The following is a 111699-nucleotide window of genomic DNA, read 5'->3' as shown; positions in this document are numbered from 1 at the left end:
AGGAGCAAGCCCAGGCTATATTGTTCGCTCAACAACAGAGAGAGATGAATCATCATGGCAAAAGCCTATTGGGTGAGCGCATACCGTGCCGTCAAGGACGCAGACAAACTCGCCGCCTACGCGAAACTCGCCGGCCCTGCGATCTCTGCCGGTGGCGGGCGCTTTCTGGCGCGCGGCCTGCCCGCCAAGGTCTACGAGTACGGTTTGCCTCAACGCACGGTGTTGATCGAGTTCGACAGCGTCGAGCAGGCACTCGCCGTGCACGACAGCCCTGAATACCAGGCCGCGCTGGCCGCGCTCGGCGACGGTGCCGAACGGGACCTGCGGATCATCGAAGGGGCCTGAGCCTACCGCCGCCTCCGATCTTCGGCAATGCTGGCCCTGCGCAGATCGACAGTCCTCCTCACCTGCCTGCTGCTTGTGGCTTGCAGCAGCACACGTCCGACAGCGCCGGGGACCGCGCGGCCGTCGCTGGCTTCTTCCGAGCAGTCGAGGGATGCGGCCATCCATGCGATGGGACTGGTCGGCACGCCCTACCGGTACGGGGGCAACACGGTCGATGGCGGCTTCGACTGCAGCGGGCTGATCGGCTTCGTGTACCGACAGAGCGCCGGATTGGCGACGCCGCGCACCGTGGCGCAACTCGCCGACTACGGCACGCCGATAGCGCGCGACGACCTGCGCACCGGGGATCTGGTGCTGTTCGGCGGTAGCCGGCCCACGCACGCAGGCATCTACGTGGGCGAGAACCGCTTCGTCCATGCGCCCTCCACAGGTGGCGAGGTGCGGCTGGACAGGCTCGACGGGCCCTACTGGTCGCGCCAACGCGTGGAAGTACGGCGGCCCTGAGCGCTGTTGCGCAGATACGCGCGCCCCTCTACATTGGCGAGGGACGTCGCGACGCCCGACGTTTTCGAGGAGGTCTCATGGCTGAAACCGACAAGGTGTTCGCAGGCTCCATCCCGAAGCTCTACGACACGCTGATGGTCCCCTTGATCTTCCAGGCCTACGCCGCTCACGTGGCGGAGCTCGTCGCGGGCTTCTCGCCCGCCTCGGTGCTTGAAACGGCGGCCGGAAGCGGCGTGGTCGCGCGGGCGCTTGCGCCAAGACTCGGCGCGAAGGCACGCTACGTGCTGACCGACCTCAATCAGCCCATGCTCGATTACGCCGCCGGCCGGCAGGGGACTGATGCTCGCATCGAATGGCGGCAGGCGGACGCGCTCGACCTGCCTTTCGAGGATGCCTCGTTCGACATCGTTTGCTGCCAGTTCGGCGCAATGTTTTTCCCCGACCGGATCGCCGGCTACGCCGAGGCGCGCCGCGTGCTGAGGCCCAAGGGTCGCTTTGTCTTCAGTGCGTGGGACCGCATCGAAGAGAACGCCTTTGCCGACGAGGTGACCCAGGCGGTTGCCGCAGTGTTTCCGCACGCGCCTCCGCGATTCCTCGCCCGCACGCCGCACGGCTATCACGATGTCGAGCTGATCCGCGAGGACTTGAGGCGCGCAGGCTTCACCGGGATCGAGATCGAGACCCGCGAGGAGGTGAGCCGTGCGCCCTCGGCCCGCGACGCTGCGACCGCCTATTGCCAGGGAACGCCGCTGCGCAACGAGATCGAGGCACTCGACGCCAGCCTGCTGCAGCTCGCGACGGACCGCGCCACGGAAGAGATTGCTCGCCGCCACGGCGAAGGCCCTGTGGCCGGAAAGATTCAGGCGCATGTGATCGTGGCGGCGGGATAGAGGAGCCGCGGCAGGGGTGGTCGAGCCTGACCTGCCATACCTGCATGAATGGCCGCATGGGATCTCTACTTGAGGCTGACCCCCATTTCCTTGCCGATCTTGACGTACATCGCATGGTCAGCTTCAAGTACTCGGCGGAATTCATCCGGGGAGCCTCCGCTGGGAGTGATCGCCATGTCCTTCAGTCGCGCCGCGAGAGCTGGATGCGCGAGCGCCGCGGCGAAGGACCGCTGCAATTTCTCCACTACATCCGCGGGTGTTCCTGCGGGCGCCAGGACGCCATACCACGGCACGATGGCCACGTTCGGGTAGCCGGACTCGGCCATGGTCGGCAGGCCAGGCGCGAGTTCGGAGCGGGTCGGCATCGCGATGGCGATCGGCCGGACGCGCCCACCGCGCTGGTAGGTGAGCACCTCGGGCAAGTTCCCGAACGCGAGCTGGATGTGGCCCCCGGCGAGCGCGGTCATCGTTTCGGCCATGCCCTTGAACGGAATGTCCGTGAGCACAACTCCCGTGGCCTCCTCGAGCCGCTTGCCGTTGATGTGGCTGCCGCTGCCCGGGCCCAGCGACCCGATGCTCAATCCGCCCTTCGTCGACTTCGCGAGGGCAACGAATTCCTTCATGCTCATTGCCGGCAAGTCCTCGGGCACTGCCACCACCTGTGCGATGTGGCCGAGCAGGGTCACAGGCGCGAAGTCCTTCTTCCAGTCGTAGTTGACCGGCGCGCCGAGCGCCGGCGCAGAGACGATGTTGCCGGCAGTGATGAGCAAGGTGTATCCGTCGGGACGCGCCCGTGCCACCATGGCGGTGCCGATCGTGCTGCCGGCGCCAGGTCGATTCTCGACAATGACCGGCTGGCCCAGGCTTTGCGTCAGCTGGTCGGCGAGCAGGCGGGCCATGACGTCCAGCGATCCGCCCGCGGCGAACGGATTGATCATCGTCACGGTCTTGGTGGGATAGGTCTGAGCCGGAGCAACCGTTGGCAGACTGGCCGATACGATGCCTGCCGCAGCCACGACAGTGGCGCTCAGGAGACGCTTCATTCTCATACGAGGCTCCTTTCCTGGATGAACTTCTGTGCCTGGAATCAGCTGCGCTGTGTCGCGATGCGGCCAGAGCCGAAGGCGCGCTCGAAAGAAGGCAGCTTGCCTTCCTGCGCCGCGATCCCGCTGCGTGTTGCATTGATGCGCGGGTCGAGCGGACGCCAGTCGTCCGCCGTCAACCACAAGCGCAGAAGCAGCCTTGCCTTCTCCGGCTCGGGCCAGTTCTCGAACGCCGTGCGCGCGTGGAGCACGGTGTAGTTGTTGAGCAGGTAGATCTCACCTGGGTCGAGCTGGAACTCGAAGGCAAATTCGTACGTCAGCCGCTCGAGGCAGTTGAGCGCATCGACTTGCAGCTGGCTGAGCGGTGCACCACCCTCTCGCGCAGCGGTCTCGATGTAGGAACGTGTGTATCGGCAGCTCAACTGCCCCTCCACATAGGAGAACACGGGAATCCGGTGCGGTGTGATCGGCGCCTCGCCGGGCAGGTTCTCGCCGCGGCGGTGGTACGGAAAGCCTTCGTACAGGGGCTCGAGAAACTGGGGGAACTGTGCGAGGAGCGCGTTGTGTACAGCCGCCACGCTCGACGCGATGGAGATCCCGCCTTCGCGCGCGGTGCGTATGCACATCAGCCCGACGAGGTCGGAACTGTCGGTGTGCGGCGTGAGCTCCTGCTTGTTGCGGTAGGCACGTGCGTGGGGATCCGTTGCCGTCTTGTCCTGGACATGGCCCAGCCGATCGCCCAGCACGCTCTGCGACACGCCCACACCCAGGTGGGTGCCGATGCCCCAGTAGATCATCTCCAGATCGGGCACGCTGTAGCGGCCGACGTCGATCCCTCGCAGGATCACGATGCCGCGGCCAAGGCGAAGCTCTTCGCGCGCAGTCTGCAGGAGCAAGGCCGTGCGAGGCAGTTCGAAATGCCGGCGCTCGAGCGTTTCCAGCCGCAGGCCGGCTTGCACCGCCGCCGCGAGCGTTCGATCGATCTCCTCGAGATGCTCGGCCTCGAAGTGCAGCGTGATGTCCTCCTTCGAACGGAACTCGCTGCCTTGCCAGGCGCTCGGATGACGAATGGGTTGCTTCAGGATTTCCATGAGGGCTCCAGTGGTGGGGTATGTCGACGGCCAGACCTTATTGGTATGCCATTGTGGTCCACATAAAGAACGGAGTCAACGCGCAAACGCCCGTTCTTGACATTTGGTATACCTTCACGGTATTCTTCTATGACCTTACGTCTCCGAACCAAGGAACACCCCCAATGACCATCGACATCGAGGAACCCATCAGCCGTGTCGACCTGTCGTCCGCATTCGAAGACATCGCCCGGCAGCGGCGCTCCGTCTATTTCTATCTGGACCAGGACGTGCCCGGACACCTGCTCGAGCGAGCGCTGCAGTTGGCCGTGCTTGCGCCCAGCCACCATCACACGCGGCCCTGGCGCTTCACTGTCTTCCACGGCAGCGCTCGCGCCGAACTGGCCGCCGCCTACGAGAAGGCAGCGGTGCGCATCGGCTGGCATCCGGGCCGCGCGCGGTGCCGGGCCTTCGATGCACCTGCAATGGTCGTGATCGGGTGCGTCCCCGATGTCAGCCATCCGCGTGTGCGTCCCCTTGAAGAGGAGTTCGCGACCGCGGCGGCAACGCAGAACCTGATGCTGGCCCTCACCTCCATGCAGCTCTCCTGCGCCCTGAGCTCCTCGCCGCTGCAGCTGTCCGACGAGGTGGAGCAGGCCGCCGGGATCGAGGGCGGCCGAGTCGTCGGCGTGCTGCAGATCGGATACAGGGATCCCGAGCGCGAGCTGTTCAAACGGCCGCAACCCGGCACCGCAGGCGTCGTGCGCTGGCGGTAGAAGAAGCCGCGCGCCTTTCAGGCCTTGCGAAGCCTGCCGGCGACCTCTTCGCCCAGGCTGAGCGCCTGCTCCACCTGGTGGACGGGCGCGCTGGCCATCGCGAATATCGGCTCTGAATCGCCCCCGCCCTGATGGGCGGCTTCGAGATGCATAACACCGGAACTCAGGCGCGCGAAAGCGGCAAAGGGTTGCGAGCAGCCTGCATCCATGTGGCGGCCCACGGCCCGCTCCGCCGACACGCAGAGCTCGGTGGCGCGATCGTTCATGGGCGCAAGGATCTCCTGCAGATCGGAACGGCCGCAGCACGTTTCGATGGCAATGGCACCCTGCCCCACCGCGGGCAACATGCGAGAGGGCTCGAACACTTCCGTGGCATGGTGCTCCAGGCCCAGGCGGCGCAGCCCGGCCAATGCCAGCACGATGGCAGCGAACTCACCGGACACCAGTTTGGCAATGCGTCCCTCGACGTTCCCGCGGATGAAGGAGATCTCCAAGTCCGGGCGCATGCGGCGCAGCATCATGCCGCGGCGCAAACTCGAGGTGCCGACGCGTGCGCCAGGGGGCAGATCGGCAAGCACTTGCCCGCCTGGGGCGACCAAAGCATCGCGAGGATCTTCCCGCGGCAACACTGCGGCGAGCCTGAAGCCCGCCGGCAGCACCATGGGCACGTCCTTGAGCGAATGCACGGCGAGGTCGGCATCTCCCTGGAGCAGGGCCTGTTCGATCTCCTTGAGGAACAGTCCCTTGCCGCCGACCTTGTCGAGGGCACGGTCCAGGATCCGGTCGCCTGTGGTCGTGATGAGCGAGAGCCGAGCGGACCTTCCGCCGGCCTGCAGCTTGCGCTGGACCTCGCCGGCCTGCCACAACGCGAGAGGGCTCCTGCGCGTGGCGATGACGAGCGGGTTCAGTTGACCTGCTGGCCGTCGATGGAAGGCCAGATCCGCTTGTACAACCGCATGAGGATCTCGCCGCTGGTGAGCCCCTCCTCAATGCCCACGGTCGTGTGGAACACGGGCTCCGCCTTTCCCTTTCCTGCATCTTCGAGGATCGGGCAGACCAGCGCGTCGTGCGTCGGATTCATGAAGAACGGAATCGAGTACCGCTCCTTGCCCGAGCGGTTGATGACGCGATGCGGGGTGGCCATGAACATGCCGTTGGTCCAGATCTTCATCACCTCGCCGAGGTTGATGACGTAGCTGTCGGCGACGGGCGGCACACCCACCCATTCGCCGTCCTCGCCCATGATCTCCAGGCCACCGGTGTCGTCCTGTGCCAGGATGGTGAACGCGCAGTTGTCGGTGTGTGGACGCGTGCCGAAGCGGCCTTCCGTCTCCGAGGGCTCCTGCGGCGGGTAGTGGATGAGGCGCAGCAGCGACAGGGGCTGATCGAAGTGGCGCAGGAAGGTGTCCTCCGGCAGGCCGATGCCGAGCGCCGCGATGCCGAGGAGATCGCGCGCGAGCGCGGTCACCGTGCCCGCGTACGCCATCACCTCCTCATGCATTCCAGCCAGCTGCGCGGGCCACACATTGACACCGTGCAAGGGCTTGCCTGCCGCCACGCCGGGGTCGCCCGGCGCATGCTCCTGCCACGCGTGGAAGGCCTCCAGCAGCAAGCCTTTCATGGTCGGGTCGTTGCCGGTGGTCTTCATCGGCAGGTAGCCGCGGTACGAATTGTTGTTCGCCATCGAGAGCTTCTGCTTCTGCTCGTCCGTGAGGCTGAAGAACTGGCGAGCGATATCGAACATCCGCTCGATCTTCTCCTTCGCAATGCCGTGGTTCACGATGTAGAAGAAGCCGACTTCGCTGCAGGCTCGCGCGATCTCCTCGCCCAGCCGCTTGCGCCCTGCGATGTCGGGGCTGCGCAGATCGGTGAGGTCGATGATCGCCACCTTGCTGGCGTTGCGATTCGCATTGAGTACTGCGTTCATGGGGTCTCCAGTGTCCTGTTCTATTCGGCCTTGATGTTCTCTTCCTTGGCGATCGTCTGGTAGCGGCTGAGCTCGCCGGCAATGCGATCGCTGAACTGGGCCGGCGTGCTCGCCACGACATCGATGCCGAGTTCGGTGAGCTTCGCGCGCACATCCGCCAGGCCAAGCACGTTGAGCAGGTCCTTGCTCAGGGCGTCCACCACCGGTGCCGGCGTGCCGGCGGTGGTCAACAAGCCGTACCAGGCGCTCTCGTTGATGCCGGGGATGCCGGCCTCGGCCAGCGTCGGCACGTCCGGCGTGGCAGCAGTTCGCTTGTCCGTCATGGTCGCGAGGATCTTGACCTTGCGATCGCTCGCCTGCTTGATGGCCGAAGGCATGTTGATCATGGCCATCTGCACGTGCCCGCCCATGACCGCCAGCATGATGTCGGCCTGCCCCTTGAAGGGCACCTTGAGGAAGTCCACTTTCGCGGCTTTGGCGATTTGCGCCAGGACGAACTCGCTCTGGCTCCCGGGGCCGCTGGTCCCGAAAGGGATCGCCTGCCTGGAAGCGCGCGACGCATTGAATGCCTCGGCCAGGGTCTGGAACTTCGAGTCGCCCGGCACCACGAGTCCATAGGGGGCCAGGCCCACGAGCGTGAGTGGTGCCAGGTGCTTCTGCAGGTCGTAGGGAAGATCGCTGCGCACCGCCGGCGTCGTGGTCAGGCCGTTGGCCTGGATCAGGAAAGTCCTGCCATCCGGCTTTGCCTTGGCGACGAAGGTCGTGCCGAGGATGCCCGCCGCGCCCGGCCGGTTGTCGACCACCACGACCTTGTGCCTGGATACCTCCGGCAGCTTGACGGCAATCAGGCGTGCCAGCGCGTCGATGGTGGAACCGGCGGCGAACGGTACGATCAGGCGCAGCATGCCTTCGGGGTCCTGGGCGCGGACCAGGCCGGAAACGCCCAAGGCGCCGAGCGCCAGGACCGAGCGCCGCTTGAGAGCGAAAGTGGGAAGACCATTCATGGTGGAGCTTTCGTGTTGAACGTGGGGGAAGCAGCAGGCCGGGCGAGGAACACCGGTGTCGAATCAGGCAGCGGCGATCCGGTTTCGCAGCACCATCGCGGGCGCCTCGAATGCGCATTCGACGACATCCCCCGGCTTCAGGAAAAAGTCCTCGGCATTCGCCTTGCCCACGGCGACCCCGCCTGGGGCGCCCGTGGAGAACATGTCGCCGGGCATGAGCGGCACCAGGCGCGAGAAGTGCTCGATGATCCGCGAAAGCTTCCAGATCTGTTCGCTGGTGTTGACGCGCATGCGCTGTTCGCCGTTCACGCTGCAGGTGACCCAGATGTCATAGGGATCGGGCACCTCGTCCATCGTGATGATGAACGGGCCCAGGGGGCCGAAGCCCGGCGCGTTCTTTGCCGTCCAGAAGCGCGAGCCCGAGGCGACTTCCCGCTTCTGCGTGTCGCGGCAGGTGAGATCGTTGAGGATCGTGATGCCCGCCACATAGGACATCGCGTCATCAGGCTTCACGTCGTGGGCGGCCTTGCCGATGACGAAGACCATTTCGGGCTCGTAGTCCAGGCGTGTGACCGAAGCGGGGCGCACCACCTCGGTGTCGTGGCCGGTGAGTGCGTCGTTGAGCTTCACGAAGCCCGTCGGTTCGCTCGGCATTTCCTTGATCAGGTCCGTCCTCTTGAGCTCCTCGAGGTGGGTGCGGTAGTTCTTGCCCACGCAGAGGAACTTGTCGGCATCAGGAACAGGCGGCAGGAAGTGGACATCCTGGAGGGAATGTCCGGTGCCGGGCAAGGTATCGATTTGGCGTGCCAGCGCATCCAGCGAATCGCGACCGCGCGCGAGCAAGGCCTTCATGGACGGCGCATCGACCTCGAGCAGGTGGTCACCGCGCAAGACACCGACAAGCTGCCGCTCGGGCGACGAGCGAAGGGAAAAGGTGGCGAGTCTCAAGGGAACTCCTGGGTTCTGGTTGTGAAGACGTTAAGGCCTGACAGGGCTAGATGTCGAGCGTGATGCTCGCACTGGCGCAGCGCGACACGCAAGGAAGGACCAGCTTGTTGCCTTCCTTCTCCGCGGCCGTGAGATAGGAGTCGAAGTGGGCGGGGACGCCGTCTTTCACTCCGACGGCACACCAGCCGCAGACGCCGTACTCGCATTCGCTCTTCATCGCAATGCCGGCGTCGCGCAGGGCTGCCAGCATGGTCTTGGTCTTCGAAACCGCAATCCTGCGGCCCGTGCTGCCCTGCACCACCGTGAACTCGCCGTCCTCCGCGTCGTCACGCTGCACCTGCGGCGCGGCGAAGTACTCGAAGTGGAAGCGCTCCGCACGGCCCGCGGCTTCGCCGTGCTGGCGGACTGCATCCATCATTCCCGTCGGGCCGCAGCAGTAGACGTGCGCGTCGGCATGCGCGCGGCCCAGCTCGGCCTGCAGGTCGAACAGCCCCGCCTCGGCATCGAAGTGGAGGTGCACGTCGTGGAAGTTCGCCAGCTCCGACAGCCAGGACTCGAAGCCCAGGTCCTCGCGCGAGCGGCACATGTGCACCAGGCGCGCTCGAATGCCTTTGGCCTGCAGTTCGTACAGCATGGAGATGATCGGCGTCGCGCCGATGCCCCCGCTGAGAAAAACCAACTGCGCCGCTTCGGCGACGAGCGGGAAGTGGTTGCGCGGCCTGGAGATGCGCAGCTGCGACCCGACGGCGACGTGGTCGAACACCCATCGGCTGCCGCCCAGGCTATTTGCCGCGCGCTTGATGCCCAGCTCGTACAGGCCCGGGTGCCTGCGCGCGCCGGTCAGCGAGTAGTGGCGGATCACGCCTTCGCCGCATGCCAGCGCCACGTGTGCGCCAGGCTCGTGCGGGGGCAGTGGCTCGCCGGTGGCGGACCGGAGACGCAGCAGCAGGGTATCGGGCGTGAGCTTCACGGCCTCGCTGACTGTCGCTTGAAGCCAGTCGCCGGCTTCGGCCTCGACGACAGTGGCGCTTGATTCGATGACTTCCATTTCGACTCACCTGTTCAACGGGACGCTCGAGACCGCGAGTGATCGCTCGTGCCCCATGCGGCGACGGGTCGGGACGGGATCTGTTCGCGGCACGAGCTCGCCGCCCTTGTAGACCGCGGCAATGCGCTTGCGATCGCTCAACACGCGGATGTCGGCCTGCGGATCGCCGTCGAGCACCAGCAGGTCGGCCCAGCGACCCGGCTGCAGGCTGCCTACCTCATGCTCCCAGCCGAAGGCCTTCGCATTGTTGAAAGTGCCTGCCGTGATGGCATCGAGCGGCTTCATGCCCAGCAGCTCCACCATCAGCTCGATCTCGCGCGCATGCCATTGGCCGTAGGGGGTGACGGAAAAGCCTGCCTCCGAGCCGGCCATCATCGGCACGCCGGCCTCGATCGCCTTGCGGTGGGCGTTGACCAGCGCATCGAGTTCACGCTTCTTGACCTCGATGTAGTTGGGATCGACCCCCACGTCGCGCCCATGTTGCACGATGTTGGCGGTGTAGGTCATCGTGGCGCAGATGGGGACCTGCCTGTCCAGCAGGAGTCCGATGTCCGCGGGGTCCATGTAGGACGCGTGAATGACCCAATCCACACCCGCACGGGCGGCGGCGGCCACGGTCTTCGCGTAGCGCGAGTGGATCGTGACCTTGCGGCCAAGGCCATGCGCGGTTTCGACGATGCACGACAGTTCGTCGTCGGAAAAGCAGGGGCTGGCATCGGGGCGCGTGTCCTGCGCCTGGCTGTCGCCGCTGATCTTGACGAGGTCGACCCGGTTCTTGACCTGGCGGCGCACTTCCCGCCGCATCTCGTCACTCGTCGGGCACAGCACGCCCTCGGCCGAGACAGGCATGCCGAGCCAGCTGGGAAAGTAGTCCGCGAACCCGCCATCGGCACAGATGTGGCGGCCGGCCGCAAAGACGCGCGGGCCGTCGAACATGCCGTTGTTGATGGCGTCGCGGCAGCTGACCGCCACGTTCCATGTGGAGCCTGGATCGCAGAAGCTCGTCACGCCGCTTTGCAGCACCTTCTGTGCATTCCAGACCGCGCGCACCGCAGCCCACTCGGGGCCGCCATAGATGTCGACTTCCTCGGCCGTCTTGCCCTCGCCGTAGGAGATGTGGCAATGCGCGTCGATCAGGCCCGGGATCACCGTCTTGCCCTGGGCCTGGACCACCTGTTCGGCGGGGCCCTGCTGGTCGGCCGGGCGCTCGCCATTGCGCCACACGGCAGCGATGCGGCCATCGACCACGCGCAGCGTGGCGTCGGGCAACGGCGCGCGTCCCGTGCCGTCGATCAGGGTGCAGCCGGCGATCTCCAGGATCCTTCTCATTGCCGTCGCCTACAAGTCGATCTTGAACAGCTTGGCCGCGTTGCCCGCCACCACCTTGAAGCGGTCCTCCGGCGAAAGCTCGTTGAGGATGCGATCGATGTTCTGGGTGGTGTTGGGATAGGGGCAGGGTGGGTGCGGGAAGTCCGAGCCCCACATGATCCGGTCGATCCCGATCTCGTTGCGCAGCTTGGCCGCGAGCGGGTCGTTGATGATCCCCGCGTAGATGTTTTCCTCGACATAGCGGCTGGCGGGCTTCTTCTCGAGATGATCGAAGCCGGGGAAGGTCTGGACACGGTTGAGGCGGTATTTCAGGATCGGCAGCCAGGACGCGTCGTACTCGGACAGGAAGATCTTGAGGCGCGGAAAGCGGTCGAAGATGCCGCCGAAGATGAACTCGTTGGCCAGTGCGGGCTGCACCTCGTAGAACAGGTCGAGGAAGCTCGCCGGAATGTTTTCCCGCTCCTTGTCGCCGTGGTAGGTGAAGGGGTCGCGCACGCGCCCGGTGACGATGTGCAACGTGACAGGCAGCTGCGCCTCCTGCGCGGCAGCCCAGAACTTGTCGTACTTGCGGTCGCGGTAGGGAGCGGCGCCGTCCACCGGGTTGGTGCCGATCATGATGGCGCGGGCGCCGCGCTTGACGACGCGATCGAGCTCCTTCACGGCCCAGTCGACATCCACGATCGGGATCATCGCGACGGCCAGCAGGCGCTTCAGGTTCTGCGAGCAGTATTCCTGGATCCAGTCGTTGAAGACCTCGGCGCAGGCATTGCGCGCGGCTCCATCGGCCATGCGGGGAATCCACAGGCCCCAGGTCGGGTTCAGGACCTCGGCGTAGATGCCGTCCTTGTCCATGAGCTCGAGCCGGTAGACGGGATCGGAGCCGGCCTTGGCGAGGTCGTCCAGGCGGCGGTCCTTGCCGTCGTCGGACACCAGCTCTTCGAGGCGCGCCGCTTCGCCGGGGCGTCCGACATAGAAGAAGTTGCCCTCGTGCCCCTCGAAGTTGGAAACGCCCTGCGGCAGGTTGTCGCCGAAGCGGCTGCCCAGCGTGTTCTTCCAGAGGTCGGTCGGCTCGAACACGTGGGAGTCCGACGAAATGATGATCTTGTCCATGAGTTTCAATCTGCGTTGTGGATCGGTAATGAAATATATGCCGGAGTGGTATACCAGTCAAGGGCGATTTCTGTGTGTCAGCAGGAACCCGAGGGCACCTCGAGTGAACTCCTCCGCCTCGAAGTTGAGGAGTCGATGCGGCTTGCCGGGAAAGACGCTCAACGTGGAGTTCGCGATCAACTGGTGCATGCGCTGCGAGTGCCAGACCGGCGTCACTGCATCGGTGGAACCAACGGCAATCCAGGTCGGGCAACGAAGCTCGCACAGCCGCTCTGCGGTGTCGTGTGCAAGGATGGCGCGGTAGTGGCCGGCCAGCCCGGTGCGCGACGGCGCATCGCCCTGCTTCCAGCGCTCGATCCGCTTCGCGATTTCGTCGCGCAGGGCACGCTCGTGCGCATTGATGAACTCCGGCCCGAAGGCGGAGAACGCGCTGTACATGGCCCAGAGCTCCGGCGTCGTTTCCTCGACCACCTTGATCAGGATGTCGTAGCGCAGCCGCATGTAAGGCAGCGGCCGCTCGTAGCTGGAGTACAGCGACAGCGACAGCACGCGCTGCGGCTGCGCCAGCGCCATTTCCTGTGCGATGGCGCCGCCCAGCGAATAGCCGGCGACGTGGGCCTGCTCGATCTCCAGCGCCGACAGCAGCGCCAGCGCATCCTTCGCCATTTCGGCGGGCGTGTAGCCCGAGTCCGGCACCTCGCTTGCACCGATGCCGCGCAGGTCGTACACGATGCAGCGAAAGTGCTTTGCGAACAGCGGCAACTGCTCGTCGAATGCGGTGTGGTCCATGCCGTTCCCGGCGATCAGCAGGAGGGCCGGGCCCTCCCCGAGCGTGCGGTAGAAGGTCCGCACGCCATTGGCTGTGATGTGAGGCATGGCCGAAATCAACGCCGCGTCAGAGGAGCGATCTCACGGTCCCAGGCGTCCTGCCACTTGCCGCGGCCGGCCGCAGTCGCCTGCTCGTCGAACACGACCAGCTTCTGGAACTCGGCATCCGCGAGGGTGTATTTGGCGTGCTCGGGCGTGATCTTCGCGTTGCGGTTGACGGGCGTGATCTTGAGTTCCCGTGTGACGTTGGCGATGGTCTCCGGGCTCAGGTAGAAGTCGATGAACTTCCTCGCATCAGCAGCATTGGGTCCGTTCTTCACGAGGGCGATCACGTCCATGCCGGCAGGCGCGCCCTCGCAGGGGATCGTGAACTTTGCGGGCACGCCTTCGTCAATCATCTTGTAGGCGGGGCTCGACACCATGGGCACGACCCAGACTTCCTGCTGCGCCAGCAGGCGCTGCTGTCCGGCGGAATCGTCCACCACCGCCACCAGGTTCTGGCCCATCGTCTTCACCAAGTCCAGACCGGGCTTCACGTCCGCCTCCGTGCCGCCGGCGAGCTTGTTCGCCATGAGCAGGAAGTAGCCGTTCATGTACTTGGGGGACGAGACCCCGACCTTGTTGCGCAGGTCGGGGCGCCAGAGGTCCTTCCAGCACTTGATCTCGGTCTTGACCTTGTCGGTCCGGTAGACGATGCCGTAGGGATACACCCACATGCCGGCGAACTTGACCGCGCCACTCGCGTCACGACGCAGTCCGCTGGCCGGCAAGGTGGCCAGCACCGGAATTTCCTTCGGATCGAGCGTCGCGAGCAGGCCGTCGTCGTACGCGGTGACGGCGTCCTGCGAGGTCGCCATCACGAGGTCGATCTTCGGGCTGGCCCGCTGGGCCGAGATCATCTGGATGTTTGCAAGCGAAACACCGGAGATGACCTTCACCTTCACGCCGGTGGCCTTCTCAAAGGGTGCAATCGCCTGTTCCGCGATGGCCTTGCCCCAGGTTCCTCCCCAGGTGGCCAGCACGACCTCCCGGGTTTGTGCTGCGGCTTGGAGAGCGGCGAAGGCGGCGATGGCGATGGCGGATCGCCTGAGGCAGGTGTGCAGTTTCATGGTGGGGTCCTCGTGGTGAAGTGGACGGTTCTCAATATGGTATGTATTATTGGCATACCATTCGAGCATCCTGAACACCATGAACGCTTCTGTCAATCCCGCCTTGCCCGCGCCCAGCTTCTTCGGCGAGCTGGCCCAGCGCCGCCGCTCGGTTTACGCCTACGTGGACGCGCCCGTGCCTCGCACCGTCATCGAGCGTGCGCTCGCCGATGCCGTGCTGGCGCCCAACCATCACCGCACGGCCCCCTGGCGCTTCTTTGTGATCACGCGCGAAGCACGCCACCAGCTGGTCAGTGCCTATGAGGCGGCGGCACGGCGCACGGAACGTGATGTCGGGCGGGCGGCCCAGCGGGCCCAGGACGCGCCGGTGAACGTCGTGGTCGCATGCGTGCCCGCACTGGACAACCCCAGGGTCGTGGCCAGCGAGGAGGAGTTCGCCACCGCGGCCGCTGTCCAGAACTTCCTGCTGTCGCTCGCGGATGCGGGCGTCGGCTCTCTCCTCACCACGGGCGCACTGGCCGAGTCTCCCGAGGTCGCCGCTCTCGTCGGCCTGGAGGCGCCCGGGGCCCACGTGGTCGGCGTGATCAACGTGGGCTATCCCAATCCGGAGCGCCCGATCCCGCGGCGGCCCGACGCCCAGCTGGACCGCGTGATCCGCTGGATCGATGCGCACTGAATCATCAACCCAAGAAAGGACTGAACACCATGAGCGAAATCACACGCGGCGATCCCCCCGGCCTGGCCAATGTGCGCAAGACCGTCTATCACCATTTCATTCGCGTCGACAAGCCCTCGTCCCTGATCTTCCTGTCGGGCCAGCTCGCGCGCGATGGCGATGGCAAGCTGGTCGGGCCGGGCGACATGGCCGAGCAGACGCGCCAGTGCATCCGGAACATGCGCACCGTGCTGGAAGCGGCGGGCGGCACGCTCGACGACATCGTCTCGATCGTGGTCTACACCACGGATGTGCGCCAGTTCAAGGAAATCGTCGCGGCGCGCATGGAGTTCTTCAAGGACCGGCTGCCCACCAGCACGATCGTCGAAGTGAACCACCTGGCGGACCCCGGTCTCTTGATCGAGTTCCAGGCAATTGCCGCACTCTGATCGGCGCGGGGGCGAGAAGGTTGCTTTCGCACCCCCCCGGTGAGTGCTGGTGTCAGGCGATGGCCTTGCCGCGCACCTGCTTGCCCGCGGGCTTCGGCTTCACCGCCTTGGCGGCGGCACGGCCAGTCGGCTGCCTGGGCCGCGGCGTCTTGGCCACCAACGGCGCCGCGCTGGCGGAAGCGCTCCACGACGGCGCCTGCAGCCGGTTCTCGTAGGTGGCGATGGCTGCACTGATCTGCTGGCAGACCAGATGCTCGAACGCCTCGGTGTCCTTGGCTTCGAGCGCCTTGATCATCTGGTTGTGGATGTCCAGGGTCGCGGAGGCGCGATGGAAATCCTGCCAGTGGTAGTGGCGAACGACGTAGGCCTTGTCGCGCAACATCACCAGCACCTCTGCGAGCCAACGGTTGCGCGTGGCGCCGCCGAGCAGGGCGTGGAAGTCGGCGCGGACCTCGAGCATTCTCACGAGGTCGCGCTGCTCGAGTGCCTGCTTGAATTCCTTGTTGATCTGCTTCAACGCCGCGATCTCCTGCGGCGTGATGTTCGCCGCGATCTCGCGTGCCGCCGCGCTCTCCAGCTGCAGGCGCAACACATAGAGCTGGCGCAGTTCCTCCGCGCTGACGTCCACGACGACGGCCACGCCGCGCGGGCCGGTTTCGATGAAGCCACGTTCCAGCAGCCGCTTGGTGGCCTCGCGCACCGGCGTGCGGCTCACCTTGAAACGGGACACCAGCTCGCGCTCAGAGAGCCGCTCCCGCGGCCGGATCGCGCCGGCGAGGATATCGGTGACGATGCCGTTGAAGACACGATCGGCTTCCGTGGATTTGCTCATGATGCGTGCACGACTGACTCGCGGCGGTGGGTTCGGGAGGGGGTCCTCGGCAAGTCTATCTTGAAAACCACAGGCCTCTTCCCGGGCGAAGTGCCCTGCGCGCTCATGCACCACGGCCGCTTCTGAACATGCGAAGGTCGGCATCCGTCCAGCCTGCGCTGTGCCATTCTTCGAAGGCGAAGCGCCGCCCCGTTGGCGGGGTGATGCCGCCGCGTATCGCGCCAGGCTGCGTGGCACCGAAGAACACGCCCGCGCCATCGGGCAGGCGGCGGCTATCGGGCGTAGCCAGCCAGAGCCTCAGCTGCGTACGCCTCTTCGCGACGTCGTCGTGGTCCTGGTAGTCGGTGCGCGAGTGATAGACGACATGGTTGTTGAAGAACTGCATGTCCCCCTTGCGCAGTTCGATGGTCGTGCTCAGTTCTTCGGCGAGCTTGGCGACCAGATCCAGTGCCTCGCGCTGCACCGCGGTGAGTCGCGGGACCTCGGGCAGCCTTTGCGCGCTCTCGATGAAGGAGAGCGAGAACAGGCTGGTGAAGCTGCCGTCCAGGCTTCGATCGAAGATGGGCCGCTCGTACCACGGCGCCTCGCCCTCGACTTCCTCGCCCTGGCGGCTGAAGCAGAAAGGCGCACAGAGAACGGGCAGCAGGTCGGGCCTGCGCCGCATGGCCTCGTTGTGGATGGCGGCCGAACTCACCACGCGGCTGTGGCCGCCGGAGATGGGCTCGCGCAGACACAGCAGGGCGAGCGCGTCGCATTGGTCGGTATGAAAACGCAGCGGCCCGCCCGCGCGGTAGGCACGCGTGGTGGCCTGCCCCATCTTTTCGCCGATGTCCCTGACTTCGGCGATGTAGTTCTGCAGCCGGCTTTGCGACAACGGCACGCCCAGCTGCAGTCCGATGCCCCAGAAGAGGAACTTGCACTCTTCGTCCGACAGGTCTTCCACCGGCACGCCACGGACCAGGACGAAGCCGTGCCCGTGCTCCAGTTCGCGGCTGATCCGGGCCCAGGTCGCCTGCATCTCCGGTACCTGGAAGTCGACGCGCCGCACCGCTTCCAGCGACTTGCCAGTGGCGATGACGGCGCGGGCAGCTCGCTTCAGGGCGGCGGCCTCGCCGGGGCCTACGACCGAGCGCCAGCCTTCGGCGGCGGCCAGTGACTCGCCGGTCCAGACGCAAGGTCCCTCCAGCGGTGTGAGGTTCGGTTTTTCCATTCGCTCTTTCCTTCTCGACTTCTCTCAGCTTGTCTCAGGCACGCAGGCCTACGAACCGATCCATGCCCAGGATCTTGTCGATGACCAGCACGCCGACGACCGACAGCAGTACCAGCATGGCGGAGACCGCCGACACGGTGGGATCCAGATTGAATTCCATGTACTGGTAGATGGCGATCGGCAGCGTCTTCGTTCCTGGCGTGATCAGGAAGATCGTCGTGGCGAAGTCGTCGAAGGACATCACGAACGCGAACAGCGCGCCGGCGAAGAGCCCCGGCCGGATCATGGGAAGGGTCACGTGCCAGAAGGCCCTGGCCGGGTGCACGCGCAGCGAAGCAGCCGCCTCGTCGAGCTGCCTGTCATAGCGCGCGAGCACTGCCAGCACCGAGCGGAAGCTGTAGGGGAAGGTGACGATGACGTGCGCCAGCACGATGCTCCACAACCCCGTGTGGAGATACCCCCGGTTGAAGAAGACAAGCAGGGCCAGCCCGGTCACCACCAGCGGCAGCAGGATCGGCGCCATCAGCAGGGACTCCAATGCGCGTGCGCCGGGACGCGGGTACTTCCACAGGCCGTAGGCTGCGAGCGTCCCGATCACCACCGACAGCGGCGTTGCGAGTGCCGCGACCTGCACGCTGGTCATGAAGCTCTCGACGAACTCGCCGCGCGACATCGCGTTGGCGTACCAGCGCAGCGAATAGCTTTGCGGCGGCAGCGTGGTGTAGGCATCGCCCGAAAAGGAAAGGAGGACCACCAGCAGGATGGGAAGGAACAGCAAGCCGAACGCCGCGGCCCTGAGCGCCCAGACAACGCCGAAGGCCAGCGATCGACGGGCGCGATGGGCGCCATTGCGGTGCTTACGCATGCTTCCTCCCACGGGACAGGCGCCCGGCTGCATAGAGGCAGGCGATCGTGAACAACAGGGCCAGCACGCTGAGCGCGGCGGCCACTGGCATGTTCTGCGCGAACATCGCCTGGTCATAGATGACATTCGCCACCATGCGCACGGCGCTGCCGCCCAGGATCAAGGGCGTGGCGAACGCCGTGCCCGCCAGCACGAAGGCCAGCGTGCATGCGGCGAGGATGCCGGGCGCCAGCAGTGGGAGCGTGATGCGAACGAAGGTCACCACCTCATCCGCGCCGAGGTTCTGGGCTGCGTCTTCCAACGTGCGGTCGTAGCGGCGAAAGCTGCCGGCCAGCGTGAATATGACGAAGGGCAGGACGAAATAGGTCAGCCCGATGGAGACGCCGACCTCGTTGCGGACCAGCGCAATGAAGTCGTTGTCCGCAATCCAGCCCATCGACTGGAGCAAGGTGTTCAGCAGGCCGCTGTTGCCAAGCACCAGCAGCAGCGCATAGAGGCGCACGATGAGGCTCGTCATGAAGGGGACCGCCACCAGGATGATGAGCAGCGCCCGGACGCGGCTCGATTCGGTTCGCACGATCCAGTAGGCCACCGGCAGGCCGAGGGCGAGGCTGCACACCGTCGCCACCGCGGACAGGCGGATGGTGGCGAGGATGGCGCCCATGTAGAGCGGATCGCCCAGGACGCGGGTGTAGGTGGCCCAGCCCATCTCGCCGCTGGGCGCCGCGCCCAGCTTGCCGTCGCTGTAGAAGCTCCAGTTCAGCAGGTCGAGCAGCGCAATGGCGAACACGCCGAGCACGAGCAACGCAGGTGCAAGCAGCAGCCATCTTTGCAGCGAGCCTGCGCCCCTTGGGGTGCGAATCGATGGCACCTCGTCTGGAGGGCCGTTGTCCGATTGAACGGGAACCAGGGAAGTTGCCGTGCGACTCATGGCTGCAGCACCTTCACGGCCTCGGGTGCCCATCGCATCAGAACCGCCTGGCCCGCCTCGAAGACAGGCGCATGCACCCCTGCAGGCAGCTTGACCAGCAGCCGCTCCGCGCCCACGCGCGCCCGGATCTCGGTAAAGGCGCCCATGTACGCGGTGCTCACGATGTGAGCGGCCAACCCGCTCGTGGAATCGTCGCCGGCCTGCTTGCCGGTGACGTCGACTTCGATCAGTTCCGGCCGGATCAGAAGGCGTGTGGTCTGGCCATGCTGCGCCCCGGCAGCCGTGCCCCGGATCACCATCCCGTCGGCGCAGCGGTACAGCGAGTCGCCGTCGGGCGCGAAGCCCACGTGCTGGGCTTCGACCACGTTGGCGTCACCGACGAAGTTGGCCACGAAGGAATCCGCGGGGCGCAGGTAGATGTCCGCCGGTGTTCCCACTTGGCGTATGCCGCCTTCGGCCATGACCACGATGCGGTCCGACATCCCGAGCGCCTCCTCCTGGTTGTGGGTTACCGCCACAGCGGTCATGCCGAGGCGCTTCAGCAACACGAGCAGTTCCACCCGCATCTCGGAACGCAGCCTCGCGTCCAGGTTGGACATCGGCTCGTCAAGGAGCAGCAGCGAAGGCCGCATCGCCAACGCCCGCGCGATGGCCACGCGCTGCTGCTGGCCGCCGGAGAGCTCATGTGGATAGCGCTCCCGCAGCCGCTCGAGCCGGACTTGCGCGAGCACTTCGGCCACTCGGACTTCGATCTCGGCCGCGGGCACCTTCATCATGCGCGGCCCGAAACTGAGATTGCCCTCCACCGTCATGTGGGGGAACAGGCCGTAGTTCTGGAACACGAGGCCGACATCGCGCTGGTAGGCAGGGACCTTTTCCATCGGCTCGCCGCGCAACCGGATCTGGCCGGCACTGGCGGGCATGAAGCCGGCGATCGTCCTCAGCAGCGATGTCTTGCCGCTGCCGCTCGGACCCAGCAGCGTCACGAACTCGCCCTCTCGAACGTCGAAGGACGCACCGGAAACCACCCGGTTTCCGCCATAGCGAATGTCCACGCCCTGCACCTGCAGGACGGGGGAAGACTTGCGTGCATCCATAGCGATTCCCATACAAAGGCATTCCCAAATGGTATGCCAATAACGATGCTACATGATTGATGCGCGCTGTCAACGCCTGCCTTGATGCGCAAAGGCCGATGGCGTTTTCCCAGGGCCGCCGCCGGACCTCCGACATGACGCGCCCGCTTTGGAAGCAGAATCCAGTTTTCCTCAACTTGCCCCTCAGGGAGGAAGGCCCAATGGAAATGGAAGAAGTCGATGCGCGACTCCGTGCGCTCGAGTTGCGGGCGGTCGCCCAGACCACCGCGATTGCGGTTCTGCTCCACGAGCAGCCCAATGCATCGGCAAAGCTGCACATGGTCGCCGAGCACCTCGTCGATGCACCGCCGATCCCGCTGTCCGACGAGGACCTGGTGAAGGTCGCCGCCTATATACAAGCGATGCTGGGAGGGCCCTGGATCGACTAGGGCCTTTCAACCCACCAGGGCTCCCCCGGATTGGGGTTGACAGCGGCGCCGCCGAGGCCCGAGCATGCGTCCCAACTCAACGTCGGAGGAGCGGTTCGCATGACATCGACCCTGTTGTTCATCCATGGGACCGGCGTTCGCCAACCAGGCCTTGCCGCGTCGATGAAACTGCTGGAGGCGCAAGCGGCCGAGTTCCTCCCTGGCTGGAAGATCGAGCCCTGTCCGTGGGGCGATGCGTTCGGCGCCGCCCTCAACAAGCATGGAGCCTCGGTGCCCAGCTATGTGCGCACCGGCAACCCGACGGCCTCGCTCGATGCGCAGCAGCGCGCCCGCTGGACGCTGCTGGCCGACGATCCGCTCATCGAACTCCGCGTCGCGCCCGACGAGACCTATCTCCTCGAGCAGCCCGGGCCGGTGATCTGGGTGCGCATTGCCCGGCTGCGCGACCATGCGCCCATCGAGGCGCTGTTGTCCAACACCGGCCTGCCCGCGCAATGGGCGCCCTTCATCGATACGGTGCTCGCCGATGTGGAATGGCAGACCGTGGTCAGCGCGCTCACGCTGTCGGAGGCAGCGGCCAGCCCACTCGTCGCGCGCGCGCTGGTGGCCGGCCTGCAGGCCCGGCTGCGCGAACTGAACCTGCCGACACTCGCCGTGGCCACGCGTGATGCACTGGCCGATGCGCTGCTGCCACCGCTGGGAGGCCCGCCGGCCGGCATCACGGACTGGCTGCTCGGTCGCATGACCGCCTACGGCCGCCGGCGGCGCGGCAGCCTCACCGACCTCACCAGCCCGGTGGTCGGCGACATCCTGCGCTACCAGGCGCGCGGCTCGACCCTGCGCGACTTCATCGGTCTGAACGTCCAGAACACTGGCGCGCGGGTGCTGCTTGCGCACAGCCTGGGCGGCATCGCCGCGGTCGACTGGCTAGCACTGGAAAGGCGCCCGATCGATGTGTTGATCACCGTCGGTTCGCAGGCAGCCTTCTTCTACGAGATCGATGCGTTGGCCTCCCGCGTGCTCGGCTCCGGCCTGCCGGACTTCTTTCCCGAGCGATGGCTCAACATCTACGACGAGAACGACATGCTCGGCTACCCGGCGGCCGGCGTGTTCAAGGGCAAGGTGCTCGACCTGCCGGTCGACAACGGCGCCCCGTTTCCCGAAGCGCACGGCGCCTACTTCGGCAACCGCGCGCAGGTCTGGCCGGCCATCGCCGACTTCCTGAAAGGCGGATGAGGCGTGGCGTCCATCCTGGCGTGGATCGTTGCCGTCGAGTGCCATGCCGCGCCGCCCGGCAAGCGCAACAGCCTCGACTTCAAGGCGCCGGTGTCGCTCCGGGCCCTGGAGTGGGCCGAATGGCTGCGCGATCGGGCCGAGGTCGAACTGCTGATGAACGTCAGTGCCACGCCGGGCTCGGATGAAGCGGCCCGCGTCGACACGCTGCGCCCAAGGCTGCTCAACGGCGCCGAGGCGCACCGCGCGGACGCGGCGTCACTGCGCGCTTCCCTGGGCAAGCTGGCCCGCACGCCGCCCGCCGACGTCCTGCTGTTGTTGTGGATCGGCCATGGCGTGATGAACAACCGGCAGCGCTACCTGCTGACGCAGGACACGGAGGACCTGGAGAACCTGCAGTCGTGGGACCTCGACTCACTGCTGCAGCACCTGCGCAGCGCGCGGATGCCTCCTCTGCAGATCGGGGCGATCGACAGCTGTGCGCAGGTGATCAGCGACCGGCCCGGCAATGTGCAGCTGAGCGGTACGGGCAAGACCTCGCGCCTACAGCATTTCTACTTCTCTTCCACGGCTGCCGCCATCGCATCGTTGAACCCCTTCGAGCCCACGTTGGCGAGCATGGCGCTCGATGTCTTGAAGGCCATCGAGTGGCCGCCCTCTCCGCGGCCGCTCGACGCGCTGCTCATGGATCGGGTCGCGGGCCTGGCCTCGCGGCCGGTTCGCTTCGAATGGACGCAAGGCTCGGGCGACCAGTGGTCCAGCCGCTTCGGTTCGGGCGATGACGACAGGGCCATGGCGGCAAACGCTCGGCGCGCCCAGCTCTCGGAGGTGCTGTTTCGCCACCTCTGGCTCGACCTTGCATCGACCGGCGAAACACCCGCGGCCCTGGCCAAGGCGATCCGCGGGGACACCCTCGAGGCCCTTGCGAAGAAGATCGAAGGGAACGCGCCCGATGCGCCCGAGCCCGACCTGTTGCGCGATGCCTGGGACCGCGTGAAGCTGGTGCAGCAATGGGCCCCGCGCCTGGCCACCCTCGGCCTCAGCGTGCCGCAGTGGACTGAACTCGCGCGGCACCTGGCCAACGAAGACGCGCGCCACGCCCCGCAGTTCGCCGAGCTGCGCGAGCTGCTGCTGTGGTCGCTCGACATGAACCGGGACGTCACGCGCAACCAGGGCCGCGCCCATGCCGCCCTGCTGCGCCTGATGTTGATGGCGATGAACCAGGCCGCCGAGCCCGGCGCCCCAGCGCGCTCGACGGACGCAGCCGCACGGCTGGATGCCGAGCTCAAGGCCGATCCCCTGATGGCGCCGCTGCTGGCAGCCGTGCAGCCGACCGCCGATCTGCCGAAGGGTTCGGTGGTGATCTACATAGAGCTCGAACACCGGGCCAATGCCCTGGAGCCCTCGGTACAGCGCTATTGGCTGCTGCGCGATTCCGTCATCGAGCCCGGTGCGGACCTCGAGCTCGAAGGGCCGATGGGCGAGCAGCTCAACACCCTCATCAACCATGTCCAGCGCGATGAGGCGCGGCCAGTGCGCGTGGAACTCCTGGCCCCCTTCCTGCTGCTGTGCGGCCAGCGCGAATGGTTGAGCTACAGCGTCGACATCGGCGAGCTCACCGGCAACCCGGCGGACACCGGCGCGGCGCTGCAGCGTGTGGAGCTGGATGCGGTCTGGCCGATCTGCTGGCGCTGGAAGGAGCGGCTGCAGGGCAAGGAGGCGAAGCTGCAGCCCGCACTCTGGCAGCAGCGTGGGCGGCAGGCCCAGGAGCGGGCGCGCGCCAGCGAACAGCTGCACTGCCGCTTCGACGACGAGCAACGCGCAGCGGGCGAGGACGAGGCGCACGTGCTGGGCCTCATCTACCTGCCGCCGAGTCCCTCGCAGCGAGGCCGCAATCTCGGCAAGTTCTTCAAGCACCTGATCGACGGCGAGCCGTACATGGTGTGGCCCGGCGCCGAGCCGGACGATGCCGCCGCCTTCAAGAACACGGTGCGCGCCTGGCTTGCCGGCCAGCGCCTGAACAAGCTGCCTGAAGCGCTCTGCCAGGCCCGCAGCGGCAGCAAGCTGCCCGAGCTGGTGCTGTTCCTCGACGAGCCGGACCGCAACCCCTATGCGCAGACACAGCGCTTGCAGACTTTGGGCACAGCGCCGACCTGAGATCCACGCAACGAGGACCCGACATGGCCGAATGGAAGATCTACAACCCGGATGCCAAGCCCGCGAAGAGCAAGGTGAAACTGCCCCCGCCGCCGCCCTGGCGCCAGCCGGGGCCGGGGCGCCGCGCCGTGATTGCGAGCACCTTTCGCGCGACCGACAAGGTCCGCGACGCGGTCAACGTCGCGCTGCACCTGCGGCGGCCGCTGCTGATCACCGGCAAGCCTGGCACCGGCAAGAGCTCGCTGGTGTACTCGGTGGCGCAGCAGCTCGGGTTGGGCGACGTGCTGGTGTGGCCCATCAACTCGCGTTCGGCGCTGCAGGAGGGCCTCTATCGCTACGACGCGCTGGCGCGCCTGCAGCAGATCCAGCAGCAGCAGGCACGCTCGGCGGCCAAGCCCGCGGCCGGGCTGCCGGCGCAGAAGACGGCCATGAACGCGGTCGACGGCGCCGCGGCGGATGGCTTCGACGAGCTGGGCGCCTTCGTCACGCTCGGGCCGCTCGGCAGCGCGCTCGCCGCCGCCGATGCCCCGCGCGCGCTGCTGATCGATGAGATCGACAAGAGCGATGTCGACCTGCCCAACGACCTGCTCGGCGTGCTCGACACCGGCTCGTTCAGCATCGCCGAGCTGCAGCGCGTGGCCGACCGACAGCCCGATGTTGCGGTGCGCTCCATCGAAGGCTCCCCGGTGACGGTGCACAAGGGCGTGGTCAGCTTCAGCGAATTCCCGTTCATCGTGATGACGAGCAACGGCGAGCGGGATTTTCCGGCACCCTTCCTGCGACGCTGCGTGCAATGCACATTGGCCGACCCGGACGAAGCCCAGCTCGCCAGCATCGTGCGCGCGCACCTGCCGGCCATGGCGATCGACCCCCAGATGCAAGGCCTGCTCAACGAGTTCCTGAGCCGTCGCGAGCAGGGTGCGCTGGCCACCGACCAGCTGCTCAATGCGCAATACCTCAGCCCGCATCGCCAAGGCCTGTCGAAGGAGGAGCAGGAGCGCATCCTCGATGTGCTGTTCAAGAGCCTCGACTGAAGCTGAACGCACGCATGGCCCAGACTCCCGCACCGCCACCCGGGCCGAAGGACGGGCGGCGCCGCTTCAACGAGGCCCTTCGGTTGCTGGGGACCGATATGACGGGCGCCGACGCGCTGGAACGTGCGGATGCGCTGTGGCTCGCGCGGCTTCTGCCCGTGCCGGCGACGCCAGCCGGCGCCCCGGGCAAACCGCCGAACGCAGGCGGCGGTGCGAACGCGGGCGGCGTGCCTGCGGGGAAGAAGGATCCTTCGTCGGACCGGCATCACGGCGCAGACCGCATGGAGCGCGATGGCGCAGTGCAGCAGTGGGGCGGCAGCACCTCGCTTTTCGTGGCGCAACCCGGCAAGGACGGAGAAGAGCAGCTCAGCGCGCGTCGTGTGCAGGTCCCGGTGGCAGACGCCTTGCCGGGCCGCGCCGCCATCGAGCGGGCGCTCAAGCCTTTCCTGCGCAAGCGCCCGTCCCGCAATCGCCGCGTGATCGACACCCAGGCCACCGCCGAAGCCAGCGCGCAGGCGTGCGCCGAACTGCTGGCCGGCGCTGCGCCCGGCACGCGCGCCTATGCCCTGGTGCCGGTCCTGCGGCCGGTGGCGGAGCGCTGGTTCGACGTCGTGCTGCTTGCCGAGCGCGATGAGGCGATGCTTGCTTTCGAGGACACGCTGGTCGAGTTGCGCAACCTGCTCGCGCGCCACGGTGCGTTCGAGCAGGTGAGGCTGTGGCGGTGGTCGATCAGGGCGGGTGCGATGAACGTGGAGTCGCCGTCGGGCATGCCGTGCGCGCCACGCGCGATGCTGCAGTCGCAACGGCCGCTGCTCGCGCTGTTGCTGACGCACGGCGCGTCAGCGCAATGGGAAGGGCAGGTGCTGCGCAAGTTCGTGCGCGACCTCGGCGCGCGTTCGGTGCTGGCGATCGTGCAGATGCTGCCGCCGAAGGCCTGGGGCTTCACCGCGCTCGGCGAGGCGCCGGAGCTGGTTCGCGCGCGCGAGCGCGGCAGCGTCAACCGGCTGCTCCAGCGGCTCGACCTGTGGCGCGGAGGGTTCCGCGACCGGGGCGGCCTGGACGCCGTGCCGATGCTCTCGCTCGACGCACCCGCGTTGGAAGCATGGGCCGACTTCGTCATGTCGCCGCGCCTGCTTCAGCATGCCGCCGTGTCGCTCGAGGACGACGCAGCGCCGGTGCTGCCGCCGGGCGTGCCGACCGCCGGCGCGGCGACCGCTCCCATCGGTACGCCAGCAGCCGCGCGCGAGCGCGTACTGCGCTTTCGCGCGACCGCATCGGCGCGGGCCTTCGCCCTGCTTCGGCTGCTGGCCGGCACGTGGATCACCCTGCCTGTGATGCGCCTGCTGCTGCATTCGCTGCCCGGCCCGCGCTCGCTGGCGCCCGCTGCCGAAGTGCTGCTGTCGGGACTCCTGGTGCGCGTCTCGCCGGCCGAAGGTGCAGCGCAGGACATGGTGTTCGACTTCGTGCCCGGCGTACGCGAATGGCTGCACGGATCGCTGTCGGGCGAGGAACAGCGCCAGGCCAGCAGCGCCATGGCGGAGTCGCGCGAGGCAATCCGGCGCTTCGTCGAGGCCAGGACCGGCACCAAGCTGGCCAGCTTCACCGCCCTTCTGCGGGACCCGCGCGGAACGGAGTTCCTGCCGGCGTCGGCGCGTTCCTTCCTCGAGCTCTCGCGCCACCTTCGCGGATTGCGCGGGGGTGCGTCGATGCCCGGCGTCGAGCGCGGCGGAACGCCCTTGCAAGGCGCGGCGGCCGAGCTGGGCGCGCTTCGCAATCTCCCGCCACTCATGGAAGGCCTGGTGCCCCGGCCCGTTCTCGAGGATCGGCTGGCGCAACGCGTGCTCGCGCTGGCACCGGGCGGCGTGCTGCGCCTGCGTGCAATGCCGGGTGCGGGCGTGCGCACGCTCCTCGGCAATGTGCTGCGGCGGCCTTCGGTCCGGTCGCGCTTCGGCGGCGGAGTCTGGTTCGACACCGACCCGCCGGCCGAGCCCGCAGCGCCCCACCTGCAGCGGCTCGTGGTCCGCTTCGGCGCCAAGCGCCGGGTCGGCGGCGACACCTGCATCGACGTGCGCATGCAGCGCCAGGGGGACATCGATGTCGGCCACCTCGACGCGTCAGAGGCCCGGGCCCACCTGATGCAAATGGGCCTGGGAGACACGGAGGCGACGGACCTGTGGCCCGTGCACCAGGGCGTGCCTTCGCTGGTGCCCATCGTCGGCGCCGGCTGGCTGCGTGGCGTCCGCCGTTGGCCGCACCGCGATACGGAGCGCCCGGAATCCAACTATGGCGCGCTCAGCCTGAGGGTGCTGCGCCAGCTGACTGCGGCCGAGCGCGAAGGGCTCATCGTGATGTCGGCGCGACGCGCCGGCTATCCCGACCGCAAGACCGGCAGCGAAGCGCTCGCGGTGCAACTCGCCTGGCAATGCCGCACGCCGGATGGCACTGCCGCCACACTGCACCCGGCGGTTTCGCAGTTTCTGCAGAGTGTCTATCGCGACGAAGTGCGCGAGGCCCACGAAGCCATCCTGGTCGAATGCGCGCTCAGCAGCCTCAAGCCGCTTCTGCAGCCAGCCTATCTCCGCGACCACCTGCTGCACCATGCGATTGCTGCACGGGGCGCCGAGGGTGCGCGCCGCGTCCTGTACGACCGTCGCTTGCTCCTGCAGATCCTGCACGGCGACCGGTCCGGCGTGCTGCGCGCGCTGGCGCCGCTGGCACGCAAGGACCAGCAGCTGGCCAGAGTGGCCGACGAACTGCGGTCGGGCGCCCCCGTCGAGGTGCTCGCCGACCACGCACGCGAAGGCCTTGCGCCGGTGGCGAACTGGCCGGTGTGGCTCGGCCTTCCGGAGCGGCGTTTGCGCGAAACCTTCGGCACCGGCGTGCGGGTGGCCATCCTCGGCACGGGCGTCGATGCGAAGCATCCAGAGCTTCAGCACCTGCTCATCGAGGGCGCGTCCACGGACCCGCACGGCCATGGCACGGCTGTCGCGAGCATCGTCGCGGGGCGTTTCGTCGGTATTTCGCCGAGGGTGCGGCTGCAGTCCTATGCGGCACTGGACGCGCAAGGCAGCGGCGCGACCAGCACGGTGCTCGTGGCCCTCGACGCCATGCTGAGCGTGCGGGCCGAGGAACGTGCGGACATCCTGTGCGTGCCGCTTGGCATGAGTACGTGGGATGAAGCGATGGCTCGCGCCCTGCGCCTGATCGCGGCGCAGAACATCCTGGTGGTGGCAGCGGCCGGGAACGAGGGCTCGCAGGAGCCGGTGAACTTTCCGGCCGCGATGCCCGAGGTGGTCGCAGTGGGCGCCCTGGATGAGGACGGAAGGCCGCTGGCGTTCAGCAACCGCGGGGCGGTGAAACGGAACGGCAAGCTGCAGAAGGAGCGCCCCGATCTTTGGGCGCCCGGCGCCAACGCGCTGGTTGCCGCAGGTGCGGGAACGAGTGGCGACCCCGAGGGCGCGGTATTGCCGCAGGCGCGCTACACCACGATGTCGGGCACGTCCTTCGCATGCGCAGTGGTCGCGGGGCTCGCAGCCCGCTACATGGAGCTCACGGGGCTTCGGGGGGCGGCACTTCGCGGCTTGCTGCTGGCGCATGCGACCGAGGAAGGCCATGTGAGATATGTGCCCACCATCGGCGAAGCGACCGAGAGCGCGACGGAAGCGCTCCCCTCTTCTTCGCGGCAATTGGCGTCCGCAGTCCCTGGCGAGGACGTCGTGACCGTCGAGACATCCGATGGCACCACATTGACTCTGCACCCTTCGAATGCCACCGAATTGCTTCTCCGGCAGAGCACCGCAGAGGCCGAGCGCCCGGGTGATCTTGCGCAACCATCGTCACCTTTCTCGCGCATCCATTTCCTTGGTGGCGCCGCGAAAGACGCGAGCGTCACGCTGGACCAGGCGCTGCTCCAGATTGATAACCAAGTCGGGCCCGGGTTGTACGAATTGCAGCCCGATGCGCTGGCAGCACTCAAGGGGCTCCCGCCCGCTGGCTCGCTGGAAGGTCAATTCTCGGGGAAGAGCCCGACCCTGGTCTTCCTGCATGGAGTCTTCCTCGACACGGCCAGCACGTTCGGGGCGTTGTGGACCGCGCATCACGAGTTGCGTCATGGCCTGTTCCGCACGTACCGAGACCGGGTGTATGCGTTCGACTATCGGACGGTCGGCGACAGCCCGATCGCCGCGGCTCTCACGCTCGCCAGGTTGCTGCCATCGCTGGGGCCGGTGCATCTGGCGACGCATTCGAGCGGCGGGCTGGTGGCCGAGGTCCTGGCGCGCGTTGCCGCGCAGCCCGGCGAGATCGAGCGCGTCGCTTCGACCTTTTTCTCCGCCGATGGCCATGTGGCCGACCGCCATGCCCTGCTCGAACTGGGGAGCGTGATGCGGGCCAAAGATATCAACATCGACCGCGTGGTGCGTGTCGCCTGCCCCGCCAAGGGCATCCCGATCGAAGAAAAGCGCCTCGACATCTGGCTGTCGCTGTTCAAGAACGCTCTCCGGCTTGGGCACATCTCCGTTCCGCCCGCCTTCGAGGTCTTCCTCATGGAAGCGGCCCGCTCGCGCACCAGGCCCTTCAAGGTGCCGGGCATCGCCTCCCTGCTGCCCGACGCTCCGCTGATTCAATGGCTCAACAGCCCGATCGAGCCCTTGCCGGGAGATCTGCGCGTGGTTGGTGGAAACGTGTGGGGCCTTGAGAATGCAGCCTGGGTCGAGGCCCTGGGGACGGTGGGCGCCTCCTGGACCGAAAGCGACCTGGTGGTGCAGACAGCGTCCATGTACGGGGGCGCGCGACGGCGGGGAGGCTCGAGCTTCTGGCTGGCCGAGGGCCACGAGGCCACACACTTCAGCTACTTCGGCGAGGCGTCCAGCGCGCGCGCCTTCTTCGATGCGCTGGCCCTGGACCAGCCGCCCCTGTTTCAACCGTTCGAGCCCTCGTGAAGCGATGGCGGTCGAGCGCGCCTTGATCGTGGCTGCCAGCAGGCCACGTGCAGCTCAGTGCACCGTCTTGCGCGGATGCTCGAAAAAGAAACGCAGCATCTCCGCGCTCGCATCCGGTCCGCGAACATCGGTGTAGGAGCCCTTGGCGCTGCCGCCCGCCCACGCGTGCGGGGCGCCGTGCACCGTCCAGTGCTCGGCCACGACGCGCCCGTCGGCGGACCGGTGCAAGCGGCGCGTCGAGGCGCGAGCGCCGTTCGCGGTCAGATGCTGAACCTCGACCGTGGCCGTATTTCCAACACTGGCCGCGATGACCTGTTCGCCATTGCTTGCATGGACGGTCGCATCGGCGTCGCCATGGAAGACGATGGTGGGCACGCCACTGGCAGCGCCGCCTTGCAGGACCCCGCCGCTCTTCATCGCCATCAGCGCAGCCGGCAGGTCGGTTGCGACGCCGGCCGCCAGCCCGGAGTGAACGCCGACGGCTGCGTACAGGTCGGGATAGGCCTCGCCGAGAATCGCGGCCATCGCGCCACCCGCCGACAGGCCCGCCACATAGACGCGCTGCGGATCGATCGCGTATTGCGCCATCACCGCCTTCGTCATTGCGGCCAGGAGCGCCGGTTCTCCGCGACCTCGCTTCTGGTGGTTGTGCTTGAACCAGTTCCAGCACGCCTGGGGATTGGCCTGGCGGGACTGTGAGGGGTACAGCACGAAGAATCCCTGCGCCAGTGCGGCTTCGTTCATCGCCGTGCCGGCTGCGAAATCGTCCGGATCCTGGGTGCAGCCGTGCAGCATCACGACCAGCGGCAGCGGGCGTTGGCCGGCCTCGGGCGGGATGTAGAGCTTGTAGTCGCGGCGGCCCGCCGCGTCGGCAAAACTGCCGGCAACGAAGCGGCCGGGAACGGAGGCATCGGCGTACGCGGCAGGCGCATCGTCGACGCCGCGAGCCGGTGAAGCGTCGGGCACTTGCCTGGCCTCGACGTCGATCACGCCGCCCGGCTCCTCGGTCACCGGCTCCTTTGTCACCGGCTGCGCAGGCTCGGCCCCGCGCAGCGCGGCTTGTATGGCGGCGGTTGCCGCCCGCAAGTCTCCGGCGCGGGTCAGCCGGGTCGCTTCTGCCATCAGGTGCTTCAGGTCAAAGTTCATTGGGGTCTTTCGGGTGGAGTTCTGTGGGGTGCGTTCAGTGGGTACGTTCAGCGGATGCGTGCGGCCAGCGCCGCCTTGACGGCGGGGCTCGCGTGGAGCGCGCCCAGGACCGTGATGGATTCGATGGCGGCAAGCGCGAGCGCCGGCGTGACATCGGCCGCGATCACGGCCAGGCCGAGCACGCGTATCTGCAACTTCTGTCCGGCCGCTTGAATGGCCTGCAGGTCGGCCGCGTCGTAGTGCTGGATTCCGAGCACCAGCGATTTGCTCGACACGACCTGGCGCACGACGTCAACCTGGGTCGCGAGCTGGTTGCGTATCGCCGTGCGGATGAGATCGGTCCGGTTGGCATAGAAGCCTTCCTGCACCAGAAGGTCGATCTGGCCGAGGTCCACGCAACCGACGTTGATGGTGATCTTTTCGTCGGCGGGTCTGGGCGAGGCGGCAAGGGAGGCGCTTTTTCGTGGCATGACGCCATCCTAACACCATCCAAGTGGATGGCGAAAACGCTTGCTAACCCACACGGCAGAGCGCGCACGCCAGAATGCCGTCATGTCCGAAGTCACGATCTATCACAACCCCGCCTGCGGCACCTCGCGCAACACGCTCGCGCTGCTGCGTCATGCGGGCATCGAGCCCACTGTCATCGAATACCTGAAGACGCCGCCCACCCGCGAGCAGATGCGCGAGATTGCGACCGCCACGGGCCAGCCCCTGCGCGCGCTGCTGCGCGAAAAGGGAACCCCCTATGCAGAGCTGGACCTCGGCAATTCGAAATGGACCGACGACGAGCTGCTCGACTTCATCGCGCAATACCCGATCCTGATGAACCGGCCCATCGTCGCCACTGCGCTGGGCACCAAGCTCTGCCGCCCCTCGGAAGAGGTGCTGGAGATCCTGCCCGTCGGCAAGATCGCCCCGTTCACGAAGGAAGATGGCGAGCCCATCGAGGACACCGGAGCCCGCCGCACGCGCTGAGGCAATGAACGACTTCGGCGCACTTGCGCCCTGAGACGCAAGCGAAGCACGCGCGGCGGGGCACGTGCGGGGACCGATGTGTGACAGCGTGGCGAGATGCGCGGTCCCTGGGCTCGATTGTGGGCAGATGCGCGTTCCCTCGCGATCCCGCGTTCACGCGATGCCGTGCGGAGGTAAGCTGCCTCTTCGTCATGGCATCTCATCCAGCCAAGGAGCAATACGACATGGAAACCCCCGAAGACGCACCGGACACCCCGACCGGCGAGCCGCGCAGCAGTTCCTACCTCGAGGAAAAGGCCTTCAAGTCGCGCACGCTGCTGATCTTCGGCGCGATCAGCGACACCTCGGCCCGCGACGTGACGCGCCGGCTGATCGCACTCGACGCCGACAGCGACGCACCCATCGACATCCTGGTGAGCTCGCCGGGCGGGCACCTCGAGTCGGGCGACACGATCCACGACGTGGTGCGCTTCATCGCGGCACCGGTGCGCATGATCGGCACCGGCTGGGTCGGCAGTGCAGCCACGCACCTGTACCTGGCCGTGCCGCGCGAGCGGCGCTTCTGCCTGCCGAACACGCGCTTCCTCATCCACCAGCCCAGCGGCGGCGCCGGCGGGCCGGCCAGCGACATCGCGATCCACGCGCAGGAGATCCTCAAGGCCCGCGAGCGCATCGCGAGGACGATCGCGCGCGAGACGGGCAAGTCGTTCGAGGCGGTGATGATCGACATCGAGCGCGACCGCTGGCTGTCGGCGCACGAGGCCATCGAGTACGGCCTGGTGTCGCGCATCATCGAGCGCAAGAGCGAGCTGCAGGGTTAGGCCGCCGCAAACACATGTGAAAACATTTCTGTGTCGTCGAAGCCGCGTTGCAGCGGCGGGATCATCACGTCATGGCCGGAACGCTTGTCCCGCCAGACCGCCTTCGATAAGGTCGTCGGTTTGCCAGACGACTTGTCCCCTCTCATGCGCCAGCCCCTCCTGATATCGCTCGCCCTCGCCGCCTGCTGCGCGGCCGCCCTTGCACAAACACCGAAGCTCCCTGTCGAGAGCAACGACGAAGGTTCGATCTACGTCAGTCCCAACCTGTCCCCGACCGAGAAGGCGGCCACCGCGAATGGCGGGACCCTGGGCCTGCAGCGCAAGGACGGCAGCGGCGCCTATGGCGGCGTGGACACCTCGGGCTCGCGCCCGAACTACTCGCTCGGCGCCAGCACGGGCGGCGATGTTTCCTTCTCCGCCGGCGCACATACGGACGGGAAGGAGAACATGGGCATCAAGGCCGGCGTGATGATCCGCTACTAGGCCCTCCAGCAAGGGGCTAGAAGGGTGCGGGCAGCTCGGCCCCCGCCACGGCATCGCTCGACGCCTGCAGCGCGGCCACTTGCCGGCGAAGCGCATCGTTCTCGGCCGTGAGTTCCGCCACGCGACGGCGCAGCGCCCGGAGTTCGTCGTCCCCAGGCTCGGCGTCCTCCTGCGGCGCATCGGCCGATGCGTCGCGCGGCTTGCGCTTCGATTCGCGCACGCGCTTGGCGGCCTGCCTGAGCTCGTCCTTGCCGGCGACCACGGCGGCAACCTGTTCCTGCGCCGGCAGCGTGGCCACGGCCGCCGCGGCGTTGATGGAGATGGTGCCGGACTTGACGGCGGCCACCAGTTCCGGAGCGGCCTGCCTCTGGATCTTTTCGATCATCACCACCTGGCTGCTGCTCAGGCGTGCGGCCCTGGCGACAGCCTCGCGGCTGTCGAGCGGGGCGGGGGGCGCGGCACCGTGGGCCGTTTCGGCGGGCGGGGGGTTCGCGGGAGTTTCCGCGGCTGGCGCAGGGCTCGCCGCACGGGCACGCCGCTCGGCCACGATCTCCTTCTTGCGCAGCGCCAGCACGCCGCGCTGGAAGTCGGAGATGCTGCGGCGGCCCAGGTGCTGGTCGATCATCCACAGGTGCACGTCCTCGAGGGAACGGAAGCGCGCGTTCTGCACCGTCTGGAAGGGAAGGCCGTGCTTGCGGCAGATGCCGTAGCGATTGTGGCCGTCCACCAGCACGTCGCCCCACAGCACCAGCGCATCGCGACAGCCTTCGGCCAGCAGGCTGCGCTCCAGTGCTTCGTACTCCTCCGGCGTCAAGGGGTCGATGTAGGCTTTAAGTTCTTCGTTGACGACGATGTCCATGGCGCGCGAAACAAGGGCTGGCAAAGGGCCCGCATTGTAGAGACGGGGCACCGAGCCATCGGCGGGCACCTGCACGCGGTCGCTGCTGACGGAGCGCAGGCCGCTACGACGGCATCGTCCATCCCGCCCCCACCTTAAAGAACCACAGAACATGGACAGCCCGGCCGCTTCGACCACCGCCCGAAAACCGGGCGCGCTGCTCGTGCCCGGGTGGGACGACGACCACCGCGAGCGCTACCGCGCGCTGGCGAGCGATCTCTGTGCGCAGGGATGGGTCTGCCGACTGGTCGATGTGCCGAACGAGGGATGGTCGCCGGCCGAACGGGCCGCGGTGACCCGCGAGGACAACCTGCAGGATGTGCTGGCCGCTTACGACGCGCTCGCCGCCGAGCCGGAGGTGGATCGCGATGCGATCGGCATGGTGGCGGTCAGCTATGGAGGCTACCTCGCCGCGTTCGCGAGTGCTTTGCGCCCGGTGCGCTGGCTCGCGCTGCGGGCACCGGCGCTCTACCGCGACATCGGCTGGACGAGGCCCAAGGAGGAGCTCGACAAGGAAGACCTGGCAGCCTATCGGCTGCTGCGGCTGCGCGCCAAGGACAACCGCGCGCTGGCCGCCTGCACCGCCTTCCGTGGCGATGTGCTGCTGGTCGGGTCGGGCAGCGACGACACGGTGCCGCGCCCCGTCATCGAGAACTACGCGGCAGCCTTCTCACAGGCGCGCTCCCTGCAGGTGCAGACGCTGGAATGCGCGGACCATGCGCTCTCCCATCCGGCCTGGAACGCGGAGTTCCAGCGTTGCCTGTTCGACTGGGTCGCGCAACGGCGAGCCGAGTTGACCCATGGCACCGCGGCCGGCCGCGTGCCGGCATCGACACGCAAGCTGCGCATCCTGTTGGTCGAGGACGATCCCGACATGCTGGCGGTCACGCTGGAGCTGCTGCGCACACTCGGCCACTGGGCCACGGGCGTGAAGAGCGCAGAGGTCGCCATCAATCGCTTCCTCGACGGTGCCTTCGACGTGTTGATGGCCGACATCAACCTGCCTGCGCTCTCCGGCGTCGAGCTCGCGCAGAAGCTGCAGCGGCAAGGTGGCTTTCCGGTGATCTTCGCCACCGGCCTGCCGCGGCCGCCGCGGCTCGCGCCCGGCACTTTCTGGCTGCAGAAGCCCTACACGGTGGAGCAGCTCGAGAAGGTGTTGCGCGTCGCTGCCGCGCTCGCCCCGGCGCGCGACGGCAGCGCGAGCTGAGTACGTCGCCGGACTCCTGGTGCGCTTCAGATCCTGTGGCCGACGCCGTCGACGATGCCTTTGGCGCTTATCACTTCCGCATCCTCGAGGATGCGGATGCCGTGCAGAAGATTCGGCGGCACGTGCATGACCTGGCCCTTGTGCAGATCCCGGACTTCTCCGCCAAGGGTTGCACGCACGACGCCGCTGAGCACGAGGAAGATCTGCTCGTGCGGGTGCTGGTGCGGTTCCGCGCCTTCACCCTTCTTGTAGCGCAGGACCCCCAGTTCCACCTGCTCTCCCGTGACCAGGCGACCGAAGGCCGTGGAATGTTTAGGCGTGACGAATTCCTCGCAGACTTCGTCCAGATCGATGAATGGCATGTCCGTCTCCTTGTTCAACTCGGGGCTTTGATTCCGTGCAATCCATGCGACGTGTCCTTGCAGGTGAAGAAGATCACGTCCTTGTCGCCGTTGTTGGCTGCCAGATGCATCTTGTTTGCGGGAACGTAGATGCAGTCACCCGGCCCCGCCTTGAAGACAGTTCCATCGAACTCCATCTCCAGCACTCCCTCGAGCACGTAGATCCACTGCTCGTTCGGGTGGGAATGGCGGTCGGAGGGCTTTCCCTTCGGATAGCGCATGAGCGCGACGATCATGCGGTCGCCTTCCACGCAACTGCCGAAGACAGGCGAGTACGCAGGGCCGCCCATGATCTGGTTGACGCCGTTCATGTTGAACAGGTATTCGCCGGGGCCCGCACGCTTGGCGCCGGGGGTCATGGCTTGTCGGGTGTCGTCTGTGGGGGTCATATTGGTTCCTGCAAGCGGTTTCAAGGGATGGTCGGAAGCAGAACCGACGCGCTGTGAACAGTGACGGATCCACCGACTGTCTTCTTGGGACGATCGCGCGGTTCATCGTGCAAGAACGGCCCGCAACCCTTCAGCTCGTTCTTGAAATGCCCCAGTCGCGCGCCCGTCGATGCAGCGAACTCGTAGTCACGGCCGCGGATCGTGAAGCCGATCCGGTATCCGGCGGGTACGACGATCGATGTCGGGAGGATCTCGACCTCGAGGTCGACGGGCACGCCGGGCTCCAGAGGCTGCAGTTCATCGTGGGAGTGATAAGGGCGGTAGTCGGTCGAAAGCTTGCGGTCGAGCTTGCGATGCGATGCCCGCAGCCATCCCTGGGCGATGGGCGTGTGCGGGTCGATGGCGCCCTGGAATGTGACTTCGCGCATGTCCGGCGTGAACACGCGCAGCACCAGAAATATGTCGGCGTCCGTCGTCGTGGACGAGATCCTGAGTGACGCCGAAAGTGGACCGGTGATTTCGCACTCCTCTTGTGCCGGCGGCGAGATGAACGTGATTCCGTCGCCCAACGCGTCGAATTCGAGTGGTGTCTGCCTTTGCCCGGGGGCTGCATCGATCAGTGCGTGCGACGACAGGTCGGCATGCATTCGCTTCCATTGGGTGCGGGGAATCGGCCAGGCCTCCTCGAAGCGCTCCTGGAAGCCTTCGATGCTGCGCACCTGCAGCTGCACGCGGGGACGCTTGTCCCATCCGTTGTCCTGCCCTTTCAGGAAGTGGTCGAAGAAGGCCCGCTGGATTGCAATGCCGTAATCGGTATAGAAGTGCGTCCAGTGCTCGAGGCCATGCATCTCGAGCCACTTCTGCTCGGACGCCGAGCGGACGAAGCCCTCGACGTTGCCGCGCAGATGAAGTCCCTGTCCGCCCCAGTTGCCCGCGGACAGGAACGGCGTCTTGATGTTTTCCCATTTCGCCGAGCGATCGCGGTGCCATGGGTCGTCCAACGGGTGCTGGAGGATGTCCTCGCCAAAGTCGCAGCGGTTGCGCTGAAGTTCCTCGTTGCCTAGAGTTTGCGGGCCGCAGACCGTCTCTCCGGTCACGCGGCTTACCGGGCCGCGGTCCCCGAGCCCGTTCTGCACGCTCTTGACCTGGATGTCGTACCAGTTCGCCCAGAAGGTGCTCACGATGCCCCCGTGGTGCGAGGCGTCGCGATAGAAGTCGGAAGCTCCTTCCCAGATGCACATGGCCGCAAGGTGAGGGGGCTGCAGTGACGCGACCTGCCACTGGTTCATGCCGAAGTAGGACACTCCGCTGAGCCCGATGCGCCCGTTGCTCCAAGCCTGGGCAGCCGCCCACTCGATACATTCGAAGTAGTCCTGCGTTTCGCGCGGAGAGAAGTGGTCGACAAAGCCCGGCGAGCGTCCGCAACCGCGCGAGTCCACGCGAATGCATACGTAGCCATGCGGCACCCACTTCTCGGGATCGACGACTTCCCAGCTCTGATGCTTGTTGCTGGAGCCGTAGGCAACATCCGGATGATCCAGGATCATCCGGTTCCAGGAGCTCGGATAGCCCTCCTGGAACGCGAGCCCCTTCGCATAGGGTCCATACGTGAGCAGGACGGGGTAGCGCCCGGGTTCAGGCGGGCGGAAGACATCGGCCCTCAGGACGAGTCCGTCGTTTGCTTCGATCGGAACATCACGATCGATGAGCATTGCGTCCCGGTTCTCGGTGCGAAAGGTGGTGTCGTGCATGTCTTGTTCAATCCAGTGTGATCTTCAGATCAGTGACCAACTGCTTCCAGCGCTCCGAGTCCGTCCTGACGAAGGCCGCGAATCCGGAGGGCGAGGCACTGCCGAGCGGAAGGATCAGCATCTTGCTGTAGCTCTCGCGCACGTCCTTGTCCGCCAGGACCTTGTTGACGGCCTGATGGAGCCTTTGAATGATCGGTGCGGGCGTTCCAGCGGGGGCAAAGAGCCCCTGCCATCCGCTGGAACCTATCCCTTTGTAGCCCGTCTCGGCCATGGTGGGGACCTGCGCCAGCAGTGGGAGGCGCGAGTCGCCCGTGACGGCAAGCGCCTTGAGCTTTCCTGCGCGAACGAGCTCGACGACCGAGCTGGCGTTGGTGAACGAGATCTGCACGTCATTGGCGACCTGCGCCATCACGTACTGGCCAGCGCCGCCTTTGAACGGCACATGAACCATCTGCAGGCCCGCTGCACGCTCGAAGGCCATCATGTCGATCATGGCGTAAGAGCCGGAGCCTGCCGTAGCGTGGTTGATCTCTCCGGGGTGCGCCTTGCCGTAGGCAACCAGCTCCTGAACCGTGTTCGGCGGGAACTTTGCCGATGAGACCAGAATGCTCGGGACCGTGGCGACGGACGTGATAGGCGTCAGATCCGAGGGCTGCGTCTTCAACTGGTTCTGATAGAGCCATTGATTGATCGCATTGGTGGAAACGTTGCCCAGGAGCAGCGTGTATCCATCGGGAGTAGCCCGTGCTGCCAGATCCACGGCGATGTTCCCGGCCGCGCCGGGGCGGTTGTCGAGGACGATGCTGGTCTTCAACTCTTCGCCGAGCTTGACGCTCAGCTGGCGCGCCACGTTGTCGGTCGCCCCGCCGGGCCCGAACGGGATGATGATCTTGATGGGCTTGTTCGGGTAGTCCGACTGCGCGATGCTGGCCAGGGACGCGGCCGCAAGCAGCGCGCCCACCAGTGACTTCCAGGTCTTCATAGATGTCTCCTTTTGTCTTGCTCGGAATACGGGCCTGAGTGGCGGCGCACGAGGCTATTGGGCGGAAATTCGCTGATTCAACCTCGGCATCACCTCTCGAGCCATCAGTTCCATGGATCGGCGGCCCAGCGCCGGATCGAGCCAGTCGTGGCAGGCATAGAGGAGCGTTCCAAAGTCTCCGACCTGCTGACGGAATGCGAGGAGCTGGTCCACGACCTGGTCGACGGTTCCGGCGATCACCAGGTTGCCGATCGCGCCCTCCAGGGTGACGTCGCTGTCAGGCATGTCCGGATCTGCCTTGAACAGGTTTCCGCGTCCGCCCACCGTGATCAGCTTTCGCATCAGTTGGCGAAAATAGAAGGCGTAGGGCCCGTCGAGTCCCTTGCCATATCTTTCTGCGGTCTTCGCGTCATCCGCAACGAAGATGCTCTTGGCCACGCGCCAGTCCCTGGTGTCCGGCTGCAGGCCGGCTTCGCTGCATCCCTCCACATATTTCGGCCAGTGGCTGCCCACCCATTTCGGCAGGAGGAAGTTTGCCGAGATGGGCGTCCATCCCCGCTTTGCCATCTCTTTCACGCCATTGGAGAAGGGCGCGACCGCCGTTCCGACAATGGGCGGGTGCGGCTTTTGATAGGGCTTCGGAATGAAGCCCTGCCCGATCTCCGTCAGCATGGTTTTCTCGGTCGAGACGGTCCAGTATTTCCCGGCGATGTTGTAGGGCGGGTCGCTCTCCCAGATCCGCAGGATCGTGTTGATCGACTCGACGAACATCTCGTTTCGGTCCTTGCCGAGGTTTCCGAAGACCTCGGCATCGGACATCAACCCACCGGGACTGATGCCGAAGATCAGCCGTCCCTTGAGCAGGTGATCGAGCATCGCAACGTGGGCCGCTACGGCAGCCGGGTGAGCGTTCGGCAAGTTGACGGTGCCAGTGCCCAGTTTGATCCTGCCCGTCTGTGCTGCAACGCTCGCAAGGAATGCGACCGAGGACGTGATGGTCTCGGCAGCGTCGGTGACGTGCTCACCGACGAAAGCCTCCTCGAATCCGAGCTCCTCCGCCAGGAAGATCGCGTCGCGGTCCTCCTGCAGGGTCTCGTGCATGGCACGACCGGGCGGGTGGAGCGGCATCATGAACATCCCAAGCTTCATCGTCGTGTCCTGTGCAATCCTGATGTGATCGAGCGATCATCATAGAATTCAGCACTGAGTTTCAAATCGGTGCAAACCCCTAATGTCCATTGAGCGCGGCTCGGCGGACAATAGTGTTCATCTGAACACAATGCAGCGTTCGAGCCTGAATCTCGAAGTCAGCTGCCCACATTCCCTTCTTGAGGTCGAAATGGTCAATATCGCTGTCGTTGGACTTGGCTGGTGGGGCAAGATCATGGTCAACACGCTCGCCGGCAGCTCGTCGGTCCGCGTGGTCGCGGCCGTCGAGCCGAACGCGGAGTTGGGCGCTCCCCTTTGCAAGGAAGGCGGCATCCGTCATTACGCACAGTTGTCTGACGCGCTGCAGGATCCGGAGGTCGAGGCAGTCATCCTGACGACTCCGAACCGCTTCCACGAAGAACAGATCGTCGAGGCCGCGCAAGCCGGCAAGCACGTGCTTTGCGAGAAGCCCCTGGCACTCGGCCTGGCCTCGGCGGAGCGCGCAGTCGAAGCGTGCCTGCGCAGCGGCGTGCGATTGGGGATCGGCCACGAGCGCAGGTTCGAACCACCGATGAAGATGGTTCGCCAGCTGGTGGCCGATGGCGCCCTGGGACAAGTGCTGCAGATCGAAGGCAACTTCAGCCAGAACAAATTCCTCGCACTTGCACCTGACAACTGGAGGCTCTCCGTGCAGGAGGCCGGATGCGGACCGATGACGGCCACCGGCATTCACTTGCTCGACCTGGCTGGAAGCATTGCCGGTGCTGCGCGTGCCGTGAGAGCCACGGCGTACAACCTCGCGACCGGCTTCGAGTCCGGCGACAGCGCCTCGGCGCATGTCGTCTTCGACAACGGCGTGACAGCAACCATCAACGCGATGCTCAGCACGCCCTTCTATTCACGCTTCGCCGTCTTCGGCTCCCGGGGATGGATCGAGGTGCGTGACAAGTCGCATGTGGAATCGCCTTCCGGGTGGATCGTCACCCGCTCCACGACGGGCGACGAGACGGAGACGATCGATATCCCGGTGGCAACCCCCGTGCGCGAAAACGTCGAAGCCTTCGCGCGGGCGGTCCGAGGCAAGCAGTCGGACTATCCGGTTTCGCTGCAGGAAATGCTGAACACCACCTCCCTCCTTGAATCGGTCTTCGAAGCCGCCAGAACCGGCAGCCTTGTCGTTCCTCGAAAGAGCGACGTGCTCGCTCGGGTGCGCACCTGAGCCATGAAGTCCCGGTTGCAAATGCCCGCCGAGATCGAGTTCGGCCCATCGCTGCACGAACGAGCGGAGCGGTTGCCCGAGGCGGCGACCTTGATGGAAACTGTGGGAATCCCGGGCTACTGCGCCTTCGTGGCTTTGACGCTGAACGCGTTCGATATGCGAAAGGAGTGGTCCATTCTTCTACTCCCTCGGACGTCACCATGACCGACCCACAGAAGCGCAGCCGCGCCCCGAAGCTGAGCTCGCAGGAGCGCGAGCAGATGATCCTGCGCAACGCAATCGACTACTTCGCGAAAGAGGGTTTCGGTGCGGGAACCCGCGACCTCGCGAACCATCTGGGCATCACGCAGTCGCTGCTCTACAGATACTTTCCCAGCAAGCAGAGCCTCATCGAAAGAGTCTATGAAGAGGTCACGCTCTCGCGGTGGAACCCGCTGTGGGAGGACCTCATCCGAGACAGGTCGAAGCCTCTTGCCGATCGTCTCCACGAGTACTACCTGGATTACGCGAAGCTGGTTCTTCGCAACGAATGGGTGCGCATCCTGATCTTTGCCGGCATTGAGAGCTCGGGAATCAACAACCGCCTCTTCGGCTTGCTGAGAAACCGCATCTTCATTCCCGTCGTTCGCGAATGCTATGCAGAGTTTGCGGGGGAGAAGTATGCGAACGTGCCGGTCGAAGAGATCGAAATGGAACTCGAACTCGTATGGGCGCTGCATGCAAGCATCTTCTATATCGGGATGCGAAAGTGGATCTACGGCACCACGATGCCGAAGAACGTCGATGCGACTATCGACGCGCTGGTCGTCTCCTTTCTAGCCGGGATGAAGCAGCACATCGGAAGCAAGGTCAAGCCGCCCAGGGAGCGTCGGTCAGCAACCCTTGAGGATGCACATGAAATCAGAAACGTTTGATGCCCGGCAGTTTCGCGACGCTCTGGGCGCCTTCGTCACCGGCGTGACGGTAGTCACGACCGTGGACGCCGATGGAAAGCCTCACGGCCTGACCGCGAACTCGTTCAGTTCGGTCTCGCTCGACCCTCCATTGGTTCTGTGGAGCCAATCGCTCAAAGCCCCAAGTCATCCGATCTTCTCCGAGGCGGCGCACTTTTGCGTTTCCATCCTCGCCGACGACCAGGTCGACATTTCCAACCGTTTCGCAAGGCCGGGGAACAAGTTCGACGGCGTACCCACTCGCCAAGGCATCGCCGGGATTCCCCTCATCGAAGGCAGCGCGGCCACCCTCGAGTGCACGAAGGTCACCTCGTATCCCGGCGGCGACCACACGGTCTTCATAGGGCGCGTGCGTTCAATCGAACGCTCGGACCGGCGGCCGCTTGCTTTCGGCGGCGGCAAGTATCTGGTGGCACATCGGCATGACGCATCGCGCGCAATAGCGGCAGCCGCTTCTTCGAACATCGCGAAGCTGCAAGCCGTGAGGGCTGGCATGCAGGTGATTGCCGAGCTGTCGGAGCGTCTCGACGAGACGTTCGGGCTGGGTGTGTGGGGCAACCACGGACCCACCATCGTGCGCTGGGAAGAGTCGAGCCAGCCGGTGAGCGACAACCTGCAGACGGGCCTGGTGCTGCCGGTCTTCAAGTCCTCTACCGGCTTATGCTTCGCGGCGCATCTGCCCGCCGATCGGACGATGCTGGCCATCGAGCAGGAGTTCGCCGCCGAGCAGCTGCCGCCTGAAGCCGCGGTCGCGACGATGAGTGAGATGCGCGCCACGCTCGAGTCGGTCCGGATTGCGGGAATGGCAAAGCTGACCAACACCTCGGACTTCGCAGGGATCTACGGGAGAGAAATCAATGCCGTCAGCGCGCCCGTGCGGGCAGCGAATGGTGACGTTGTGCTTGTGCTGACCGCAATCGGCGATGTCGATCGAATGCCGCTGGACGAGGATGGCAAAGTAGTTCCAGCGCTGAGGAAGGCGGCTCTGCACCTGTCCGAGCGCCTGGGTCACGCGGCGCCGAAAGGCTGACGACTTCCAGATGGCAGGCTTCAGATTCATCGAGCATGGCGATCGCCATCTCCCCGTACTTCTCCTCGCCAATTCGCTGTGTGCCAACGATTCGATGTGGGATGCCCAGGTCGAGGCCTGGAGCAAGCATCGCCGGATCTTGCGATTCAACTACGCTGGGCACGGCCCCTACGGCGTTCCTGTTGCGTACACAGACGCGGCGCCGCTTGCAGAGTTCTTGATGAAGGCGCTGGACGACGCCGAGGTCCACGAGTTCGACTTCGTGGGCCTGTCCCTGGGAGGGATGCTGGGCCTTGCAATAGCGGGCGTCGCAGCGGGCCGGCTCCGGGGAATGGTTGTTGCGAACGGCCGAATCCATCAGACGGATCAGGGACGAGCCCTGTGGGCAGAACGGATCGCGAAGGTCAGGGCCCATGGCGTGGCGTCGATCGTCGACGAAACCATCGACCGGTGGTTCACGGCGCAATTCTTGGAACGAAGGCCCAGCGCGATCGAACGCACGCGAAGCATGATGCGCGGCGTTTCTGCAGCCGGATACTGCGCTGCGGCAGAAATTGTGCGCAGCTTCGATGGCAGATCGAACTTGAACAAGTTGCCTGCAAGGACCTTGTTTCTCGCCGCGGCTCAAGACACGGCGGCCCCGGCAGCCCATCTTGAAGAGTTTGCGCGCTTCGCAGGATCGGAGTTTGTCTGTCTAGCCGACTGCGCCCACCTCGCGAACGTCGAGTGCCCTGCAGAGTTCAATCGAACGGTGTCGGATTTCCTTGCCCAAAGACCGGTGTAGTGAACGAGGATCAGAGTCCTTCTTCTAGCCCAACGCCAGCCGCTCGTGCTCGTGGCCCAGCGTGCGCGACACGGTCTGCGCCGCCTCGCGCAATGCCTGCGCGACCGGGCCGTTCCAGCGGTGGTCGAAGCCGGCCTTGTAGCCGAGCACGGTCATGGCGAGCACCAGGCGCCCGCGGTCGTCGAGCACCGGCGCCGCGAAGGCGCTCATGCCGGCCATGAAGTCGCCCATCGCGCGTGCCATGCCGCGATCGCGCACCTGATCGACGGTTTCGTCGGTCTCGGCCGGCTCTTCGCGGTTGGCGGCGGAGGCCAGGTAGGCCTCCATCTGCTCGGGCTGCAGGAAGGCCGCGAACACGCGCCCCGTGGCCGAGCGGTAGAGCGGGAACACCGAGCCGAGGCCGACATTGACCATCACCGGCCGCGCGGGCTGTTCCCAGCGCACCACCGTCGGGCCGAAACTGCCCCAGACGGAGACCGCGACCGTGTGGCCCAGCGACGCGCACAACCGCTCGGCCGCGCGCGTGGCAAGCGAAACAGGCTCGAGGGTCGCGAGGCAGGAAAGGCTGAACTCCAGTGCCACCGGCCCCATGCCGTACAGGCCGGTCTCCGGGTCCTGCGCCAGGAAGCCGGTGCGCAGAAAACTCACGAGATAGCGGTGCGCCTTGCTGGGCGCGATACCCGCCTGCTCGGCGATGTCGGTGATCTTCATCGGTCGGCGATGGTGGGCCACGATCAGCATGAGGTCGAGGCCGTTCTCCACCGACTGCACGCCCGCCTTCGAGGCAGTGCTGGCGCCCGGTCGCTTCCGGGGGGCGGGGGATGCGGAGGTGCTCATCGGGGGCGACTGTACGGGATGGCGGGGTGCGGGTTGTCCTCGGATTGACATCGGCGGCAGGGCGGATTTACGCTAAACGAAAACATTTTCCGCTTTTCGTAAAGGCTTGGAATGCTGACAGGAGACATGCTGCGCCGCTCGGCGCACCGATTCCCGGACAAGCCGGCCATCGTGTTCCGCGGGCCGCAGGGCAGCGAGCGCGTGGCCTACCGCGAGCTCGACGCCCTGGCCGACCGGGTCGCTCGCGCGGTGCTGGGCCTGGGCCTGCCCCGCCGCGCGACCGTGTCGATGCTGTGCCGCAACCTGTCGGCCTATGGCGCCGTGTTCTTCGGCGTGGCGCGCTCGGGCTGCGTGCTCAACAACATCTCGATCCTCTATGCGCCGGAGGAGCTGGGCTACGTGCTGGCCAAGTCCGACACCCGGGTGCTGATCTACGACGCGCAGTTCGCGGACAAGGTGGCGGCGGTGCGCGCGTCCTGCCCGGAGATCGAACACTTCATTGCCGTCGGCAGCGGCAGCGGCAGCGCCGAGGTGCCGGGTGCGATTGCCTTCGAGCGCTTCATCGAGAGCCAGCCGTCGACGCCGCCCGAGGTCGCCATCGACGAGCGCGATCCTTTCTGCATGACCTACACCGGCGGCACCACCGGCCATCCCAAGGGTGTGCTGATGAACCACCGCGCGCGCGCCATCACCGCGCACACGGTGGTGGTGGAAGAGCACCTGGAGGCGAGCGACGTGGTGGCAATCGTCACGCCGCTGTTCCACGTGGCCGCCCTCAACATCATGTTCCAGCCGGCCATCCTGGTCGGCGCCACGACGGTCTTCGTCACGCCGTGGTCCCCGCAGGCCTTCATCGATGCGGTGGAGGCCGAGGGCATCACCGCCACCTTCATGGTGCCGACGCAGGCCAATGCCCTGGCCATGCTGCCCGACCTGGAACAACGCAAGATGCAGAGCTGGACCAAGCTGTCCTTCGCGGGCGCGCCCATGCCCGACTGGGTGCAGGTGGAACTGATGCGCAAGCTGCCGCAGTTGCGGCTGACGCAGATCTACGGCCAGTCCGAGATGGGCGTGATCGCCGCCCTGCCCTGGCAGCGCGCACACGACAAGCTGGGCAGCGTGGGCTGCCAGCCCTACAACGTCGACGTCGCGGTGCTGCGCCCCGACGGAACGCCCGCCGCTGCGGGCGAGCTGGGCGAGGTGGCGTCGCGCGGCGACAACCTGATGATCGGCTACTACGGCGAGCCGCAGCAGACGGCGGAGTTCTTCCGCCTCGGCAACGGCTGGGGCCTGTCGGGCGATATCGGGGTGATGGACGACGAGGGCTTCGTCACGCTGATCGACCGCGCCAAGGACATGCTGATCTCGGGGGGCGAGAACGTCTATCCGAAAGAGATCGAGCAGGTGCTCTATGAATTGCCCGAGGTGGCGGAGTGCGCGGTCTTCGGCATTCCCGATGCCAGGTGGGGCGAAGTGCCGGCCGCCTACCTGCAGCTCAAGCCCGGCTGCACGCTGGACGAAGCGCGCGTGGTCGCGCAGTGCGAACAGAAGCTCGCCCGCCACAAGCGGCCACGGCTGGTGCGCTTCGTCGAGGGCTTCCCCAAGACGCCGATCGGCAAGATCCAGAAGAACCTGCTGAAGGAACCCTACTGGGCCGGAAGGAAGAAGATCTGAGCTTTCCTCGAGCTCTCCTCCGGCTCCCTTCCCATCGAACAAGGACTTTGAACATGGCCAACGAATCCCCCTACGCGCACTACAGCGCGCTCACGCTCAGGCCCCACCCCAACGGCATCCTCGAGGTGGTGATGGGCGCATCGCAAAGCGCCAACAAGAAGCTCTCCACCGCCGACCACAACCTGCACCGCGAGCTGGCCTCCATCTGGAGCGACATCGACAAGGACCCGGCCACGCGCGTGGCGCTGATCCGCGGCGAGGGCAAGGGCTTCTCCGCCGGCGGCGACCTGGGCCTCGTGGAAGACATGGCGAACGACTTCAACGTGCGCGCGCGCGTCTGGCGCGAGGCGCGCGACCTGGTCTACAACGTGATCAACTGTTCCAAGCCCGTGGTCTCGGCGATGCACGGCCCGGCCGTCGGCGCCGGGCTGGTCGCGGGCCTGCTGGCCGACGTGTCGATCGCCAGCACCACGGCGCGCATCATCGACGGCCACACGCGCCTGGGCGTGGCGGCCGGCGACCATGCGGCCATCGTGTGGCCGCTGCTGTGCGGCATGGCCAAGGCGAAGTACTACCTGATGCTGTGCGAGGCGGTCTCCGGCGAAGAGGCCGAGCGCATCGGCCTGGTCTCGCTGGCGGTGCCCGAGGACCAGCTGGTGGCGAAAGCCTTCGAGGTGGCCGAGAAGCTGGCCGCCGGCTCGCAGACCGCCATTCGCTGGACCAAGTACGCGCTCAACAACTGGCTGCGCCTGGCCGGGCCCACCTTCGACAGCTCGCTGGCGCTCGAATTCATGGGCTTCTCGGGCCCGGACGTGCAGGAAGGCATCGCCTCGCTGCGCGAGAAGCGCAATCCGAAATTCGACCCTTCCTGCCCGTTCTAGAAGGACACGCGATGGACCTCGGCATTGCGGGCAGAACGGCGTTGGTACTCGGCGGCACGCGCGGGCTGGGCCTGGCCTGCGCCCGTGCGCTCGCCGAGGCCGGCGTGCGCGTACTGCTCAACGGGCGCGATGCCGCCCACGGCGAGGCGACCGCGCGCAGCCTGCCGGCACAGGCGCAGTTCGTGCCCGGCGACATCGGCGACGAGCACCAGCGGGCTCGGCTGATCGAGGCCGTCTCGCGCATCGGCATGCCGTCGATCGTGGTCACCAACGCCGGCGGCCCGCCGGCCGCGCCTTTCGAGGAAACGCAGCTCGCCGCCTGGCGAGCCAGCCACGAGACCAACGTGATCGGCCCGCTCGAGGTGGTGCGTGCCTTCCTGCCTGCGATGCGGACCGCACGCTTCGGCCGCATCCTCAACATCACGTCGTTCGTGGTGAAGGAGCTCTATCCGAACATGGCCCTTTCCAACAGCCTGCGCGTGGGCCTGACCGGCGCCATGGGCTCGCTCGCACGCGAGGTGGCGCCGCACGGCATCACGGTCAACGGCCTCCTGCCGGGGCTGATGGACACCGGCGCACTGCAGCGCGTGATTGCCGATCGCCAACGCCGCACCGGCCAGGACGAAGCCGCCGTGCGCGACGACATGGCCCGCAGCATTCCGATGCAGCGGCTGGGCACGGCCGAGGACTTCGGCGGGCTCTGCGCCTTCCTCGCCTCGGTGCATGCGAGCTACATCACGGGCCAGAACATCTGCGTGGATGGCGGCCTGACGCGCAACGTGATCTGAATACAACGAAGGAGACATCATCGTGAACAGACTTGCAGGGGCCTGCGGCGCGGCCGCCCTCGCCATCGCCTCGGTTGCGCAGGCGCAGGGCGACGCCATTTCCGACGGCGTGGTGCGCATCGGCGTCATCACCGACATGGGCGGCGTGCTGTCGGAGCTCTCGGGCCGCGGCTCGGCGATGGCGGTGAGGATGGCGGTCGAAGACTTCGGCGCCCAGGTGCTCGGCAAGCCGATCGAGGTGCTGGAGGTCGACCATCAGAACAAGGCCGACATCGCCGCCAACAAGGCGCGCGAGTGGTTCGACGTGCAGAAGGTGGACATGATCACCGACCTCACCAATTCGGCCGTCGCGCTCGCCGCGGTGGACATGGCCAGGCAGAAGAACCGCATCGCGATCGTCAATGGCGCCGGCGCGCTGCGCCTCACCAACGAGAGCTGCACGCCCAACAGCATCCACTACGCGTGGGACACGTATGCGATGGCCAATGGCACCGCGCGCGCGATCGTCAAGAAGGGCGGCGACAGCTGGTACTTCCTGACGGCCGACTACGCCTTCGGCCACCAGATCGAGCGCGACGTGACGGAGGTGGTGACGGCGGCCGGCGGCAAGGTCGTGGGGACCTCGCGGCACCCATTCAACGCGAGCGACTTCTCATCCTTCATGGTGGCGGCCAAGGACTCGGGCGCGAAGATCATCGGCCTGGCCAACGGCGGCAGCGACACCATCAACGCGATCAAGTCGGCACAGGAGTTCGGCATCGATCCTGCGAAGCAGAACCTGGCCGGCCTCGCGGTGTTCATCACTGACATCCACGGCGTCGGCCTGAAGGCTTCACAGGGCGTGATGCTGACCTCGGCCTTCTACTGGGACAGCAACGACGAGACCCGCCAATGGTCGCGCCGCTTCTTCGAGCGCATGAAGAAGATGCCCACCGCGATTCACGCGGCGAACTACTCGTCGACGATGCACTATCTGCGGGCCGTGCGCGATGCCGGCACCGACGCGCCCGGCACGGTGATGGCGAAGATGAAGGCCACCCCCATCAACGACTTCTTCGCGAAGAACGGCCGCATCCGAGAGGACGGCCGGATGGTGCACGACATGTACTTGATGCAGGTGAAGACGCCCGCGGAGTCGAAGTACCCGTGGGATTACTACAAGCGCCTGGCGGTCATCCCGGCGGCAGAGGCGTTCCAGCCGCTCGAAAGATCGACCTGCCCGCTCGTGCGGAAGGGCTCGTAGTCCTGTCCTAGCCGCGCAGGCCGCGTTCCCAAGCGCGCAAGCCCCGCTGCCATGCCTGGAGGCGGTCGTCGGTGGCGCCTCCGGCACCGGAGGTGGTGGCGCAGAGCTGGTCGAGCAGGATCTGCTGGTCGGTGCTGAGCTGCTCCGGGAACACGGGCGCCACCGTGACCCACTGGTCCCCGCGCGCGCCGCCGCGCTCCGACGGAAATCCCTCGCCTTTCAGGCAGTAGGAAAGGCGGCCACGGCTCAGCTGCAGCGACTGCAGGCCGGTGAGGGTCGGCACCTGGAGCTGCCTGCCGGCGATCCAGGCAAAGCCATCGACCGGGATCTCGCACCGAAGAGTGCCATCGTCGTCGAGCTCGAAGAAGGCGTGGTCCAGCAACTCGACGCGGATCTCGAGGTCGCCCGGGAGCCGCTCGGGGCGCAGGCGCCGGCCATCGACGTGGAGCAGGTCGCCATGGCGCACGCCATGCGGTATGCGGACCTTGATCTGGTAGCTGCGCGGGGCTGCCTTCCCGGTGCTCCTGCAGGCCGCGCACGGCTGCCTCGCTATACCGCCGCCCAGGCAGGCCTCGCATTCGACCAGCCCGGTGGGCCAGCCGAAGAAGGAACGCTTGGGGACGGCGCCCGAGCCGCCGCATTGGATGCAATGGCCGCCGAGCACCTGGTGGCCCGCGCCCGCGCAGGTCCGGCAGGTCTCGATGACCTTGCCCCGCAGCACCTTGATGCAGCCGGCTGCGGCTTCTTCGAGCGTCAACTTCACCTTGCGATGGATGGGCCGCCGCTGCCGGGCCGTGTCGGCGTCATCGCGGAACGCGGCCGGATCGCCATCGTGCTCGTCGGATGCGCAGCCCGTGCCGGCTGCCGAAGCGGCCGCGGCGGCTCCGGAGTCGGCGCCACGCTCTTTGGCAGCGGCCTGGAATCCGGCGCGGCGGATTTCCTCGAAGGCCTGGTTGATGCGCTGCATCCTGGCCACGGCATCGGCGCTGCCGTTGCGGTCCGGGTGCCACTGCGAGGCCAGCCGGCGCCATGCCGCCTTGACTTCGCGCTCGCTCGCGCTGGATGCCAATCCCAATTCGGCGAAAGCGTCTTCGGTGCCCAAGCGCAGGTCCTCGTTGCGGCCTGCCGTCCAGGACGAAAGTCCATGGAGGCGGCAGGAACGCCTGCGCGAATGCTATCCGAGCCCACGCGCCAACCCCGCGAAGCGGCACGCACGGGGCCAAGAAACCCGGGCATCTGTCCGACTGCGCGAGCAGCTACGCGCCGGTAGACTAGGAGAATTCCGCCCCGGCGCATCCCGAATCTGGCAGAGGACGCACCGGCCCCATCCAGCCGTTTCCAGCCGTTTCCGGCCGCCCAACGGTGACGGCCACCGGCCCCGATCGACCCACAACATGGCAGATGCCCGTGAAGTTCCACCCGCGCCCGTTGCCCCGCCACCGGCACTGACCGAACCCGGCGACGCGGACTTCCGGCTGATGGTCGACGCGGTGGGTGACTACGCGATCTTCCTCCTCGACCCGGGCGGGGTGATTCGCAGCTGGAACACCGGCGCTCGCAGGATCAAGGGCTACGAGGCGCACGAGGTGATCGGGCGCCATTTCTCGCTGTTCTATCCATCCGAGCAGCTCGAGCGCGGCTGGCCCGACCACGAACTGAAGGTGGCGCGCGAGACCGGCCGCTTCGAGGACGAGGGCTGGCGCCTGCGCAAGGACGGCACCCGTTTCTGGGCCAACGTCGTCATCACGCGGCTGATCGAGGCCGATGGCACATTCCGTGGCTTCTCCAAGATCACCCGCGATCTCACCGAGCGCCGCCGCGAGGAAGAGCAGCTGCGGATGAGCGAGGAGCGCTTCCGCCTCCTGGTGGAGGGGGTGAAGGACTATGCGATCTTCATGCTCGACACCAGCGGCCACGTGGTGAGCTGGAACGTCGGCGCACGGCGCTTCAAGGGCTACGAGGCGCACGAGATCATTGGCCGGCATTTTTCGACCTTCTACTCGCCCGAAGCGCAGGCCACCGGCTGGCCCGACGAGGAGCTGCGCATCGCACGCCGCGACGGGCGCTTCCAGGACGAAGGCTGGCGTGTGCGCAAGGACGGCACCCGCTTCTGGGCCAGCGTGGTGATCACGGCGGTGCACGACGAGACCGGCACGCTGCGCGGCTTCGCCAAGCTGACGCGCGACCTCACCGAGCAGCGCCGCGTCAGTTCGCTGGAAGACGAAGGCCGGCGCATCAGCACCTTCCTCGCCATGCTGGGCCACGAGCTGCGCAACCCGCTGGCGCCGATCTCGAACGCGCTCGCGCTGATGGCCCGCGAAAAGCTGGAGAGCCGCACGCTGCGCCTGGCGCACGAGACGATCGCGCGCCAGCTCAAGCAGATGGTGCGGCTGGTGGACGACCTGCTGGACATCGGCCGCATCACCAGCGGAAAGATCCGGCTGGAAGCGAAGCCGGTCAATCTGAACGAGGTGGTGGCGGAGGCGATGGAGGCGACGATGCCTGCGGCCCAGGACAAGTCGCAGCAGCTGCAGGTCGAGCTCGAGGAGGCCGCGGTGTGGGTTGTCGGCGATCGCGCCCGCCTGATCCAGGTGTTGAGCAACCTGCTGGGCAACGCCGTCAAGTTCACGCCGGCCCGCGGCCATGTGACGGTCCGCGCCGGGCACGACGGCGACCGCGCGGTGCTCTCTGTGCGCGACGACGGGCCAGGTATCGCGTCGAAGGACATCGCACGCATCTTCAACCTCTTCGAGCAGGGCGAGCAGGACATCGCGCGGCTGCAGGGCGGACTCGGGCTCGGGCTCAGCCTGGTCCAGCAGCTGATCAGCCTGCACGGCGGGGACGTGGCCGCGTACAGCAAGGGGGTGCCCGGCGAAGGCAGCGAATTCGTGGTGCGGCTGCCGCTGTCGGCACCGCCGGCCGTCGCCGAGCGGGAGCGGGCCGACGGCACGCCGCTCGACGGCCGTCCGATGGTGCTGGTGGTGGACGACAACCGCGACGCGGCCCACACCATGGCCGAGCTGATGGAAGTGCTGGGTTGCCGCGCCTCGGTACGTCACGACGGCCCGGCTGCGCTGCACGCCATCAAGCAGCTGGCGCCCGACCTGGTGCTGCTCGACATCGGTTTGCCCGGGATGAGCGGCCTGCAGGTGGCCGAGCGCGTGCGCGCCGAGATCGCCAACCCGCCGCCGCTGATCGCCATTACCGGCTACGGGCAGGAGCGCGATCGGCAGCTGAGCTTCGACGCCGGCTTCTTCGCGCACCTGACCAAGCCGGTGGACGCCGACCAGCTGGAGGACCTGCTCAGGCGCCTGCTCGACAGGCGCTGAGGCACCCCGCCCCGGCGACCGGCCCCTCGGCCATTCGGCACATGGACGCGCCGGCGCGCGCGGCGTAGCATCACCGTCCCCTCTTGCCGCCTTTCGCGGCGACAAGGTCCCTGTCAGTGAAGCCGCAACGGAGGTTGGAATGAGCTATCACCTGGAAGGCCGCCTGCTCGAGGTCTGCAACTGCAACGTGCTGTGCCCCTGCTGGATCGGCGAGGACCCGGACAACGGCACCTGCGACACCATCGTCGCGTGGCGCATCGACAAGGGAAACATCGACGGGCTGGACGTCGGCGGCAACACCATCGCCGCCGTGGCGCATGTGCCCGGCAATATCCTGCAAGGCAACTGGACGGCCGCGATCTACGTCGACGACAACGCCTCCAAGGAACAGGAGGCCGCGCTGCTGAAGGTCTACACCGGCGAGGCCGGCGGCCCGATCGCCGACCTGGCCAAGCTGATCGGCAAGGTGGTGTCGGTGGAGCGCGCGCCCATCGGCTTCCACGTGAACGAGGGCAGCGGGAAGCTCACGATCGGCAGCGACTACTACGCCGAACTCGAGCCCTACCGCGGGGCGACCGGCGGGCAGACCGTGTTGTCGGACACCGTCTTCTCCACCGTCCCGGGCGCGCCGGTCTTCGTTGGCAAGGCGCCGCACTATCGCTCCAAGAACGCCGCGCTGGGCATCGACCTCGACATCAAGAACCACAACGCGCTGCAAAGCACCTTCGTCTTCGACGCCTGAAGCGGTGAAGCGATGGACGCCCCTGCGGGCATCGCGCGGCCGGGTCGGCCGCGCTCCGGCGCCGTGCGTCACCGGCGGGTGTTCGTGCCGCTGCTCGTGGCGCTCGTCGCGCTCGCCTGGCTGGCGTTGTGGGCGTGGGCGCGCAGCCCGTACGGGCGCTACCTCGAGCATGGCGACTGGCTGGCCTCCGGGCCCGCGGCCTTTCTCTGCCGCGCCCTGCCCGCGGGCGAGCTGCTGGTGCCGGCGCTGCTCTACGCCCTGGCCTGGGTCCTCATGACCGCGGCCATGATGCTGCCCACCACCCTGCCTCTGTTCGACGTCTTCGACCGGATGACGGCGCGGCGGCCGGACCACGGACGCCTGCTCGCGCTGCTCGGGCTCGGCTACATGGCTGCGTGGGGCGTCTTCGGTCTGCTGGCGCACGGGCTGCACGAGCTGATCCTGGCGCTGCTGGCGCGCTCGCCGACCCTGGCGTGGCACGGCTGGCTCATCGGCGCCGCGACCCTCGGGCTGGCCGGCGCCTTCCAGTTCAGCCGGCTCAAGCACCAGTGCCTGGACAAATGCCGCACACCGCTGGGCTTCGTCATCACGCACTGGCGCGGACCGGCGCCGGCGCGGCAGGCCTTTGCGCTGGGCGTGTACCACGGCGTGTTCTGCGTGGGCTGCTGCTGGGCGCTGATGCTGTTGATGTTCGCCCTGGGCACCGGCAGCCTGGGCTGGATGCTGCTGTTGGCTGCGCTGATGGCTGTCGAGAAAAACGTCTCGTGGGGCCGGCATCTCAGCGCGCCACTCGGCATCGCGCTGCTCGCCGGTGGGGCGTTGGTGGTGGTCGTCCATGCCTGAGCCGCTTGACGGCCCGCCCGGCCTTCGGATTGTCGGGCTCACCGTGGCCGCGATGCTCGCCTTCGCGGCCAATTCGCTGCTGTGCCGCATGGCGCTGCAACAAGGGGGCATCGATGCCGCCAGCTTCGGCAGCATCCGGCTGGTGGCGGGCGCGCTCACGCTCGCGCTGGTCGTGCGCCTGCGTTCCCGGCCGCAGGCGGCCGGCCGCGCGGACTGGCTCGCGGCGGCGATGCTGTTCGTGTATGTCGCGTTCTTCTCCTTCGCCTACCTCAGCCTGCCGGCCGGCACGGGGGCGCTGATCCTGTTCGGTGCGGTGCAGCTGACGATGCTCTGCGCCGGCCTGCGCGCGGGCGAGATGTTCGGGCCGGTGGCGTGGTCGGGCTTCGTGCTGGCGGTTGCGGGCCTGGTCTACCTGGTCTCGCCGGGCGTCGCGGCGCCGCCACCGGTCGGCGCGATGCTGATGGGGGTCGCGGGCGTGGCCTGGGGTGTGTATTCGCTGCGCGGGCGCGGCGTGGCCGATCCGCTGGCCGCGACAGCGCGCAACTTCTTGCGGGCGGCGCCGATGGCATTGGCGCTGAGCCTGGTGCTTGCCGGCAGCGCGCACGCCGATGCGGCTGGCGTTGCGCTGGCCGTGGCCTCGGGCGCGCTGACCTCGGGCATCGGCTATGTCATCTGGTATGCGGCGCTGCCGGGGCTCTCGGCGATGCGGGCAGCGACGGTGCAGCTGTCGGTGCCGCCGATCGCCGCCTTCGGTGGGGTGATCTTCCTGTCGGAAGCGATCACGCCGCGCTTGATGCTCTGCTCCATCGTGATTCTTGGGGGCATCGCGCTCGTGTTGACGGGGAAGGCGCGGGCGGCCAGGACGCAGGCATCGTCTTAGTCGGGGCTACCGCGAGCTTGAGAAGGGCGGCCTGAAGTCAGTCGTTGAGTTGTTGCGTGGCGAACTCGTACGCCACCGTCCAGGTCTGTTGACTCCACACCGGGCACAGGCCCAGGCTTGAACGGGAGGCGTAGCCGAACGCCACCGGCCATCTAGCATATTTCTCCACGGGGTCAGGCTGCCGCTGGGGACGAAATCTGGCTTTTTGTCGCAACGAAGCCGCTCCGGCGAGTGGGCTGCTTAAGGTCGTGTCTGACGCAACCGGAAAGTTCCGATGACACATGAACCGATCCATGTCGATCCGCCGCCGGTTTACTGCCCGATTCCATCCGCAGTCCACCCCCTGGTGTCGGAGATCCAGCGCCGCTCAGAAGACTGGATCGCGCAGTTCGCCTTCTGGCCTGACGCAACCGGCCGCGAGACGGTGCAGGCGTTCAATTGCGGTGAACTCGCCGCCAGAATGGCGCCCGACGGAATCCCCGAGCACCTCCAGATCTGCACGGACTGGTTCCACCTCGCCTTTGTATGGGATGAGTTCTATGACCGGCTGCCTACCGCCAAGGCCGGGGGCGGACTCGCCCAACTCGCCGAGCTCGCCGTAAAGGTCATCCGGACGCTCAGGGTACCCGCCGCCGCTCTGCTGCCCGAAGGCTCCCCCTCCTCCGTTGCCTTGCGCGATCTCGCGGAGCGCCTGCACGGCATGAGCACGCCCGTCCAAAGGCACCGGATCATCGACGGCCAGCAGGACTGGCTGTCCGCAGTCGCTTGGGAGGTCGCCTCCCAGACGCGTACGGAACTCCCCTCACTTGCCGACTACACGGCTCAGCGCCTGTATACCGTTGGCGGCACGGCCTTCACGGGCTGGTTGGACTTCCTCAATGGCATCGAGGTGTCCGGCAAGGAGTGGGATGCCCCGGCGGTGCGGGCGCTCACCGAGATCTCCGGAATCATCGTCGCTGTCGACAACGACCTTTACTCCTACGCAAAGGATTTGTGGTTTCAGCAGCGCCACGGTGTTCTCCTGCTGAACTACGTCAGTGTTCTCGCCGCCCACTTCGGCTGTTCCGTGCCGGAAGCGCTTGACCGCGCTGTGCGCATGCGCGACCGGCTGATGTGCCTGTTCCTGACCCTGCGCGAGCAGATCGCACGCCGGGCGAGTTCCGACCTGAACCGCTACATCGTCGGGCTGGGTCATTTCATCCGCGCCAACATCGACTACGGGAATGTCTCGCTGCGCTATCGCAATCCGGACGGACGCTCTCCGAACGCAACCCAGTCCACCATGCGCTTCTCCGATACGCCATCAGATGCATCCCTCGAGCCCATCGACATCCCCCATATTGCATGGTGGTGGGAGCAGCTCCATGGGTAGCAACGCTATCGACAACGCCCGAATGGAGCAGCTCACGACATCCCCGATTCCACGCCACGTCGGCGTGATTCTGGATGGCAACCGACGCTGGGCAGCAAAGAACGGCGCGGCAAGCGGCGACAGTTACCGCCGTGGGGCCGAGAAAGTAGGCCAACTCCTCGCCTGGTGCGACAAGGCTCGTATCGAGTTCGTCACCCTCTGGGCATTGTCCATCGACAACATGCGACGCTCCCCACACGATGTGTGTGAACTCGCAGACATCATCGTCGGCGGCCTCCAGAAGCTGGCGCAAGCTCGCCGTTGGCGGCTCAAGCCCATCGGGGCGATCAGTTTGCTGCCCCCAAGCATCGTGATGGCGCTGCGTGACATCGCGGAAACGACCAAAGATGTCGACGGCATGCTGGTCAATATTGCCATCGCCTACGACGGTCACGACGAGATCATCTCTGCCGTTCGGGAGCTCATCGAGGAAGGCGCCCGCATGGGCTTCTCGGGTGAAGAAATAGCCACCCGCCTGTTGTCCCAGGAAAACGTCAACAAACGCCTCTTTACTCACGATCAGCCGCCCCTCGATCTGATGATCCGCACATCCGGCGAACAACGACTGTCTGGCTTCTTGCTGTGGCAGGTCGCCTACGCGGAGCTCTATTTCTCCAATTCGTTGTGGCCCGATTTCGAGGAAGCCGATTTCCGCCAGGCGCTGCGGGCCTTTGAACAGCGGCAACGCCGTTTTGGTGTGTAGGCCCCATGGTGAACCGTAGCGAACAGACATGCGACACCGGTGCCAAGCGCGCCCTTGCGGTTCCGGGTGCGAGCGGCTACCCGCTTGTTGGCCTGCTCCCCCAAGTGCTCCTCGATCCCCTGCAGGCCTTGCTGGGCGTCGTGAAGCGGCATGGAGACGTGGCCTGCGTCAACGTGGGCTTCGAGAAGATCTATCTGCTCAGTCACCCCGACCACGTCGAGCATGTCTTCCATGCCAACAGTGGCAACTTCATCAAGGACGGGAGCATGTGGGCCGCGGGCCAGCAGCTCGCGGGCAACGGGCTCGGGACGACCGAGGGGAGCGCCTGGCTGCGTCAGCGGCGAATGATGCAGCCTCAGTTCCACCGCCAGAAGCTCGCAGTGATGACGTCGCTCCTGGCCGAGGCCGCAGCCGAGGGGCTCGAGGCGTGGCGCCCGGCCGCGGAGAACGGTCAGCCCATCGAATTGCTCAAGGAGCTGAAGAGCATCTCGACCCACACCTTCCTGCGCGCCTTGCTCAGCACCTCGATCAACGCGAAGGAGATGAGCGAGCTGACGGAAGCGGTGAACGTCGCATTCAGGCACATCAACGTCCTCATGTGGACGAACTCCCTGCCGCAGTGGCTCCCGATCCCGGGGAGCCGCCGGTTCCAACAGGCGCGCCGGACGATCGATCGAATCATCTATCCGATCATCCGGAGCCGGTATCGGCAGCCTTGCGAGGGGGGCGACCTGCTCGACCTGCTGCTTGTGGCGCGCGATGCGGACACCGGCGAGGGAATGAGCGAGCAGCAGGTCCGGGACGAGCTGGTCACGCTCCTCGTCGCGGCCCACGAGACGACCGCAACAGCGCTCGCCTGGACCGTGCATTTCTTGTGCGGGCACCCGGAGGCGGCGCAGCGAGTCGCCGCCGAGGCAAGCTCGCTCGCCGGCGACCGCCCCCCAGAGTTCGCGGACCTCGGCAAGCTCGCGTACACGAAGATGGCTTTCCAGGAGGCCATGCGCCTCAAGGGGCCTCTCTGGCTTACGGTCCGCAGGGCTGTCGCGGAGGACAACATCGCGGGCTACCGGATCCCTGCCGGGTCGCTCGTGGCGATCGTGCCGTATGTGATCCACCGCCACCCGGCGATCTGGCAGAGGCCGGAGGCGTTCGAGCCGGAGCGCTTTACCGAGGCGAACGCCAAAGGCCGCCACCGCGGCGCTTACCTTCCCTTTGGCGCGGGCGGCCACCTGTGCATTGGCAAAAGCTTCGCCACCATGCAGGCGCAGCTGCTCCTGGCCATGCTCTTTCAGCGTTACCGGGTGAGCCTCGTCCCCGGTCACAAGGTCGAGCTGCAGGCGGCCATCGTGCTTCGCCCGAGGAACGGGATCCTGGTGACCTTAGCGCCCGCCTAGACGCTTCATGTCGGAGCGGCTCGGAGAAGCGCCGCCAACGCCAGCGGAGCACGGTGTCATCATGGCGCCACCTCGAGCTTGAACAAGCTCGTTGCCTCCAGATCCAGCGCCAATTGCTCGCGCTGGTTGAACAGCCGCCATCGCCACCGCAGGATGCCCAGCGTGGGCCGCTTCTCCGAACGCCTCACCTCGATGACATCAGCCACGAGCCGCAGCGCATCGCCCGGGCGAACCGGGTTGGGCCATTTCATGTAGGCCAGGCCCGGCGAGGCAAACGACTCGGAGCCGGCCAATGCCGCATCGGTCACCAGCCGCATCGCGATGCCGCCGGTGTGCCAGCCGCTGGCGATCAGTCCGCCGAACGGACCGGCGACGGCCGCCTCCCCGTCGGTGTGGAACCATTGCGGGTCATAGGCCTTGGCGAACTGCAGCAGCTCGGATTCGGTGACGACATAGGGCCCGGCCTCGATGACCTGACCCACATGGAATTCGGCGAACTTCATGGCGCCGAGCTTAGTAGGTCTCGAGATGCAGGCGGCCTTCGCGCTTGAGTGCGACGCCGACGCTGTCCCAGTCCAGGCCCGCCTCTGCCGCCACGTCGCGCAGCGCGAGCACCACTCCCTCTTCCATGCTCTTGAGCCCGCAGACATAGAAGTGGGTCTGGCCGTCCTTGAGCAGCGCCGCCAGGTCGGCGGCACGCTCGCGCATCGCGTCCTGCACGTAGCGCTTGGGCTGCCCCGGCGTGCGCGAGAAGGCGAAGTTGATGTCGATGAAGTCCTTGGGAAGCGTCTGCAGCGGGCCGAAGTACGGCAGCTCCTGCTGGGTGCGCGCGCCGAAGAAGAGCAGCAGCTTGCCGCTCTCGAACTTGCCGCTCTTGCGCAATCGCCGGCGCCATTCGGTCATGGCGCGCATGGGTGCGCTGCCGGTGCCGGTGCAGATCATCACGATGTGCGACTTGGGATGGTTGGGCATCAGGAAGGAGCTGCCGAAAGGGCCGATGACCTGGACCTTGTCGCCGACCTTCAGGTCACATACGTGATTGCTGCAGACACCGCGCACCGGGTTGCCCTGGTGGTCTTGCAGCACGCGCTTCACCGTGAGCGAGACGTTGTTGTAGCCCGGCCGCTCGCCGTTGCGCGGGCTGGCGATGGAGTACTGGCGCGCGAAGTGCGGCTTGCCGTTGCCGTCGGTGCCCGGCGGGATGATGGCGATCGACTGGCCCTCCAGCACCGGAAAGGGCATGGTGCCGAAGTCCAGCACGATGTGGTGCGTCTGGTTCTCGTAGCCGGCCTCGGTGCAGTTGAAGTTGCCGACGACGGTGGCGGTGGTCGGGCTCTTCGGCGGGAACAGGTTGGTGTAGGCGTGCGCGGCCGACCAGGGCGGCACGGTGGCACCGTACTGCGCGGAATTGAAAGGCACTTCGCCGGGCTCGGAGGCCGGCTGCGGCGCGGCCGCCGGCTGCGTCTGCATCACGACCTCGTCGGACGAGGCGATGCCCTCGGCCTCGAGCTGCTCGGGCGTGAGCTCGGCGGGCAGTTCGTCCCACGTGAGCTGCTCTTCGATCGAATAGGCGCGCGCCACCGGCATGGTGCGCCAGTTGTCGATGGAGCCTGTCGGGCAGGGTGAGATGCACGCCATGCAGCCGTTGCAGACATCGGCACGCACCACGTAGTTGCGGTCGTCGTGCGTGATGGCGTTGACCGGGCAGGTGGCCTCGCACGTGTTGCAGCGAATGCAGATCTCCGGGTCGATCAGGTGCTGCTTGATGACGCCGAGTTGGATGGTGGCTGTGTCCATGTCTTATCTCCTTTGCCGCCCTGACGGCCAATACCGTTCGGGCGCTTGTACCACCCCACGGCCGCGCAAAGCGCCGGCCGCTTCGTGAAACACCGCGGAACCGGCTTCGCCGGGCCGCTGGTGTTGCCCCCGGCAGGGGGTGGGCGCCCGGACACGAAGTGCCGGGCAACCTGGGGGCGAGCAACAGTCACCCGAAGCGGACGTACTCGAAATCGACCGGCTGGCGGTTGATGCCCATGACGGGCGGTGCGATCCAGCCGGCGAACTTGCCGGGGTCGACCACGCGGCCCATCAACGATGCCACGAAAGCGAAGTCCTCGGGCGTGGGCAGCCACTCGCTCTTCTTCGCGGCCCACTCGGCCTCGTTCACCACGCGGCCTTCAGGCGACATCTTGATGCCGGCCAGCGCGCCGATCTGGCGGTTGAAGGCCTTGTGCGGCACCGTCAGGCGGGTCGGAATGCCGGCCTTTTCCAGCACCTTGTTCCAGCGGCTCACGCCGGCGACCGAGTCCTTGATGAAGTCGTCGCGCAGCACTTCGTTCAGCGCGTTCAGCATGGGCACGTCCTTCTCGACCAGCTGGCCGTTCTGGACTTCGAGCACCTTGTAGGTCTGGCCCTTGAGCACGTGGTCGTCGGTGCGCTTGCCTTCTTCGTAGCGGCCCTTGAGACCGGAGCTGTAGAAGATGGCGGCATTGCTCGACTGGTCGGCGCCGAACAGGTCGATGGTCACGCTGTAGTGGAAGTTCAGGTAGCGCTGGATGGTGCCGAGGTCGATGGCGCCGGCCGCGCGCACCTTCTGCGGGTCGTCCGTCTTGAGCTCGTTCATGACCTGTGCGGTGCGCGCGAGCACGCGCGAAACGCCGCTCTCGCCCACGAACATGTGGTGCGCTTCCTCGGTCAGCATGAACTTCGTCGTGCGCGCCAGCGGGTCGAAGGCGCTCTCGGCCAGCGCCGACAGCTGGAACTTGCCGTCGCGGTCGGTGAAGTAGGTGAACATGAAGAAGGCCAGCCAGTCCGGCGTCTTCTCGTTGAAGGCGCCGAGGATGCGCGGGTTGTCCTGGTCGCCGGACTCGCGTTGCAGCAGCGCGTCGGCCTCTTCACGCCCGTCGCGGCCGAAATACTTGTGCAGCAGGTAGACCATGGCCCACAGGTGGCGGCCTTCCTCGACGTTGACCTGGAACAGGTTGCGCAGGTCGTACTGGCTCGGGCAGGTCAGGCCGAGGTGGCGCTGCTGCTCGACGGATGCCGGCTCGGTGTCGCCCTGCGTGACGATGATGCGGCGCAGATTGGCCCGGTGCTCGCCGGGCACGTCCTGCCACGCCTTCTCGCCCTTGTGGTCGCCGAAGTGGACCTCGCGGTTGGCATCGCCCGGGTTCAGGAAGATGCCCCAGCGGTAGTCGCGCATCTTCACGTGGCCGAACTGGGCCCAGCCGTTCGGATCCACGCTCACGGCCGTGCGGAGGTAGACCTCGTAGTTCGTGGACTCGTCCGGGCCGACGTCATCCCACCAGTGGATGAAGTTGGGCTGCCAGCCTTCGAGCGCGCGCTGCAGCGTGCGGTCTTCGCCCAGGTTGACGTTGTTAGGGATCTTCTCGCTGTAGTTGATCGTGCTCATGACAGTCCTTTGTCGGATGGGGTCGGGAACCTGGGGGTGGTCTTGGTCATACGCGGTTGAGGTCGAAGCCGGCTTTCTCGCCGGTGCCGTAGACCTTCAGGGCGCCCTTCTCGCCGACGGCGTTCGGGCGGTTGAAGATCCAGTTCTGCCAGGCGGTGAGCCGGCCGAAGATGCGGGTCAGCATGTTCTCCTGGCTGGCGAAGCGCAGGTTGGCCTCGAGACCGGTGAGCGCATCGGGCGACATGGCCGCGCGCTCCTCGATGGCGATGCGGATCTCGTCGTTCCAGTCGATGTCGTCGGGCGCGGCGGTGACCAGGCCGAGCTTGAGTGCCTCGTCGGCATCGAGCGGCTTGCCCGCGGCGGCGCGGGCGCCTTCCAGCGGCGCGGTCTCTTCATAGAAGCGGCGCTGCAGGCGGCTCTGGTCGTTGACCATCGGGAAGAAGCCGAAGTTGAACTCGTCGAGCGTGAGCTTGGGCGCGCGCTCGGGTTCGTCGGGCAGCGCCAGCATGTAGGTTCGGTCTGCCGCGAAGGCCAGCTCGGCCAGGGTGCCGGCAAAGCATGAGCCGGGCTCGACGAGCGCGAACAGGCTGCGCGAGGAGACGTCGAGGCGGGCCAGCGTGCGGCGCAGCGCGCCGATGGTTTCGCGCACCAGCCAGTGGTCCTTGTTCGCGAGCAGGGTCTGGTCGCTGGCGAGCACGGCTTGCGCATCGCCCTCGGTCTTGAGCAGCCAGGTGCCGATGTCGAGCTCATTGGTGCGCAGGTTGAGGATGGCGTCGTCGAGCTGGCGCACCATCGCGAGCGGCCACCAGGCGGCGCCCGCGGCCTCGATGCCGGCGATGTCGGCGGGCTGCGCGCCGCTCGGGGCCTTGACGGTCAGCGTGGCGGTGCGGCGGGCACGGTCGATCTCGACCGTGACGAATTCATAGCGGATGCTGTCCGGGCCGTCCTCGCGCTCGACACGCGTCAGGGTCACGCCCTTGCCGGCGGCCGGGCGATGGCTGCCCTCAGCCAGCTTGGCGGCACGTTCCTGCACGGCGGCGCCGAACTGCGCAGGCTTGGCGATCGCATCGACCAGGCGCCATTCGACGGCACGCTGTCCGCGCACGCCCTCGACGCTGGTGCAGAAGATGTCGGCCAGGTCATGGCGCACATGGCGCTTGTCGGTCACGCGGGTCAGGCCGCCCGTGCCAGGCAACACACCCAGCAGCGGAACTTCGGGCAGCGACACGGAAGAGGAGCGGTCGTCGACCAGCAGGATCTCGTCGCAGGCCAGCGCCAGCTCGTAGCCGCCGCCAGCGCAGGCGCCGTTGACGGCCGCCAGGAACTTGAGGCCCGAATGCTTCGACGAGTCCTCGATGCCGTTGCGCGTCTCGTTGGTGAACTTGCAGAAGTTCACCTTCCAGGCGTGGCCGGAGACACCCAGCATGAAGATGTTGGCCCCGGAGCAGAAGATGCGGTCCTTGGCGCTGGTGACGATCACCGAGCGCACTTGCGGATGCTCGAAGCGCACGCGGTTGAGCGCGTCGTGGAGCTCGATGTCCACGCCCAGGTCGTAGCTGTTGAGCTTGAGCTTGTAGCCGGGGCGGATGCCGCCGTCCTCGGCGATGTCCAGCGACAGCCGGGCCACGGAGCCCTCGACGCTGAGCTTCCAGTGGCGGTATTGGCTCGGGTCGGTGCGGTAGTCGACGCGGGCGGGATGGGCAGCGGTCTCGGTCATGTCGCGGTCTCCTGGGTGCCGGGGGTCAATGAATAATAGTGCAGTTTTCTGCTGCAATGACATGCATCATGGTGCATGTTCCGGAGCGAGTCAAGGTAACCGGCTACTTTTTTACAAATGCGCGATGAACGGTGCAGCGCCTGTCGTCACCCGCGGCTCATCGCCTCCCGCACCGTGGTTCGCAGCGCCTGGAAGCTTTGCGCCAGGTCCTGCCCGCTGGTGTCGACGCTCAGATCGGCTTTGGAATAGAAGGCCGCGCGGCCCGCAAGGATGCGGCGCAGGTCGTCCATCGCCTCCTTGCTGGCGGCCATCGGTCGCGTGTCGCCCTGGGCGGCCACGCGGCCCATGTGCTCCTCGGGCGCGGCCTGGAGCCAGACGGTGGTGCAGTGCGAGAGCAGCTCGTTGAAGGTGGCAGGGTCGGAGACGATGCCGCCCGGCGTGGCGATCACCACCTCGCCATAGATCTGGATCGCCTCTTCGAGCGCACGGCGCTCATAGCGGCGGTAGGCATTGGTGCCGTAGAGGTCGTGGATCTCGCGCACGCTGCAGCCGGCAAGTTTCTCGATCTCGCGGCTGAGCTCGATGAAGGGCACGTCGAGATCGTCCGCCAACATCTGGCCCAGCGTGGACTTGCCGGCGCCTCGCAGGCCGACCAGGGCGATTCGGCGATGACGCGCCGGGTCACCCGCCGCGGTGCCCAGCAATTCGCCCAGAGCGATGCGGGCACGCCGCAAATCGGCTTCGCCGCGGCGCTCCAGCAGCTCGCGGATCAGCAGCCACTCGGGCGAACTGGTCGTCACGTCGCCCACCAGCTCGGCCAGCGAGCAGTGCAGCGCGGTCGCCACCTGCTGCAGCACCAGGATGGATGCGTTGCCGATGCCGTATTCGAGATTGGCCAGGTGCCGCTCCGACACCTCGGCCGCCTGCGCCACCGCCTTGCGCGTGAGGCCCCGGCGCGCGCGCAGGTTGCGCACCCGCTCGCCCAGCGCCACCAGCAGCGGGTTTTTCGCTTCGTCGGCAGCAGGGGCCGCATCGGCCCTTGTGCTCAGCACCGCCTCGGCTCGGTCATTCATGTCTGTGATTCCGCTGCGCGGTCCTGTCGTATTCGGGTAAACACCATATATGCACTATATTGCTTGACACCTCTTGTGTCGGTGCTATGGTTCATGCACAGGCAAGATACTGCACGCGGCCTTTTGCCGCAAGTTTCGTTTCTTTTTTCCCCATTCATGAGCCAGCGCACCACGATGTCCAAGGAATCCTTCCACCAGATCGTCGCCGACGTGACCTCGCAGATCGCCGGCCGTCCGCTCGATGCCGAGCTCGATCGCTGGCTCAACACTGTGCACGGTGTCGGCAGCGAGAGCTACGAGCGGCTGAAGCAGGCCTGCATCGACGGCGTGGCCGAAGGCTGGCTGTGCGAGCGCGAGGGCGGCGGCATCAAGTACGGCCGCGTGTTCAAGGCCGACGACGCGCTGCACCGCTTTTCGGTCGACGTGGTGGACATGCGGGACATCGAGGGGCCGCACCACACGCATCCGAACGGCGAGGTCGACCTGATCATGCCGCTGGAAGGCGACGCGACCTTCGATGGCCGGCCTGCCGGCTGGTGCGTCTATCCGCCCGGATCGGCGCACCACCCCACAGTCGCGCAAGGCCGCGCGCTGGTGCTCTATCTCCTGCCCGAAGGCCAGATTCAATTTTCCCGGAGCTGAGACACCCATGACAGAACTTCTTTCCAACTACGTCGCCGGCCGCTGGCAGGCCGGCAACGGCGCCGGCACGCCGCTCTTCGATCCGGTGCTGGGCACCGAGCTGGTTCGCGTCGATGCGGGCGGGCTGGACCTGGCCGAGGCCTTCGGCTTTGCGCGTGAAACAGGCGGCGCGGCGCTGCGCGCGCTCACGTACAAGCAGCGTGCCGGGCTGCTGGCCGCGGTCGTGAAAGTGCTGCAGGCCAACCGCGATGCCTACTACGAGATCGCCACCGCCAACTCCGGCACGGTGAAGAACGACTCGGCCGTGGACATCGATGGCGCGATCTTCACGCTGGGCCAGTACGCCAAATGGGGCGATGCACTGGGCGACGTGCATGCACTGCGCGACGGCGCTGCAGTCAAGCTGGGCAAGGAGCCCGTGTTCCAGTCGCAGCACCTGCAGGTGCCGACGCGCGGCGTGGCGCTCCTCATCAACGCCTTCAACTTTCCGTCGTGGGGGCTGTGGGAGAAGGCGGCACCGGCCCTTCTCTCTGGCGTGCCGGTGATCGTGAAGCCCGGCACCGCCACGGCGTGGCTCACGCAGCGCATGGTGCGCGACGTGGTCGATGCCGGCGTGCTGCCGGCCGGCGCGCTGTCGGTCGTCTGCGGCAGCTCGAACGGGCTGATGGATCAACTGCAGGGATTCGACGTGGTCTCCTTCACCGGCTCGGCCGACACCGGCGCCGTGATCCGCTCGCATGCCGCGGTGGCGCAGCGCTCGGTGCGCGTGAACATCGAGGCCGACAGCCTCAACTCCGCCCTCCTGCTGCCCGACGCCGCGCCGGACAGCGAGAGCTTCAAGCTGCTGGTGCGCGAGGTGGTGCGGGAGATGACGGTCAAGTCGGGCCAGAAGTGCACCGCGATCCGCCGCATCCTCGTGCCGGCTGCCTTGTACGACTCGGCGGCCGAGGCGATCGGCGCCAAGCTCGCGGGCATCACCGTCGGCAATCCGCGCAACGAGGGCGTGCGCATGGGCTCGCTGGTGAGCCGCGCGCAGCTGAACGCGGTTCGCGAGGGCCTGGAAGCACTCAAGGCGCAGGCCGGCGTGCTGTACGACGGCAGCCAGGCACAACTGATCGATGCCGACCCGGCCGTCGCGGCCTGTATCGGCCCGGTGCTGCTGGGCGCGCGCGATGCCGACGCAGCGCAGCGCGTGCACGACGTGGAAGTCTTCGGCCCGGTCGCCACCCTGCTGCCTTACCGCGACCTCGACCATGCGGTCGCCCTCGCGCATCGTGGCCAGGGTTCGCTTGTCACTTCGCTCTACGGCGCCGACGAAGCCGCTCTGGGCCAGGCCGGGGTGCAGCTGGCCGCCAGCCATGGCCGCGTGCATGTGATCACGCCCGACGTTGCGCAGGCCCACACCGGCCACGGCAACGTCATGCCCCACTCGCTGCACGGCGGCCCTGGCCGCGCCGGCGGCGGCGCCGAGCTGGGCGGACTGCGCGCGCTGGACTTCTACCACCGCCGTGCCGCGGTGCAGGCCAGCCCCGGCGTGCTTGCGCAGCTGGGCTTGCAACCCCAGGCCTGATCCAGAACACAGGACTTGAGGAGAGAAACACGATGAGCCTGCCCGCCCGATTCAATTTCGCCGAACACCTGTTCGCCCTCAACCGCAGCCGCGCGCAGAAGATCGCGTACATCGACGACCGTGGCACCCTGCCCTACGGCCAGCTCGAGGAGCGCGCCCGCCGGCTCGCCGCCGCGCTGCTCGCCGCCGGCGTGAAGCCCGGAGACCGCGTGCTGCTGCTGATGCACGACAGCAGCGACTGGCCGGTGAGCTTTCTCGGCAGCCTCTATGCGGGCATCGTGCCGGTGGCCGTCAACACGCTGCTCACCTCCGACGACTACGCCTACATGCTGGCCAACAGCGGCGCCCAGGCGGCGCTGGTTTCCGGCGCGCTGCTGTCCGTGTTGCAGGATGCACAACGCAAAGGCTCGCATGCGCTGAAGGCGCTGTTCGTTTCGCAACCCACCGGATCGCTGCCCGAAGGCGCGCAGGAATTCGAGGCGGCGCTCGCCGCGCAAGAGCCGTTGGCGGAACCCGCCGCGACCACGCCGCAGGACCACGCCTTCTGGCTCTATTCCTCAGGCTCCACCGGCAAGCCCAAGGGCACGGTGCACACGCACGGCAACCCTTGGTGGACGGCCGAGCTCTACGGCAAGCCGGTGCTTGGCCTGACGGAGAACGACGTGTGCTTCTCGGCCGCCAAGCTCTACTTCGCCTACGGCCTGGGCAATGGGCTGACCTTCCCGCTGTCGGTGGGCGCGACCGTGCTGCTGATGGCCGAGCGGCCGACGCCCGATGCCACCTTCAAGCGCTGGACCTGCGCGTCTTCGGCTTCGGGCGCCGCGGCGCCGATGAAGCCCACCGTCTTCTTCGGCGCTCCCACCGGCTTCGCCGGCATGCTCGCCTCGCCCAACCTGCCCGCGCGCGAGCAGGTGTCGCTGCGGATGTGCTCCTCGGCCGGCGAGGCGCTGCCGGGCGAGCTGGCGCAGCGCTTCAAGCAGCACTTCGGCTGCGAGATCATCGACGGCATCGGCTCCACGGAGATGCTGCACATCTTCATCTCCAACCGGCCCGGCGACATCCGCTACGGCACCACCGGCCGACCGGTCGAAGGCTATGTGATCGAGCTGCGCGGCGAAGACGGCAAGCCCGTCGGCGTGGGCGAAGTAGGCGACCTCTACATCAAGGGGCCGAGCACGGCGCTGATGTACTGGGACAACCCCGAGAAGAGCGCCGAGACCTTCCGCGAAGGCTGGACCAAGAGCGGCGACAAGTACTCACGCGACGCCGAGGGCTACTACACCTACGCGGGCCGCAGCGACGACATGCTGAAGGTCAGCGGCATCTACGTCTCGCCCTTCGAAGTCGAGGCCACGCTGATGCAGCACCCCGCCGTGCTCGAGGCCGCGGTGATCGGCAAGGAAGACGGCGACGGGTTGACCAAGACAAAGGCCTACGTGGTGTGCAAGGCAGGCCAAAGCGTGACGGATGAGGAACTCAAGGCCTTCGTGAAGGAGCGCCTCGCGCCCTACAAGTACCCGCGCTTCATCGAGTTCGTGGAAGAACTGCCGAAGACGGCCACCGGCAAGATCCAGCGCTTTCGGCTGCGCGAGCGGGAGCAGCAGGGGTGAGCGCCTTGTCAGAGTTTGCCGCCATCCGTTGGCGGGGGAAGGATGTGCGTGTCGAGTACCTGCGCATCGCACCGGAGCGCACGACTGCCCCGCTCCTCGTCTTCCTCCACGAAGGCCTGGGCTCGATCGCGATGTGGAAGGACTTCCCCCAGCGCCTGTGCGACGCCGGCGGCTTTCGTGGCCTGGTGTTCTCGCGCCCCGGCTACGGGCGCTCCACGCCGCGCGCACCCGACGAAACGTGGGACGTCGACTTCATGCACCGCCAGGCGCACGAGGTGCTGCCGTCCTTCTTCGAAGCCATCGGCCTGCAGGAAAAACCCTGGCTCTTCGGCCACAGCGACGGCGCTTCGATCTCCTTGCTGTACGCGGCGCGCTTCCCCGAGCGCGTGGCCGGCCTGGTGGTGCTGGCGCCGCACATCTTCGTGGAGGACGTGACCGTCGCCAACATCGAGCTCGCACGCCAGGCCTACCTCGAGACCGACCTGCCGAAGAAGCTCGGCCGCTATCACGACGACGTCGATTCGGCCTTCTGGGGCTGGAACCGCATCTGGCTGCACCCGCCCTTCAAGCAATGGAACATCGAGTCCGAGCTCGATGCCATTCGCTGCCCCGTTCTCGCCATCCAGGGCATCGACGACGAGTACGGCACACTGGCGCAGATCCGCGGCATCGCGGAGCGCGTGCCCGGCACCGCACTGGTGGAACTCCCCGACTGCGGGCATTCCCCGCATCGCGACCAGCCTGAAAAGGCGATAGTTGCGACCGTTTCATTCATCAACGAAGACAGGAGATCTCCATGACCACCCGCACCACAGCACGCAGCACGCTCACCGCCCTTGCGCTGGCCTGCATCGCCACGCTGGGCCATGCCCAGCAGGGCAAGCTCAAGGTCGGCCTGATGCTGCCCTTCAGCGGCACCTATGCCGCACTCGGCACGGCCATCGAGAACGGCTTCAAGCTCAACGTCGAGGAGCACGGTGGCAAGCTCGGCGGCCGCGAGATCGAATACATCAAGGTCGACGACGAGTCCGACCCGGCCAAGGCCACCGACAACGTCAACAAGCTGATCAAGCGCGACAACGTCGATGTCATCGTCGGCACCGTGCACTCCGGCGTGGCCATGGCGATGGCCAAGGCCGCCAAGGAAAGCGGCACCGTGCTGATCGTGCCCAACGCCGGCGCCGATGCGGTGACCGGTCCGATGTGCGCGCAGAACATCTTCCGCAGCTCCTTCTCGAACTGGCAGCCGGCCTACGCCATGGGCGAGGTCGCGGCCAAGCAGGGCAAGAAGACCGCGATGACCATCACCTGGAAATACGCGGCGGGCGATGAGTCGGTGGCCGGCTTCAAGGAAGGCTTCGAGAAGGGCGGCGGCAAGGTGCTGAAGCAGCTGACCGTGCCCTTCCCCAATGTCGAGTTCCAGGCGCTGCTGACCGAGATCGCGGCGGCCAAACCCGATGCGGTGTATTCCTTCTTCGCAGGCGGCGGCGCGGTGAAGTTCGTCAAGGACTACGCGGCTGCGGGCCTGAACAAGAACATCCCGCTCTACGGCCCCGGCTTCCTGACCGACGGCACGCTGGACGCGCAGGGCGATGCGGCGCAAGGCATGCTCACCACGCTGCACTATGCCGACGGCCTCAACACCCCGCGCGACAACAAGTTCCGCACCGAATACGCCAAGATGTTCAAGCTGCAGCCGGACGTGTACGCGGTGCAGGGCTACGACGCCGCGCAGATGCTGGCCATCGGCTTGAACGCGACCAAGGGCGACATCACCAAGAAGGCCGACTTCGCCGCCGCCATCGAGAAGGCGAAGATCGACAGCCCGCGCGGCACCTTCACCGTGGGCAAGTCGCACAACCCGGTGCAGGACGTCTATCTGCGCAAGGTCGACGGCAAGGAGAACAAGGTCGTCAGCATCGCCGTGAAGGGTCTCGCCGACCCCGCCCGCGGCTGCAAGATGTGATCGGCCTCCAACCCTGAAAGCGATGACCTGTCGTGGACTTCGGTACCTTTCTCGTCCAATGCCTGAATTCGGTTCAGTACGGGCTTCTGTTGTTTCTGGTGGCCTCCGGACTGACGCTGATCTTCGGCATCATGGGCGTGATCAACCTGGCCCACGGCAGCTTCTACATGGTCGGCGCGTACATGGCCTTCGCGCTCTCGCCGCTCTTCGGTGACCAGTTCATCCTGATGCTCGTGGCGGGCGTGGTGCTGACTGCGCTCTTCGGCTACCTGCTGGAGTGGGCCTTCTTCAGCTACCTCTACCAGCGCGATCACTTGCAGCAGGTGCTGATGACCTACGGCCTGATCCTCGTCTTCGAGGAGCTGCGCTCGATCCTCATCGGCAACGACGTGCACGGCGTGCCCGTGCCGCCGTGGCTGAGCGGCAGCTTCGCGCTCGGCGACCTGATGAGCTACCCGTGGTACCGGCTCTTCGCCTCGGCTGCGTGCATCGTGCTCGCGGTCGGGCTCTACTACGTGGTCAACCGCACGCGGCTGGGCATGATGATCCGCGCCGGCGCAAGCAACCGCGACATGGTGCGGGGGCTGGGCATCGACATTCGCCGGCTCTATCGCATCGTCTTCGCGGCCGGCGTGGCGCTTGCTGCGCTGGCGGGGATGATCGCGGCGCCGATGTCCTCGGTCTATCCGAACATGGGCGCGAGCGTGCTGATCATCTGCTTCGTGGTGGTGGTGATCGGCGGCATCGGCTCCATCACCGGCGCGCTCGTCGCGTCGCTGCTGGTGGGCTTTGTCGATACCTTCGGCAAGGTGTTCTTCGCCGAGCTGAGCGGCATCGGCGTGTACGTGCTCATGGCGATGATCCTGATCTGGCGTCCCGAAGGACTGATGGGGCGCAAGACCTGACATGAAAAGTTTCTCCCACTACCTGCCGCTCCTGTGCGCCATCGCGCTCGCGGCCCTCGGACCCTTCCTCGGCCCGTATCTTGGCGACCTGGTCGTCAAGGTGATGATCCTTGCGATCTTCGCGCTGAGCCTGGAACTGCTCGTCGGCATGACCGGGCTGGTGAGCCTGGGCCATGCCGCCTTCTACGGCATCGGGGCGTATGCCACCGTGCTCGGTTCAGGCAAGGAAGGCGGCTCGATCGCCATGCTGCTGCCGCTGGCCATGGGCTGTGCGGCGGGCTATGCGCTGGTGACCGGTGCGCTCAGCCTGCGCACGCGAGGCGTGTACTTCATCATGGTCACGCTTGCCTTCGCGCAGATGGCCTTCTTCGTTTTCCACGACACCGCGCTGGGCGGCGGCAGCGACGGCATCTACATGTACATCCGCCCCGCGCTGGGCGCGCTCGACATGGAGAACAGCAAGGTGCAGTTCTACTTCGTGCTGGGCTCGCTGGTCTTCACCTACGGGCTGCTGGCGCTGATCCGCCGCTCGCGCTTCGGTGCCGCGCTGGCGGGCATCCGGGTCAACGAGCAGCGCATGCGCGCGGCGGGCTTTCCGGTGTATGGGTACAAGCTGGCGGCCTTCGTGATTGCGGGCGCGCTGGCCGGGCTTGCGGGCTTTCTCGTCGCCTCGCGCGACGGCGTGGTCAACCCCGAACTGCTGGCCTGGCACAACTCCGGCGAGGTGTTGCTGATGATCATCCTCGGCGGCCTCGGCCACCTGCGCGGTGCGGTGATCGGCGCGGTGGCCTTCACGCTGTTGAAGGAGCTGCTGTCCACCCACGCCATCGTCGGCCCGATGGCTGATCACTGGCAGTTGACGTTGGGCCTGGCCATCATCGCCTTCGTCGCGCTGCTGCCCAAGGGCATCGTCGGCCTGCGGGTGCGTGTGATGCCGAAGAAGGAGGCTGCGGCATGAGCAGCACGGCCACTCCGAAGGCGAATGGCACCGCAGCCGAAGGCCAAGGTACTCCCGTGCGCAGCAGGCTTCTTGCGGTCGAGACCCTGACGCGCCGCTTTGGCGGCCTCGTCGCGGTCAACAAGGTGACGCTGGACCTGAACCGCGGCGAGGTACATGCGGTGATCGGCACCAACGGCGCGGGCAAGTCCACGTTGATCAACATGCTCTCCGGCGAGATCGATGCTTCCGACGGACGCATCACGCTCGACGGCGAGGACATCACCAGGCGCGCGCAATTCCGCCGCGCGCTGGCGGGCGTGGGCCGCAGCTACCAGCGCACCACGATCTTTCCGGAGTTCACCGTGCTGGAGAACTGCCGGCTCGCGGCGCAGGCCGCAGCGCCGAAGCCGTGGGCGATCTGGGAGTCTTCGGAGAGTTGCGCATACAGCAATGGCGCGGCGCACGAGGCCCTGGAGGCCGCGGGCCTGGGCACCGTCGCCGGCCGCATCGCCGGCACGCTCAGTCATGGCGCGAAGCGGCAGCTGGAAGTCGCGATGTGCCTGGCCACCAAGCCACGCGTGCTGCTGCTCGACGAGCCGCTGGCGGGCATGGGTGCGGAAGAGACGGAGCGGATGCTGGGTCTTCTGAGCAAGCTCAAGGCCACGCACGCGATCCTGCTGGTGGAGCACGACATGGATGCGGTGTTTCGCATTGCGGACCGCATCACGGTGATGGTCAACGGGACGGTGATTGCGACTGGCGACCCGGCTTCGATTCGCGTGAATCCGGAAGTGCGCACGGCCTATTTGGGCGAGGACCATTGAGATGCTGCAGATCGAAGGGCTCAACACCTACTACGGGGACAGCCACATCCTGCGCGGCGTCGATGTGTCGCTGCCTGCGGCGACATCCATAGGCCTGCTGGGGCGCAATGGGATGGGGAAGACCACGCTGATCCGCTCGCTGATGGGCTACGTGCGGCCCGCCTCGGGGCGGGTGAAGCTGGATGGCAATGACGTCACCGGCTGGGCGCCGGAGAAGATGGCGCGGCGCGGCATCGGCTACGTGCCTGAAGGGCGCGGGATCTTTCCCAATCTCTCAGTGCGGGAGAACCTCGTCATGAGCGCACGGGCAGGGATCGATGGGAAGCGGGAGTGGACCTTCGATCGGGTGATGACGACGTTTCCCCGGCTGACGGAGCGGCTGTCGCATGGCGGGCAGCAGCTGTCAGGTGGGGAGCAGCAGATGCTGTCGATCGGGCGGGCGTTGATGACGAATCCGCGGTTGTTGATTCTGGATGAGGCGACCGAAGGACTCGCGCCGCTGATCGTGGCGGAGATCTGGCGGGTGATTGCGGACATTCGCGCGACCGGGATCGCGACACTGATCGTGGATCGGGACTGGCGGAAGGTGCTGGGGCACACCGAGCAGGCTGTGGTGATGGAGAAGGGGAAGATCGTGCGGCAAGGGCCTTCGGCGGGGTTGTTGGCTGAGCCGAAGGTGTTGGAGGAGTTGTTGGGGGTGTGACGAAGCGGGGGCGCAACAGGAAAAATGCGCTACCCTCCCCGGCCGATAGCGAGGGAATCGAGCCGAAGCATGAGAAATCCAGAGTTGGTTGCGAAACACGGGAAGACGCAAGGCATCCATCAAGACGCTCTGTTCACTTTGCCGAGCTGACCCGATGGCAACCCGCAAGTCGCCTGTCTCGCGAAAGTCGCAAAGGCCAAATGCCGCGCATGCGCTTGTTGACGACATACGAAGCCTGATCGCGGACGCTCGTACCCATGTTGCCACGACGGCCAATGCAACGCTGACGTTGCTGTACTGGCGCATCGGGCAACGCATTCGCACGGAGGTGCTTGGCGGAGATCGTGCGGGGTACGGCGAGCAGATTGTCGTAACGCTGTCACGACAATTGAGCGCCGAGCACGGCGGCAGCTTCAGCGAGAAGAACCTGCGCCGCATGATCCAGATCGCCGAGGTTTTCCCCGAAGAGAAGATTGTCGTATCGCTGATACGAGAATTGAGCTGGTCGCACTTCCTTGCGTTGCTGCCACTCAAGGAGACTTTGCAACGCGAGTTCTACGCTGAGCTGTGCCGATCGCAACGCTGGAGCGTACGCATGCTGCGCGACAAGATCAGCAAGCTGCAGGAGACCGTCGCTGTGTCGAGGGCTCGTATAGACAACTCAGTGATGAATGAACGCCTCCACAGTCGTAGCAGGGTCTGTGAAATGCCCTGTATCGAAACCCTGTGGGCTCCTCGATTGGTACGGCGTCAAGGCTGGGCTCGGCAGGGCAACGCTCGCACCAAAGCAACAAAAAACGCAGGACGCGGGCCGGGCATGAGCCGGCTTGTGTGGTTTCGCCATGTCTCAGAGCTATGGCGGCACGCACGCCAGCGCAACGGCCAACACGCACGGGCATTGGGCCAAGCAGCGCTTCCTGCAAGCCAAGAAGACTGAATGTCAGGCCGTGGCGGAGCATGCCCTTTCGTTGGCAAACGGGCTGTCGGGCGACTGAGCTTGAGCCGCTAGATGTCGCTTGACGGCTCCAGCTTGGCTCCGACTGGGAAGTCTTCCGAACCGCGGCGATACATGGATGACCTCAAAGCCACCGCCTCCGGTCCAGGAGGTAGCCTCGGTAATGCCTCCTGGATCGGTGCCGTCGATGACACTCTGCAATCTCGGCAGCAGAAAGTCCAGGACTGTCTGAGTATTGCGTTCGGCGATCACCCATCGACGACGCATTTTGTGCGCGACAGCGGCAGTCGTTCCACTACCACCAAATATATCGACCACGACCTCGCCCGGGTTGGTCGCAATGTGAATGATGCGTTCCAGAAGCGCCTCAGGCTTTGGGGTGTCGAACACCTCGATATCCGGGAACATCGACATCAAGTGTCGCTTCGCGTCGTCGTTCGTTCCAGTGTCTGGCGGACCCCACACGGTGAACGGAACGAGGCCCCTGAGCTGATGCGCGAAAAGTTTCAATCGCGGCGAACCGTCGCCACCCTTGGGAAACCAAAGCCGATCATCCTCGAGCAAGTCACGATAGGTCTGCTCAGTGGCATACCAAGAACGACCTCGCGGAGGACGTAGCACTTGCCCGGTCGGCGTGACGATGTCGTACTGCTGTGCCTTGCGAAAGCCCGGCGCCGTGAACGGAGCGTCGGCCCAAGGTCCGCGTGGGTCGTCATCACGGTTCTGCAAGTGCGCTTCATCCTTGGCCAATAGATTCCGCGAAGTCTTCCACCTTTTTGGCCCACTGGGGGCGTACACCAAAATCGTGTCATGGTTCGACGAAAAAGCGGCGCGGGAGTCGCGAGTAGTTTTCTTTTGCCACACAACGGAGGCGACGAACGCGCTTTCGCCAAAAACTTCATCCATCACCGCGCGGGCCCTGTGCACTTCCGAGTCATCCAGATGCACCCAAACGCTCGCGTCCTCTGCGAGCAGTGGTCGCAGCGCCGTAAGGCGGTCGCGCATCATGCTCAGCCACATTGGTCGATGCATGGTGTCGTTGTACTGACGAAAATTGACCTGCGTGTTGAAAGGCGGGTCGATATACACGAGCCGGATGCCGCCTTCCAGGACCGTCGTTCGCGATGCCAGCGCTTCTAGAGCGTCCAGGCCATCCCCGACGGCCAGCACATTCGCGCGAACATTTAGTGGACCTGCTGTGAGTGCTTCAAACTTGAGCGGCACGAGCAATCGACGATCGGTAGGCTGAACCCACTCACAGCCCTCTTCACCTGATGCCCGTAGTTGCAGCTCTTTATTTGGCCAAATGAGTTGAACGTCGGACATAGGGGACATCGAAACTGGGGAAGGCAATTGGCCGCTGTACTGGGGATTTTTACAGGATATCATGCGCCATCAAAACGCAGATGGAATGATGGAGACACAGGAACAAATGACGTTGCCAGCTCTGGACATGTCACCCGAAACTTCGAGCGCTGTTCAGGTTGACCAGATGCCGATCAAGCCCTTCATCAGATGGGTCGGCGGAAAGTCACGGCTCCTTCCTCGCATCCTTCCGCACATACCTGCCAGCATCAAGAACTATTACGAGCCCTTTCTAGGTGGTGGCGCCGTCTTCCTTGCATGTGCGACGCGCGTATCTGGCCGGGCGCAGCTTGCAGACCTCAATGAGCATCTTGTTGCAGCTTGGGTCGCGATGAGGGATCACTCATCGGAACTTCGTCCGTTACTCGACTGGTACGCGGCGAACGACTCCAAGGAGTTCTACTACGAGGTTCGTTCGGCGGCTCCTAAAGGGCTTGTCGAAAAGGCAGCACGGTTCCTCTATCTGAACGCAGTTTCATGGAATCACCTGTGGCGGGAAAACTCTCGAACCGGAGCCATGAATGTGCCTTGGGGAGACCGCAGTTTCAGGGGCATGAGCGAAGGCACCATGAGAACCATCGGCGATGTCTTGAGCTGTGCAGACATCGTTGCCGCCGACTTCCGCCAGATGCTCAATACCGCCGCCCCAGGAGACTTCGTGTATCTCGATCCACCCTACCTGCCTGTATTCACACGGCCGGACGTGGAGAAAGAGCCCACCGCGAAATTCAACAAGTACACGGCGAAGACATTCGAGATGGCCGACCTCGTCGAACTCGCGAAGATCTGCGCTGGTCTGTCCGAGCGAGGCGTGCGATGGGTGATGTCCAATCGCGACTCCGAGACGGTTCATGATTTGTTCCCACGTGCTGAAATCATCCGGTTTACGACTCATCGCTCGCTCGCCGCACAGAGTCGGCGAGAGGTCGAGGCGCACCTGTCGCCCGAGGCCATCATTATCGGGAGGATCTGAATGGCTGCACAGCCGGTGGAGTGGGTGCTCGTGGTCTACTACGGCCCGTCGGCGCACCGCGCTACGTATGGGCGTCTGAACGACACGAAATACACGAAGGACTACATTCAACTGTCCAAGAGGGCCGAGTTTCTCGACGCAGTAACCCGCCTCTTTCCCGTGGATGTCAGTGACACTGGGTCGGTGCCGCTTACTTACAAGTGGCCAACGGGAACGACACCGGGCGCGCTTGTCTTCAATTCCGCAGATCGTCCACACCTCAAATGGGAAACCGGCCTCGGCGCTCCGCAAGCATGGAGGATGTCGCTCGAGCCCAACGATGCGACGGCTGAGACGATCCCGGGAAATCCTGCCCATCTTGATTTCGCCGCTGCCGAGAACGAGCTTGCGCTGCTTGCGGATCGTGGAGCGGGCCAGCCGTACTTGGTGGCAATCAAGCTTCGCGACGAGTCCAGGACGTTGCATCTCCGCGCCTACCTCAAGGACCCGGACGAAGGCTTCGCATGGGCCGATCTAGGACTGGTGCCGCACGAAATCCAGGTTCTGGCTGCGAAAACGTCCCAGCGATCAGCGCTGGCCTGGTCGCTTCTGCATAGTGCTGGAACAACTCCGACCGCAACGATTGACGACACGATGTCACGGCTCACTGAATCGGGAAATCGAACGGCAGTGATAGAAGCGCTTGAACCTGATGTGGGCCGCGCCCTCATTGGCTATCTTCGTGCACCTGGTCATGGGCTGTTTTTTGATCCCGTTCGGAATCACGACGCGTGGGTTCAACCTGCACCCCTCGGGGCGGATATTGCCGCATCAATTGATGATTTCTTGGAGGTGCTGGAGGCACGTTTCCCCGTGGCCGTGCAACGGGACGCAGCGGCCGAAGCGCTTGAATCCGACCCGGAAGAGGTCGAGACTTTCCGCAAAAAAATCCAACGGATGAGCTACGAGGTCGCCGATTCAACCGCGACGGTCAAGACAAGGGGGAGCGCGCAAAAGGCGTTCGCTGCAGCAGTAAAGGCCAACTATGGATATCGGTGCGCGATCACGGGAATTGAAACCAAGGATTTCCTCGTGGCGTCCCATATCGTTCCGTGGAGCGAAGATCAAACCATTCGACTTGACCCGTCAAACGGCATCTGCTTATCACTCCTCGTCGACCGCGCGTTCGAGAAAGGCCAGTTAGTAATCGAGGACGATCTTACGATTCGTGTCGACTGGGACAGGGTAGGAGATGATTGGGCGCTCAGTCGACACCTTGAGCCATACGACGGGCAGAAAGTGAGTGCGCCAACGAATGAGGCGCCGCAGCTAGGATATCTTCAGCGGCGACGGGCACTCGTTGCTCCAAACGGAGATGCAGGCGTATGCCCGGCTTGAACGATCTAGAAATGCAAAGTCGCTTTCGGTGACCACCTGGGCGAAGCGGCTGTGCGAAGGGTGTGGGTTACGAGCATCCTTTCATGGCTAACGTCGGAGTGGATCGTCGCGCGGCGGCATGCGCCGCTCGAGGATGCTCTACAGAACACGATCGGCAATCACGGCTGATTGAACAACGTGGTGCCGACGCAACCAGGCGACTTGATCGAGCAAGTTTGGCAACTATTTAACCTGCGCCGGCCAGGCAAGCCCAATCCGCCTCACAGACGCACTCATCCCCTGACCTCCGTCAATTTCCGTTTTGCCGTCATAAGTTCGACAACGCAAACAGCGTGGCCATGTGTTCTTCGCCAAGCCGCGATAGCGCAGCTTCGTGAACCCGAACTGCTGCTTGAACACCAGCAACTGATGCTCGACGTTCGCTCGAATGCCGGTTTTCCTGGCGTGACCGAGCCGCTGTACCCCAAAATCTTGGTGCCACAACGAGCATCGCCGGGAACACGCTTCATCCGCAAAATGCAAGACGGCAGTCGACCCCTATATTCATGAGAAATCGATCGATGCACATGCTCAAAGAGAACGACAAAGTCACCGTCTCCAGGAACGAAAAGACATACGATGCAACGGTCCTTGGCTCAGACGGCGACCTATTCTGGCTGCTGGTTCTGGATCTCAAAGAAGTTCAACGTGGTCATCTGAGCAATGTCTACGAACATCAAGGGATGAAGCATCTACACGCGTCGGAATGGAATCACAAGATCGAGCACATGTTCGATGCCAACGGACAGTTCAATCGCGGGGCATTTTGGGCTTCTATACCTCCGCCAGAACAGGTGATCTGTCAATTGAAGGCGTACCACGTTGTCGGCGCCTTCAACCCAAGTGCCGCCTAAAGCCCTCGTTGCACCCGACCTGCTACAGCGTGCTTCGCCCGGGGCTTCACGCAGGCGGATGAACCCCGACCATGAGCGTCTGCTTACGGGCGCTGAGGTCGACGCTCACCACCGTAGCCGCGGAGCGTCGGAGCGCAAGTTGGCGAGCGGAGCAGCAGCCGCTCGATCGGAGCGAGGAACCAGGTGATGCTCAGCCACCTCGTTAGCGTCAGCAGCACGACTGGAAGAGGTCAGCTGCACGGCAGTTCGCCGTGCGTCTCAAGGATCGCAATGCAGCCGCCACCGTGAACCCGGCGCTGCACAACGGACGGGGCCGCTGACATGAGCGTCAACGCCCGCGGAGAATGAGCGAATGAGCACTCTAGTCCGTGGACTTATCGTCATCACTTGATGACGATCACCCGGTGAAGAATGACCCCTTGGAAATACCTCGATCGCGCGTCCGCGGAGAGAGCAACGAGCACTTGCTCCGGCGGATTGCCAGCGAACCTCTCCCTCGCGTTCTGACGGGTGACGAAGACCTGCTTGCCGTGAGTGCCCTGTTTCAAGCGGGTCACGTGGATGCAGTGGTGAGTGCCGTCGTCGATCCGCTGGGCGGTGGTCCACAGGTCGGGGTGGTGGTCAGCAAGATCACCCCCTCGGGTTGGTCGCTGCTCCGACGCTCTCGATCGTAGCCACGTACCGCGGCGCGGGGATTCCGACCTGGCGGGCGCATGCATCGCCACGCCGGGTAGCGAAACTCGATACTCCCCGGCGCAAACGATCACACACCAGAAACTCGTCCCTACATTGCGCGACATGACCTCGCACACCTCCCCCACTCCCGCTTCCCGTGTCTTCTCCCGCGCTGACGACGCGGGTTACGTCCGTGCCCCCCGGAGTCAGAGGCCGCTGGCCGCCTGGCTCGAGTCACTGACGCTCAGGCTCCGCTTGCTCTCTCAAGCGGCTCTGGACGGCCTTGAACACTGGCCCTTGCTCAGCAAAGCAGCGGTGGCAGACGATCTGGATGCGAAGCTCGACGCGGCGCCGCCGCTGACGTCAAAGACGCAGCAGCCGGTGCCTGGGGACTGGCTTTTTCCGAGCTTCTTCTTGTGCATGTCGGTTGCCGCATTGCCCTTGCTGGGCCTTCGCTGGACCACCCCGGAGGGCTTGGCAACGTGGGGTGTCTTCGCAGACGCTCTGGTGTTCGCGCTTCCGGTACTCATGCCCCTTCCCTTCCTCTTCGCGGGATGCGTCTTCGTGCTGGCCATGCGCCCCGCATCGCGTACTCCGGCCGCCCTCGGCTTCTTTCTCGCGTCGCTGGTCATGGGATGTGCCGCCCTGTACGCAGTAGGGCAGTAGGCGCTTGACGTCGCGGTGCCAAGCTACGACTGCACCGCCGCTTCAATGGTCTCGATGAAGCAGCGAGCGCACCGCGTCCACCTGGCGGTAGAAAGCCGGAAAGCTGCCGCGCATGCGTGCATGTGCATGCTCGACGACGAGATTCTGGTCGGAGACCGCCGTCGGGGCTTCGGACATGCCGTCGTATTGATGCGCGTGCGGCACGAATGGGGCGCCGATCATGTTCCTCACCAGCCCGCCCTCTCGGAATGCCGCATCGCCGAAGACCAGTTTGTCGTCCAGGCGCAGCTCGTGGTAGGCCGCCTCTGCGTTTGGAAGGGGCCGCGAAATGTCCGAGAAGCTGCCGTAGATGAAATTGGAACGTCGCTCGACGAAGGGAAAGACCTCGGTCGCCGTCTTGAGCACGTCGCTTGAATCCGTGCTGTTCAAGGCGACGATGCCGCCGGGCTTCAGGTGCGCGCCCGCGAGCTGCATGTATTCGCGCGACAGCAGATTGGTGGAATACGCGCGCCAGGAAAAGGTCGTGTTCTGCACGAACAGATCAAAGCGCGCCTGCGGATGGCGGCGCAGCCAGCGCCGTCCGTCATCGACGACGATCTCGATGCGCGGGTCCGACAGGACGGGCGCCACCTGCGGATACTGGGCAATCAGCTGCAGATAGCCTGGGTTGATCTCGACGACGGTCATGTGCTTGATGCGCGGCGATGCGCTGAGGATGCGCGCCCATGCGCCGGTGCTCAGCCCGACCACCACGACGTTTTCAGGATTCGGATGGAGCGCCAGCAGCACCAACGCGCGATCGAGTGCGTTCTGGTTTGCATCCATGTCGACGGCAATGCGGCCGTCGTACACGTTGCCCCCCATGACAGCCTCGGAGCTGCCGTTCGGCTCCGCAATGGTGTGGATGATGCCGCTGCGATTCTCGACCACGTGCGAGATGCGCGCGCCCGGCTTGAGGGTCTTGTCGGCGGCCGCGATGGCACCTGCGAGGCTCAAGGGTCCCGGCCACGCCAGCACGGCGGCCGGAACGATCACCAGCGCTGCCGCCAGTCCGATGCGCAAGGCGCGTGCGCGCATCGCGCACGACAGGGACAGCAGGCCGGTAGCCAGTCCGATCAACAACAGGCACTGGTCCATCGTCAGCCGGTCCAGGAGGATGTAGCCCGTCACGATCGGACCCAGCGTCGAGCCGACGATGTTGCCGAAGTACACCTTGGACACCGAACGGCCGATGCGGGCGCCTGATTGCTGCGACCCGAGATGATGGGCGATCGGGAACATGATGCTCTTGAGCAGCGCCGTCACGACGATCAGCGCAAAGACGCTGGCGCCCGATTGCCACTGCACGATGACGGGCAGCAGGCCCAGCAGGCTGAGGTCGACCACCGCCGCCAGTCCGAGCACGATCGCCGAAGTGCGAAGCAGGTCGTGCTGCCGTTCGCACAGGCGCTTGCCGATGGCCGACCCGACCGCGATGCCGATGAGGAACAGGAAGAGCACCAGTGCAAAGGACTGGCTCAGGCCCCGTGTCGTGAACGAGACCAGGCGCACCCAGAGAATTTCCTGGCTCAAGCTCAAGAAGCCCACCCCCAGCGAAAGAATCCACGCGAAGCTAGCCATGACGCTTGATCCAGGTGATGGCCAGCAGGCTGACCAGGATGTTCAGCAGCGCGGCCATGCGGATCGCCATGTCGATCTCGAACAGCAGGAACCAGAAGAATCCCACCACTGCCACGCCGAAGGCCGCTCCGAAGGTGTTGACCTGGTAAAGGAGGCCAATCGATTTGCCGACGTTGCCCCACAGCCTCGTCACGTAGGCGACGAGGATGGGCAGCGTCGCCCCCATCAGGCAGGTCGGGATCAGCAGCAGCAGGAAGTTGGCGAGGACGATCTGCCACTGCGGCGCGGCAACGAAGAGATCGCCCGTGCCGCGGATCAGCGCGGGGCTTGCGAGCCCGAAAAGGCCGATGCCCATTTCGGCCAGCGCGAAGAAGCGCAGCGCCAGGGCGGGAAACCGGTCCGCCAGATTGCCGCCAACGAGCGCGCCCAGCCCCAGCCCCAGCATGAAGACCGAGACGATGATGGTGACGGATTCGATGTCCACGCCGAAGCTCGCGAAGAGCAGGCGTTGCCAGCAGACCTGGTAGACCAGCGCGGACACGCCGGAGACGAAGAAGAGGGGGGCCAGCCGCCGGCTGACCATCGCGGATTCAACGGTCGTCGTTGGGTTCGCGCGCGGCGCATCGGCCATCGGCAATGCAGAACTCGGCAAGCTCATCGGACGCTCTCTTCTTGAGTTTTTCGGTCGTCGAGGCCAGAAAGGCTAACTTAAGTTGACGTTTTTGAGGAGCGCGTTTGTAGCTATCGGGAAACGAACCCAGCACCGCGGCGGTACCTCGCCACAAACTAGAACTTTCAGCATATAGAACCCGCACCAAGGCTGCTGCATCATCCCCCGGGTCTCTCGAAGCCGAGAGCCCCATGAAATGACCGTGCCATGTCAGCCGAGCCCACCGCCATCGTCCAGCAACGCGAGCCGGGCTTCGCGTCCGATTCCGGTTCCACGCCTGGCGCCGAGCGACGCCCCCACGCCGAAACCCAGCTCGACTACCTCTACCGCCAGATCGACGCCACCTGCAAGCGGCGCCTCGGCCTGGCGAAGTGGTATCGCCGGCTGAACTTCGGCTACCAGATGTCGGCGGCTGCGCTCTCGGCGCTGGTGACGGTGATCACGGGCTTCCAGACCTTGGGACCCGAACGAAGCATCGCTGCGAGCAATGTGGTGCTGGTCCTGAGCGCAATCATCACGCTGATCACGCTGGCCGGCGGCTTCTACACGCCACGCGAGCTGTGGGTGGTGATCATGGGTCACTGTGGTGACCTGGAGAACCTCAAGGCACGCCTGGAGTTCGAGGAGCGCAGCCCCACGTTCGAGGAACGACGGGACGAGATCGCCGATCTGGGTTTCAAGGAATACCAGCAGCTGATCGACGACTACGATGAAAAGTGGAAGGCGATCCGCGAGAAGGGCAAGTAGGTAGGCGGCGGAGGGCCGACCGAATGGGCCACTTAGCCGCCCTCGAGCGCGCGCAGCCCGCTTTCAAACTGCCCAACCTGTGACCGCATCCCCCCGGCGATGCGCTCCCAGGTCTCGACGGGAAACGAAGGCGGAAGCCTCGCCTCGGTGCCGGCCCCATGGCGCGACGCCGACCACGCACATCTACCTCTGGTTGTCCGGAAACGACCCTATCCGACGCCTCGCCTCGCATGCGTACGCCGTTGGCGGCCGGCACGGCTCGTCGTCGGTGGCGCCGAACGAGTGCGCCACGCTTCCGGAGAGCACCCGAACTGCGTGCCGAACCATCGGGTGAACGCGCTGTGCGTGGTGTAGCCCAGCATCGCCGCCACTTCACCCAGGCTGTGGTGGGTATTGGCAACGTAGCGGCGCGCGAGTTCCTGCCTCACTTCGTTGATCAGCGCCTTGAAGGTGACTTCGCGCCCATCGAGCTCCCGTTGCAAGGTGCGCATGCTGATGCCCAAGCCTGACGCGACGGATTTGCAGGTCGCACGGCCGGTCGGAAGCATCAGGTAGATCGCCTTGCGAACCTCCTGGTCCATGGAGCGCTGCCGGTCATCCGGGAGATCGGCAATCATCTTCCTGGCGTACTCGGCCAGCACAGGGTCGGCGGCCGGATTGGCCACGTCCAGATCGGCAGCGCGGCACACGAGCCCGTTGAACGCACCATTGAACTCGATCCGGCATTTGAAGAAGCGACGATGAAATGCCGGGTCCGCAGGCGCTCCGTGCGTGAAGCTCACGCTGGTCGGTCGCCAGCGCTCCTGGAGAAGGACCTCGCCCATCCGGTAGAGAACGCCGATCGCCAATTCGATCGACTGAGGGGCAGCCACCGACAGCGCCAGCTCCTCGCGCAGGACGACCATGTTGCCGACGTCCTCGAGCTCGATCGCCAATCTCTCGTTGAGCAGGTGCAGGTGCCCGATGAGCGTGAGCAGCACCTGGCGCAGCGTGGGTTGGTGCATGAGCAGCAGGCTGACCACGCCGAAGTTCGACAGCTGGCGCCGCGCTGCCATGCGAAGGCCGAAGGACCCGCAACCTGTTATGCGGGCGGCATCCTCGAACAGGCGTGCGACCCGATCGGCTTCGACCAGCTGGTCGGGCTGGCGAATGAGCGTGGTGCGCAGTCCTGCCTTGCGCAACGCTGCGCCGGGATCGAGCCCGAGCTCCTGTGCCACTTCAAGGAAGTTCGTCAGCGCCGCTGCGCGCACGAGGGCGGCCATCGTGAAGCCTTTCAGTCGTGCGTTGATTCTGGCATCAAATGTCAAGCGAATGACATCAAGTGCAAAGCGCCGGCATGGTGCGACTCCTACAGTTCGATCACTGCCCGAGCCCTTGAGACTCAGGGCAAAGAAGGAGACAAAACATGCAGATCGAAGCGCTGACATGCGCCATCGGAGCACAGCTCCATGGGGTGAACCTTGCCGAGGCGATTCACGGCGACGACTTGTTTCTCGAGATCAAGGCTGCGCTGTTGCGGCACAAGGTGCTGTTCCTGCGCAATCAGGCATTCAGTCGCGAGGACCACGTTGCCTTCGCTCGCCGCTTCGGCGAACTGGAAGACCATCCGGTTGCGGGCAGCGATCCCGAATACCCCGGGCTGGTGCGCATCTACAAGACGCCCGATGCGCCGAACGATCGCTATGAGAACAGCTGGCACACGGACGCGACCTGGCGCGAAGTGCCGCCGATGGGCTGCGTGCTGCGCTGCGTCGAGTGCCCGCCGGTGGGCGGCGACACGATGTGGGCGAACATGGCGCTGGCGTATGCGAAGCTGCCCGAGCACATCAAGACGCTGATCGCTCCACTGCGGGCGCGCCACAGCATCGAGGCGACCTTCGGCGCGGCGATGCCGGCCGAGAAGCGGCTGATGCTCAAGGCACAGTTCCCGGATGCCGAGCATCCGGTGGTTCGCACGCATCCCGAAACGGGCGAGAAGGTGCTGTTCGTCAACAGCTTCGCCACGCACTTCACCAACTTCCACACGCCGGCCAACGTGCGCTATGGGCAGGACTTCGTGCAGGGCTCGTCGTCCCTGCTGCAGTACCTGATCAGCCAGGCCGCGATCCCCGAATACCAGGTGCGCTGGCGCTGGCAGCCCAACAGCGTGGCGATCTGGGACAACCGCGCCACGCAGCACTACGCGGTGATGGACTACCCGCCCTGCCACCGAAAGATGGAACGCGCGGGGATCGTCGGCACGCCGACGTTCTGACCTGCCCCCTCATCCCCTTCGACATCCCCCTCGACTTTCACGGAGCATTCAATGAACTTCCTCGACGGACACCTGTTCCCCGAAAACCAGCAGCCCTTGGTCATCACGGCCGCACCCTACGCGCCGTCGTGGGTGCCCTCGGACTTTCCCGGCGAGATCGCCGTGACGATGGAAGAGCAGATCCAGAAGGCGGTGGACTGCTACGAGGCCGGCGCCACGGTGCTGCACCTGCATGTGCGCGAACTGGACGGCAGGGGCTCGAAGCGGCTTTCGAAGTTCAACGAGTTGATCGCCGGGGTGCGCGAGCGTGTGCCGGAGATGATCATCCAGGTGGGCGGCTCCATCAGCTTCGCGCCCGAGAGCGATGGCGCCGCCGCCAAGTGGCTGAGCGACGACACGCGCCACATGCTGGCGGAGCTCGACCCCAAGCCCGACCAGGTGACGGTGACGATCAACACCTCGCAGATGAACATCCTGGAGCAGTTCGACGCGCGGGACATCCAGGGCACTTCGATGGAAGACCCGGCGGTCTTCAACGCCTACAAGGAGATGACGGTGCCGGCGCAACCCGGCTGGGCCGAGGAACACATCCGCCGCCTCTCGGCCGCGGGCATCCAGAGCGCCTTCCAGTGCTACAACATCAACAGCTTCGAATCGGTCGAGCGCCTGATGCGCCGCGGCATCTACAAGGGTCCGCTGGCGTTGAACTGGGTCGCGATCGGCGGCGGCATGGACGCGCCGAACATCTACAACCTCGCCAACTTCGTGCGTGCGGTGCCTGATGGGGCGATGTTGACGGTGGAGAGTTCGGTGTTGAATGTGCTGCCGATCAACATGATGGGCATTGCGCTGGGGCTGCACGTGCGCTGCGGCACCGAGGACAACCTCTGGAACCAGTCGCGCACCGCAAAGATCGGCACGGTGGGGCAGATCGAGCAGCTGGTGCGCATCGCCCGCGAATTCGGCCGGCCGATTGCAACTGCGCAGCAGGCGCGCGAGATCTGCAAGATCGGCGTGTTCTACGACACGATCGAAGAGACGCTGCTGGCCAACGGCTTCGCACCCAATCGCAATGGCGGCCAGCAAGGCTTCCTGCGCAAGGCCGCCTGAGCGCGGCATCGGAGGTCCCATGAAGCACTCTTTGCACCTGGCCCTGTGTGCCGCGTTCGCCACCTCGGCGCTGGCGCCCGTCTCGGCATTCGCCTTTGCCGACAAGCCGATCAAGATGATCGTTCCTGCGCCGCCAGGGGGCACCATCGACGTGATGGCGCGCATCGTGAGCGACCAGCTCTCGCGCGACATCGGCCAGCCCGTGGTGGTGGAGAACAAGCCCGGCGCGGGCGGCTCCATCGCGGTCAAGTACCTGCTCTCGCAGCCGGCCGACGGCCAGACGCTGATGGTGACGGCCAGCAACGTGCTCACCGAGGTGCCGCACGTGCTGAAGGGCGGCTTCGATCCGCTCAAGGACGTCAAGCCGCTCTCGCTCATGGCGCTCTCGTCCATGCTCTTCATCTCGTCGCCGCAGTTCCCTGCGAAGGACGCGAAGGAGGCGATCGCCTACGTGAAGGCGCATCCGGGCCAGGTGTCCTATGCCTCGTACAGCGCGGGGACGGCGTCGCAGTACGCCGGTGCCATCCTGAACAAGGCGGCGGGGCTGGACATGCAGCATGTGCCCTACCCGGGCTCGGCGCCGGCGCTGGCTCACTTGATGGGCGGGCAGGTTCCGCTCATGTTCGACGGGGCCGTCACCTCCAAGAACCTGATCGCCGGCGGAAAGGTGCGGCTGCTGGCGGTCGCGACCAAGGCCCGCATGCCGGAGTTTCCCAACACGCCCACGTTGGCGGAGCTGGGCTACTCGGGGCTGAACTTCAGCAACTGGACGGGCGTGATTGCCTCATCGCAGATGCCGGCGCCGGTGGCCGAGAAGATCCACGCGGCGTTGCAGAAGGTCGCGGCCAACGCAACGGTGCGCGAGCGGCTGATCGGCGCAGGCTTCGAGCCGATGCCGGAGCGCTCGCTGGCGCAGGCTCAGAGCGAACTGCGGGAGGAATACGACCGCAACGCCGAGATCGTGAAGACCTTCAACATCAAGCTCGACTGAGCGCCGCCCCCCCAAGACAGAGAAAGAGGAGACGAGACATGGTCAAGGCGATTCGCTTTTACGAGACCGGCGCCCCGGAGGTCTTGAAGCTGGAGGACGTGGAGGTGGGCGATCCCGGCCCCGGCCAGGCTCGCGTGCGCCACAGCTATGTTGCGCTGAACTTCATCGACATCTATTTTCGGAGCGGGCGCTATCCGCTTGCGCTACCCAACGGCCTGGGCTCCGATGCGGTGGGCGTGGTCGAAGCGGTGGGTCCCGGCGTGACGGACATCCAGGTCGGCGACCGCGTCGGCTATCTCATCGGACCGCAGGGCGCGTATTCGCAGGTGCGGGTGATGCCGGCCGATGTGCTGATCCCGCTGCCCGACGGCGTGTCGGACCGCACGGCGGCCACCTTGATGATGAAGGGCATGACGGCACAGTACCTGTTCCGCCAGGTGTTTCCGCTGCAGGGCGGCGAGACCATCCTCTATCACGCGGCAGCCGGCGGGGTGGGCCTGATCGCCTGCCAGTGGGCCCGCGCGATGGGCGTGACCCTGATCGGCACGGTCAGCACCGACGAGAAGGCGGCGCTCGCCAAGGCCAACGGCTGCGCCCACACCATCGTGACCTCGCGCGAAGACATCGTGCAGCGGGTGAAGGAGATCACCGGCGGCAAGGGCGTGCCGGTGGTCTACGACTCGGTGGGCAAGGACACGCTCGAGGCGTCGCTGGATTGCCTGCAGCCGCGGGGCACGCTGGTGAGCAACGGCACGTCGTCGGGCCCGGTGGTGATCGACTCGCAAACGCTTGCGGCCAAGGGCTCACTCTGGGTGACGCGGCCGGCGATGGTGCACTACATCCAGCCGCGCGCGCACATGCTGGAGATGGCCCGGGAGCTGTTCGGCCATGTGCTGGCCGGGCGCATCGTCAGCGAGCCCCAGCAGGTGTTCCAGCTTGCGGAAGCGGCCGAAGCCCATCGCGCGCTGGAGTCGCGCAAGACCACCGGGTCCACCGTCCTGGTGCCCTGATCCGCCGCGCAATTCACCCAATTCAAATGATCGATGTGAGGAGAACCCAGCATGAAGAAACTCGTGTTGCCACTGTGCGCGCTCGCCGCTGCCGGGACCGCCTCGGCGCAATCGTCCCTCACGCTGTTCGGCGTGGTGGATGCGGGCATCAGCTACTACAGCGTCAAGAGCCGTTCCTGGGGCGCGACGCTGCCGCGGGAGGTGACGCAGAGCCAGAAGGTGTTGTCGAACTCGGGCTACAACTCGAGCAGGATCGGCTTTCGAGGGACCGAAGACCTGGGCGGCGGGCTGGCGGCGAGCTTCTGGCTGGAAGCGCCGGTGGCCAACGACTCGGGCGCCTCCGGCATTGCGAACTTCGGCCGTCGCTCCACGGTGAGCCTGTCCGGCCCGTTCGGTGAAGTTCGACTGGGGCGCGACTACACGGCCTCGTTCTGGAACGACGCGGTGTTCGATCCCTTCGGCGTCAACGGCGTCGGCACCAACCTCATCGCGGTGGTCAACAGCAACCTGGCGGCTTCGCGGGCGCTTGCCACCGGCGGGCTCTTGAACGGGGGGCTCTCCGCCGGTACCGACAGCTATCTGCGCACGAGCAACGCCATCAGCTACTTCCTGCCGGCGGGGCTGGCGGGCTTCTATGGGCAGGCGCAATACGCGCTTCACGAGAACGTGGATGCCAGTTCAACGCCCGGCAGCCCTTCGAAGCGGGGACGCTACGCGGGCGGGCGCGTGGGATGGACCGACGGCAAGGCCGACGTGGCACTGGGCTATGGTGAAAGCACCCTGGTCAGCACCACGCCCGGTGGCGAGAAGATCAAGAGCTTGAACATCGGCGGCTCCTACGATTTCGGAGTGGCGAAGGTGCTTGGCGAGTGGTCGCGCGTGCGCGATGCGCGCGATGGCACCCCGGCCCTTCCCGGGCGGCTGACGGACCGCTATGACGGGCTCGTCGCCGGCGTGAATGTGCCGGTGGGGCCGGGCGTGATCCGCGCATCGATTGCGCGGGTAGATTTCAAGAACGGCAATGGCCTGCCGGACAGCGATGCCTCGGTCAACAAGCTGGCACTCGGCTATGTGCACAACCTGTCGAAGCGCACGGCGTTGTATGCGTCGGTGGCGCGCATCAGCATCCGGAACGGCCACAACAACCCGACGGTGATGGGCGTCACCCCGCTGGTGCTGAGCCTGCCGGCCATCCTGCCCCAGCCTGCCTATGTCAGCGCCAATGGAATGGAGCCGCGCAGGTCCATCGGCTACGACTTCGGGATCAGGCACGCCTTCTGATGTCGGGCGGCCTGCAGCCGCGGGTGGGGGTCAGGGCATGCCGTCGAGCAGCTTGTCGCAGGCTTGCGCCACACTCGCTTCGGTCCCGAGGCGATCGGCGTCGATCAGCGCGACGTAGCTCTCGCCGTTCTTTCTGCGCAGTCCAATCGACGGCGCCCGGGATCGCCTCACTCCCTCATCACCCAGAGCACTCCCGCGCCGCCTGCAGTATTTCCTCCTCCGACGGCATCTTCCCGATGCCCGCCAGCCCTTCCGTCGCGCACTCCACGTAAGCCCACCGGACGACTCCCGTGCGGTCGATCATGAACAGGCCCTTCAGCTGCGGCCACTGCCTTTCGACGTCGCCCTGGTCGGCCGGTGTGTACTGGTAGCCATCCCGCTCGTGCAGCACCTTCCCCGCTTGCGCAATCGGCAGCGGCTCGGGCAGGTCGCCGAAGGGGTTGATGCGCACCGTCTCCATGGCTTCCATCATGGCCGGCGTGGGCTCCGGTTTCGGCAGGCCGTAGGCGCGATGGGTGGAAAGATCGGGGTCGGCGGCCAGCGGCATGCGGATGGGCCTGAACCTGAAGTAGAGCCGAGCGTTCTCCGGCGCCGTGGCAACCACCGCCAGGCTCTCGACACCCATGCCCTTGAGCCTGTCCTCGAAGGTACCGAGTTGCGCCAGCTGCCGGCGGCAGAAGGGGCACCACAAGCCCAGCATCAGGGACAGGAAAAGCGGACTGCGGCCGCGGTAGTCATCGAGCGAGATGAGGCCCGAGCCAGCGACAGCCGGGAGGGCGAAGTTCGGCGCCTGTTCGCCGGGCGCCACGGGGTGCATCGTCGAGGCCATATGAAGGACTCCTTCCCGCAGAGGGATCAGCAAAGGAACGGAAGCACGACGAGCGCATCGGGATCGAGGCCCGCGCGATCGCAGATGTCCCGGGCAAGCGCCATGTAGCGCTCGGCCTGCACACCATCATCGGCATCGAGGTAGAGGGTTGCAAGCCCTTCATAGCAAGGAAAGAGTAACTGTGGCTCGGCGCTTTTCTCGGCCAGGGCCAAAGCCTCCTGGTAGTGCCGCAGCGCGCGGGCCGATTCGCCGTGGCATTGGTAGATCTGGGCCAGCACGACGAGCGAGACGGCCAGGTGGTCGAGCTGGCCGGTGCTGCGGTCGATCTCGATGGCGGCATGGGCGGCACCCACGCCGCGCTCGTCGCAGCGGCTGGTCAGCGTGCAGTAGGCGACCGCAAGATTGGCCGAGAGGCGCGACTGAAGCCCGAGGTCGCCGATGCGCCGCGCGGTCTCGAGGCCGCGCTCGCAGGCCTCGATGGCGCGCTGCGGGTGGCTGGAGCTGTAGAGCACGCCCAGGTTGCACAGGGCACGGCATTCGGCCTGCGGCAGGTCGGCCTCGCGGGCGACTGCCACGCTCTGCTCCAGCCGGGTGACGGCCTCGTCGAGCCGGTCGAGCCGCGCCAGGGCCACGCCCTGGGTGTTGAGCGCGAGCGCGGCGGCGGTGCGCGCGTTGCGGCGCTCATCCTTGTCGACAGCCTGGGCCGATTCGAGTGTCTCCAGGTGGGCGAGCGCGCGCTGGGTCCATTCGAGGGCACCGTGGTTGTCGGCGTCGCGAAAGAGCAGCTCACCCATGCGCTGGTAGAGCCAGGCGCGCTCGATGTGCGGTGCTTCGCCTTCGACGAGCGCGAGGCCGGTGGCCAGGCACTGCCGCGCCTCTGCGCGCTCGCCGGCTTCCCAGCGCAGAGCGGCGATCTTGCCGAGAAGGCGGGCTTCGGCCATGCGGTCGCCGCGTTGCGCCCGGCCTTCGCGGGCGGTCTCCAGGTGCTGGGTGGCCTCGGCGATGCGGCCGGCCGGCGCCAGCACGTCGGCCAGGCGCTCGCGCACGACCAGGTGCTGCTCGTCGGCGCCCTCGCCGGGGGCCAGGGTCTCGAGTGCGAGCGTGTAGTCGCGGATGGCGTCGGCATTGGCGTAGGTGCCGCGCGCCCAGTCGCCGGCGGCGTTCAGGTAGTGCGCGCCGCGCGCCTTGTCGGCGCCCAACCGGAAATGGTGGGCCAGGGCCTGCAGTTCCTCCAGCCGCCGCGGCGCGCCGCCGCACTGCAGCTCCAGCGCCTCGGCGATGCGGGTGTGCAGCTCGCTGCGGCGGCGCAGCAGGAGGCTCTGGTAGGCGACCTCCTGGACCAGGCCCTGCCGGAAACGGAACTCGCGGCCATCCTCCGCCGGCAGGGCGGCCAGCAGGCCGGACTCGACCAGGTCGTCGAGGGCGCGCGGCACGGATTCGGGCGCGCTCGCCACGCCGCGCAGCAGGGCCTCGTCGAACTCGGGGCCGATGACCGCGGCTTCGCGCAGCACGGCGCGCACGGGCGCTGCCAGGCGGTCGATGCGGCCGAGCAGCAAGCCGTTGATGGTCTGCGGCACCTGGACCGTGGCAGTGCCGGAGCTGTACACCCATCGGCCCTGCAGGCGCGACAGCAGGCCATCGGCGATGAGCGCGCGCGCCATCTCTTCGAGGAAGAGCGGATTGCCGCCGGCATGCTCGACGATGCGCTGCCGCAGCGCGCCGGGCAGGGTTCGCGCACCGAAGAGCGAATCGAGCATGGCGTCGCTGTGGCGCGCCGAGAGCGGCTCGAGCCGCAGCACGGTCTGCGCCGTCGCGCCCGCGGCCCAGGCCTCCAGGGCGGGCGCCGGACGTTGCGTCACCAAGAGCATGAAGGGCCGGTCGCGCAGCCGCTCCAGCAAGAAGCGCAGCAGTTCCAGGGAGCCGGCATCGGTCCAGTGCAGGTCTTCCGCGATCATGATCACGGGGACCTGCTGCAGCTGTCGCTCGAGCACGGCGTGCACGGCGAAGAAGATCTGCTGCTTGAGCTGCTCCGGGTCGAGGTAGCGGGTGTGCGCGTCCTCGCCCTCGAGACCCAGCACATGGCCCAGGCAGGCGGCGAGCGCCTGCATCTCCGATTCGGGCAGGCCGAGGGCGGCGAGCTCCGCGTCGATCTTCTGCCGCGCGGTCGCGTCTGCGTCGCGCGTGTCCAGGCCCCAGGCATCGCGCAGCAGCGCCGCCGGCACGCCGTACGCGCGCTCGCCGAGCGGGGAGCAGGCGGCGCGGCGCAAGGCCACGTTCCCCAGCCGCCCCTCCCTCTTGAGACGTTCCAGGAACTCCGAGAGCAGGCGGGTCTTGCCGCTGCCGGCCTCGGCGACGATGCGCACCAGCCGCCCCTGCCCGGCGCCCATGTGCTCGAAAGCCTGGAGCAGGGCCTCCATTTCCGATTGACGGCCGACCAGTTCGCTGGTGAGCCCGTGCACCTGCAGGCCGCGCGTCGGCTGTGGGGCATGCAGCGCATCCTCCAGCCGATAGGCGGCCATCGGCTGCGCGATGCCCTTGAGCGCCAGCTCGCCCAACGGTTCGAAGCCGAAGGCATGCCGGGTGAGTTGCCAGGTCGCGTGGCTGACCACGGTCTGCCCGGGGCCGGCGGCACTCTGGAGGCGCGAGGCGGCGTTCACCGTGTCGCCGGTGACCGCGTATGCGGCATCGCCCTCCGAGCCCAGTTGCCCCGCGACCACCGCGCCGGTGTGGACGCCGATGTGCAGGGCCAGCGCCCGGCCGGTCCGCGCCCGCCAGCGCTCACCGAGCGCGGCGGCTCGTCGGTGCAGCAGCAGGGCGGCGCGCAGGGCGCGCTCGGGGTCTTCCTCGTGCGCCACCGGCGCACCGAAGACCGCCATGACCGCATCGCCGACGAACTTCTCGACGAAGCCATCGAACCGGCGGATGGTGGAGGCCATCTGGTCGAAGAGCTCGGTCTGCAGCGAGCGCAGGTCCTCGGCGTCCATCGCCACCGCCAGTTCGGTGAAGCCCGACAGGTCCGCGAACATCACGGTGACCATGCGGCGGTCGGAGTCGGGCGCAGGGGGCGGTGGTGCCGCCACGAGCCGCGTCCCGCACTTCGGGCAGAAGGCGAATTCGCGATCGACGTCGTATCCGCACGAGGGGCAGGCCATGGCGCGGCCATGGTACTGCGCCACGCCGGCGCACAGTTGACAAGGGTGCAGCGGATGTCCGGCAGCGGGAGCGGCGCTTCGCCCTTTCCGACGACGGGCAGATGCTGATCCTGGACCGCTTCGATCTGGTGCAGCACGACGATGGCAGCATCGAGCGGCTCGGCTTCGAGGACGTCGCAGCCTTGGCAGGCCTGCGGGTGCGCGAGATCCTGTCGGACCGGAAGTACCAGGGCAGCTATCAGCGAATCGCCGAGTTGCTGCGGCAGCTGCGGCTGCACAGCGAGAACCTGCACCGCTTCTTCCAGCAGGTGGCCTTTTCCGTGATGGTCCGCAACGGCGATGCGCACCTGAAGAACTTCGGCGTGCTGTATCGCTCCTCCGCGGATGTGTGGCTCGCCCCGATGTTCGACGTGGTGACGACCTCGGTCTACAGGTACACGCAGTACCCGGGAGGTCCCGAGCTCGAGGACCGCACGCTGGCACTCAAGCTCTTCGCCGGCATGCATCGGGTTTTACCTCTGCCCCAGCACCGACGGATCGGCGAATCATGCGCCCTGGTCCTGCTCGCTTCGTGCCGCGGCCAGGCGCCTGCGCCACGCCGGGATGACATTCCCGCATTCGCGCCCCAGCGACAACGCCCACGGAGGCCTTGCATGACAGACCCGACCCCCGATCCGACCCGCGCCGCCGCCGCCTGGCTGGCCGACTTCGCTGCCGCGCTCGCGCGCCAGGACGTCGATGCCGCCCTCGCCCTCTTCGAGCCCGAGAGCTACTGGCGCGACCTGGTCGCCTTCACCTGGAACATCCGCACGCAGGAAGGGCCGGAGGCCATCCGCGCGATGCTGGAGGCACGGCTGGCCGACACGCAGCCCTCGAGCTTCGCCATCGAGGGGGAGGCCACCGAGGCCGATGGCGTGGTCGACGCCTGGTTCGTGTTCGAGACTCGCGTCGCGCGCGGCCGCGGCCACCTGCGGCTGCGCAACGGGCGATGCTGGACCCTGCTCACCACCATGACCGAGCTCAAGGGCTTCGAGGAGAAGACCGGCGAACGCCGTGCCAAGGGCGCCGAGCACGGCGTGCACCCAGGCCGCAAGAGCTGGCTCGAACAGCGGCAGGAGGAAGAGCAGGCGCTGGGCCGGACGGTGCAGCCCGAGGTGGTGATCATCGGCGGCGGGCAGGGCGGCATCGCGCTTGGCGCGCGGCTGCGCCGGCTGGGCGTGCCCACCATCGTCGTCGAGCGCAACGCGCGCGCCGGCGACTCCTGGCGCCGGCGCTACAAGTCGCTGTGCCTGCACGACCCGGTGTGGTACGACCACCTGCCCTACCTGCCCTTCCCGAACGACTGGCCGGTGTTCTCGCCCAAGGACAAGATCGGCGACTGGCTGGAGATGTACACGCGGGTGATGGAGCTCAACTACTGGAGCTCGACCACCGCGAAGAAGGCGCGCTTCGACGAGGAGAAGCAGCAATGGGAGGTGACCGTCGAGCGTGAGGGCGAGGAGATCGTCCTGCGCCCCCGGCAGCTGGTATTCGCGCTCGGCGTCTCGGGCTACCCGAACGTGCCGCAGATCGCCGGGGCCGAGAACTTCGAGGGCGAGCAGCACCACTCGAGCCAGCACCCCGGCCCCGAGGCGTACCAGGGCAAGAAGTGCGTGGTGCTGGGCTCCAACAATTCGGCGCACGACATCTGCGCGGCACTGTGGGAGCACGGCGCCGATGTCACGATGGTCCAGCGCTCGTCCACCCACATCGCGCCCTCTGATTCGCTGATGGAATTGGCGCTCGGGGGTCTCTATTCGGAACAGGCGGTGAAGAACGGCATCGACCACCACAAGGCCGACCTGATCTTCGCCTCGGTGCCCTACAAGATCATGCATGGCTTCCAGATCCCGGTGTACGAGGAGATGAAGCGCCGCGATGCGGATCTCTACAGCCGGCTCGAGAAGGCCGGCTTCATGCTCGACTTCGGCACCGACGGCTCGGGCCTGTTCATGAAGTACCTGCGCCGGGGCTCGGGCTACTACATCGACGTCGGCGCCTCGGAGCTGGTGGCCAACGGCAGCATCAAGCTGAGGAGCGGCGTGGACATCGAGCGCGTCAACGCGCGGTCGGTGACCCTGAGCGACGGCAGCGAGCTCCCGGCCGACCTGCTGGTCTACGCGACCGGCTACGGCTCGATGAACGGCTGGCTGGCCGACCTGATCTCGCCGGAGATCGCCGACCAGGTCGGCAAATGCTGGGGCCTCGGCTCCGACACGCCCAAGGACCCCGGCCCGTGGGAAGGCGAACTGCGCAACATGTGGAAGCCCACGCAGGTCCCCAACCTGTGGATCCACGGCGGCAACCTGCACCAGTCGCGCCATTACTCGCAGTTCCTGGCGCTGCAGCTCAAGGCGCGGATGGAGGGGTTGGCGACGCCGGTGTACGAGCTGGCGCCCAGCCACCACCGGCGCTGAAGCTGCCCCGCAATCGGTGACCCCGCCGGCAGTGCGGCGACTGCCGCTGCATTGCCGTGCGCTCAGTGGCAGACTGCGGCATGCAATCGAGGAGCCGACGATGAACATGCTCGAAATGCCCGAAGCGCAACGCGCCGAGTTGCAAAACCGCAGCGCCCTGGCCATCGATGGGCACGGCCAGGAAGTGCTGCTCGGCATGAATGCCGAAGAGTCGCACTTCTTCGTCGCCTGCATGCAGAAGACGCCTGCGCAGCGCGCGCAACGCGATCGCTACGCGGAACTGAAGGTGCGGCATGAGGCGGCCCGCCTCAAGCTCGCCTCGGTGGACGACGAGAGCACGGGCGACGAGAACGGACCGCCCCATCTCACGCACAAGTTCTGAGCGCGCGCAAGCGGCGCGTGCGAGTTCTCCCACGGTCGATGACGCGGCACCCTGACATCGGCGGATCGCGCGTTCGATAACTTGAAGGCAGTAGCTTTCAAGGAACTTGCGATGCCAAGACATGATGTCCTCCGCCGTGCGGAGATGCGCCCGGCGCGGCGCGAGGCGGACTACGAGCGATGGCGCGACGAAGACGATGTGCAACGGGTCCGCCCGCATGCGGGCCCGGACGGGGGAGGTGAACAGCTCCAGAGCCCCGGCGCCAAGCCCCTGCACCGGACGCAGCAACAGCAGCATTGAAGCCGGCCCCGCTGCTGCAGCGCTATTCGACGAAGCGCCGCAGGCCTTCCAGGTCGACCACGGTGATCCCGCCGTACTCGATGTGCAGCAGCCCCGCCTCGCGCAGCCGGTTGAGCGCCGCATTGCAGCGCTGGCGCGACAGCCCGGACAAATTGGCGATCTCCTCCTGCGAGGTCTGCAGGTGCACATCGCTGCCCGGATGCAGCCACGGATGGAACAGCCCCGCCAAGGCCCGCGCCACCTGACCATCGGCATCGAGCAACCGGTGCGCCGCGTAGTTGCCCATGAACCAGTGCAGGCGCTCGTTGAGCTGGCGCAGCAGGAAGTGGTTGAAGCTCAGCTGCGTCTGGTGCAGCCACTCGAAAGTCTCCACCGGAAGACGCGCCACCCGGCTGTCGCGCAGCGCGATGATGTCGGCCGAGCGCGGCAGCGCCCGCAGCAGCGTGCCTTCGCCGAACCAGCTGCCGACGGAGAGGCCGCCGAGCGTCACGGAGCGCCCATCCTCGGCGGTCACGGACCACTTGAGCAGCCCTTCCAGGGTGCCGTACCAGTGCAGCGGCGTATCGCCGCGCCGGCACAGCGCGCTGCCGGCGGCCACCGGCTGCTCGCGCATCTCGTCCAGGACCCGCGCCTGGGCCTCGGCGTCCAGCGCCGGGAACCAGCCCGAGCGCTCCAGCAGGTCGGGGAGGGAAAGGGAGGCCGCCTGTCTCCGGCTCGGCTTGTTGTGCATCGACGCTCCTGCGCCGCGTAAACCCTGACTCCAAATGTCGTCGCAATGACTGTGGGGCCCGCGGCAGTCAAAAATAATAGCGGGCTCATCCAAGGAGACCGACCGATGTCCAAGCGCAAGGTGATCGTGACCATCGCCCCTACCGGCGGCATGGCGCACAAATCGCAGAACCCCCATCTTCCCACCCAGCCCGCGGAGATTGCCGCCGACGTGGTGCGCTGCTGGAAGGCCGGCGCCAGCGTGGCCGCGATCCATGCGCGGCGGCCCGACGATGGGGCGACCTGCGACGCGGCGGTGTACCGCGAGATCAACCAGCGCATCCGCGATGCGGGCTGCGACATCGTGATCAACAACTCCACGGGCGGTGGCGTGCACGGCGACATGGTCAAGCCGCTGCCCGGCGGGCGCTGGGAGATCGCCTTCGAGGAGCGCGTGAAGGGCATGGATGCCGGCGCCGAGATGTGCACGCTGGACGCGACCACGCTCAACCTGAGCTTCGAGGGCCGCGAGATCCTGATGGACACGCCGCTCGGCAAGGGCCGCGAGCTCGCCGCCGGCATGAAGGCGCGCGGCATCAAGCCCGAGTGGGAAGTGTTCAGCCCCACCCACATCCTGCAGGACACGACCACGCTGATCAACGAGGGGTTGGACGAACAGCCCTACTTCATCAACCTGGTGATGAACGTGCACCGCAACTTCCAGAACGCGATGCCCTTCTCGCCGCGCCATCTGCAGATGATGGTGGACACGCTGCCCAAGGGCGCGATCTTCGGCGTCAGCGGCATCGGGCCCTCGCAGCTGGAGGCCAACATCAGCGCGCTGCTGCTGGGCGGCCATGCGCGCGTGGGGCTGGAGGACAACCTGTACTACCGGCATGGCGAGCTCGCCACCAACCTGCAGTTGACCGAACGCATCGTCCGCGTCCTGCACGAGATGGACCTGGAGCCCGCCACCCCGGCCGAGGCGCGCGACATGATGGGGCTGCCGCGCATGGGGCTGCCGAAGCCCGAGTTCGCGCCGTGAGCAGCACGACCATCGCACGCGCTGCCGTGGTCGGCACCGGCGTGATCGGCGCCAGCTGGGCGGCCTGGTTCCTCGCGCGGGGGCTGGATGTCGACGCCACCGACCCTTCGCCGGGCGCCGAGGCGCGGCTGCGCGAGGCGGTGGCGCAGCATTGGCCCACGCTCGAGCGCTTCGGGCTGGCTGAAGGTGCCTCGATGGAACGGCTGCGCTTTCATGCGTCGCTGGAAGACGCAGTGCGCGAAGCGGACTTCGTGCAGGAGAACGGCCCCGAGCGCCTGGACTTCAAGATCGATCTCTTCCGCCGCATGGACGCCGCGGCGCCGCCGCATGCGATCCTGGCCTCCAGCTCCTCGGGGCTGACGGTCAGCGGCATGCAGGCGGGCTGCGCGCATCCGGAGCGGGTGGTGCTGGGCCATCCCTTCAATCCACCGCACCTGATCCCGCTGGTGGAAGTGATCGGCGGCGAGCGCACCTCGGCCGACGCCGTCGAGCGCGCGATGGCCTTCTACGCCGCCATCGGCAAGCGGCCGATCCACGTGAAGCGCGAGGTCAAGGGGCACATCGCCAACCGGCTGCAGGCGGCACTCTGGCGCGAAGCCTTCCACCTCGTCGAGCAGGGCGTCGCATCGGTGGCCGACATCGACACCGCGATCTCGCAGGGCCCGGGGCTGCGCTGGGCCGTGATGGGCCCCTTCATGAACCTGCACCTCTCGGGCGGCGCCGGCGGCATCGCGCATGTGCTGGCGCATCTCGGCGGGCCGATCGAAGAGTGGTGGAAGGACCTCGGCTCGCCGCTGATGACGCAGGCGCTCAAGCAGCAGGTCATCGAAGGCGTTGCAGCGGAGCTGGGGGAGCGTCATCGAAGCGAGCTTGAACGCACGCGCGACACCCTGCTGTTGAACCTGATTCGCGCCAAGGCGGCCTCCGGCACACTCGAATAACGAGGCGCCCTCGGCCGCCAGGAGACAAGCGATGAAAGCCACTGGCTTCCTCGACGACGAGACCCAGCTCGCACCGCCGCGCACGATCCGAATCGATTTCGACGACGGCTCCTTCGCGCTGCGCTCGCCCATCGCGCTCCGGCCGTATGCCCGCTGCATCGGCGAATGGCTGGAGCGCTGGGCGCGTGACACGCCCGAAGCGCTGGCGCTGGCCGAGCGCGACGAAAGCGGCGAGGGCTGGCGCAAGCTCGACTACCGCGCGCTGCGCCATGCCGTCGGCGCGGTGGCGCAAGGCCTGCTCGACCTGGGCGTGCCGCAGGACAGGCCGGTGGTGATCCTCTCCGACAACGCCATCGACCATGCGGTGCTGATGCTGGCCACCCTGCACATCGGCCGCACGGCCTGCTCGCTCTCCAGCGCCTACTCGCGCATGGCCAAGGACCCATCGCGGCTGCACGGCATCCTGCAGGCGCTGGACCCCGCGCTGATCTATGCCTCGGATGCCAAGCTCTACGGCGGCGTGCTGGACGGCTGCGGCGTCGATGCAATCACGGTCTTCAGCCGCAACGGCGACGCGCACCCCGGCGCGCGCTCTTTCGATGGGCTGCTGGCCACCGAAGAGACGCCGGGCGTGATGCGGGCCTTCGAGGCCATCCTGCCCGACACCCATGCCAAGTACCTGCTGACCTCGGGTTCCACCGGCCGGCCCAAGGTGGTGATCAACACGCACCGCATGCTGTGCGCCAACCAGCAGATGATCGCGCAGACCTGGCGCTTCCTGGACCAGGAACCGCCGGTGCTGGTGGACTGGCTGCCGTGGAGCCACACCTTCGGCGCGAACCACAACTTCAACATCGTGCTCTGCCATGGTGGCGCGCTCTACATCGACGAAGGCCGGCCGGCGCCGGGCCTGATCGACAAGACGGTGCGCAACCTGCGCGAAGTGCGGCCCACGCTGCTGTTCAACGTGCCGCGCGGCTACGACATGCTGCTGCCCGCGCTCGAAGCCGACGAGGCCCTCGCGGCCGATGTGCTGTCGCGCCTGCGCCTGTGCTTCTACGCCGCGGCGGCGCTGGCGCCCTCGACCTGGCAGCGGCTCGAGGCGGTGGCGAAGCGCGCGCGGCCGGCTGCGCCGCTGTGGCTCACCACTTCATGGGGCGCAACCGAGACCTCGCCGGCCATCACCTCGGCGCACTGGAAGCTCGACGGCGCGGGCTGCATCGGCGCGCCGTTGCCGGGACTGGAGCTCAAGTTCGTGCCCAGCGGCGACAAGCTGGAGATGCGGGTCAAGGGCGTCTCGGTGTTCCCCGGCTACCGCAACGCGCCGCGCGAAACCGCCCAGGCCTTTGACGAAGAGGGCTACTACCGCATCGGCGATGCGGGCTACCTGGTCGATGCGCAGCGGCCCGAATGCGGCGTGATGTTCAACGGCCGCGTGGCCGAGGACTTCAAGCTCACCAGCGGCACCTGGGTGTCGGTCGGCACGCTGCGCGTGGCGCTGGTGTCGCGGCTGGCGCCGCTGGTGCAGGACGTGGTGATCACCGGCCATGACCGCGATGCGGTCGGCATGTTGGTCTTCCCGAGCGCGCAGGCCGCGCAGCGCCCGCGCGAGGAGCTGGCGGCGGCGTTGCTTCGCACGATGTGCGCGCTGCGCGACGAGGGCGCGGGCTCCTCGCGATGCCCGGTGCGCGCGCTGGTGCTGGCCTCGCCGCCGGACATCGACGCCGGCGAGATCACGGACAAGGGGTACATCAACCAGCGGGCGGTGCTTGTGCGGCGCGCGGCGGAGGTCGAGCGGCTGCACGCGGACGGGGACGATCCCGAGGTCGTGCACCTGGCCTGAAGCGTCGCCCTACATCCCCCAGCGCGCATCGCCGCGCCCCGGCCCCACGCTCGCGAAGCGGTAGGGCAGCGGCAGCGATGCGGTCGTGCGGCTGGCCTGCAGCACGGCGCGGTCGGTCTCGACCTCGTGGAAGCAGGCCAGCATTGCCTTCACGCCCGGCGCCCGGCCGGCCTGCGTGCGCCAGGACGGCCACTCATGGTCCATCTGGGCGCAGAGGTCCCTCCAGGTCTCGGCGAGGGCGGCCCAGGACACCAGTTCGGGGTCGGCCACGCGGCGCGCGAGCCGATGCAGCGACCGCTGCAGCGAAGGCACCTGTTCCACCAGCAGGCGGCAGCGACGGAAATCCTGGGCGTCGCGCGGCAGGTCGAGCGCGGTGCCGCCGTAGTGAGGCGGGCGCACGCCGGTCAGCAAGGTGAAGAGCGCCAGGCTCGACGGGCCCTGCTCGCCGGCCGCCAGCCAGCGCACGGCCTGCGCGTCCAGCCGGCGCGCCGCGCGGCCCAGTTGGGCGCGCACACGCCCGGTGGCGGCCGCGGCCTCCTGCTCGCGGATGCGTGCGAGACCCTCGGTCGGGCCGATGACCGCGGCGGCACCCAGCATGCGCGCCACACCGGCATGCAGCACATGCAGATCGCTGGCCTGGCGCAGCAGGCGCAGCCAGGCACCCAGAGGCATGTGGCCGTACACGATCGTGCAGCCTTCGCGCTGCAGGATTCGGTAGGTCGGCGCGCCCTCGGCCGGCGGTTTCCACGTGCTCATGCCCGTCTATCGGCAGGCCAGTGGCCGGCCAACAGGGCAACAGAGGAAAAAACACGGCGTGCGCGGCCTGGGCGACGCTTACTCCAGCTTCATCCCGGACAGGCTCACCAACGCGCCGCCCACGATTCCAGCGGCACGCGCGCCCCATTGCACACATAGCTGATCGCGTGATACCAGCCCGCCGGCATCAAGCAGCTCTAGGAGCTGCGGCCTGCGACTCCTCTGACTAGAATGGCCGGCGATTCGGGATTTGCTACGGAATCCGTAGCGCAAGCCGCCTCGCGACGTTCACCAGCCGCCATGCCCTCTGCCGCCACCGACAACGCCCATCTCGCCGTCCGTCGTCCCATCATGGCCCTGCTCGAGCAGCTGGGCCGCAAGGGCACGCTGCGCATCTTGTGGGCGCTGCGCGACGGCGCGCCGCAAAGCTTTCGTGTGCTGCAGGCGAATGCGGGCGAGATGTCGCCCTCGGTGCTGAACGATCGGCTCAAGGAGCTGCGCGCGCTGCGGGTCGTCGAACTGGCCGAGCTGGGCTACGGGCTCACCGAATCGGGCGTGGAACTCGTCAAGCGGCTGAAGCCGCTCAACCAATGGGCGGACCGCTGGTTCGATGCGCTTTGACGATACGTCCAGACATCAACAATCCGTCGCAGACACAGGAAACAACGCCATGCCAGACACCCTGAAGCTCCCCACGTACGACGATGTGGCCGCTGCCGCGCGGCGCATCGAAGGCCACGCCCATCGCACGCCCGTGCTGCGCTCGCGCACCGCCGATGAGGAACTGGGGGCACAGCTCTTCTTCAAGTGCGAGAACCTGCAGCGCATGGGCGCCTTCAAGTTCCGTGGCGCCTTCAACGCGCTCGCGAAGTTCGACGAAGCGCAGCGGCGCGGCGGCGTGGTCGCCTTCTCCTCGGGCAACCATGCGCAGGCGATCGCACTGGCGGCGCGCATCCTCGGCATGCCAGCCACGATCGTGATGCCGCACGACGCCCCGGCCGCGAAGGTGGCGGCCACCCAGGGCTACGGCGGGCAGGTGGTGATCTACGATCGCTACAAGGACGATCGCGAACAGATCGGGCGCGATCTGGCGCAGAAGCACGGCATGACGCTGATTCCGCCGTACGACCACCCCGACGTGATCGCCGGCCAGGGCACGGCGGCGAAGGAGCTGTTCGAGGAAGCCGGCCCGCTCGATGCACTGTTCGTGCCGCTGGGCGGCGGCGGGCTGCTCTCCGGCACGGCATTGGCCACGCGGGCGCTCGCGCCGCAATGCAAGCTCTACGGCGTGGAGCCCGAGGCGGGCAACGATGGGCAGCAGTCTTTTCGCAGCGGCAGCATCGTCCACATCGACACGCCCAAGACCATCGCCGACGGCGCGCAGACGCAGCACCTGGGCCAGCACACCTTCGCCGTGATCCGCCGCGATGTCGATGACGTGCTGACGGCGAGCGACGCACAGCTGGTCGAGGCGATGCGCTTCTTCGCCGCGCGCATGAAGCTGGTGGTCGAGCCCACCGGCTGCCTGGGCTTCGCGGCGGCCCGCGAGATGAAGGCGCAGCTGCGCGGACTGCGCGTGGGCGTGCTGATCAGCGGCGGCAACGTCGACGTGGAGCGCCTGGGCGCGCTGCTCGCAGGCTGAGCTTCACTCCCTGAGCTGCACCCCGAAGCGGTACAGCACGTTTCGCAGCAAGCGACCGAAGACCGGGTCGCTGCCCAGCACCCAGGCCGCGCCCACTGCGCCGGCGTGGAACACGCGACCGCCTTGGGGCCGCTCCCAGTAGATCATCTCGGCCGAGAGGCCGTCGAGGGATTCGGTGAGGTTCGAGAAGCAATCGAGGTAGGCGTCGAGCCGGCCGGGCACGCGGCGGATGCCGTGGGCGATGACTTCGATGTTCTGCTGCGGCACGGGCAGCGACGCGCCCGGCGGCACCTGCTTCGTCATGCGCGCCAGGGTGGCGATGGTGAGGTCCCACTCGTGGCCGATGGCGCGCGGCAGCCCGCCGCCGGGCGCATGGCCGAAAGTCTGGCCTTCGGCGAGGCCCAGCGGGTGCGGCTCGTTGAAGAGAGCATGCCGCGGCTGCGCGACGTGGTAGACGCCGAAGTCCTCGCCATCGGCGAACGCCCAGCCCGCGGTCTCCAGGCCGACGATGTCGGCGGCCGCGCGGCCGGAGGCCTTGAGCCGGCCGCCGCGCGCCCAGTCCTGGCTGTGGTACTGCTCGCCGAAGGGGCCCGCAGGCGGGCCCACCGGCGGCACGGTCTCGTCATGATCGGGACCATTGACCTTGCGCTGCTCCATGACCGTCATGTCCTCGTCGTAGCTCACGCGCAGGTACATGGTGTTGCCCGAGAGCACGATCGCGCTGCCGCCGCGGCGCAGGTAGTCGTCGAGGCCGTCGACAGCAGGGGTCGACCAGTACTCGCTGTGGCCGTTGACGATGACGCTCTGGTAGCGCGAGAGCAGCGAAGGGTCGCGGTGCAGGTCGATGTCGCCGATCACATCGAAGTCGTAGCCCTCGCGCTCCAGCCAGACATGGAGACGACGTTCGAGCCGCGCCCACTGGCTGAAGCCGCTGCCTTCGGGGTCGTACAGCGCATTGGGGCTCGCGTTGGGCCACGGCATGCGCAGGCCGACCTGGTAGCAGGGCTGGCCGGCGCGGTGGTAGGTGTAGCTGCAATAGGCGGGCGCCTGCGGATGGCAGCTCTCCAGGCCCGCCGCGCGGCGCGGCCACACGGGATCGTCCACCACGTTCTTCGCGAAGGGCGTGCTCGCATAGGCCAGCCAGCTGTTGACGGCGCACAGCACGAGAACGGGTGCGGGCGCCGCATGCACGGGCTTTCGGACGATGAACGTGATGTCGTAGTCCGCATCGCGGCCCTCGAGCTCGAAGCGAAGGCGAGCGACGTACAGGCCGGACCTTGCGTCCCCCGGCACACGGAACTCGTGCGTGGCCTCCCAGCGGCAGTCGTAGAGGTCGTCGCTCGCCAGCCGCAGGCCATGGCCGCGTGTCGAATCGCTGAAGGGGTCGTAAGTCGATTCGGCGTCTTCGTGAGCCCCGACCCTGGCCGGCTCGAACGCGGGGCCGACGATCATCCACGTGCCATGGTTGACGATGCGGCCGGTGCGCTGATGGCCGCTCGCATCGGCCACTTGCGTGCCGCGCTCCTCGCGCAGCGGCCAGCAGGCCAGCACCGAGCGGACGGGCGGGACGACCAGGCCGCGTTGCGCGAAGCGCTGCGCGATCTCCTCCGCTTTCAGGGCGCGGTCGTACAACGCGGGCATCAGCAGGTCGGCGTCGACGAAGAGGTCGGCCCGGCCGTCGACGCCGGCGGCGCCGAGGCGCAGCGGTGCGGGGCCGGGCCGCACCTGCTGCGCGGCCTCCCACTGCCCGGCCTGCACGCCGTCGATCCACAGCGCGGCGACCCTGCCGTTCCACGTGGCGACCACATGCTGCCAACGCCGCGGGGCCAGGTGGCCACGGGCCTGCAACGCATCGGCGCGGAAGGCGCCGCCGTCGCCAAGGTGGAAGCCCAGCGCCCCGCCCTCCTCGATGAAGAGGCCCCAGCCGCAATGCGCCGGGAAGTCGTACTGCCCGACGAGGCTTTGCCGCACGTCGATCCGCCACGGCTTGACCCAGCATTCCACCGTCAGGCCGTGCAAGGGCAGTACGGAGGGCAGGCCCTTGTCGACATGGACATAGGAGCCCGGGTGAATGGGTTGCACCCGCGCGGCCGAGGGCGCGAAGCGATGCAGCTCCACGTCGTCGCTGCGCCCTTCGACATCGTTGCCCAGCCGGCAGACCGAAAGCCGATAGGCACGGTCGCTGCTGACGTGGAAGCGCAGCAGCTCCCCGGCCGCCACGCTCTTGTGGTCGGCATAGCCGTGGACGCCGGGAAGATGAAGAGGCTTGTGCGGGGGAATGCTGGTCATTCGGAAGTGAAGCCCGAGGCCTTGACCACGGGGCCCCAGCGCTTGAGGTCGTCTTCGATGAGGCGGCTCAGCTCGTCGCCGCTGCTCGGGTGCGGATCGCTGCTGAGTTTCAGCAGTCGCTCCTGCACCTCCTTGTTGGCCAACGCCTTGCCGAGCGCCGCATGCAGCTGGTCGACGATGGGCTTGGGCGTTCCGGCCGGCACGAACAGGCCGGTCCATTCGAGGTTGTCGAAGTGCGGCTGGCCCAGCTCCTTCAGCGTGGGCACGTCGGGCAGGAGTGCGGCGCGCTTGGAGCCGTTGACCGCCAGCACCTTCAGCTTGCCGCTCTGCTGGTAGGCCACCAGGTCGGCAATCGGCGTGATGCCGGCCGCGATCTGGTCGCCCAGCAGGTCCTGCACCAGCGGCGCGGCGCCGCGGTACGGCGCGGCCACGAGGTTGACCTTGGCTTCGGTACCGAGGCGGTAGCCCATGAACTGCGCGACGCTGCCCGGCGCAGGCACGCCGTAGCTGGCCTTCTGCGGATCGGCGCGTGCGATATCCAGCCACTGCTTGACGTCCCTGGCGGGCAGCGCCGCGGGGACGGCAAGGCCTTCGTAGAAGCTGGCGATGCGGCCCACGGCCTTGAAGTCCTTCACCGGGTCGTAGCGCACGGACTTCGAGGTCAGCGGCAGCATGACCATCATGTGCATGTTGGCCAGCAGCACGGTGAGGCCGTCGGGCGCGGCGTTGCGCACGTAGTCGGCTGCGATCTGGCCGCCGGCGCCGGTGCGGTTGTCGACGACCACGGTGGTGCCGAGCTCGGCCGCGAGCTTGTCGGACAGGGTGCGCGCCTGCACATCGGCCGAGCCGCCCGCCGGGTAGCCGACGATCAGCTTGACCGGACCCTTGCTGGTGGCGATCTGCGCGGGCGCGGCAGCGGCGAAGGCGAGGCTGGCGCACGCCAGTGCGGTCTGCAGGAGACGATGGATCATGTGAGCCTTTGGAGGGATGGGAAAAAGGTCAGGCCGCGAGGCCCTTGCGCGCGATCTCGTCGGCGAGGTCCGCGAGCGATGTCTCGAGCAGCTCGGCCAGCGTGTCGATCTCGGCCACGCTGATGGTGAGCGGCGGCGTGATCATCTGGAAGTCGCCGAAGGCGCCGAGGTTGGCGCGCCGGTTGTAGAGCGCAATGCCGTGCTTCAGGCCATGCTCGGTCAGCCGCGCCGGGGCGTTGAAGGCTGTGGGCAGCTGGCGCTTGCTGGACTTGTCGGCCACGATCTCGATCGCCGTCAGCAGCCCCTTGCCGCGCACATCGCCGACGATGGGCGAGCGCGCCGCGATCTCGCGCAACCGCGCCATCAGCAGCTCGCCGCGCTCGTGCGCCCGCGCGACCAGGTCCTGGCGGATCACCTCGTCGACGACCGCATGCGCGACCGCGCAGGAGAGCGGGTTGGTGAAGTAGGTGTGGCCATGCACGAAGCCCCCGCTGCCAGCCACCGCGTCGACGATCCGGTCGGGCGCCAGCAGGCAGCCCAGCGGGGTGTAGCCGGCGGCCAGGCCCTTGGCGAGGGTGACCAGGTCGGGCCGCGCCGCGGGCCAGTGGTGCGCGGCGAGGAAGGCGCCGGTGCGGCCGGCGCCGCTCATGATCTCGTCGTAGATGACGAGCACGCCATGGCGGTCGCAGATCTGCCGCACGCGCTCGAAGTACGCGGCCGACGAGACGACCGCGCCGGTCGAGAGGCCGCCGATGGGTTCGAGGATGAAGGCGAGCACGGTCTCGGGGCCCTCGCGCACGATCGTCTGCTCGAGTTCGTCGGCGCAGGCCATTTCGTGGGTCGCGGCCGTGTGCCCCTCCGGCACGCGGTAGGACAGCGGCGCGGGCACCTTGGGCATCGAACGGATCAGCGGCCCGTACAGCGTCAGCGTGTTGGCATCGCCGGTGACCGCGAGCGCACCGAGCGTGGAGCCGTGATAGCTGGGGTCGCGCGAGATCACCTTGCTGCGGCTGCCCTGCCCCGTGACCACCGCGTACTGCCGCGCCAGCTTGATGGCCGATTCGTTGGCCTCGGAGCCGCCCGAGACGAAGAAGGCACGGTCGAAGCCCTCGCCCGCCAGCGCGCAAACGCGGTCGGCCAGCGCGATGTTGTGCTCGCTCTCGAAGAAGCGCGGATAGGCGAAGCTCACCTTGGCGGCCTGCTCGGTCATCGCGGCGAGCACGCGCGGGTTGCCGTGGCCGATGTTGGCCACCACCGCGCCGGCGGTCGCGTCCAGGTAGCGCCGGCCATCGGCGTCCCACAGGAAGATGCCTTCGCCGCGCGCGATGCGCGGCGGGCGCGGCGCGCCCTTGGGCGCGTAGAAGCCGAGGACGGTGCCGCCCTGGGGCGTGTCGCCGACGGTTCGGGTGATGGAGGCCGGGGTGTTCATGCCGCGCACGATACGAACAGAGCGCACTGGCGGGTAGACGTATCGAGCGATGAAGTGCTATACGTCATGCGCATGAAGTACACCCACGACCGCCTGGACCTGCTCGCCACCTTCATTCGCATCGGCGAGAGCGGTTCCCTCAGCAAGGCGGCGCGGCTGCTGGACACCACGCAGCCGACGGTGAGCCGGCGCCTGCTGGAGCTCGAGCGGCTGCTGGGCTGCAAGCTGGCGCTGCGCACGACGGCGAGCTTCTCGCTGACCGACGAAGGCCGCTCGCTGCTGGCCGAGGCGCACGACCTGACCGATCGGTGGTCGGGGCTGTCGCACCGGCTGTCCGGCGGCCAGAGCCGGCCCGAGGGAACCTTGCGCGTGATCGGCCCGTCGGGCTACGGCACCGGCTTCCTGACGGACGCCGTGACGGACCTGCGCGCCGCGCACCCCGGCCTGCGCATCGAGCTGACGCTGACCGATCGCGTCGTCGACCTCGCCGCCTCGGGCGCGGAATGCTGGGTCTGCGTGGGCGAGGTGCGCGACCCGGGCCTGGTGAGCCGGCACCTGGGCGCGATGGAGCGCGTGCTGATCGCGACGCCGGCCCTGCTCAAGCGCACCGGGCCGGTCACGCTGGCCCGGCTCCCCTCGCTGCCCTGCGTGGGCCTGGTGCCCTATGTGGAGGGCAGCGTGCGGCTGCTCGACCGGTCGGGCCGATCGCGCATGGTGCGGCTGGACACGCCGATCAAGACCGACAGCCTGCTGTCGAGCTACCGCGCGATCCTCAACGGCGCCGGCATCGGCGCCGCGGCGCCGTGGATGTGCCACGCGGACATCCAGGCCGGGCGGCTCAAGCGGGTGCTGCCGCGCTGGTGGCTGGAGCCGATCGGCATCCACGTGGCGCTGCCGCCGGGGCTGTACCGGCCGGCCCGGGTGACGGCTTTCATCGAGGCATTGAAGCAGCGCATGCATGCACTGCCGGGATTCAGGCCGGCGTGATCAACCACGAGCGCCGGTTCAACGTGCCTTGGAGGGCGCGAGCCGCCGCGGCTTCGTCTTCTCGTCGTCCGAGCCGAACAGCTTTTCCACCTGCTGCCCGACGCGCGCGCCGATGGCGGTGCCCACACCCGGGAGCACGGCTGTGCCCACCGCCGCGCCGGCCAATGCGCCCCCGGTCATCGACAGCTGAGGGTTGTCGAGCGTGCCGGCCAGCTTGAGTGGCACGCCCACCATGCCGTCGACCAGGTCGATCGCCATCTCGCCGTCGAGGCGGCGATTGAGGACGCTTGCGCTTCCACTGGCGGTGAGCACGCCGGAGCGCGCCTGCAGTCCGATGTAGCGCAGCAGGATGCCGTCCTCGGTGTTCTGCGTCTCGACGGTGCCGGTGAGCTCGTCGAGCACCGTCTGGCCGCCGCGCGCGGCGTTGGGCGCGCCGACCACCTTCGAGAGGTCGAAGCCCTTGATCGTCGCAGGCTGCATGGCGAAGCGGGTGCGGGTGTTCAGGTGGCGCATCAGGTCGCCGAAATCTTCGCCCTCGCTTCGCACTTCGGTGCGGCCGTCGAAGCGGCCTTCGACCGCCTGATGCCGGCGGAAGGCGCTCACGAGGTCGCCCACGTCGATGCCCCGGGGCTCCAGCTGGGCGGTGAGGCGCAGGCGGCCCTGGTCCAAGGTGTGGAGCTCGGCCTGGCCGTTCCACGTGCCGCCGCCGGCATCGACCTCGACGCGCCAGCGGTCTTCCTCGCCTTCGCGGACAACACGCAGTCGGGTGGTGGGCGATACCCCTGGGCGCCGCAGTTCCGCCTCGCGGGGGCGCCAGCCGGGAGCGAAGCGCACATCGGCGTCGTAGGCGAGCGCGATGTCCTGGCGGTTGATCCACACGATGTCGTCCAGTCGAAGCCGCTCGATCGGAATGTCGGCCGGCTTCCAGGCGCCGGCCATCTCCCCGGAGAGTTCGCCCTTCTTCCAGCGCCCGCGGAAGGCACGCACCGAGGCCCGCGGCAACACGGCGCCTTCGACTTCGACGGCGTCGATGGCGATGGTGCGGCGCAACAGCGCCGCGAGCCGCGGCCGAAGGACGACGCGGCGCACGGTGATGGCCCGCGGCTGCTCGGTCGCGAGGTCGCGCAGCACCACGACCGGCGAGGGGCGCAGCGACCAGCTCGCGCTGCCCACGCGCAGGCCGATGCCGCTCGCGCGCTCGAAGCCCTCGCCGATGCGGGCGGCGAGCGCCTCGTCGCTGGGCAGCAGCCGCCAGGCGAACCAGGCCCCGCTGCCCAGCAGCAGGAGCAGCGTGATCACCGAGCCGATGACCCATCGCCGGGCACGCGTCAGCTTCATGCGG

The 111699-nt window shown here is 66.7% G+C and carries 104 protein-coding genes and 2 pseudogenes; 60 read left to right on the top strand and 46 right to left on the bottom strand.

Annotation, left to right across the window (positions count from 1 at the left end; all coding sequences use genetic code 11):
- Positions 1-54: 54 nt before the first annotated feature.
- From G3W89_RS00810 to G3W89_RS00800, 3 genes are all read left to right on the top strand, one after another.
- A complete protein-coding gene (locus G3W89_RS00810) occupies positions 55-345 on the top strand; it encodes a DUF1330 domain-containing protein (RefSeq protein WP_162572338.1) in 291 nt (96 codons plus the stop codon).
- Between the two features lie 27 nt (positions 346-372).
- Positions 373-849 carry a C40 family peptidase gene (locus G3W89_RS00805; RefSeq protein ID WP_162572337.1) on the top strand — a complete coding sequence of 159 codons (477 nt, stop codon included), beginning with the start codon at positions 373-375 and terminating at the stop codon, positions 847-849.
- A 77-nt stretch (positions 850-926) separates the two neighbouring features.
- Entirely contained in the window at positions 927-1739 is an 813-nt protein-coding gene (locus G3W89_RS00800) for a class I SAM-dependent methyltransferase (RefSeq protein ID WP_162572336.1), read from the top strand.
- A 65-nt stretch (positions 1740-1804) separates the two neighbouring features.
- Here G3W89_RS00800 and G3W89_RS00795 read toward each other — a convergent pair whose 3' ends face one another.
- Positions 1805-2782, bottom strand: a complete 978-nt coding sequence (locus G3W89_RS00795) for a Bug family tripartite tricarboxylate transporter substrate binding protein (protein WP_162572335.1) — start codon at positions 2780-2782, stop codon at positions 1805-1807.
- Positions 2783-2826: 44 nt separating this feature from the next.
- Entirely contained in the window at positions 2827-3873 is a 1047-nt protein-coding gene (locus tag G3W89_RS00790) for a TauD/TfdA family dioxygenase (protein WP_162572334.1), read from the bottom strand.
- Between the two features lie 164 nt (positions 3874-4037).
- On the opposite strand from G3W89_RS00790, the gene G3W89_RS00785 reads away from it, so the two are divergent.
- Entirely contained in the window at positions 4038-4628 is a 591-nt protein-coding gene (locus tag G3W89_RS00785) for a nitroreductase family protein (protein WP_162572333.1), read from the top strand.
- A gap of 17 nt (positions 4629-4645) precedes the next feature.
- On the opposite strand, the gene hemC is transcribed toward G3W89_RS00785, so the two are convergent.
- The 9 genes from hemC to G3W89_RS00740 form a co-directional block, all read right to left on the bottom strand.
- Complete coding sequence (gene hemC, locus G3W89_RS00780; RefSeq protein WP_332107456.1) at positions 4646-5521, bottom strand: hydroxymethylbilane synthase; 876 nt, start codon at positions 5519-5521, stop codon at positions 4646-4648.
- Positions 5522-5532: 11 nt separating this feature from the next.
- Positions 5533-6555 (bottom strand): isopenicillin N synthase family dioxygenase, encoded by a 1023-nt coding sequence (locus tag G3W89_RS00775; RefSeq protein WP_162572332.1) that lies wholly within the window; start codon positions 6553-6555, stop codon positions 5533-5535.
- 20 nt (positions 6556-6575) lie between these two features.
- On the bottom strand, positions 6576-7559 hold the full coding sequence (locus G3W89_RS00770) for a Bug family tripartite tricarboxylate transporter substrate binding protein (RefSeq protein ID WP_162572331.1): 984 nt from the start codon (positions 7557-7559) through the stop codon (positions 6576-6578).
- Positions 7560-7622: 63 nt separating this feature from the next.
- On the bottom strand, positions 7623-8507 hold the full coding sequence (locus G3W89_RS00765) for a fumarylacetoacetate hydrolase family protein (RefSeq protein WP_162572330.1): 885 nt from the start codon (positions 8505-8507) through the stop codon (positions 7623-7625).
- A 46-nt stretch (positions 8508-8553) separates the two neighbouring features.
- Positions 8554-9555 carry a PDR/VanB family oxidoreductase gene (locus G3W89_RS00760; protein ID WP_162572329.1) on the bottom strand — a complete coding sequence of 334 codons (1002 nt, stop codon included), beginning with the start codon at positions 9553-9555 and terminating at the stop codon, positions 8554-8556.
- Between the two features lie 6 nt (positions 9556-9561).
- Entirely contained in the window at positions 9562-10884 is a 1323-nt protein-coding gene (locus tag G3W89_RS00755) for a metal-dependent hydrolase family protein (protein WP_162572328.1), read from the bottom strand.
- A 9-nt stretch (positions 10885-10893) separates the two neighbouring features.
- Entirely contained in the window at positions 10894-11994 is a 1101-nt protein-coding gene (locus G3W89_RS00750; protein ID WP_162572327.1) for an amidohydrolase family protein, read from the bottom strand.
- A gap of 57 nt (positions 11995-12051) precedes the next feature.
- On the bottom strand, positions 12052-12870 hold the full coding sequence (locus tag G3W89_RS00745) for an alpha/beta fold hydrolase (RefSeq protein ID WP_162572326.1): 819 nt from the start codon (positions 12868-12870) through the stop codon (positions 12052-12054).
- Positions 12871-12878: 8 nt separating this feature from the next.
- A complete protein-coding gene (locus G3W89_RS00740) occupies positions 12879-13931 on the bottom strand; it encodes an ABC transporter substrate-binding protein (protein ID WP_162572325.1) in 1053 nt (350 codons plus the stop codon).
- A gap of 79 nt (positions 13932-14010) precedes the next feature.
- Between G3W89_RS00740 and G3W89_RS00735 the strand changes: the two genes are divergently transcribed.
- Both G3W89_RS00735 and G3W89_RS00730 read left to right on the top strand, forming a co-directional pair.
- Complete coding sequence (locus G3W89_RS00735) at positions 14011-14607, top strand: nitroreductase family protein (RefSeq protein ID WP_162572324.1); 597 nt, start codon at positions 14011-14013, stop codon at positions 14605-14607.
- Positions 14608-14636: 29 nt separating this feature from the next.
- A complete protein-coding gene (locus G3W89_RS00730; protein WP_162572323.1) occupies positions 14637-15035 on the top strand; it encodes a RidA family protein in 399 nt (132 codons plus the stop codon).
- A gap of 52 nt (positions 15036-15087) precedes the next feature.
- On the opposite strand, the gene G3W89_RS00725 is transcribed toward G3W89_RS00730, so the two are convergent.
- The 5 genes from G3W89_RS00725 to G3W89_RS00705 all read right to left on the bottom strand — a co-directional run bounded on the left by G3W89_RS00725 (position 15088) and on the right by G3W89_RS00705 (position 19970).
- Positions 15088-15867: a GntR family transcriptional regulator gene (locus tag G3W89_RS00725; protein ID WP_162572322.1), complete on the bottom strand. Its 780-nt coding sequence runs from the start codon at positions 15865-15867 to the stop codon at positions 15088-15090.
- 103 nt (positions 15868-15970) lie between these two features.
- Positions 15971-17077, bottom strand: coding sequence for a TauD/TfdA family dioxygenase (locus tag G3W89_RS00720; protein WP_162572321.1), 1107 nt, complete (start codon positions 17075-17077; stop codon positions 15971-15973).
- A gap of 34 nt (positions 17078-17111) precedes the next feature.
- On the bottom strand, positions 17112-17942 hold the full coding sequence (locus G3W89_RS00715; protein WP_162572320.1) for an ABC transporter permease: 831 nt from the start codon (positions 17940-17942) through the stop codon (positions 17112-17114).
- Positions 17935-18873, bottom strand: coding sequence for an ABC transporter permease (locus tag G3W89_RS00710; RefSeq protein WP_162572319.1), 939 nt, complete (start codon positions 18871-18873; stop codon positions 17935-17937). The genes G3W89_RS00715 and G3W89_RS00710 overlap by 8 nt, the downstream gene beginning before the upstream one ends.
- Complete coding sequence (locus tag G3W89_RS00705; protein ID WP_162572318.1) at positions 18870-19970, bottom strand: ABC transporter ATP-binding protein; 1101 nt, start codon at positions 19968-19970, stop codon at positions 18870-18872. Before G3W89_RS00705 ends, G3W89_RS00710 begins: the two co-directional genes overlap by 4 nt.
- 200 nt (positions 19971-20170) lie before the next feature.
- Here G3W89_RS00705 and G3W89_RS00700 point away from each other — a divergent pair, with 200 nt between their 5' ends.
- The 5 genes from G3W89_RS00700 to G3W89_RS00680 all read left to right on the top strand — a co-directional run bounded on the left by G3W89_RS00700 (position 20171) and on the right by G3W89_RS00680 (position 29762).
- On the top strand, positions 20171-20398 hold the full coding sequence (locus G3W89_RS00700; protein ID WP_162572317.1) for a hypothetical protein: 228 nt from the start codon (positions 20171-20173) through the stop codon (positions 20396-20398).
- 99 nt (positions 20399-20497) lie between these two features.
- Positions 20498-21634 (top strand): hypothetical protein, encoded by a 1137-nt coding sequence (locus tag G3W89_RS00695; protein WP_162572316.1) that lies wholly within the window; start codon positions 20498-20500, stop codon positions 21632-21634.
- Positions 21635-21637: 3 nt separating this feature from the next.
- Positions 21638-23788: a hypothetical protein gene (locus G3W89_RS00690; protein WP_162572315.1), complete on the top strand. Its 2151-nt coding sequence runs from the start codon at positions 21638-21640 to the stop codon at positions 23786-23788.
- A gap of 23 nt (positions 23789-23811) precedes the next feature.
- Positions 23812-24822: an AAA family ATPase gene (locus G3W89_RS00685; RefSeq protein ID WP_162572314.1), complete on the top strand. Its 1011-nt coding sequence runs from the start codon at positions 23812-23814 to the stop codon at positions 24820-24822.
- 14 nt (positions 24823-24836) lie between these two features.
- Entirely contained in the window at positions 24837-29762 is a 4926-nt protein-coding gene (locus tag G3W89_RS00680; protein WP_162572313.1) for an SAV_2336 N-terminal domain-related protein, read from the top strand.
- Positions 29763-29816: 54 nt separating this feature from the next.
- Here G3W89_RS00680 and G3W89_RS00675 read toward each other — a convergent pair whose 3' ends face one another.
- Together G3W89_RS00675 and G3W89_RS00670 are read right to left on the bottom strand one after the other, a co-directional pair.
- The gene (locus G3W89_RS00675) at positions 29817-30908 is read right to left on the bottom strand and encodes an extracellular catalytic domain type 1 short-chain-length polyhydroxyalkanoate depolymerase (protein WP_162572312.1); all 1092 of its coding nucleotides are present in this window, start codon (positions 30906-30908) and stop codon (positions 29817-29819) included.
- A 47-nt stretch (positions 30909-30955) separates the two neighbouring features.
- Positions 30956-31378: a CopG family transcriptional regulator gene (locus tag G3W89_RS00670; protein ID WP_162572311.1), complete on the bottom strand. Its 423-nt coding sequence runs from the start codon at positions 31376-31378 to the stop codon at positions 30956-30958.
- An 82-nt stretch (positions 31379-31460) separates the two neighbouring features.
- On the opposite strand from G3W89_RS00670, the gene arsC reads away from it, so the two are divergent.
- Together arsC and G3W89_RS00660 are read left to right on the top strand one after the other, a co-directional pair.
- The gene (gene arsC / locus G3W89_RS00665; RefSeq protein WP_162572310.1) at positions 31461-31886 is read left to right on the top strand and encodes an arsenate reductase (glutaredoxin); all 426 of its coding nucleotides are present in this window, start codon (positions 31461-31463) and stop codon (positions 31884-31886) included.
- 191 nt (positions 31887-32077) lie between these two features.
- Positions 32078-32707: an ATP-dependent Clp protease proteolytic subunit gene (locus tag G3W89_RS00660; RefSeq protein ID WP_269474937.1), complete on the top strand. Its 630-nt coding sequence runs from the start codon at positions 32078-32080 to the stop codon at positions 32705-32707.
- On the opposite strand, the gene G3W89_RS00655 is transcribed toward G3W89_RS00660, so the two are convergent.
- Positions 32704-32853, bottom strand: a complete 150-nt coding sequence (locus G3W89_RS00655) for a hypothetical protein (protein ID WP_162572308.1) — start codon at positions 32851-32853, stop codon at positions 32704-32706. The genes G3W89_RS00660 and G3W89_RS00655 overlap by 4 nt on opposite strands.
- Between G3W89_RS00655 and G3W89_RS00650 the strand changes: the two genes are divergently transcribed.
- Positions 32852-33190 carry a hypothetical protein gene (locus G3W89_RS00650; protein ID WP_162572307.1) on the top strand — a complete coding sequence of 113 codons (339 nt, stop codon included), beginning with the start codon at positions 32852-32854 and terminating at the stop codon, positions 33188-33190. The genes G3W89_RS00655 and G3W89_RS00650 overlap by 2 nt on opposite strands.
- Before the next feature lie 16 nt (positions 33191-33206).
- On the opposite strand, the gene G3W89_RS00645 is transcribed toward G3W89_RS00650, so the two are convergent.
- Complete coding sequence (locus G3W89_RS00645; RefSeq protein WP_162572306.1) at positions 33207-34049, bottom strand: plasmid replication/partition related protein; 843 nt, start codon at positions 34047-34049, stop codon at positions 33207-33209.
- A 151-nt stretch (positions 34050-34200) separates the two neighbouring features.
- On the opposite strand from G3W89_RS00645, the gene G3W89_RS00640 reads away from it, so the two are divergent.
- Complete coding sequence (locus tag G3W89_RS00640) at positions 34201-35295, top strand: response regulator (protein ID WP_162572305.1); 1095 nt, start codon at positions 34201-34203, stop codon at positions 35293-35295.
- Positions 35296-35321: 26 nt separating this feature from the next.
- On the opposite strand, the gene G3W89_RS00635 is transcribed toward G3W89_RS00640, so the two are convergent.
- Genes G3W89_RS00635 through G3W89_RS00615 form a run of 5 tightly spaced genes read right to left on the bottom strand, consistent with a single transcriptional unit; the run spans position 35322 to position 39955 of the window.
- A complete protein-coding gene (locus G3W89_RS00635; protein WP_162572304.1) occupies positions 35322-35657 on the bottom strand; it encodes a cupin domain-containing protein in 336 nt (111 codons plus the stop codon).
- A 14-nt stretch (positions 35658-35671) separates the two neighbouring features.
- A complete protein-coding gene (locus G3W89_RS00630; RefSeq protein ID WP_162572303.1) occupies positions 35672-36085 on the bottom strand; it encodes a cupin domain-containing protein in 414 nt (137 codons plus the stop codon).
- A gap of 20 nt (positions 36086-36105) precedes the next feature.
- On the bottom strand, positions 36106-37836 hold the full coding sequence (locus tag G3W89_RS00625; RefSeq protein ID WP_162572302.1) for a CocE/NonD family hydrolase: 1731 nt from the start codon (positions 37834-37836) through the stop codon (positions 36106-36108).
- A gap of 7 nt (positions 37837-37843) precedes the next feature.
- On the bottom strand, positions 37844-38818 hold the full coding sequence (locus tag G3W89_RS00620) for a Bug family tripartite tricarboxylate transporter substrate binding protein (RefSeq protein WP_162572301.1): 975 nt from the start codon (positions 38816-38818) through the stop codon (positions 37844-37846).
- 54 nt (positions 38819-38872) lie between these two features.
- Positions 38873-39955, bottom strand: coding sequence for an LLM class flavin-dependent oxidoreductase (locus tag G3W89_RS00615; RefSeq protein WP_232076236.1), 1083 nt, complete (start codon positions 39953-39955; stop codon positions 38873-38875).
- A gap of 94 nt (positions 39956-40049) precedes the next feature.
- Here G3W89_RS00615 and G3W89_RS00610 point away from each other — a divergent pair, with 94 nt between their 5' ends.
- From G3W89_RS00610 to G3W89_RS00595, 4 genes are all read left to right on the top strand, one after another.
- Complete coding sequence (locus G3W89_RS00610; protein WP_197893514.1) at positions 40050-41186, top strand: Gfo/Idh/MocA family protein; 1137 nt, start codon at positions 40050-40052, stop codon at positions 41184-41186.
- Between the two features lie 200 nt (positions 41187-41386).
- Entirely contained in the window at positions 41387-42100 is a 714-nt protein-coding gene (locus tag G3W89_RS00605) for a TetR/AcrR family transcriptional regulator (RefSeq protein ID WP_162572299.1), read from the top strand.
- Positions 42081-43169, top strand: coding sequence for a flavin reductase (locus tag G3W89_RS00600; RefSeq protein WP_232076234.1), 1089 nt, complete (start codon positions 42081-42083; stop codon positions 43167-43169). Before G3W89_RS00605 ends, G3W89_RS00600 begins: the two co-directional genes overlap by 20 nt.
- Before the next feature lie 10 nt (positions 43170-43179).
- Positions 43180-43953, top strand: coding sequence for an alpha/beta fold hydrolase (locus G3W89_RS00595; RefSeq protein ID WP_162572297.1), 774 nt, complete (start codon positions 43180-43182; stop codon positions 43951-43953).
- Positions 43954-43977: 24 nt separating this feature from the next.
- Here G3W89_RS00595 and G3W89_RS00590 read toward each other — a convergent pair whose 3' ends face one another.
- Positions 43978-44790 (bottom strand): IclR family transcriptional regulator, encoded by an 813-nt coding sequence (locus G3W89_RS00590; RefSeq protein WP_162572296.1) that lies wholly within the window; start codon positions 44788-44790, stop codon positions 43978-43980.
- Between the two features lie 111 nt (positions 44791-44901).
- On the opposite strand from G3W89_RS00590, the gene G3W89_RS00585 reads away from it, so the two are divergent.
- From G3W89_RS00585 to G3W89_RS00570, 4 genes are read left to right on the top strand one after another with little or no spacing between them, the layout of a single operon-like run.
- A complete protein-coding gene (locus G3W89_RS00585) occupies positions 44902-46464 on the top strand; it encodes an AMP-binding protein (protein WP_162572295.1) in 1563 nt (520 codons plus the stop codon).
- A gap of 53 nt (positions 46465-46517) precedes the next feature.
- Positions 46518-47345 carry an enoyl-CoA hydratase/isomerase family protein gene (locus tag G3W89_RS00580; RefSeq protein WP_162572294.1) on the top strand — a complete coding sequence of 276 codons (828 nt, stop codon included), beginning with the start codon at positions 46518-46520 and terminating at the stop codon, positions 47343-47345.
- An 11-nt stretch (positions 47346-47356) separates the two neighbouring features.
- Complete coding sequence (locus G3W89_RS00575; protein ID WP_162572293.1) at positions 47357-48133, top strand: SDR family oxidoreductase; 777 nt, start codon at positions 47357-47359, stop codon at positions 48131-48133.
- Positions 48134-48155: 22 nt separating this feature from the next.
- Positions 48156-49376, top strand: coding sequence for an ABC transporter substrate-binding protein (locus G3W89_RS00570; protein ID WP_197893513.1), 1221 nt, complete (start codon positions 48156-48158; stop codon positions 49374-49376).
- Between the two features lie 7 nt (positions 49377-49383).
- On the opposite strand, the gene G3W89_RS00565 is transcribed toward G3W89_RS00570, so the two are convergent.
- Positions 49384-50478 (bottom strand): DnaJ C-terminal domain-containing protein, encoded by a 1095-nt coding sequence (locus tag G3W89_RS00565; RefSeq protein WP_232076233.1) that lies wholly within the window; start codon positions 50476-50478, stop codon positions 49384-49386.
- A gap of 292 nt (positions 50479-50770) precedes the next feature.
- On the opposite strand from G3W89_RS00565, the gene G3W89_RS00560 reads away from it, so the two are divergent.
- The 7 genes from G3W89_RS00560 to G3W89_RS00530 all read left to right on the top strand — a co-directional run bounded on the left by G3W89_RS00560 (position 50771) and on the right by G3W89_RS00530 (position 58678).
- Complete coding sequence (locus G3W89_RS00560; RefSeq protein ID WP_197893512.1) at positions 50771-52705, top strand: hybrid sensor histidine kinase/response regulator; 1935 nt, start codon at positions 50771-50773, stop codon at positions 52703-52705.
- Between the two features lie 139 nt (positions 52706-52844).
- Entirely contained in the window at positions 52845-53447 is a 603-nt protein-coding gene (locus G3W89_RS00555) for a DUF1326 domain-containing protein (RefSeq protein ID WP_162572292.1), read from the top strand.
- Positions 53448-53459: 12 nt separating this feature from the next.
- Entirely contained in the window at positions 53460-54290 is an 831-nt protein-coding gene (locus G3W89_RS00550; protein WP_162572291.1) for a DUF2182 domain-containing protein, read from the top strand.
- On the top strand, positions 54283-55170 hold the full coding sequence (locus tag G3W89_RS00545) for a DMT family transporter (RefSeq protein WP_162572290.1): 888 nt from the start codon (positions 54283-54285) through the stop codon (positions 55168-55170). Before G3W89_RS00550 ends, G3W89_RS00545 begins: the two co-directional genes overlap by 8 nt.
- Before the next feature lie 274 nt (positions 55171-55444).
- Positions 55445-56542: a terpene synthase family protein gene (locus G3W89_RS00540; RefSeq protein WP_162572289.1), complete on the top strand. Its 1098-nt coding sequence runs from the start codon at positions 55445-55447 to the stop codon at positions 56540-56542.
- On the top strand, positions 56535-57284 hold the full coding sequence (uppS, locus tag G3W89_RS00535; protein WP_162572288.1) for a polyprenyl diphosphate synthase: 750 nt from the start codon (positions 56535-56537) through the stop codon (positions 57282-57284). The genes G3W89_RS00540 and uppS overlap by 8 nt, the downstream gene beginning before the upstream one ends.
- Positions 57285-57289: 5 nt before the next feature.
- The gene (locus G3W89_RS00530; protein WP_162572287.1) at positions 57290-58678 is read left to right on the top strand and encodes a cytochrome P450; all 1389 of its coding nucleotides are present in this window, start codon (positions 57290-57292) and stop codon (positions 58676-58678) included.
- Positions 58679-58737: 59 nt separating this feature from the next.
- On the opposite strand, the gene G3W89_RS00525 is transcribed toward G3W89_RS00530, so the two are convergent.
- The 5 genes from G3W89_RS00525 to G3W89_RS00505 all read right to left on the bottom strand — a co-directional run bounded on the left by G3W89_RS00525 (position 58738) and on the right by G3W89_RS00505 (position 64880).
- Positions 58738-59181: a MaoC family dehydratase gene (locus G3W89_RS00525; RefSeq protein ID WP_162572286.1), complete on the bottom strand. Its 444-nt coding sequence runs from the start codon at positions 59179-59181 to the stop codon at positions 58738-58740.
- A 10-nt stretch (positions 59182-59191) separates the two neighbouring features.
- On the bottom strand, positions 59192-60475 hold the full coding sequence (gene boxA / locus G3W89_RS00520; RefSeq protein ID WP_162572285.1) for a benzoyl-CoA 2,3-epoxidase subunit BoxA: 1284 nt from the start codon (positions 60473-60475) through the stop codon (positions 59192-59194).
- Between the two features lie 187 nt (positions 60476-60662).
- Positions 60663-62090 carry a benzoyl-CoA 2,3-epoxidase subunit BoxB gene (gene boxB, locus G3W89_RS00515; RefSeq protein ID WP_162572284.1) on the bottom strand — a complete coding sequence of 476 codons (1428 nt, stop codon included), beginning with the start codon at positions 62088-62090 and terminating at the stop codon, positions 60663-60665.
- A 46-nt stretch (positions 62091-62136) separates the two neighbouring features.
- On the bottom strand, positions 62137-63807 hold the full coding sequence (gene boxC, locus G3W89_RS00510) for a 2,3-epoxybenzoyl-CoA dihydrolase (RefSeq protein ID WP_162572283.1): 1671 nt from the start codon (positions 63805-63807) through the stop codon (positions 62137-62139).
- Positions 63808-63953: 146 nt separating this feature from the next.
- On the bottom strand, positions 63954-64880 hold the full coding sequence (locus G3W89_RS00505) for a helix-turn-helix transcriptional regulator (RefSeq protein WP_162572282.1): 927 nt from the start codon (positions 64878-64880) through the stop codon (positions 63954-63956).
- 174 nt (positions 64881-65054) lie between these two features.
- Between G3W89_RS00505 and G3W89_RS00500 the strand changes: the two genes are divergently transcribed.
- The 10 genes from G3W89_RS00500 to G3W89_RS00455 all read left to right on the top strand — a co-directional run bounded on the left by G3W89_RS00500 (position 65055) and on the right by G3W89_RS00455 (position 74977).
- Positions 65055-65522, top strand: a complete 468-nt coding sequence (locus tag G3W89_RS00500; protein WP_162572281.1) for a 4-hydroxylaminobenzoate lyase — start codon at positions 65055-65057, stop codon at positions 65520-65522.
- Between the two features lie 7 nt (positions 65523-65529).
- On the top strand, positions 65530-67092 hold the full coding sequence (locus G3W89_RS00495) for a 3,4-dehydroadipyl-CoA semialdehyde dehydrogenase (protein ID WP_162572280.1): 1563 nt from the start codon (positions 65530-65532) through the stop codon (positions 67090-67092).
- Between the two features lie 32 nt (positions 67093-67124).
- The gene (locus tag G3W89_RS00490; protein WP_162572279.1) at positions 67125-68702 is read left to right on the top strand and encodes a benzoate-CoA ligase family protein; all 1578 of its coding nucleotides are present in this window, start codon (positions 67125-67127) and stop codon (positions 68700-68702) included.
- Entirely contained in the window at positions 68699-69502 is an 804-nt protein-coding gene (locus G3W89_RS00485) for an alpha/beta fold hydrolase (protein WP_162572278.1), read from the top strand. Before G3W89_RS00490 ends, G3W89_RS00485 begins: the two co-directional genes overlap by 4 nt.
- The gene (locus G3W89_RS00480) at positions 69499-70668 is read left to right on the top strand and encodes an ABC transporter substrate-binding protein (RefSeq protein WP_162572277.1); all 1170 of its coding nucleotides are present in this window, start codon (positions 69499-69501) and stop codon (positions 70666-70668) included. Before G3W89_RS00485 ends, G3W89_RS00480 begins: the two co-directional genes overlap by 4 nt.
- 32 nt (positions 70669-70700) lie before the next feature.
- Entirely contained in the window at positions 70701-71573 is an 873-nt protein-coding gene (locus G3W89_RS00475; RefSeq protein WP_162572276.1) for a branched-chain amino acid ABC transporter permease, read from the top strand.
- Position 71574: 1 nt separating this feature from the next.
- A complete protein-coding gene (locus G3W89_RS00470) occupies positions 71575-72531 on the top strand; it encodes a branched-chain amino acid ABC transporter permease (RefSeq protein ID WP_162572275.1) in 957 nt (318 codons plus the stop codon).
- A complete protein-coding gene (locus G3W89_RS00465; protein WP_162572274.1) occupies positions 72528-73337 on the top strand; it encodes an ABC transporter ATP-binding protein in 810 nt (269 codons plus the stop codon). Before G3W89_RS00470 ends, G3W89_RS00465 begins: the two co-directional genes overlap by 4 nt.
- Before the next feature lies 1 nt (position 73338).
- Positions 73339-74040: an ABC transporter ATP-binding protein gene (locus G3W89_RS00460; RefSeq protein WP_162572273.1), complete on the top strand. Its 702-nt coding sequence runs from the start codon at positions 73339-73341 to the stop codon at positions 74038-74040.
- 154 nt (positions 74041-74194) lie between these two features.
- Positions 74195-74977, top strand: a complete 783-nt coding sequence (locus G3W89_RS00455; protein ID WP_162572272.1) for a DUF1016 N-terminal domain-containing protein — start codon at positions 74195-74197, stop codon at positions 74975-74977.
- Between the two features lie 3 nt (positions 74978-74980).
- On the opposite strand, the gene G3W89_RS00450 is transcribed toward G3W89_RS00455, so the two are convergent.
- Positions 74981-76321, bottom strand: coding sequence for a site-specific DNA-methyltransferase (locus G3W89_RS00450; RefSeq protein ID WP_162572271.1), 1341 nt, complete (start codon positions 76319-76321; stop codon positions 74981-74983).
- Positions 76322-76382: 61 nt separating this feature from the next.
- Here G3W89_RS00450 and G3W89_RS00445 point away from each other — a divergent pair, with 61 nt between their 5' ends.
- A complete protein-coding gene (locus G3W89_RS00445; RefSeq protein ID WP_174258220.1) occupies positions 76383-77333 on the top strand; it encodes a DNA adenine methylase in 951 nt (316 codons plus the stop codon).
- On the top strand, positions 77334-78710 hold the full coding sequence (locus tag G3W89_RS00440; RefSeq protein WP_162572270.1) for an HNH endonuclease: 1377 nt from the start codon (positions 77334-77336) through the stop codon (positions 78708-78710).
- Positions 78711-78982: 272 nt separating this feature from the next.
- Here G3W89_RS00440 and G3W89_RS00435 read toward each other — a convergent pair.
- Positions 78983-79148: pseudogene (locus G3W89_RS00435) on the bottom strand (IS5/IS1182 family transposase); the annotation flags it as partial.
- Between the two features lie 128 nt (positions 79149-79276).
- Here G3W89_RS00435 and G3W89_RS00430 point away from each other — a divergent pair.
- Both G3W89_RS00430 and G3W89_RS00425 read left to right on the top strand, forming a co-directional pair.
- Entirely contained in the window at positions 79277-79603 is a 327-nt protein-coding gene (locus G3W89_RS00430) for a hypothetical protein (RefSeq protein WP_162572269.1), read from the top strand.
- A gap of 990 nt (positions 79604-80593) precedes the next feature.
- The gene (locus tag G3W89_RS00425; protein ID WP_162572268.1) at positions 80594-80944 is read left to right on the top strand and encodes a hypothetical protein; all 351 of its coding nucleotides are present in this window, start codon (positions 80594-80596) and stop codon (positions 80942-80944) included.
- 42 nt (positions 80945-80986) lie between these two features.
- Here G3W89_RS00425 and G3W89_RS00420 read toward each other — a convergent pair whose 3' ends face one another.
- Positions 80987-82564 (bottom strand): hypothetical protein, encoded by a 1578-nt coding sequence (locus G3W89_RS00420; RefSeq protein ID WP_162572267.1) that lies wholly within the window; start codon positions 82562-82564, stop codon positions 80987-80989.
- The gene (locus G3W89_RS00415) at positions 82557-83222 is read right to left on the bottom strand and encodes a hypothetical protein (protein WP_197893511.1); all 666 of its coding nucleotides are present in this window, start codon (positions 83220-83222) and stop codon (positions 82557-82559) included. The genes G3W89_RS00420 and G3W89_RS00415 overlap by 8 nt, the downstream gene beginning before the upstream one ends.
- A gap of 219 nt (positions 83223-83441) precedes the next feature.
- On the opposite strand from G3W89_RS00415, the gene G3W89_RS00410 reads away from it, so the two are divergent.
- Entirely contained in the window at positions 83442-83981 is a 540-nt protein-coding gene (locus G3W89_RS00410) for an SLATT domain-containing protein (RefSeq protein ID WP_162572266.1), read from the top strand.
- A 209-nt stretch (positions 83982-84190) separates the two neighbouring features.
- Here G3W89_RS00410 and G3W89_RS00405 read toward each other — a convergent pair whose 3' ends face one another.
- A complete protein-coding gene (locus G3W89_RS00405) occupies positions 84191-85243 on the bottom strand; it encodes an AraC family transcriptional regulator (RefSeq protein ID WP_162572265.1) in 1053 nt (350 codons plus the stop codon).
- Positions 85244-85386: 143 nt separating this feature from the next.
- Between G3W89_RS00405 and G3W89_RS00400 the strand changes: the two genes are divergently transcribed.
- Genes G3W89_RS00400 through G3W89_RS00380 form a run of 5 tightly spaced genes read left to right on the top strand, consistent with a single transcriptional unit; the run spans position 85387 to position 90627 of the window.
- Complete coding sequence (locus G3W89_RS00400; protein WP_162572264.1) at positions 85387-86235, top strand: TauD/TfdA dioxygenase family protein; 849 nt, start codon at positions 85387-85389, stop codon at positions 86233-86235.
- A gap of 51 nt (positions 86236-86286) precedes the next feature.
- Positions 86287-87345 carry a 3-keto-5-aminohexanoate cleavage protein gene (locus G3W89_RS00395; protein ID WP_162572263.1) on the top strand — a complete coding sequence of 353 codons (1059 nt, stop codon included), beginning with the start codon at positions 86287-86289 and terminating at the stop codon, positions 87343-87345.
- Between the two features lie 19 nt (positions 87346-87364).
- On the top strand, positions 87365-88336 hold the full coding sequence (locus tag G3W89_RS00390) for a Bug family tripartite tricarboxylate transporter substrate binding protein (protein WP_162572262.1): 972 nt from the start codon (positions 87365-87367) through the stop codon (positions 88334-88336).
- A 38-nt stretch (positions 88337-88374) separates the two neighbouring features.
- Positions 88375-89346 carry a quinone oxidoreductase family protein gene (locus tag G3W89_RS00385; RefSeq protein WP_162572261.1) on the top strand — a complete coding sequence of 324 codons (972 nt, stop codon included), beginning with the start codon at positions 88375-88377 and terminating at the stop codon, positions 89344-89346.
- A 51-nt stretch (positions 89347-89397) separates the two neighbouring features.
- Positions 89398-90627, top strand: a complete 1230-nt coding sequence (locus G3W89_RS00380) for a porin (protein ID WP_162572260.1) — start codon at positions 89398-89400, stop codon at positions 90625-90627.
- Positions 90628-90657: 30 nt separating this feature from the next.
- Here the strand turns inward: G3W89_RS00380 and G3W89_RS00375 are convergent, their stop codons facing one another.
- Genes G3W89_RS00375 through G3W89_RS00365 form a run of 3 tightly spaced genes read right to left on the bottom strand, consistent with a single transcriptional unit; the run spans position 90658 to position 94608 of the window.
- Entirely contained in the window at positions 90658-90798 is a 141-nt protein-coding gene (locus tag G3W89_RS00375; protein ID WP_162572259.1) for a hypothetical protein, read from the bottom strand.
- Positions 90799-90805: 7 nt separating this feature from the next.
- A complete protein-coding gene (locus tag G3W89_RS00370; protein WP_162572258.1) occupies positions 90806-91456 on the bottom strand; it encodes a redoxin domain-containing protein in 651 nt (216 codons plus the stop codon).
- A gap of 26 nt (positions 91457-91482) precedes the next feature.
- Positions 91483-94608: an adenylate/guanylate cyclase domain-containing protein gene (locus tag G3W89_RS00365; RefSeq protein WP_232076232.1), complete on the bottom strand. Its 3126-nt coding sequence runs from the start codon at positions 94606-94608 to the stop codon at positions 91483-91485.
- Here G3W89_RS00365 and G3W89_RS32915 point away from each other — a divergent pair.
- From G3W89_RS32915 to G3W89_RS00350, 4 genes and pseudogenes are all read left to right on the top strand, one after another.
- A pseudogene (locus G3W89_RS32915) lies at positions 94524-95036 on the top strand (HipA domain-containing protein); the annotation flags it as partial. The gene G3W89_RS00365 and the pseudogene G3W89_RS32915 overlap by 85 nt on opposite strands.
- 225 nt (positions 95037-95261) lie before the next feature.
- Entirely contained in the window at positions 95262-97064 is a 1803-nt protein-coding gene (locus G3W89_RS00360) for an NAD(P)/FAD-dependent oxidoreductase (RefSeq protein WP_174258300.1), read from the top strand.
- A 100-nt stretch (positions 97065-97164) separates the two neighbouring features.
- Entirely contained in the window at positions 97165-97446 is a 282-nt protein-coding gene (locus tag G3W89_RS00355) for a hypothetical protein (protein ID WP_162572255.1), read from the top strand.
- 111 nt (positions 97447-97557) lie between these two features.
- Positions 97558-97746 carry a hypothetical protein gene (locus G3W89_RS00350; RefSeq protein WP_162572254.1) on the top strand — a complete coding sequence of 63 codons (189 nt, stop codon included), beginning with the start codon at positions 97558-97560 and terminating at the stop codon, positions 97744-97746.
- Between the two features lie 22 nt (positions 97747-97768).
- On the opposite strand, the gene G3W89_RS00345 is transcribed toward G3W89_RS00350, so the two are convergent.
- The gene (locus tag G3W89_RS00345) at positions 97769-98476 is read right to left on the bottom strand and encodes a Crp/Fnr family transcriptional regulator (RefSeq protein ID WP_162572253.1); all 708 of its coding nucleotides are present in this window, start codon (positions 98474-98476) and stop codon (positions 97769-97771) included.
- Positions 98477-98581: 105 nt separating this feature from the next.
- On the opposite strand from G3W89_RS00345, the gene G3W89_RS00340 reads away from it, so the two are divergent.
- Genes G3W89_RS00340 through G3W89_RS00330 form a run of 3 tightly spaced genes read left to right on the top strand, consistent with a single transcriptional unit; the run spans position 98582 to position 102283 of the window.
- A complete protein-coding gene (locus tag G3W89_RS00340) occupies positions 98582-99499 on the top strand; it encodes a 3-keto-5-aminohexanoate cleavage protein (RefSeq protein ID WP_162572252.1) in 918 nt (305 codons plus the stop codon).
- Positions 99496-100440 (top strand): 3-hydroxyacyl-CoA dehydrogenase NAD-binding domain-containing protein, encoded by a 945-nt coding sequence (locus G3W89_RS00335; RefSeq protein ID WP_162572251.1) that lies wholly within the window; start codon positions 99496-99498, stop codon positions 100438-100440. The genes G3W89_RS00340 and G3W89_RS00335 overlap by 4 nt, the downstream gene beginning before the upstream one ends.
- A gap of 31 nt (positions 100441-100471) precedes the next feature.
- The gene (locus tag G3W89_RS00330) at positions 100472-102283 is read left to right on the top strand and encodes a feruloyl-CoA synthase (RefSeq protein WP_162572250.1); all 1812 of its coding nucleotides are present in this window, start codon (positions 100472-100474) and stop codon (positions 102281-102283) included.
- A 9-nt stretch (positions 102284-102292) separates the two neighbouring features.
- On the opposite strand, the gene G3W89_RS00325 is transcribed toward G3W89_RS00330, so the two are convergent.
- Complete coding sequence (locus G3W89_RS00325; RefSeq protein ID WP_162572249.1) at positions 102293-103039, bottom strand: hypothetical protein; 747 nt, start codon at positions 103037-103039, stop codon at positions 102293-102295.
- Between the two features lie 300 nt (positions 103040-103339).
- On the opposite strand from G3W89_RS00325, the gene G3W89_RS00320 reads away from it, so the two are divergent.
- Both G3W89_RS00320 and G3W89_RS00315 read left to right on the top strand, forming a co-directional pair.
- On the top strand, positions 103340-103660 hold the full coding sequence (locus tag G3W89_RS00320; RefSeq protein ID WP_162572248.1) for a winged helix-turn-helix transcriptional regulator: 321 nt from the start codon (positions 103340-103342) through the stop codon (positions 103658-103660).
- Between the two features lie 49 nt (positions 103661-103709).
- A complete protein-coding gene (locus tag G3W89_RS00315) occupies positions 103710-104681 on the top strand; it encodes a threo-3-hydroxy-L-aspartate ammonia-lyase (protein ID WP_162572247.1) in 972 nt (323 codons plus the stop codon).
- Positions 104682-104684: 3 nt separating this feature from the next.
- On the opposite strand, the gene G3W89_RS00310 is transcribed toward G3W89_RS00315, so the two are convergent.
- From G3W89_RS00310 to G3W89_RS00300, 3 genes are read right to left on the bottom strand one after another with little or no spacing between them, the layout of a single operon-like run.
- The gene (locus G3W89_RS00310) at positions 104685-106970 is read right to left on the bottom strand and encodes a LamG domain-containing protein (protein WP_162572246.1); all 2286 of its coding nucleotides are present in this window, start codon (positions 106968-106970) and stop codon (positions 104685-104687) included.
- Positions 106967-107941, bottom strand: a complete 975-nt coding sequence (locus G3W89_RS00305) for a Bug family tripartite tricarboxylate transporter substrate binding protein (protein WP_162572245.1) — start codon at positions 107939-107941, stop codon at positions 106967-106969. Before G3W89_RS00305 ends, G3W89_RS00310 begins: the two co-directional genes overlap by 4 nt.
- Positions 107942-107969: 28 nt before the next feature.
- Positions 107970-109370: an aminotransferase family protein gene (locus G3W89_RS00300; protein WP_162572244.1), complete on the bottom strand. Its 1401-nt coding sequence runs from the start codon at positions 109368-109370 to the stop codon at positions 107970-107972.
- 66 nt (positions 109371-109436) lie between these two features.
- Here G3W89_RS00300 and G3W89_RS00295 point away from each other — a divergent pair, with 66 nt between their 5' ends.
- Entirely contained in the window at positions 109437-110357 is a 921-nt protein-coding gene (locus G3W89_RS00295; protein ID WP_232076231.1) for a LysR family transcriptional regulator, read from the top strand.
- 18 nt (positions 110358-110375) lie between these two features.
- Here G3W89_RS00295 and G3W89_RS00290 read toward each other — a convergent pair whose 3' ends face one another.
- Positions 110376-111695 (bottom strand): AsmA-like C-terminal region-containing protein, encoded by a 1320-nt coding sequence (locus tag G3W89_RS00290; RefSeq protein WP_162572243.1) that lies wholly within the window; start codon positions 111693-111695, stop codon positions 110376-110378.
- Between the last annotated feature and the right edge of the window lie 4 nt (positions 111696-111699).

The sequence above is a fragment of the Variovorax sp. PBL-H6 genome, from assembly GCF_901827155.1.
Classification (GTDB): domain Bacteria; phylum Pseudomonadota; class Gammaproteobacteria; order Burkholderiales; family Burkholderiaceae_C; genus Variovorax.
The sequence above is the reverse complement of the archived record's forward strand: the minus strand, read 5'-3'. Positions and strand labels throughout refer to the sequence as shown.

Bases quoted from the DNA above. Each gene is read 5' to 3' on its own strand.
- G3W89_RS00810 (WP_162572338.1), top strand. From the start codon at position 55: ATGGCAAAAGCCTATTGGGTGAGCGCATACCGTGCCGTCAAGGACGCA.
- G3W89_RS00805 (WP_162572337.1), top strand. From the start codon at position 373: ATGCTGGCCCTGCGCAGATCGACAGTCCTCCTCACCTGCCTGCTGCTT.
- G3W89_RS00800 (WP_162572336.1), top strand. From the start codon at position 927: ATGGCTGAAACCGACAAGGTGTTCGCAGGCTCCATCCCGAAGCTCTAC.
- G3W89_RS00795 (WP_162572335.1), bottom strand. From the start codon at position 2,782: ATGAAGCGTCTCCTGAGCGCCACTGTCGTGGCTGCGGCAGGCATCGTA.
- G3W89_RS00790 (WP_162572334.1), bottom strand. From the start codon at position 3,873: ATGGAAATCCTGAAGCAACCCATTCGTCATCCGAGCGCCTGGCAAGGC.
- G3W89_RS00785 (WP_162572333.1), top strand. From the start codon at position 4,038: ATGACCATCGACATCGAGGAACCCATCAGCCGTGTCGACCTGTCGTCC.
- G3W89_RS00775 (WP_162572332.1), bottom strand. From the start codon at position 6,555: ATGAACGCAGTACTCAATGCGAATCGCAACGCCAGCAAGGTGGCGATC.
- G3W89_RS00770 (WP_162572331.1), bottom strand. From the start codon at position 7,559: ATGAATGGTCTTCCCACTTTCGCTCTCAAGCGGCGCTCGGTCCTGGCG.
- G3W89_RS00760 (WP_162572329.1), bottom strand. From the start codon at position 9,555: ATGGAAGTCATCGAATCAAGCGCCACTGTCGTCGAGGCCGAAGCCGGC.
- G3W89_RS00755 (WP_162572328.1), bottom strand. From the start codon at position 10,884: ATGAGAAGGATCCTGGAGATCGCCGGCTGCACCCTGATCGACGGCACG.
- G3W89_RS00750 (WP_162572327.1), bottom strand. From the start codon at position 11,994: ATGGACAAGATCATCATTTCGTCGGACTCCCACGTGTTCGAGCCGACC.
- G3W89_RS00745 (WP_162572326.1), bottom strand. From the start codon at position 12,870: ATGCCTCACATCACAGCCAATGGCGTGCGGACCTTCTACCGCACGCTC.
- G3W89_RS00740 (WP_162572325.1), bottom strand. From the start codon at position 13,931: ATGAAACTGCACACCTGCCTCAGGCGATCCGCCATCGCCATCGCCGCC.
- G3W89_RS00735 (WP_162572324.1), top strand. From the start codon at position 14,011: ATGAACGCTTCTGTCAATCCCGCCTTGCCCGCGCCCAGCTTCTTCGGC.
- G3W89_RS00730 (WP_162572323.1), top strand. From the start codon at position 14,637: ATGAGCGAAATCACACGCGGCGATCCCCCCGGCCTGGCCAATGTGCGC.
- G3W89_RS00725 (WP_162572322.1), bottom strand. From the start codon at position 15,867: ATGAGCAAATCCACGGAAGCCGATCGTGTCTTCAACGGCATCGTCACC.
- G3W89_RS00720 (WP_162572321.1), bottom strand. From the start codon at position 17,077: ATGGAAAAACCGAACCTCACACCGCTGGAGGGACCTTGCGTCTGGACC.
- G3W89_RS00715 (WP_162572320.1), bottom strand. From the start codon at position 17,942: ATGCGTAAGCACCGCAATGGCGCCCATCGCGCCCGTCGATCGCTGGCC.
- G3W89_RS00710 (WP_162572319.1), bottom strand. From the start codon at position 18,873: ATGAGTCGCACGGCAACTTCCCTGGTTCCCGTTCAATCGGACAACGGC.
- G3W89_RS00705 (WP_162572318.1), bottom strand. From the start codon at position 19,970: ATGGATGCACGCAAGTCTTCCCCCGTCCTGCAGGTGCAGGGCGTGGAC.
- G3W89_RS00700 (WP_162572317.1), top strand. From the start codon at position 20,171: ATGGAAATGGAAGAAGTCGATGCGCGACTCCGTGCGCTCGAGTTGCGG.
- G3W89_RS00695 (WP_162572316.1), top strand. From the start codon at position 20,498: ATGACATCGACCCTGTTGTTCATCCATGGGACCGGCGTTCGCCAACCA.
- G3W89_RS00685 (WP_162572314.1), top strand. From the start codon at position 23,812: ATGGCCGAATGGAAGATCTACAACCCGGATGCCAAGCCCGCGAAGAGC.
- G3W89_RS00680 (WP_162572313.1), top strand. From the start codon at position 24,837: ATGGCCCAGACTCCCGCACCGCCACCCGGGCCGAAGGACGGGCGGCGC.
- G3W89_RS00675 (WP_162572312.1), bottom strand. From the start codon at position 30,908: ATGAACTTTGACCTGAAGCACCTGATGGCAGAAGCGACCCGGCTGACC.
- G3W89_RS00670 (WP_162572311.1), bottom strand. From the start codon at position 31,378: ATGCCACGAAAAAGCGCCTCCCTTGCCGCCTCGCCCAGACCCGCCGAC.
- arsC (WP_162572310.1), top strand. From the start codon at position 31,461: ATGTCCGAAGTCACGATCTATCACAACCCCGCCTGCGGCACCTCGCGC.
- G3W89_RS00660 (WP_269474937.1), top strand. From the start codon at position 32,078: ATGGCATCTCATCCAGCCAAGGAGCAATACGACATGGAAACCCCCGAA.
- G3W89_RS00650 (WP_162572307.1), top strand. From the start codon at position 32,852: ATGCGCCAGCCCCTCCTGATATCGCTCGCCCTCGCCGCCTGCTGCGCG.
- G3W89_RS00655 (WP_162572308.1), bottom strand. From the start codon at position 32,853: ATGAGAGGGGACAAGTCGTCTGGCAAACCGACGACCTTATCGAAGGCG.
- G3W89_RS00645 (WP_162572306.1), bottom strand. From the start codon at position 34,049: ATGGACATCGTCGTCAACGAAGAACTTAAAGCCTACATCGACCCCTTG.
- G3W89_RS00640 (WP_162572305.1), top strand. From the start codon at position 34,201: ATGGACAGCCCGGCCGCTTCGACCACCGCCCGAAAACCGGGCGCGCTG.
- G3W89_RS00635 (WP_162572304.1), bottom strand. From the start codon at position 35,657: ATGCCATTCATCGATCTGGACGAAGTCTGCGAGGAATTCGTCACGCCT.
- G3W89_RS00630 (WP_162572303.1), bottom strand. From the start codon at position 36,085: ATGACCCCCACAGACGACACCCGACAAGCCATGACCCCCGGCGCCAAG.
- G3W89_RS00625 (WP_162572302.1), bottom strand. From the start codon at position 37,836: ATGCACGACACCACCTTTCGCACCGAGAACCGGGACGCAATGCTCATC.
- G3W89_RS00620 (WP_162572301.1), bottom strand. From the start codon at position 38,818: ATGAAGACCTGGAAGTCACTGGTGGGCGCGCTGCTTGCGGCCGCGTCC.
- G3W89_RS00615 (WP_232076236.1), bottom strand. From the start codon at position 39,955: ATGTTCATGATGCCGCTCCACCCGCCCGGTCGTGCCATGCACGAGACC.
- G3W89_RS00610 (WP_197893514.1), top strand. From the start codon at position 40,050: ATGTCCATTGAGCGCGGCTCGGCGGACAATAGTGTTCATCTGAACACA.
- G3W89_RS00605 (WP_162572299.1), top strand. From the start codon at position 41,387: ATGACCGACCCACAGAAGCGCAGCCGCGCCCCGAAGCTGAGCTCGCAG.
- G3W89_RS00600 (WP_232076234.1), top strand. From the start codon at position 42,081: ATGAAATCAGAAACGTTTGATGCCCGGCAGTTTCGCGACGCTCTGGGC.
- G3W89_RS00595 (WP_162572297.1), top strand. From the start codon at position 43,180: ATGGCAGGCTTCAGATTCATCGAGCATGGCGATCGCCATCTCCCCGTA.
- G3W89_RS00590 (WP_162572296.1), bottom strand. From the start codon at position 44,790: ATGAGCACCTCCGCATCCCCCGCCCCCCGGAAGCGACCGGGCGCCAGC.
- G3W89_RS00585 (WP_162572295.1), top strand. From the start codon at position 44,902: ATGCTGACAGGAGACATGCTGCGCCGCTCGGCGCACCGATTCCCGGAC.
- G3W89_RS00580 (WP_162572294.1), top strand. From the start codon at position 46,518: ATGGCCAACGAATCCCCCTACGCGCACTACAGCGCGCTCACGCTCAGG.
- G3W89_RS00575 (WP_162572293.1), top strand. From the start codon at position 47,357: ATGGACCTCGGCATTGCGGGCAGAACGGCGTTGGTACTCGGCGGCACG.
- G3W89_RS00560 (WP_197893512.1), top strand. From the start codon at position 50,771: ATGGCAGATGCCCGTGAAGTTCCACCCGCGCCCGTTGCCCCGCCACCG.
- G3W89_RS00555 (WP_162572292.1), top strand. From the start codon at position 52,845: ATGAGCTATCACCTGGAAGGCCGCCTGCTCGAGGTCTGCAACTGCAAC.
- G3W89_RS00550 (WP_162572291.1), top strand. From the start codon at position 53,460: ATGGACGCCCCTGCGGGCATCGCGCGGCCGGGTCGGCCGCGCTCCGGC.
- G3W89_RS00545 (WP_162572290.1), top strand. From the start codon at position 54,283: ATGCCTGAGCCGCTTGACGGCCCGCCCGGCCTTCGGATTGTCGGGCTC.
- G3W89_RS00540 (WP_162572289.1), top strand. From the start codon at position 55,445: ATGACACATGAACCGATCCATGTCGATCCGCCGCCGGTTTACTGCCCG.
- uppS (WP_162572288.1), top strand. From the start codon at position 56,535: ATGGGTAGCAACGCTATCGACAACGCCCGAATGGAGCAGCTCACGACA.
- G3W89_RS00530 (WP_162572287.1), top strand. From the start codon at position 57,290: ATGGTGAACCGTAGCGAACAGACATGCGACACCGGTGCCAAGCGCGCC.
- G3W89_RS00525 (WP_162572286.1), bottom strand. From the start codon at position 59,181: ATGAAGTTCGCCGAATTCCATGTGGGTCAGGTCATCGAGGCCGGGCCC.
- boxA (WP_162572285.1), bottom strand. From the start codon at position 60,475: ATGGACACAGCCACCATCCAACTCGGCGTCATCAAGCAGCACCTGATC.
- boxB (WP_162572284.1), bottom strand. From the start codon at position 62,090: ATGAGCACGATCAACTACAGCGAGAAGATCCCTAACAACGTCAACCTG.
- boxC (WP_162572283.1), bottom strand. From the start codon at position 63,807: ATGACCGAGACCGCTGCCCATCCCGCCCGCGTCGACTACCGCACCGAC.
- G3W89_RS00505 (WP_162572282.1), bottom strand. From the start codon at position 64,880: ATGAATGACCGAGCCGAGGCGGTGCTGAGCACAAGGGCCGATGCGGCC.
- G3W89_RS00500 (WP_162572281.1), top strand. From the start codon at position 65,055: ATGTCCAAGGAATCCTTCCACCAGATCGTCGCCGACGTGACCTCGCAG.
- G3W89_RS00495 (WP_162572280.1), top strand. From the start codon at position 65,530: ATGACAGAACTTCTTTCCAACTACGTCGCCGGCCGCTGGCAGGCCGGC.
- G3W89_RS00490 (WP_162572279.1), top strand. From the start codon at position 67,125: ATGAGCCTGCCCGCCCGATTCAATTTCGCCGAACACCTGTTCGCCCTC.
- G3W89_RS00480 (WP_162572277.1), top strand. From the start codon at position 69,499: ATGACCACCCGCACCACAGCACGCAGCACGCTCACCGCCCTTGCGCTG.
- G3W89_RS00470 (WP_162572275.1), top strand. From the start codon at position 71,575: ATGAAAAGTTTCTCCCACTACCTGCCGCTCCTGTGCGCCATCGCGCTC.
- G3W89_RS00465 (WP_162572274.1), top strand. From the start codon at position 72,528: ATGAGCAGCACGGCCACTCCGAAGGCGAATGGCACCGCAGCCGAAGGC.
- G3W89_RS00460 (WP_162572273.1), top strand. From the start codon at position 73,339: ATGCTGCAGATCGAAGGGCTCAACACCTACTACGGGGACAGCCACATC.
- G3W89_RS00455 (WP_162572272.1), top strand. From the start codon at position 74,195: ATGGCAACCCGCAAGTCGCCTGTCTCGCGAAAGTCGCAAAGGCCAAAT.
- G3W89_RS00450 (WP_162572271.1), bottom strand. From the start codon at position 76,321: ATGTCCGACGTTCAACTCATTTGGCCAAATAAAGAGCTGCAACTACGG.
- G3W89_RS00445 (WP_174258220.1), top strand. From the start codon at position 76,383: ATGCGCCATCAAAACGCAGATGGAATGATGGAGACACAGGAACAAATG.
- G3W89_RS00440 (WP_162572270.1), top strand. From the start codon at position 77,334: ATGGCTGCACAGCCGGTGGAGTGGGTGCTCGTGGTCTACTACGGCCCG.
- G3W89_RS00430 (WP_162572269.1), top strand. From the start codon at position 79,277: ATGCTCAAAGAGAACGACAAAGTCACCGTCTCCAGGAACGAAAAGACA.
- G3W89_RS00420 (WP_162572267.1), bottom strand. From the start codon at position 82,564: ATGGCTAGCTTCGCGTGGATTCTTTCGCTGGGGGTGGGCTTCTTGAGC.
- G3W89_RS00415 (WP_197893511.1), bottom strand. From the start codon at position 83,222: ATGAGCTTGCCGAGTTCTGCATTGCCGATGGCCGATGCGCCGCGCGCG.
- G3W89_RS00410 (WP_162572266.1), top strand. From the start codon at position 83,442: ATGTCAGCCGAGCCCACCGCCATCGTCCAGCAACGCGAGCCGGGCTTC.
- G3W89_RS00405 (WP_162572265.1), bottom strand. From the start codon at position 85,243: ATGGCCGCCCTCGTGCGCGCAGCGGCGCTGACGAACTTCCTTGAAGTG.
- G3W89_RS00400 (WP_162572264.1), top strand. From the start codon at position 85,387: ATGCAGATCGAAGCGCTGACATGCGCCATCGGAGCACAGCTCCATGGG.
- G3W89_RS00395 (WP_162572263.1), top strand. From the start codon at position 86,287: ATGAACTTCCTCGACGGACACCTGTTCCCCGAAAACCAGCAGCCCTTG.
- G3W89_RS00390 (WP_162572262.1), top strand. From the start codon at position 87,365: ATGAAGCACTCTTTGCACCTGGCCCTGTGTGCCGCGTTCGCCACCTCG.
- G3W89_RS00385 (WP_162572261.1), top strand. From the start codon at position 88,375: ATGGTCAAGGCGATTCGCTTTTACGAGACCGGCGCCCCGGAGGTCTTG.
- G3W89_RS00380 (WP_162572260.1), top strand. From the start codon at position 89,398: ATGAAGAAACTCGTGTTGCCACTGTGCGCGCTCGCCGCTGCCGGGACC.
- G3W89_RS00370 (WP_162572258.1), bottom strand. From the start codon at position 91,456: ATGGCCTCGACGATGCACCCCGTGGCGCCCGGCGAACAGGCGCCGAAC.
- G3W89_RS00365 (WP_232076232.1), bottom strand. From the start codon at position 94,608: ATGGCCTGCCCCTCGTGCGGATACGACGTCGATCGCGAATTCGCCTTC.
- G3W89_RS00360 (WP_174258300.1), top strand. From the start codon at position 95,262: ATGACAGACCCGACCCCCGATCCGACCCGCGCCGCCGCCGCCTGGCTG.
- G3W89_RS00355 (WP_162572255.1), top strand. From the start codon at position 97,165: ATGAACATGCTCGAAATGCCCGAAGCGCAACGCGCCGAGTTGCAAAAC.
- G3W89_RS00350 (WP_162572254.1), top strand. From the start codon at position 97,558: ATGCCAAGACATGATGTCCTCCGCCGTGCGGAGATGCGCCCGGCGCGG.
- G3W89_RS00345 (WP_162572253.1), bottom strand. From the start codon at position 98,476: ATGCACAACAAGCCGAGCCGGAGACAGGCGGCCTCCCTTTCCCTCCCC.
- G3W89_RS00340 (WP_162572252.1), top strand. From the start codon at position 98,582: ATGTCCAAGCGCAAGGTGATCGTGACCATCGCCCCTACCGGCGGCATG.
- G3W89_RS00330 (WP_162572250.1), top strand. From the start codon at position 100,472: ATGAAAGCCACTGGCTTCCTCGACGACGAGACCCAGCTCGCACCGCCG.
- G3W89_RS00325 (WP_162572249.1), bottom strand. From the start codon at position 103,039: ATGAGCACGTGGAAACCGCCGGCCGAGGGCGCGCCGACCTACCGAATC.
- G3W89_RS00320 (WP_162572248.1), top strand. From the start codon at position 103,340: ATGCCCTCTGCCGCCACCGACAACGCCCATCTCGCCGTCCGTCGTCCC.
- G3W89_RS00315 (WP_162572247.1), top strand. From the start codon at position 103,710: ATGCCAGACACCCTGAAGCTCCCCACGTACGACGATGTGGCCGCTGCC.
- G3W89_RS00310 (WP_162572246.1), bottom strand. From the start codon at position 106,970: ATGACCAGCATTCCCCCGCACAAGCCTCTTCATCTTCCCGGCGTCCAC.
- G3W89_RS00305 (WP_162572245.1), bottom strand. From the start codon at position 107,941: ATGATCCATCGTCTCCTGCAGACCGCACTGGCGTGCGCCAGCCTCGCC.
- G3W89_RS00300 (WP_162572244.1), bottom strand. From the start codon at position 109,370: ATGAACACCCCGGCCTCCATCACCCGAACCGTCGGCGACACGCCCCAG.
- G3W89_RS00295 (WP_232076231.1), top strand. From the start codon at position 109,437: ATGCGCATGAAGTACACCCACGACCGCCTGGACCTGCTCGCCACCTTC.
- G3W89_RS00290 (WP_162572243.1), bottom strand. From the start codon at position 111,695: ATGAAGCTGACGCGTGCCCGGCGATGGGTCATCGGCTCGGTGATCACG.